This is a genomic window from Paraburkholderia phytofirmans, from assembly GCF_046028095.1.
Lineage (GTDB): Bacteria > Pseudomonadota > Gammaproteobacteria > Burkholderiales > Burkholderiaceae > Paraburkholderia > Paraburkholderia phytofirmans_A.
The window spans coordinates 1-114209 of record NZ_JAQQDJ010000008.1; the positions used below are offsets into that span (position 1 = coordinate 1).

The 114209-nt window shown below is 61.2% G+C and carries 108 protein-coding genes and 4 pseudogenes (1 of these 112 running past the window's edge); 58 read left to right on the top strand and 54 right to left on the bottom strand.

From position 1 onward, the window contains the following. Positions 1 to 289: 289 nt before the first annotated feature. A complete protein-coding gene (gene smpB, locus PQR54_RS21885; RefSeq protein WP_012433428.1) occupies positions 290 to 736 on the bottom strand; it encodes an SsrA-binding protein SmpB in 447 nt (148 codons plus the stop codon). Positions 737 to 836: 100 nt separating this feature from the next. Here smpB and PQR54_RS21890 point away from each other — a divergent pair, with 100 nt between their 5' ends. Together PQR54_RS21890 and PQR54_RS21895 are read left to right on the top strand one after the other, a co-directional pair. Further along, the gene (locus PQR54_RS21890; RefSeq protein WP_028199353.1) at positions 837 to 1274 is read left to right on the top strand and encodes a type II toxin-antitoxin system RatA family toxin; all 438 of its coding nucleotides are present in this window, start codon (positions 837 to 839) and stop codon (positions 1272 to 1274) included. Next, positions 1271 to 1603: an RnfH family protein gene (locus tag PQR54_RS21895; protein WP_408249271.1), complete on the top strand. Its 333-nt coding sequence runs from the start codon at positions 1271 to 1273 to the stop codon at positions 1601 to 1603. The genes PQR54_RS21890 and PQR54_RS21895 overlap by 4 nt, the downstream gene beginning before the upstream one ends. A gap of 88 nt (positions 1604 to 1691) precedes the next feature. Here PQR54_RS21895 and PQR54_RS21900 read toward each other — a convergent pair whose 3' ends face one another. Beyond that, positions 1692 to 2669, bottom strand: coding sequence for a DMT family transporter (locus tag PQR54_RS21900; RefSeq protein WP_408249273.1), 978 nt, complete (start codon positions 2667 to 2669; stop codon positions 1692 to 1694). Between the two features lie 272 nt (positions 2670 to 2941). Here PQR54_RS21900 and guaB point away from each other — a divergent pair, with 272 nt between their 5' ends. From guaB to PQR54_RS21920, 4 genes and pseudogenes are all read left to right on the top strand, one after another. After that, entirely contained in the window at positions 2942 to 4402 is a 1461-nt protein-coding gene (gene guaB / locus PQR54_RS21905) for an IMP dehydrogenase (protein ID WP_408249275.1), read from the top strand. 6 nt (positions 4403 to 4408) lie between these two features. Continuing rightward, the gene (locus PQR54_RS21910) at positions 4409 to 5146 is read left to right on the top strand and encodes a hypothetical protein (RefSeq protein ID WP_408249277.1); all 738 of its coding nucleotides are present in this window, start codon (positions 4409 to 4411) and stop codon (positions 5144 to 5146) included. A gap of 203 nt (positions 5147 to 5349) precedes the next feature. Then, on the top strand, positions 5350 to 6933 hold the full coding sequence (guaA, locus tag PQR54_RS21915) for a glutamine-hydrolyzing GMP synthase (protein ID WP_408249279.1): 1584 nt from the start codon (positions 5350 to 5352) through the stop codon (positions 6931 to 6933). A gap of 255 nt (positions 6934 to 7188) precedes the next feature. Further along, positions 7189 to 7575 (top strand): annotated as a pseudogene (locus tag PQR54_RS21920) (phage integrase central domain-containing protein); the annotation flags it as partial. A gap of 317 nt (positions 7576 to 7892) precedes the next feature. Here PQR54_RS21920 and PQR54_RS21925 read toward each other — a convergent pair. After that, on the bottom strand, positions 7893 to 8087 hold the full coding sequence (locus PQR54_RS21925) for a hypothetical protein (RefSeq protein WP_408249281.1): 195 nt from the start codon (positions 8085 to 8087) through the stop codon (positions 7893 to 7895). A 136-nt stretch (positions 8088 to 8223) separates the two neighbouring features. Between PQR54_RS21925 and PQR54_RS21930 the strand changes: the two genes are divergently transcribed. Next, positions 8224 to 8574, top strand: coding sequence for a VOC family protein (locus PQR54_RS21930; RefSeq protein WP_408249283.1), 351 nt, complete (start codon positions 8224 to 8226; stop codon positions 8572 to 8574). Positions 8575 to 8766: 192 nt separating this feature from the next. Here the strand turns inward: PQR54_RS21930 and PQR54_RS21935 are convergent, their stop codons facing one another. Next, positions 8767 to 9561, bottom strand: a complete 795-nt coding sequence (locus tag PQR54_RS21935) for an SDR family NAD(P)-dependent oxidoreductase (RefSeq protein ID WP_408249285.1) — start codon at positions 9559 to 9561, stop codon at positions 8767 to 8769. Positions 9562 to 10183: 622 nt separating this feature from the next. On the opposite strand from PQR54_RS21935, the gene PQR54_RS21940 reads away from it, so the two are divergent. Continuing rightward, a complete protein-coding gene (locus PQR54_RS21940) occupies positions 10184 to 10651 on the top strand; it encodes a CPBP family intramembrane glutamic endopeptidase (protein ID WP_408249287.1) in 468 nt (155 codons plus the stop codon). Between the two features lie 896 nt (positions 10652 to 11547). Here the strand turns inward: PQR54_RS21940 and oxlT are convergent. From oxlT to PQR54_RS21975, 7 genes are all read right to left on the bottom strand, one after another. After that, a complete protein-coding gene (gene oxlT, locus PQR54_RS21945) occupies positions 11548 to 12831 on the bottom strand; it encodes an oxalate/formate MFS antiporter (protein WP_408249289.1) in 1284 nt (427 codons plus the stop codon). Further along, the gene (locus PQR54_RS21950) at positions 12828 to 13583 is read right to left on the bottom strand and encodes a gamma-glutamyltransferase (RefSeq protein WP_408249291.1); all 756 of its coding nucleotides are present in this window, start codon (positions 13581 to 13583) and stop codon (positions 12828 to 12830) included. Before PQR54_RS21950 ends, oxlT begins: the two co-directional genes overlap by 4 nt. A 95-nt stretch (positions 13584 to 13678) precedes the next feature. After that, on the bottom strand, positions 13679 to 14890 hold the full coding sequence (locus PQR54_RS21955; RefSeq protein ID WP_408249293.1) for an amidase: 1212 nt from the start codon (positions 14888 to 14890) through the stop codon (positions 13679 to 13681). 119 nt (positions 14891 to 15009) lie between these two features. Continuing rightward, complete coding sequence (locus PQR54_RS21960) at positions 15010 to 15969, bottom strand: ABC transporter substrate-binding protein (RefSeq protein ID WP_408249295.1); 960 nt, start codon at positions 15967 to 15969, stop codon at positions 15010 to 15012. A gap of 89 nt (positions 15970 to 16058) precedes the next feature. Then, positions 16059 to 16913 carry an ABC transporter permease gene (locus PQR54_RS21965; RefSeq protein ID WP_408249297.1) on the bottom strand — a complete coding sequence of 285 codons (855 nt, stop codon included), beginning with the start codon at positions 16911 to 16913 and terminating at the stop codon, positions 16059 to 16061. Continuing rightward, positions 16910 to 17686, bottom strand: coding sequence for an ABC transporter ATP-binding protein (locus PQR54_RS21970; protein ID WP_408249908.1), 777 nt, complete (start codon positions 17684 to 17686; stop codon positions 16910 to 16912). The genes PQR54_RS21965 and PQR54_RS21970 overlap by 4 nt, the downstream gene beginning before the upstream one ends. Positions 17687 to 18324: 638 nt before the next feature. Continuing rightward, complete coding sequence (locus PQR54_RS21975; protein WP_408249910.1) at positions 18325 to 18459, bottom strand: hypothetical protein; 135 nt, start codon at positions 18457 to 18459, stop codon at positions 18325 to 18327. A gap of 210 nt (positions 18460 to 18669) precedes the next feature. Here PQR54_RS21975 and PQR54_RS21980 point away from each other — a divergent pair, with 210 nt between their 5' ends. Beyond that, positions 18670 to 19155: a MarR family winged helix-turn-helix transcriptional regulator gene (locus tag PQR54_RS21980; protein ID WP_408249299.1), complete on the top strand. Its 486-nt coding sequence runs from the start codon at positions 18670 to 18672 to the stop codon at positions 19153 to 19155. Positions 19156 to 19213: 58 nt separating this feature from the next. Here the strand turns inward: PQR54_RS21980 and PQR54_RS21985 are convergent, their stop codons facing one another. Next, the gene (locus PQR54_RS21985; protein ID WP_408249301.1) at positions 19214 to 19987 is read right to left on the bottom strand and encodes an MBL fold metallo-hydrolase; all 774 of its coding nucleotides are present in this window, start codon (positions 19985 to 19987) and stop codon (positions 19214 to 19216) included. 196 nt (positions 19988 to 20183) lie between these two features. Between PQR54_RS21985 and PQR54_RS21990 the strand changes: the two genes are divergently transcribed. Beyond that, entirely contained in the window at positions 20184 to 20591 is a 408-nt protein-coding gene (locus PQR54_RS21990) for a class II aldolase/adducin family protein (protein WP_408249303.1), read from the top strand. 25 nt (positions 20592 to 20616) lie between these two features. On the opposite strand, the gene PQR54_RS21995 is transcribed toward PQR54_RS21990, so the two are convergent. The 3 genes from PQR54_RS21995 to PQR54_RS22005 all read right to left on the bottom strand — a co-directional run bounded on the left by PQR54_RS21995 (position 20617) and on the right by PQR54_RS22005 (position 22790). Continuing rightward, positions 20617 to 20802 carry a type 2 periplasmic-binding domain-containing protein gene (locus tag PQR54_RS21995; RefSeq protein ID WP_408249305.1) on the bottom strand — a complete coding sequence of 62 codons (186 nt, stop codon included), beginning with the start codon at positions 20800 to 20802 and terminating at the stop codon, positions 20617 to 20619. Between the two features lie 201 nt (positions 20803 to 21003). Further along, positions 21004 to 21606 carry an ANTAR domain-containing response regulator gene (locus PQR54_RS22000; protein WP_110406064.1) on the bottom strand — a complete coding sequence of 201 codons (603 nt, stop codon included), beginning with the start codon at positions 21604 to 21606 and terminating at the stop codon, positions 21004 to 21006. Then, positions 21603 to 22790: a transporter substrate-binding domain-containing protein gene (locus PQR54_RS22005; protein WP_408249307.1), complete on the bottom strand. Its 1188-nt coding sequence runs from the start codon at positions 22788 to 22790 to the stop codon at positions 21603 to 21605. The genes PQR54_RS22000 and PQR54_RS22005 overlap by 4 nt, the downstream gene beginning before the upstream one ends. A 403-nt stretch (positions 22791 to 23193) precedes the next feature. Between PQR54_RS22005 and PQR54_RS22010 the strand changes: the two genes are divergently transcribed. From PQR54_RS22010 to PQR54_RS22045, 8 genes and pseudogenes are all read left to right on the top strand, one after another. Continuing rightward, positions 23194 to 24441 (top strand): urea ABC transporter substrate-binding protein, encoded by a 1248-nt coding sequence (locus PQR54_RS22010; RefSeq protein WP_408249309.1) that lies wholly within the window; start codon positions 23194 to 23196, stop codon positions 24439 to 24441. 85 nt (positions 24442 to 24526) lie between these two features. Next, complete coding sequence (urtB, locus tag PQR54_RS22015; RefSeq protein ID WP_408249311.1) at positions 24527 to 26137, top strand: urea ABC transporter permease subunit UrtB; 1611 nt, start codon at positions 24527 to 24529, stop codon at positions 26135 to 26137. Beyond that, a complete protein-coding gene (gene urtC, locus PQR54_RS22020; RefSeq protein WP_408249313.1) occupies positions 26134 to 27270 on the top strand; it encodes an urea ABC transporter permease subunit UrtC in 1137 nt (378 codons plus the stop codon). Before urtB ends, urtC begins: the two co-directional genes overlap by 4 nt. After that, on the top strand, positions 27267 to 28022 hold the full coding sequence (gene urtD / locus PQR54_RS22025) for an urea ABC transporter ATP-binding protein UrtD (protein WP_408249315.1): 756 nt from the start codon (positions 27267 to 27269) through the stop codon (positions 28020 to 28022). The genes urtC and urtD overlap by 4 nt, the downstream gene beginning before the upstream one ends. Before the next feature lie 2 nt (positions 28023 to 28024). Then, positions 28025 to 28729 carry an urea ABC transporter ATP-binding subunit UrtE gene (gene urtE / locus PQR54_RS22030; RefSeq protein ID WP_110406069.1) on the top strand — a complete coding sequence of 235 codons (705 nt, stop codon included), beginning with the start codon at positions 28025 to 28027 and terminating at the stop codon, positions 28727 to 28729. Between the two features lie 61 nt (positions 28730 to 28790). Then, positions 28791 to 29786 (top strand): acetamidase/formamidase family protein, encoded by a 996-nt coding sequence (locus tag PQR54_RS22035; RefSeq protein WP_110406097.1) that lies wholly within the window; start codon positions 28791 to 28793, stop codon positions 29784 to 29786. 12 nt (positions 29787 to 29798) lie between these two features. Beyond that, entirely contained in the window at positions 29799 to 30569 is a 771-nt protein-coding gene (locus PQR54_RS22040) for an SDR family NAD(P)-dependent oxidoreductase (RefSeq protein ID WP_408249317.1), read from the top strand. Between the two features lie 98 nt (positions 30570 to 30667). Next, positions 30668 to 30976, top strand: a pseudogene (locus tag PQR54_RS22045) (nitrilase-related carbon-nitrogen hydrolase); the annotation flags it as partial. Positions 30977 to 31046: 70 nt separating this feature from the next. Here the strand turns inward: PQR54_RS22045 and PQR54_RS22050 are convergent. Beyond that, positions 31047 to 31364, bottom strand: a complete 318-nt coding sequence (locus PQR54_RS22050; RefSeq protein ID WP_408249319.1) for a porin family protein — start codon at positions 31362 to 31364, stop codon at positions 31047 to 31049. Between the two features lie 225 nt (positions 31365 to 31589). Then, on the bottom strand, positions 31590 to 32234 hold the full coding sequence (locus PQR54_RS22055; RefSeq protein ID WP_408249321.1) for a TetR/AcrR family transcriptional regulator: 645 nt from the start codon (positions 32232 to 32234) through the stop codon (positions 31590 to 31592). 79 nt (positions 32235 to 32313) lie between these two features. Between PQR54_RS22055 and PQR54_RS22060 the strand changes: the two genes are divergently transcribed. The 3 genes and pseudogenes from PQR54_RS22060 to PQR54_RS22070 all read left to right on the top strand — a co-directional run bounded on the left by PQR54_RS22060 (position 32314) and on the right by PQR54_RS22070 (position 34579). After that, on the top strand, positions 32314 to 33198 hold the full coding sequence (locus PQR54_RS22060) for an SDR family oxidoreductase (RefSeq protein WP_408249323.1): 885 nt from the start codon (positions 32314 to 32316) through the stop codon (positions 33196 to 33198). 81 nt (positions 33199 to 33279) lie between these two features. Further along, positions 33280 to 33620: pseudogene (locus PQR54_RS22065) on the top strand (DUF4148 domain-containing protein). Between the two features lie 164 nt (positions 33621 to 33784). After that, on the top strand, positions 33785 to 34579 hold the full coding sequence (locus tag PQR54_RS22070) for an alpha/beta fold hydrolase (protein WP_408249325.1): 795 nt from the start codon (positions 33785 to 33787) through the stop codon (positions 34577 to 34579). 68 nt (positions 34580 to 34647) lie between these two features. On the opposite strand, the pseudogene PQR54_RS22075 reads toward PQR54_RS22070, so the two are convergent. The 7 genes and pseudogenes from PQR54_RS22075 to PQR54_RS22105 all read right to left on the bottom strand — a co-directional run. Next, a pseudogene (locus PQR54_RS22075) lies at positions 34648 to 34836 on the bottom strand (helix-turn-helix domain-containing protein); the annotation flags it as partial. Positions 34837 to 35422: 586 nt separating this feature from the next. Further along, positions 35423 to 36439, bottom strand: coding sequence for an alpha/beta fold hydrolase (locus PQR54_RS22080; protein ID WP_408249327.1), 1017 nt, complete (start codon positions 36437 to 36439; stop codon positions 35423 to 35425). A 13-nt stretch (positions 36440 to 36452) separates the two neighbouring features. Continuing rightward, complete coding sequence (locus tag PQR54_RS22085; RefSeq protein WP_408249329.1) at positions 36453 to 38156, bottom strand: amino acid ABC transporter permease/ATP-binding protein; 1704 nt, start codon at positions 38154 to 38156, stop codon at positions 36453 to 36455. A 59-nt stretch (positions 38157 to 38215) separates the two neighbouring features. Next, positions 38216 to 39073 carry an ABC transporter substrate-binding protein gene (locus PQR54_RS22090; RefSeq protein ID WP_110406082.1) on the bottom strand — a complete coding sequence of 286 codons (858 nt, stop codon included), beginning with the start codon at positions 39071 to 39073 and terminating at the stop codon, positions 38216 to 38218. Positions 39074 to 39144: 71 nt separating this feature from the next. Beyond that, positions 39145 to 40047 carry a polysaccharide deacetylase family protein gene (locus PQR54_RS22095; protein ID WP_408249331.1) on the bottom strand — a complete coding sequence of 301 codons (903 nt, stop codon included), beginning with the start codon at positions 40045 to 40047 and terminating at the stop codon, positions 39145 to 39147. 139 nt (positions 40048 to 40186) lie between these two features. Further along, positions 40187 to 42565, bottom strand: a complete 2379-nt coding sequence (locus PQR54_RS22100) for an acetamidase/formamidase family protein (protein WP_408249333.1) — start codon at positions 42563 to 42565, stop codon at positions 40187 to 40189. Between the two features lie 174 nt (positions 42566 to 42739). Continuing rightward, positions 42740 to 43771, bottom strand: coding sequence for an acetamidase/formamidase family protein (locus PQR54_RS22105; protein WP_408249335.1), 1032 nt, complete (start codon positions 43769 to 43771; stop codon positions 42740 to 42742). 1154 nt (positions 43772 to 44925) lie between these two features. On the opposite strand from PQR54_RS22105, the gene PQR54_RS22110 reads away from it, so the two are divergent. From PQR54_RS22110 to PQR54_RS22185, 16 genes are all read left to right on the top strand, one after another. Further along, positions 44926 to 45960 carry a porin gene (locus tag PQR54_RS22110; protein WP_408249337.1) on the top strand — a complete coding sequence of 345 codons (1035 nt, stop codon included), beginning with the start codon at positions 44926 to 44928 and terminating at the stop codon, positions 45958 to 45960. A gap of 193 nt (positions 45961 to 46153) precedes the next feature. After that, positions 46154 to 46897 carry a GntR family transcriptional regulator gene (locus PQR54_RS22115; RefSeq protein ID WP_106285138.1) on the top strand — a complete coding sequence of 248 codons (744 nt, stop codon included), beginning with the start codon at positions 46154 to 46156 and terminating at the stop codon, positions 46895 to 46897. Further along, on the top strand, positions 46894 to 47673 hold the full coding sequence (locus PQR54_RS22120; protein WP_408249339.1) for an ABC transporter ATP-binding protein: 780 nt from the start codon (positions 46894 to 46896) through the stop codon (positions 47671 to 47673). Before PQR54_RS22115 ends, PQR54_RS22120 begins: the two co-directional genes overlap by 4 nt. 10 nt (positions 47674 to 47683) lie before the next feature. Next, positions 47684 to 48493: an ABC transporter permease gene (locus PQR54_RS22125; protein WP_408249341.1), complete on the top strand. Its 810-nt coding sequence runs from the start codon at positions 47684 to 47686 to the stop codon at positions 48491 to 48493. 98 nt (positions 48494 to 48591) lie between these two features. Continuing rightward, positions 48592 to 49605 (top strand): zinc-binding dehydrogenase, encoded by a 1014-nt coding sequence (locus tag PQR54_RS22130; protein WP_408249342.1) that lies wholly within the window; start codon positions 48592 to 48594, stop codon positions 49603 to 49605. A 16-nt stretch (positions 49606 to 49621) separates the two neighbouring features. Then, positions 49622 to 50056, top strand: coding sequence for a PaaI family thioesterase (locus tag PQR54_RS22135; protein ID WP_408249344.1), 435 nt, complete (start codon positions 49622 to 49624; stop codon positions 50054 to 50056). Next, entirely contained in the window at positions 50053 to 50955 is a 903-nt protein-coding gene (locus PQR54_RS22140) for a VOC family protein (protein WP_408249346.1), read from the top strand. Before PQR54_RS22135 ends, PQR54_RS22140 begins: the two co-directional genes overlap by 4 nt. Further along, the gene (locus PQR54_RS22145) at positions 50942 to 52477 is read left to right on the top strand and encodes a class I adenylate-forming enzyme family protein (protein ID WP_408249348.1); all 1536 of its coding nucleotides are present in this window, start codon (positions 50942 to 50944) and stop codon (positions 52475 to 52477) included. The genes PQR54_RS22140 and PQR54_RS22145 overlap by 14 nt, the downstream gene beginning before the upstream one ends. Positions 52478 to 52515: 38 nt before the next feature. Continuing rightward, on the top strand, positions 52516 to 54111 hold the full coding sequence (locus PQR54_RS22150; RefSeq protein ID WP_408249350.1) for a UbiD family decarboxylase: 1596 nt from the start codon (positions 52516 to 52518) through the stop codon (positions 54109 to 54111). Positions 54112 to 54182: 71 nt separating this feature from the next. Beyond that, the gene (locus PQR54_RS22155; RefSeq protein ID WP_408249352.1) at positions 54183 to 55187 is read left to right on the top strand and encodes an ABC transporter substrate-binding protein; all 1005 of its coding nucleotides are present in this window, start codon (positions 54183 to 54185) and stop codon (positions 55185 to 55187) included. Between the two features lie 52 nt (positions 55188 to 55239). Then, the gene (locus PQR54_RS22160; protein WP_408249354.1) at positions 55240 to 55827 is read left to right on the top strand and encodes a UbiX family flavin prenyltransferase; all 588 of its coding nucleotides are present in this window, start codon (positions 55240 to 55242) and stop codon (positions 55825 to 55827) included. A gap of 145 nt (positions 55828 to 55972) precedes the next feature. Then, positions 55973 to 56701: a GntR family transcriptional regulator gene (locus PQR54_RS22165; RefSeq protein ID WP_408249356.1), complete on the top strand. Its 729-nt coding sequence runs from the start codon at positions 55973 to 55975 to the stop codon at positions 56699 to 56701. 139 nt (positions 56702 to 56840) lie between these two features. After that, on the top strand, positions 56841 to 57836 hold the full coding sequence (locus PQR54_RS22170) for an ABC transporter substrate-binding protein (RefSeq protein WP_408249358.1): 996 nt from the start codon (positions 56841 to 56843) through the stop codon (positions 57834 to 57836). Positions 57837 to 57909: 73 nt separating this feature from the next. Continuing rightward, on the top strand, positions 57910 to 59184 hold the full coding sequence (locus PQR54_RS22175) for an aromatic ring-hydroxylating dioxygenase subunit alpha (RefSeq protein WP_408249360.1): 1275 nt from the start codon (positions 57910 to 57912) through the stop codon (positions 59182 to 59184). After that, a complete protein-coding gene (locus PQR54_RS22180) occupies positions 59177 to 59680 on the top strand; it encodes an aromatic-ring-hydroxylating dioxygenase subunit beta (protein ID WP_408249362.1) in 504 nt (167 codons plus the stop codon). The genes PQR54_RS22175 and PQR54_RS22180 overlap by 8 nt, the downstream gene beginning before the upstream one ends. 13 nt (positions 59681 to 59693) lie before the next feature. After that, entirely contained in the window at positions 59694 to 60701 is a 1008-nt protein-coding gene (locus PQR54_RS22185) for a D-2-hydroxyacid dehydrogenase (protein ID WP_408249364.1), read from the top strand. Positions 60702 to 60846: 145 nt separating this feature from the next. Here the strand turns inward: PQR54_RS22185 and PQR54_RS22190 are convergent, their stop codons facing one another. The 15 genes from PQR54_RS22190 to PQR54_RS22260 all read right to left on the bottom strand — a co-directional run bounded on the left by PQR54_RS22190 (position 60847) and on the right by PQR54_RS22260 (position 76823). Beyond that, the gene (locus PQR54_RS22190) at positions 60847 to 61194 is read right to left on the bottom strand and encodes a hypothetical protein (protein ID WP_408249365.1); all 348 of its coding nucleotides are present in this window, start codon (positions 61192 to 61194) and stop codon (positions 60847 to 60849) included. Positions 61195 to 61325: 131 nt separating this feature from the next. Then, positions 61326 to 61499, bottom strand: coding sequence for a CcdB family protein (locus PQR54_RS22195; protein WP_408249367.1), 174 nt, complete (start codon positions 61497 to 61499; stop codon positions 61326 to 61328). A gap of 181 nt (positions 61500 to 61680) precedes the next feature. After that, entirely contained in the window at positions 61681 to 62718 is a 1038-nt protein-coding gene (locus PQR54_RS22200) for an XdhC family protein (protein ID WP_408249369.1), read from the bottom strand. A 51-nt stretch (positions 62719 to 62769) separates the two neighbouring features. Continuing rightward, entirely contained in the window at positions 62770 to 64128 is a 1359-nt protein-coding gene (locus PQR54_RS22205) for an MFS transporter (protein WP_408249371.1), read from the bottom strand. Between the two features lie 59 nt (positions 64129 to 64187). Next, entirely contained in the window at positions 64188 to 65849 is a 1662-nt protein-coding gene (locus tag PQR54_RS22210; protein ID WP_408249373.1) for a UbiD family decarboxylase, read from the bottom strand. A gap of 200 nt (positions 65850 to 66049) precedes the next feature. After that, the gene (locus tag PQR54_RS22215; RefSeq protein WP_408249375.1) at positions 66050 to 67522 is read right to left on the bottom strand and encodes an NAD-dependent succinate-semialdehyde dehydrogenase; all 1473 of its coding nucleotides are present in this window, start codon (positions 67520 to 67522) and stop codon (positions 66050 to 66052) included. 81 nt (positions 67523 to 67603) lie between these two features. Continuing rightward, the gene (locus PQR54_RS22220; protein ID WP_408249377.1) at positions 67604 to 68200 is read right to left on the bottom strand and encodes a UbiX family flavin prenyltransferase; all 597 of its coding nucleotides are present in this window, start codon (positions 68198 to 68200) and stop codon (positions 67604 to 67606) included. Further along, on the bottom strand, positions 68187 to 69854 hold the full coding sequence (locus tag PQR54_RS22225; RefSeq protein ID WP_408249379.1) for a UbiD family decarboxylase: 1668 nt from the start codon (positions 69852 to 69854) through the stop codon (positions 68187 to 68189). Before PQR54_RS22225 ends, PQR54_RS22220 begins: the two co-directional genes overlap by 14 nt. A gap of 147 nt (positions 69855 to 70001) precedes the next feature. Beyond that, entirely contained in the window at positions 70002 to 70730 is a 729-nt protein-coding gene (locus PQR54_RS22230; protein WP_408249381.1) for an enoyl-CoA hydratase/isomerase family protein, read from the bottom strand. A gap of 64 nt (positions 70731 to 70794) precedes the next feature. Beyond that, complete coding sequence (locus PQR54_RS22235) at positions 70795 to 73161, bottom strand: xanthine dehydrogenase family protein molybdopterin-binding subunit (protein ID WP_408249382.1); 2367 nt, start codon at positions 73159 to 73161, stop codon at positions 70795 to 70797. A gap of 4 nt (positions 73162 to 73165) precedes the next feature. Further along, positions 73166 to 73678 carry a (2Fe-2S)-binding protein gene (locus PQR54_RS22240; RefSeq protein ID WP_408249384.1) on the bottom strand — a complete coding sequence of 171 codons (513 nt, stop codon included), beginning with the start codon at positions 73676 to 73678 and terminating at the stop codon, positions 73166 to 73168. A gap of 19 nt (positions 73679 to 73697) precedes the next feature. Continuing rightward, positions 73698 to 74579 carry an FAD binding domain-containing protein gene (locus PQR54_RS22245; RefSeq protein WP_408249386.1) on the bottom strand — a complete coding sequence of 294 codons (882 nt, stop codon included), beginning with the start codon at positions 74577 to 74579 and terminating at the stop codon, positions 73698 to 73700. Positions 74580 to 74609: 30 nt separating this feature from the next. Then, on the bottom strand, positions 74610 to 75353 hold the full coding sequence (locus PQR54_RS22250; RefSeq protein WP_408249388.1) for an SRPBCC family protein: 744 nt from the start codon (positions 75351 to 75353) through the stop codon (positions 74610 to 74612). A gap of 113 nt (positions 75354 to 75466) precedes the next feature. After that, entirely contained in the window at positions 75467 to 76261 is a 795-nt protein-coding gene (locus PQR54_RS22255) for an alpha/beta fold hydrolase (RefSeq protein ID WP_408249390.1), read from the bottom strand. 157 nt (positions 76262 to 76418) lie between these two features. Continuing rightward, positions 76419 to 76823 carry a carboxymuconolactone decarboxylase family protein gene (locus PQR54_RS22260; RefSeq protein ID WP_408249392.1) on the bottom strand — a complete coding sequence of 135 codons (405 nt, stop codon included), beginning with the start codon at positions 76821 to 76823 and terminating at the stop codon, positions 76419 to 76421. A 133-nt stretch (positions 76824 to 76956) separates the two neighbouring features. Between PQR54_RS22260 and PQR54_RS22265 the strand changes: the two genes are divergently transcribed. The 5 genes from PQR54_RS22265 to PQR54_RS22285 all read left to right on the top strand — a co-directional run bounded on the left by PQR54_RS22265 (position 76957) and on the right by PQR54_RS22285 (position 83285). Further along, positions 76957 to 77643: a GntR family transcriptional regulator gene (locus tag PQR54_RS22265; RefSeq protein ID WP_408249394.1), complete on the top strand. Its 687-nt coding sequence runs from the start codon at positions 76957 to 76959 to the stop codon at positions 77641 to 77643. A gap of 294 nt (positions 77644 to 77937) precedes the next feature. Next, the gene (locus tag PQR54_RS22270) at positions 77938 to 79236 is read left to right on the top strand and encodes an MFS transporter (RefSeq protein WP_408249396.1); all 1299 of its coding nucleotides are present in this window, start codon (positions 77938 to 77940) and stop codon (positions 79234 to 79236) included. 162 nt (positions 79237 to 79398) lie between these two features. Next, a complete protein-coding gene (locus tag PQR54_RS22275) occupies positions 79399 to 80796 on the top strand; it encodes a uracil-xanthine permease family protein (RefSeq protein ID WP_408249398.1) in 1398 nt (465 codons plus the stop codon). 233 nt (positions 80797 to 81029) lie between these two features. Beyond that, positions 81030 to 82073, top strand: a complete 1044-nt coding sequence (locus PQR54_RS22280; protein ID WP_408249400.1) for a porin — start codon at positions 81030 to 81032, stop codon at positions 82071 to 82073. A 120-nt stretch (positions 82074 to 82193) separates the two neighbouring features. Next, positions 82194 to 83285 (top strand): porin, encoded by a 1092-nt coding sequence (locus PQR54_RS22285; protein ID WP_408249402.1) that lies wholly within the window; start codon positions 82194 to 82196, stop codon positions 83283 to 83285. Between the two features lie 478 nt (positions 83286 to 83763). On the opposite strand, the gene PQR54_RS22290 is transcribed toward PQR54_RS22285, so the two are convergent. Further along, positions 83764 to 84555: a phytanoyl-CoA dioxygenase family protein gene (locus PQR54_RS22290; protein WP_408249404.1), complete on the bottom strand. Its 792-nt coding sequence runs from the start codon at positions 84553 to 84555 to the stop codon at positions 83764 to 83766. Between the two features lie 190 nt (positions 84556 to 84745). On the opposite strand from PQR54_RS22290, the gene PQR54_RS22295 reads away from it, so the two are divergent. Further along, a complete protein-coding gene (locus PQR54_RS22295; protein WP_408249406.1) occupies positions 84746 to 84922 on the top strand; it encodes a hypothetical protein in 177 nt (58 codons plus the stop codon). 92 nt (positions 84923 to 85014) lie between these two features. Here the strand turns inward: PQR54_RS22295 and PQR54_RS22300 are convergent, their stop codons facing one another. After that, positions 85015 to 85221, bottom strand: coding sequence for a hypothetical protein (locus PQR54_RS22300; protein ID WP_408249407.1), 207 nt, complete (start codon positions 85219 to 85221; stop codon positions 85015 to 85017). Between PQR54_RS22300 and PQR54_RS22305 the strand changes: the two genes are divergently transcribed. From PQR54_RS22305 to PQR54_RS22325, 5 genes are all read left to right on the top strand, one after another. Further along, a complete protein-coding gene (locus PQR54_RS22305) occupies positions 85220 to 85711 on the top strand; it encodes a sodium:solute symporter family transporter (protein ID WP_408249409.1) in 492 nt (163 codons plus the stop codon). The two genes, PQR54_RS22300 and PQR54_RS22305, sit on opposite strands and share 2 nt — an antisense overlap. A gap of 64 nt (positions 85712 to 85775) precedes the next feature. Further along, entirely contained in the window at positions 85776 to 86039 is a 264-nt protein-coding gene (locus PQR54_RS22310; RefSeq protein ID WP_408249411.1) for a hypothetical protein, read from the top strand. Then, positions 86036 to 87241, top strand: coding sequence for an amidohydrolase family protein (locus PQR54_RS22315; protein WP_408249413.1), 1206 nt, complete (start codon positions 86036 to 86038; stop codon positions 87239 to 87241). Before PQR54_RS22310 ends, PQR54_RS22315 begins: the two co-directional genes overlap by 4 nt. A 45-nt stretch (positions 87242 to 87286) precedes the next feature. Further along, positions 87287 to 87631, top strand: coding sequence for an amidohydrolase family protein (locus tag PQR54_RS22320; RefSeq protein ID WP_408249414.1), 345 nt, complete (start codon positions 87287 to 87289; stop codon positions 87629 to 87631). Further along, positions 87625 to 87753: a hypothetical protein gene (locus PQR54_RS22325; RefSeq protein WP_408249416.1), complete on the top strand. Its 129-nt coding sequence runs from the start codon at positions 87625 to 87627 to the stop codon at positions 87751 to 87753. The genes PQR54_RS22320 and PQR54_RS22325 overlap by 7 nt, the downstream gene beginning before the upstream one ends. Positions 87754 to 88206: 453 nt before the next feature. Here the strand turns inward: PQR54_RS22325 and PQR54_RS22330 are convergent, their stop codons facing one another. Further along, the gene (locus PQR54_RS22330; RefSeq protein WP_408249418.1) at positions 88207 to 89241 is read right to left on the bottom strand and encodes an NADP-dependent oxidoreductase; all 1035 of its coding nucleotides are present in this window, start codon (positions 89239 to 89241) and stop codon (positions 88207 to 88209) included. A 136-nt stretch (positions 89242 to 89377) separates the two neighbouring features. Further along, on the bottom strand, positions 89378 to 90349 hold the full coding sequence (gcvA, locus tag PQR54_RS22335) for a transcriptional regulator GcvA (RefSeq protein WP_408249420.1): 972 nt from the start codon (positions 90347 to 90349) through the stop codon (positions 89378 to 89380). Between the two features lie 306 nt (positions 90350 to 90655). Here gcvA (PQR54_RS22335) and PQR54_RS22340 point away from each other — a divergent pair, with 306 nt between their 5' ends. Further along, positions 90656 to 91087: a hypothetical protein gene (locus PQR54_RS22340; protein WP_408249422.1), complete on the top strand. Its 432-nt coding sequence runs from the start codon at positions 90656 to 90658 to the stop codon at positions 91085 to 91087. A gap of 103 nt (positions 91088 to 91190) precedes the next feature. Here the strand turns inward: PQR54_RS22340 and PQR54_RS22345 are convergent, their stop codons facing one another. The 6 genes from PQR54_RS22345 to PQR54_RS22370 form a co-directional block, all read right to left on the bottom strand. Then, on the bottom strand, positions 91191 to 92003 hold the full coding sequence (locus tag PQR54_RS22345; RefSeq protein ID WP_408249424.1) for an ABC transporter permease: 813 nt from the start codon (positions 92001 to 92003) through the stop codon (positions 91191 to 91193). 26 nt (positions 92004 to 92029) lie between these two features. Further along, positions 92030 to 93283, bottom strand: a complete 1254-nt coding sequence (locus tag PQR54_RS22350; RefSeq protein WP_408249914.1) for an ABC transporter permease — start codon at positions 93281 to 93283, stop codon at positions 92030 to 92032. A 37-nt stretch (positions 93284 to 93320) separates the two neighbouring features. Then, a complete protein-coding gene (locus tag PQR54_RS22355) occupies positions 93321 to 94376 on the bottom strand; it encodes an ABC transporter substrate-binding protein (protein WP_408249426.1) in 1056 nt (351 codons plus the stop codon). Between the two features lies 1 nt (position 94377). Further along, positions 94378 to 95559 (bottom strand): ABC transporter ATP-binding protein, encoded by a 1182-nt coding sequence (locus tag PQR54_RS22360; RefSeq protein ID WP_408249428.1) that lies wholly within the window; start codon positions 95557 to 95559, stop codon positions 94378 to 94380. A 32-nt stretch (positions 95560 to 95591) separates the two neighbouring features. Next, positions 95592 to 96755: an SRPBCC family protein gene (locus PQR54_RS22365; protein ID WP_408249430.1), complete on the bottom strand. Its 1164-nt coding sequence runs from the start codon at positions 96753 to 96755 to the stop codon at positions 95592 to 95594. 182 nt (positions 96756 to 96937) lie between these two features. Continuing rightward, complete coding sequence (locus PQR54_RS22370) at positions 96938 to 97864, bottom strand: LysR family transcriptional regulator (protein ID WP_106313663.1); 927 nt, start codon at positions 97862 to 97864, stop codon at positions 96938 to 96940. 277 nt (positions 97865 to 98141) lie between these two features. Between PQR54_RS22370 and PQR54_RS22375 the strand changes: the two genes are divergently transcribed. The 7 genes from PQR54_RS22375 to PQR54_RS22405 all read left to right on the top strand — a co-directional run bounded on the left by PQR54_RS22375 (position 98142) and on the right by PQR54_RS22405 (position 106503). Further along, the gene (locus tag PQR54_RS22375) at positions 98142 to 99491 is read left to right on the top strand and encodes a flavin-containing monooxygenase (protein WP_408249432.1); all 1350 of its coding nucleotides are present in this window, start codon (positions 98142 to 98144) and stop codon (positions 99489 to 99491) included. A 54-nt stretch (positions 99492 to 99545) separates the two neighbouring features. After that, positions 99546 to 99983, top strand: coding sequence for a RidA family protein (locus tag PQR54_RS22380; RefSeq protein ID WP_106285539.1), 438 nt, complete (start codon positions 99546 to 99548; stop codon positions 99981 to 99983). Between the two features lie 10 nt (positions 99984 to 99993). Beyond that, positions 99994 to 100671 carry a DUF1028 domain-containing protein gene (locus tag PQR54_RS22385; protein WP_408249434.1) on the top strand — a complete coding sequence of 226 codons (678 nt, stop codon included), beginning with the start codon at positions 99994 to 99996 and terminating at the stop codon, positions 100669 to 100671. After that, positions 100664 to 101827: an acetylornithine deacetylase gene (argE, locus tag PQR54_RS22390; protein ID WP_408249436.1), complete on the top strand. Its 1164-nt coding sequence runs from the start codon at positions 100664 to 100666 to the stop codon at positions 101825 to 101827. Before PQR54_RS22385 ends, argE begins: the two co-directional genes overlap by 8 nt. A 70-nt stretch (positions 101828 to 101897) precedes the next feature. Continuing rightward, positions 101898 to 103352: a purine-cytosine permease family protein gene (locus PQR54_RS22395; protein WP_408249438.1), complete on the top strand. Its 1455-nt coding sequence runs from the start codon at positions 101898 to 101900 to the stop codon at positions 103350 to 103352. A 604-nt stretch (positions 103353 to 103956) separates the two neighbouring features. Next, positions 103957 to 105261: an MFS transporter gene (locus tag PQR54_RS22400; RefSeq protein ID WP_408249440.1), complete on the top strand. Its 1305-nt coding sequence runs from the start codon at positions 103957 to 103959 to the stop codon at positions 105259 to 105261. Positions 105262 to 105330: 69 nt separating this feature from the next. Further along, positions 105331 to 106503 carry a thiolase family protein gene (locus PQR54_RS22405; RefSeq protein WP_408249442.1) on the top strand — a complete coding sequence of 391 codons (1173 nt, stop codon included), beginning with the start codon at positions 105331 to 105333 and terminating at the stop codon, positions 106501 to 106503. Positions 106504 to 106575: 72 nt separating this feature from the next. On the opposite strand, the gene gcvA (PQR54_RS22410) is transcribed toward PQR54_RS22405, so the two are convergent. The 3 genes from gcvA (PQR54_RS22410) to PQR54_RS22420 form a co-directional block, all read right to left on the bottom strand. Then, on the bottom strand, positions 106576 to 107475 hold the full coding sequence (gene gcvA, locus PQR54_RS22410; RefSeq protein WP_408249444.1) for a transcriptional regulator GcvA: 900 nt from the start codon (positions 107473 to 107475) through the stop codon (positions 106576 to 106578). A 356-nt stretch (positions 107476 to 107831) separates the two neighbouring features. Then, positions 107832 to 108257, bottom strand: a complete 426-nt coding sequence (locus tag PQR54_RS22415; RefSeq protein WP_408249445.1) for an ester cyclase — start codon at positions 108255 to 108257, stop codon at positions 107832 to 107834. Positions 108258 to 108259: 2 nt separating this feature from the next. Then, positions 108260 to 110335, bottom strand: coding sequence for a CaiB/BaiF CoA-transferase family protein (locus PQR54_RS22420; protein ID WP_408249447.1), 2076 nt, complete (start codon positions 110333 to 110335; stop codon positions 108260 to 108262). A gap of 349 nt (positions 110336 to 110684) precedes the next feature. Here PQR54_RS22420 and PQR54_RS22425 point away from each other — a divergent pair, with 349 nt between their 5' ends. Continuing rightward, positions 110685 to 111452 (top strand): SDR family NAD(P)-dependent oxidoreductase, encoded by a 768-nt coding sequence (locus PQR54_RS22425; protein ID WP_408249916.1) that lies wholly within the window; start codon positions 110685 to 110687, stop codon positions 111450 to 111452. 10 nt (positions 111453 to 111462) lie between these two features. Further along, positions 111463 to 112266, top strand: a complete 804-nt coding sequence (locus PQR54_RS22430; protein WP_408249449.1) for an enoyl-CoA hydratase/isomerase family protein — start codon at positions 111463 to 111465, stop codon at positions 112264 to 112266. Positions 112267 to 112370: 104 nt separating this feature from the next. Here PQR54_RS22430 and PQR54_RS22435 read toward each other — a convergent pair whose 3' ends face one another. Next, positions 112371 to 112826: an MEKHLA domain-containing protein gene (locus tag PQR54_RS22435; RefSeq protein ID WP_408249451.1), complete on the bottom strand. Its 456-nt coding sequence runs from the start codon at positions 112824 to 112826 to the stop codon at positions 112371 to 112373. After that, a protein-coding gene (locus PQR54_RS22440) for an FUSC family protein (protein ID WP_408249453.1) crosses the window boundary here: on the bottom strand, positions 112817 to 114209 show its 3' portion. It continues 683 nt past the right edge of the window; only the last 1393 of its 2076 coding nucleotides appear in the window; the start codon falls outside the window, past its right edge; its stop codon occupies positions 112817 to 112819. Before PQR54_RS22440 ends, PQR54_RS22435 begins: the two co-directional genes overlap by 10 nt.

Here is a 114209-nt window from a genome sequence, read left to right on the forward strand (position 1 = left end):
AAAGCACCGAAAGCACCGAAAGCACCGAAAGCACCGAAAGCACCGAAAGCACCGAAAGCACCGAAAGCACCGAAAGCACCGAAAGCACCGAACGAAAGCGTTGCCCGCCGCTTTTGCCGGCTCGCAAAAAGAAAATGGCCCGCGAACTATGCGGGCCATTTGCCTTTCAGCGCTTGTGAGGCGCGCTTCCTTGCCACATGCGAGCCGATCGCAGCGAATGGTTGGCAGACCAAACGCGGCATAACGGCACACCGCCCGCCATCAACCGTCGATCAAACCAGGCGAGCCATCAAGTCGGCGAGCGCATCAAGCGCGCCTTTTCACGTTCCCAATCTCGTTTCTTTTCGGTCTCGCGCTTGTCGTGCTGCTTCTTACCCTTGGCGAGCCCAATCTCGCATTTGACGCGGCCGCCCTTGTAGTGAAAATTCAGCGGCACGAGCGTGTAGCCGCGCTGCTCGACCTTGCCGATCAGTTTGCTGATCTCTTCGCTGTGCAACAGCAGCTTGCGCGTGCGTACCGGATCGGGGTTGATATGGGTCGAGGCTTCGGGCAGCGGGCTGATGTGCGTGCCGATCAGGAACAGTTCGTTATTCTTGATAACGACGTAACCTTCCTTGATCTGGCCGCGCCCGGCGCGCAGCGCCTTGACCTCCCATCCTTCGAGCACGAGCCCTGCTTCATAGCGTTCTTCGACCGAGTAGTCGTAGAAGGCTTTTCTGTTGTCGATGATGCTCATGAATGGAAAGTGCCCAACTCGTTTAAAATCACGATTTTAGCAAAGCGGGGCAAGGAAAGCCCGCTGCGCTCGTCCACCCTTGCCACGCGCTGTTCAATTTATGGCAGATGTCCAGAAAACCGTGTTGATCCGCCATTCGGCGGAACAGATGTTCGACCTCGTCACCGACGTCGCCGATTACCCCAACTTCCTGCCGTGGTGCGGGGGAGTCGAAATCCGCCGCCAGGATGAAACCGGCATGGAGGCGAAGATCGATATCAACTTCAAGGGCATCAAACAGCACTTCGCCACGCGTAACAGCATGGAGCGGCCCACGCGCATCGATATGGAGTTCGCGGACGGCCCGTTTCGCAAGTTCACGGGCTTCTGGCGTTTTACGCCATTGCGCGCCGATGCCTGCAAGATCGAATTCGCGCTGCACTACGAATTCACCAATATCATTCTCGAGAAGATCATTGGCCCGGTGTTCAGCCACATTGCCAATACCTTCGTCGAATCGTTCGTGAAGCGCGCCGATCAGCGTTACGGTAAGGCATGAGCGCGCGCTTGTCGATTGAAGTCTGTTATGCGTCGGCCGGCGAGCAGGCACTGATCGCGCTGGAATTGCCCACAGGCGCCACGCTGCAGCAGGCGCTGGACGCAAGCGGCATCTTGCGGCGGTTCCCGCAGATCGATCTGGGCACGCAGAAAGTGGGCGTGTTCGGCAAGCTCAAGCCGCTCGACGCGGTGCTGGCCGACCATGACCGGGTCGAGATTTACCGGCCGTTGCTGGTCGATCCCAAGGTGTCGCGTCAGCGGCGCGTCGAGAAGACCCGCAAGGCGGGCTCGATCGAAGGGCGTCGCTGGCAGAATAAGGATTCGCGGTAACCGGACTTTGCGAGGGCGGGTGCAAGGCGGCGGCCATGTACTGCGTCCGCCAAGCCTCAACCAGCCGCGCCTCCGGTCACGCCCCGCTTCAAGGCGCCGACACCTGCGGCTTTTCCTTGATCCGTGCGGCCGCAGACGTATCGTCGTCCGCATGCTGGCGCACCGACCAGCACACGCCGGCCACCAGCAGCAGAATCGCGGCCAGCTCGAGCGGACGCGGCAGTCGCTGGTCATAAATGAACGCGTAAAGCAACGCGAAAAGCGTTTCGAACACGATCATCTGGCCGGAGAGCGTCAGCGGCAGCCGTTTCGATGCAGCATTCCACAGCCCGTTGCCAAGCCACGACGCACCGATCGCGAGCCCCAGATTGAGCATCCAGAAGGTGTGCCAGCGTCCGTCGGCCAGTTCGCCTTGCGGGCCGCCCGCCGGCAATACGGCGACCACGAGCCATAGCGCAGCACCGAGCGCACCCGTCACCACGCCCCACAAGACTGACCACTCGTTGCCGCTGAAATGTGTCTGACGCTGCAGATAACGGGCGTTTTCGACCGCGAACCACGTCCAGCACCCCAATGCGCCGACCGCGCAGGCGAGCCCGATCAGCTTGGTGACGACGCTCACCGGCGTGCTTTCCGCCACCGTAAACACGTCGATGTTGATGCAGGCGATGCCCGCCATCACCATCGCGAGCGGCCAGGCGAGGCGGGCGAGCGGCACCGCGCCGTGATCGCGCCGGCCCAGCAGCGTCACCGTGACGGGCAGCACGCCGACGATCAGCGACGCCGGCGCGATGCCGATCAGGTGCACGGCCGCCGTCAGCAGCAGGTAGTAGAGGAGGTTGCCGGCCAAAGCCAGCTTCACCAGCGCGCCGAGATCCTCGCGGGTCAGGCGTTTGACGAGCGAGCGCGCCATGGGCAGCGCGGCGGCCAGCGAGACGATGCCGTACATCGTGTAGCGGCCCGCGCTCAGAAGCAGCGGCGAAAAGTCCGGCAGCACGCGCGGCACCAGAAAAACCATGCCCCATAAGGCCCCGGCCATTACTCCATATGCCACACCGCGCTGCATCGACTGCCCCTGCAAAAAAACTGGAATGGTCGGCAGAATAGCCGGTTGGCGGCTCCGGCGTCTTGTTCGATTCTGCAATTCGAGCCCGCCGGCAACTCGCTGCGCCCGAACGCGCAAACGAAACCCGATCGAACCCGAGGCGAACAGCCAAGCGAAATCCAGGGGCCCGATGGCGCGAAAAAAACCGCCCGAAATTCGCTAAGCTGCTGTTCGTGCAGTGAAAACCAGGGAGGTATCGCGTATAATTCGCTTTTGCGCCTATAGGATTTGCCATGCGTCTGATCCAAACAGCACTCACGTTCGATGACGTGCTCCTCGTCCCGGCTTTCTCCGATGTTTTGCCGCGCGACACCAGCCTCAAGACCCGGCTGACCCGCAACATTTCCCTGAATATGCCGCTCGTGTCCGCCGCCATGGACACTGTCACCGAAGCACGCCTCGCCATTGCGATGGCGCAAATGGGTGGCGTGGGCATCATCCACAAGAACCTCACCGCAGCCGAACAGGCGCGTGAGGTTGCGAAGGTCAAGCGTTTCGAATCGGGCGTGGTGCGCGATCCGATCACGGTGCCGCCGCAAATGAAAGTGCGCGACGTGATCGCACTGTCGCAGCAGCATGGCATTTCGGGCTTCCCGGTCGTCGAAGGCGCGCAGCTCATTGGTATCGTCACGAATCGCGACCTGCGTTTCGAAGAGCGTCTGGACGAGCCGGTGCGTAACATCATGACGCCGCGCGAGCGTCTCGTCACCGTCAAGGAAGGCACGCCGCTCGCCGAAGCCAAGGCGCTGATGCACAGCCATCGCCTCGAGCGCGTGCTGGTCATCAACGACGCATTCGAACTGCGCGGCCTGATGACCGTCAAGGACATCACCAAACAAACCGAACACCCGGACGCCTGTAAAGACGAACACGGCAAGCTGCGCGCGGGCGCGGCGGTCGGTGTGGGCGCAGATAACGAAGAGCGCGTCGAACTGCTGGTGCAGGCGGGCGTCGACGTGATCGTCGTGGATACCGCGCACGGCCACAGCCAGGGCGTGCTCGAGCGCGTCAAGTGGGTCAAGCAGAACTTCCCGCACGTCGAGGTGATCGGCGGCAACATCGCCACCGCGGCGGCCGCCAAGGCGCTCGTCGAATACGGCGCGGACGGCGTGAAGGTCGGTATCGGCCCGGGCTCGATCTGCACGACGCGGATCGTCGCCGGCGTGGGCGTGCCGCAGGTCACCGCGATCTCCAACGTTTCCGAAGCGCTGAAGGGCACGGGCGTGCCGGTCATCGCCGACGGCGGCGTGCGCTTCTCGGGCGACGTCAGCAAGGCGCTGGCCGCCGGCGCGAATGCCGTGATGATGGGCAGCATGTTCGCCGGCACCGAAGAAGCGCCGGGCGACGTGTTCCTGTATCAGGGCCGCCAGTACAAGTCTTACCGTGGCATGGGCTCGGTCGGCGCGATGAAGGACGGCGCGGCGGACCGCTACTTCCAGGACAACTCCGCGAACATCGACAAGCTGGTGCCGGAAGGTATCGAAGGCCGCGTCGCCTACAAGGGCTCGGTCAACGCGATCCTGTTCCAGCTCATCGGCGGCGTGCGCGCCAGCATGGGTTATTGCGGCTGCCGCACCATCAGCGAGATGAACGACAAGGCCGAGTTCGTGCAGATCACGGGCGCGGGTTTGCGCGAGTCGCACGTGCACGACGTGCAAATCACCAAGGAAGCGCCCAACTACCACGTGGACTAAACGCCAATGAAGCCATTGCTGCGCGCTGTACTCATCCTCGACGCCTTGCTGTTGCTTGCGTTCGGCCTGCTGTTTCTGCTGACGCCGTGGACCTCGTTGTACAACGCGCTGCTTCTGGTGCAAACCCAGCCGGCTCTGGTTGGCCAGGGGTTTGGCGTGGCGCTGATCGGGCTGGCATGGCTGGCCTTCCACGCGTCGATCGACGGCGCGCTTACCACCACCGTCGCCAAGGTGATCGGCCACGTGAACTGGCTGACCGGCGTGCTGATGCTGATCTGGCTGCTCGGTCTGCATACGCCGGCGCTGACCGGTTTCGGGCAGATCGTCGCGGTGCTGACGGGCGTGGTGCTGCTGGTGATCGGTCTGGGCGGCGTGCGTTTGTCAGGCGCGGTGCGGCGGCGTGAAAGAGTGCGACTCGCTGAAGCCGCCGCTGCCGAGCGCGCCGAAAAGCAGGCTGCCAAAGACGCCGCGAAAGACGCGGCCAATCGGCGCGAGCCGGGCCGTGTCACAGCGGGTTTTCCGGTTTATCACGCTGAGCCGGTCGTCGAGCCCGTCGTGCCGGTTACGCATCCTGCCAGTTCCGTGAGTCCCGTTGCAGGGGCGCCGCTTCATCCGGTGGTCGACGAAGCCAGTCTGACGCCGGCCGAACGCGTAGCGCGGGCAGAAGCCGCCGCCGCGCGCGACGAAGCCCGCAACGGCGCGGCCGACGCGCCTGGCGCGCCCCGGCCGCCGTTTCATGGTTGATGCGCTGCGCGCCACACCGTCCGCTGAAGCACCCGGATTCCGTTTGCGTGCACCGTGGGCAAGCGCCTGCGGCGCCGCTCGCGCCAACCCGCTGCATCGTTACGTTTCATGCTCGATCGTCCCCACGTGGACCGCTTTGAATTCAACGCCGCGCATCGCGCGCGGCATTCCGTATCCGCTCACTTTTGACTCCGTCCGCTGCCATGCATGACAAGATCCTGATCCTCGACTTCGGTTCGCAAGTCACCCAACTGATTGCACGTCGCGTTCGCGAAGCCAACGTGTATTCGGAAATTCATCCGTACGACGTCGATGCGTCGTTCATTCGCGACTTCGCGCCGAAGGGCGTGATCCTCTCCGGCGGTCCGAGCTCGGTCACCGAAACGGATACGCCGCGCGTGCCGCAAGCCGTGTTCGAACTCGGCGTGCCGGTGCTCGGCATCTGCTACGGCATGCAGGCCATGGCCGAGCAGCTCGGCGGCAAGGTCGATATCGGCCATCTGCGTGAGTTCGGTTATGCCGAAGTGCGCGCGCGCAATCACACGAGCCTGCTCGAAGGCATCAGCGACTTCACTACGCCGGAAGGTCACGGCATGCTGAAGGTGTGGATGAGCCACGGCGACAAGGTGCTGGAAATGCCGCCGGGCTTCGCGCTGATGGCGTCGACGGAATCGTGTCCGATCGCGGCCATGGCCGACGAAAAGCGCCATTTCTACGGCCTGCAATGGCACCCGGAAGTCACGCACACCGTGCAGGGCCGCGCCATGCTCGAACGCTTCGTGCTGCAGATTTGCGGCGCGCGGGCCGACTGGGAAATGGGCAACTATATCGACGAAGCCGTCGCGAAGATTCGCGAGCAGGTCGGTAACGAGCATGTGATTCTGGGCCTGTCGGGCGGCGTGGATTCGTCGGTGGCCGCGGCGCTGTTGCATCGCGCGATCGGCGATCAACTGACCTGCGTGTTCGTCGATCATGGCCTGTTGCGTTTGAACGAAGCCGAACAGGTGATGGCGACCTTCGCCGATCACCTCGGCGTGAAGGTGATTCACGTCGACGCCAGCGAAGTGTTCCTGCGCAAGCTGGCCGGTGTGACCGATCCGGAAGCGAAGCGCAAGATCATCGGCGCGGAATTCGTCGAAGTGTTCCAGGCTGAAGCCGGACGGCTGACCGATGCGAAGTGGCTGGCGCAGGGCACGATCTATCCGGACGTGATCGAATCGGCCGGCAAGGGCAAGAAAGGCGCGCAGACTATCAAGAGCCACCACAACGTTGGCGGCCTGCCAGAGACGCTGAATCTGAAGTTGCTCGAACCGCTGCGCGAACTGTTCAAGGACGAAGTGCGCGAACTCGGTGTCAAGCTCGGTTTGCCGCCAGCCATGGTGTACCGCCACCCGTTCCCAGGCCCGGGTCTGGGCGTGCGGATTCTCGGCGAAGTGAAGCGCGATTTCGCGGACCTGCTGCGCCGCGCGGACGCGATTTTCATCGAGACGCTGCGTACCTTCATCGATAAGGAAACCGGCAAGTCCTGGTACGATCTGACGAGCCAGGCATTCGCGGTGTTTCTGCCGGTGAAGAGCGTCGGCGTGATGGGCGACGGGCGGACTTACGAGTACGTCGTTGCGCTGCGTGCCGTGCAGACGCTGGACTTCATGACCGCGCATTGGGCGCATCTGCCGCATGAACTGCTGGGGCATGTGTCGAACCGGATCATCAATGAAGTACGCGGGATTAACCGGGTGGTGTACGACATCTCGGGGAAGCCGCCGGCGACCATCGAGTGGGAGTGATTCAAGCTGCTCCCAGGTCGTTCCGCGAGCTCCGGTTTTCCATGTTTTTCTGCTAGAAAACATGAGGTCATTGTCCGGCGTGGTCTGCTGTGATCCGGGCAATGCCAGATGGAAATGTCGGTATCGGTGACGGTACCGACAATTCTTCCTCGGACGGCCTTGTCCGATACCGTCAAATCAGTCCGACGGTATCGGTTGACGGTATGCGTTCGAGGATCCATCACTTTCCGCACGGAAGCCACGCAAGCCAGACGAACCGACTCCACACGAGCGATACGCGAATCGGTATACGAACGGAATCCCGCGTCGGAATTTGGCCGGCTGAAGTTGGAAGAGATCACGCCCGCACGACTGATGGCGCGCTGCGAGAAGATCAAGGAGAGGGCGCTGCTGCCCCTGCCGTGCAGGCCCGCGACATCGTTCTGCACGTTTACCGTTTCGTGCAGGCGCGGGGACTAAAGGTGGACAATCCTGCGGAGGACATCCGCCCGTGTGCGATCGCCAGCTTCAAGCCGCGCGCTCGGACACTGTCGTCTGCCGAAATCCATGCGTTTTTTCTGTGCATTGGAGCAGACGCCGACGATGCCTACGCTGCGCCTTGCTATCAGATTCATGCTGCTCACGCTGGTGCGCAAGTCCGACCTCCGACGACCGCACACGACTTGTCGACAATCGCGACCGTACCTCTGATGCTGGTTCTCGCAATGAACAGCGACCGTGAGCAAAACCGTGGCGAGTCGGCCATCAGAAGAGTCGCACAGAACGGGGCGCAGAGAAGAGCCGTCGTAAAATCTTCGCCAAGGCTCGTATTTTTCGCTTAACTAGGCGCGGAATGTCTTCCCCAGCTCCTGCCCAGCGCAGCCTGAAATAGTGGCGGAAGTTGTAGATCAGCGGCGACCACTTTTCCGGATCGATATGTTTGCCTACCTTTATAAAGGCTTTGTCGGCATGCACCCGGACTATTTCCACTTACGCCGCGACGCCTCCCCAAGTTGCTCGAGCAGGTCGAGCATCATGGTCCATCCCAGCGCCCAAAAAGAAGAGATGGGCGCGATGTTGGTAGCCCCATCTTCGTTGCACGAACTGACAAGGGCTACGGGCGTTCCGAAATAAAGGATCTTGGGCTGGATGGTCTGGAACGAAGAGCCGGTCATGCTTTGCTCCGCGGTGGTTGGTCGCTTTTGCGGCGTTCGGCCCGCGTTTGATCGAGTATGCTCCAACGCTCGGCGCGAACGTTTCATAGGTGTATGAAGTGTCGAGGCATCGTCCCAAGTGCGAAGGAGCCAAAAGTTGCAAGTCAAACGGGTGGTTGCCAATTTCAAGGCGCATGATCTCAATCGGGGTCGGGCGTTCTATCAGGACGTCCTCGGCCTCGAGCTTTTGATGGACCACGGCTGGATCCAGACCTATGGCTCTCACACCGGGATGACCGTTCAGGTGAGCTTCGCCGCAGAAGGAGGCTCCGGTACGCCAGTGCCAGACCTATCGGTTGAAGTGGATGATGTGGACGCAGCACTTGACCGCGTGAAGGCTGCCGGCTTTGCCATCGAATACGGTCCTGTTGACGAATCTTGCGGCGTCCGTCGGTTCTTCGTTCGCGACCCGTTCGATAAGTTGGTCAACATCCTTGCGCATACCTGACCGTTGTCCGCGGGTTTTGGGGGAATCGAAGAGGAACTGAACGTCCCGCTTCGGAGCGCCCGCGAACTTCCGTTGCGGCTCGATCAGAGCCGGTCGTCGTCGGGCTCGATTCGGCCATCAGCGGGCCTTCGACGATCCAGGTGAAATCGCCGACAATCTTCGAAGCCTCGCTTGGTTGCGCGAGGGGCCTTATTACGACCAGCCACCCGTCACCATGACATCCTCTGACGTGATCATGCGGCTATCGTCGGCCGCGAGGAAGAGCGCCATGCGCGCGAGATCACCGGGCTCCAATTCCTCGTCGATGCATTGGCCGCGTCGTATCTCTTCGCGGCCTTCGTCGGTGAGCCAGAGGTTGCGCTGCTTCTCAGTCAACACCCAGCCCGGCACGAGCGTGTTCACGCGGATCCCATACACGCCAAGGTCCTTGGCGAACCCGCGCGTCAGGCCCTGTACTGCCGCCTTACTCATTGAGTAAACCGGGAACTGGCTGCTCTTGAGCATCCAGCAATGCGAGCCGAGATTAATGATCGAGCCCGCGCGTGCCGCCTTCATATCGTCGACCACGGCCTGCGCTGCGAACAACTGATGCCGCACGTTAACTGCAACGCCTGCATCGAACGACTCGGGCGTAACGTCGGCTAGCGCGTGGCGGCGATCGTTCGCCGCGTTGTTCACGAGCACCTCGATCGGTCCGAATGCTTCCCGCACTTCGGCGATGGCCGCGTGCAACGCGGGAATGTCGGTGACGTCGCAGGTGACGAAGAGCGGTTTATGGCGCGCGTTACCGAGCGATTTGGCAAGAGCTGTTCCCGCGTTCGTGTCGATGTCGAGAAAGCCCACACGTGCGCCTTGCGCAACGAAGTGCTCGACGAACGAAGCGCCAATACCACTCGCGCCGCCCGTAATGAGCACGATCCGGTCTACCAGACTGGGATAGCTCGCGTAACGTGCTTGTCTCGAAGATTTTTCGCTAGAAGTTGCCATTCACATCCCGTATTGATTAATCGCTGCGACGACGAAACCGACTGTGCGCCATGCAAGTTTTCTTGTGAGCTTAGCAGGTCCGGCTTCGTGGCGCCCTCCCGTCTGACGCCCAAATGACGCACTGTCTACGAGGAGGTTGCGATCCGCAAAGACGTGCTCGTCGTTGTGCGTTTCCAATACAACGCCGCCGAGCAAGCGACATGGGGGCCAGTAATCAAGCCGATGGACGACCCGCTGCGCCTCGGGGCCGGCCGGCAGCCCGCGAAGGATGGATTTTCAACTCGAAGCGGCCTTTGTAGGCTCTCCCGCAATACGAAAATGTCTAGCTATCCAAGAGACCGCGTCGCGTCTAGCGCACTTGCAAGGTGTCCAGTGAGTGCACCTCGGCGTTGTCATGAGGCCGTCCCTTGGCAAACAGTGGCGGCGTTTGAACGACCGCTTTGGAGAGATGTGGCCGTCCGCAGTGGGTCGGTTCATGCGTTTGGCATATCTGCTGCGATCAGCGATCTGCGAGGCTCGCGTTGGCCCGGGTCCGGCCAGGAAGGGACGTTCGACATTGGCTCCCAAATCGATGACAATAAAAGCGGAAAACAAACATCATTGAACAAGTACGCATTAGCTGATGCTGACAAAATTCCGCGTGTGCATGCAGGAGACCAAATGTTGGATCGTCAAGTTGTCAACTGCGAAGCTGATTGCGTTCGCTTTGATGAGTACGTATCTAGCTGTATTGCCATTGTTGCTTTACGCACCGTTTGCTCCGCCCGGACAAACGCTTGGTGGCCCCGACTTGGGAAAGCACGATTTTCTGAAAATGGTCCTGATGGGCTGTATCGCGGCTCCGCTCATCGAAACGGTGATCATTCAATGGGGATGCCTTAGGCTGCTGAAAAAGCTCCACTGCAAAACCGGGCTCGCGATCTGTATTTCAGCTCTGATTTTTGGCCTTGGCCATAGCTACAGCGTGCCGTACGTTTTTTTGGGAATATTGGTAGGTGCCATATTAGCCACGGTTTTTGTGATCGAAGATGCGCGCAAAGGCCACCCCTTTATCGCGACACTTGCTGTACACGTTCTGCGTACGGAATAACAGCTGTCCTTGCACTAGCCGTCCTTTAACCTTGCGCCATTGCTGCACCGTGAGAGCCATTATTGATCAAAATGATCAAACATGTTCCTTTGCTGCGGTTCAATGACCGGTTGTATATGCAAATTGCATAAGTCGCTCATCGGCGAGAAGCGGCGTTAGACCGGAGACGCAGATTGATTGACGACATATTTTCAATCGTTGCGGAGCTAAAGATGGGAAGCAAATATGCGTCACGGATAGTGTGGTATGTCGTATTGGGTTCGATAAGCATCACCGTGGTTTGGATTCGTGCTCCGATATTGACAGCCGCATTTTTCTCTGCTGTCGCTTCCTACGTCCCGGCGTCACTCCTTTGGATGCTACTAGGGCCATTTTTACAAAGGACTCTTCCGCGAAGCACCATGTTATTTGGAATGCAAGAACGGACTTTGTTGATTTCCGTTATTTTTGGCGGGGCCTGCCTCAGCGTGTTATTCCTATTCTTAGGGAAAGCGACGGCCGCAAGTTTTGGAATCGTAGCGATGTTGGGCGGAACAGACGGTGTGCTCCTCTCACGCGAAGCTCGCACCGCCGGGCCAATTTGAGCGGCCGCTTTGCAGAAAGTTAGGCGACCCTTATGGGTCGGGAGCACGCATTCACGGACAGTGAGACCCGACATTCGCAGCCGTCAGCATGCGAACGGCAGGAAAGCGACCTGCGGAGGACGTGGAGATCGGAGATATGAACAAGACTCGAGAATTCTTGCTACCGTTCGAAATCGACCTCAGGGTTGAAGACGGAATCGCAAGTATCGAATTGCCATTGACGTCATCACCAATCCCCTGACGCGCAGTCGTGCGGCTTAAGGTGTTGTGACAAGCCTTGCTTGCGGAAGGGATGTCGCCCGAATTGACGGGTTATCCTCGCCCTCTGACAAACCGCGCGCGCGTCGGCTTCAGCAGGAACATCGCAAGCGCGGCCGTACTCACATCGAGCACAATCGCACAGCCGAACACCGGCACCCAGCTACCGGTTTGTTGATGCAGCAGCGCGGCCAGCGGGCCTCCAAAGATCGAGCCAATTCCGAACGAGATATACAGCCAGCCGTAATTCGCCGTGGCAAAACGGGTGCCAAAGGTATCGGTCAGCGTCGAAGGGAACAGCGAAAAGATCTCACCCCAGCCGAAAAACACCACGCCGGACAGCAGCACGAACAGGACCGCGTTGTCGCGCGTCATCAGCCAGAGGGCCATCGCCACGCCTTCCAGCGCGAACGCGAAACACATCGTGTTTTCGCGCCCCAGACGATCCGATATCCAGCCGAACAGCGGACGGGTCAGCCCGTTCGTGAAGCGGTCGATCGTCAATGCCAGCGGTAACGCGGCGAGCCCGAAGACGAGTACCTTGCTGACGCCGAAGTCGGCGGCGAAGCTCGCCATCTGGGACGTGACCATGAGGCCGGAGGTAGACATCATCGTCATCATCAGGAACATCAGCCAGAACAGCGGCGTCCTGAGCATCTCGGACGGACGGTAGTCGCGCGTCGCGAGCGCTGTCGGGGATACGGCCGAACCGATATGGGCCGCAGCAGGCGGTACGCGCAGGCCCTGCGAGGCGAGCAGACCGACCGCCGCGAAGATGATGCCGTATAGCCACAGCGTGGATTCGACACCGTGCGCCGCCAGCGATGCGGAGATCGGAAAGGTGGTGACAATGGCGCCCATGCCGTAGCCGGCGGCCGCTACACCGGCGGCGAAGCCACGTCGATCGGGAAACCAGCGAACCACGAATCCGACAACGCCGACGTAGACGATGCCGGTACCAAGACCGCCAATGCCGCCATACGTGAGGTACAGCATCGACGTGGTGTGCGCATACGAAGCCAACACCCAGCTCACGCCTGCCAGCAACGTACCGATCGAGATCAGCATACGTGGCCCGAAACGGTCGATCAGGGCACCCTGGAATGGTGAAAAGAATGCCTGCAGCAGAACCAGCAGGGAGAATGTCACTTGCAGTTCCGGAAGCGCAATGCCGAGTTTAGCCATGAGCGGCTTCGTCATCAGAGTCCAGACATATTGCGGACTCGAAATCGTCATCATGCAAACCAGGCCGAGTCCTAGCTGGATCCAGCGGGTATGCGCGGCTGTTTGCGCTCCGGGCGAGGCGGTGTCGCTGAATGATTGCGTGCGGGTGTTCACTGTGATTCTCTCCGTTTTGGCTTGACGTATCGACAGATGGACGGACGTGCGCCGTTCTTGCCGTCGATCGCGAACGCTCGCGGGTCGTCGATTGAAAAAGGGTGCGGGCGCAACGGGCGCCCGCGGTTCATAGCCCGCCTCCAGCTTGAGCGTTTCACTGGTGCGCCCCCAGGGGCGACCCAGCAGCCAGCGTGTCGCATCGACAGCGGCTTACGATTCCAGCCGAAGTGCGCGATTCGCGAAAGCACGGCGCTTTGCGATTGCGGCTGACCGTCGCCACTCATCTTTGCGTACGCCATCGTTCGTCTATCAGCGAAGCGCGCGAGCGCCGGGTTCAGCGTGTGAAACGGGCGTCGTCCCGGCGTAAGTGGATTGCGTGCGGACGGATCGGGCGAGAGGCTACAACTGCGGTATTGCCAGGCAATGCCCGAATCCGCAAGCACGGGTCCGCCGCCGAACTCGTGATAAACGTTCTGGACAAAGCTGACGGCCACGCGATAAACGTCGATCGTCGCCGCCGATGCCGCCGCTCCCCACGCCTCGGCGCCGACTGGCTCTTCGCCCGGCAGCGAAATCAACCAGAAGCCGTCACCGCCGATGCTGTCCATATACGGATACACCGCTGCGATGCTGGCCGTGGCGGCAATCGTCGCTTCGACAGCATTGCCTCCATCGCGCAGGATCGCGAGCGCGTGGGGTGTGACCGCCATCCCGCGAACGCCCCGCGCAGGATTCAGGAATTCTGCTGACATGTTTCCTCAAAAAACAAAACGATCATTGCTAGCGGTTCAGCCGCAACGGGTTCGCATGACCACGTGATACTTGCCACATCACAACGATGCCGGCCTCAGCGAGAAGCCACTTCGGCCGCCCAGCCGGTTCTGCCTTCTACCCACTCCGCAAGCGACAACAACGCGGCGTCGCATCGACTCGCACCGACCAATTGCACGCCAAGCGGCAGCCCGGCCGGACCGAAGCCAACCGGTAACGTCACAGCCGGCACGCCGAGGAAGGTCCAGGGCGTGCAGAACGCCGCATCGCCCGTATAGTCGAGCCCGCGCGGTGCCTCGCCCGATGCGGGCGCTACCAGCAGCGCGTCCAGTCCCGCGGTTTCGGTGAGCCACCCGTCGAAGCGAAGCGCCATCTGTACCTGCAATGCCTTCGCATGCGCATACTCAGTTGCAGGCAAAGCGCGGCCTTGCTCGACAAGAGCAGTAATCGATGCGCTGACCAGAGCCGGCGAACGGTCTATCAGCTCGCCATGTGTCAGCGCGGCTTCAACTGCGAGCAGGACCGCAGCATGCCTTGCAGCGTCGGCCAGCTCGACGGGTAAGTCGGCATTGACGATTTCAGCGCCGTCCGCGCGCAAGCGCAGGGTCAGTTGGCTCAAAACGCGTTGCTGCGCCTCGTCGACCGGTCCACCGATCTGCTCGCGCAATACGCCGATGCGTAGCGGCCGCTTCGTCGCATCGTCCGGGTCTTTCCGCTGGCGGTTGCTATGCGAGACGTGTGGATCATCCGGATCGGTACCCGCCAGAATGGACAACGCATGAACGGCATCGGCGACATTGGTGGTGAATACGCCAAGGTGATCGAGCGAGCCTGACAACGGCAAGACGCCGGTCCGCGCGATCGTGCCGTAACTCGGCTTTACCCCGACCACACCGCAATACGCGGCGGGACGGATGACGGACCCGAACGTCTGCGTGCCGAGCGCGAGCGGCACGATGCCCGCCGCAACGGCGGCAGCCGAACCGCTCGATGAACCGCCAGGCGTGTGATCGCGATTCCAGGGGTTGGTCGTTGCGCCGGGCTGACGCCAGGCGAACTCGGTGGTGACCGTTTTGCCGAGTACGGTGGCGCCCGCTTCGCGCAAACGGGCGACTACCCATGCGTCCTTCTCCGGCCTGCGGCCCTCGTAGGCAGGCGATCCAAACGCGGTGGGCATATCGGCTGTATCGATCAGGTCCTTCACGCCGACAGCGACGCCCGCGAGCGGGGCGTCGGGATCGGCACGATTGACTAACGGCGAAGACGGCAGATGGATGAATGCTTGCAACCGAGGCTGCATTCGGTGCGCGGCGTCGAATGCCTGTTGGACAGTCTGTTCGACAGTGCGCGTTCCGCTGCGGATCGCGTCCCGGATTTCGCGGATAGTGGAGGAGGGGGAAGAAAGGCTCATTTCGCGGCCAGTGCCTGATGAATGTAGTTCTGCTCGATGAAGGTGGTGTATTTCGGCTGCTGCTTCAAGTTGCCGAGCGAGATCTGCGTATCCATGGCAACCGTCAGCGCTTTCGGGGTGATGTCGACGTTCTTCGGATACACGCCTTCGTTCAGCATGCGTTTTACCGCGGCGTTCACGACCTCCGGATCGAGGCCGGGAAACTCCCGGCGGGCGATTGCCAGGGTCTCCGTAGGATTGTTCTGCATGAAGACCAGGGCCTGTTCCATACCTTTCACGAACCGTGCCGCCACATCGGGGTCCACGCTCCTTTTCGCCGAGATCGCCGAGAATGCATATTCGCCGTACAACTTCGGGAAGCCGATCACCACTTTCATGCCCTTGGCAACGGCCTGATCAGCGCCGGGCTCGTACATCACCGCAATCCTGGACTGGCCCGCAACCAGTGGGCCGATTTCCGAGCCGAGCGGGACCTGGGAGAGTTTTACGTCGGCCGGCGACATGCCGTTCTCTTTCATCAACTTGAAGAATAGCGACGTGCTGGTGGTCGGCATCTGACCCGACACGACCGTCTGGCCTTTCACGTCCTTGATGCTGGAGAATTTGCTGTCCGGCGAGGCGACGATCCACACCGCAGCACCGTTCACGACGTTGGCAATCACATCGACATCGGCGCCTTTTTCCGCCGCGACGGCAGTCCATTCAGGACCATGCAGGGAGAAGTCCGCACTGCCCGACAGCACAGCCGATAACGCCGCGCTCGGGCTGCCCGCCGTCTGCTTGGTCACATCGAGCCCTTCCTTGGTGAAGAAACCGCCGTCGATAGCGACGTAAAGTGGCAGATACAGCATCGACTGAAAGGCCTGCGAAATAACCGCTTTTTTGTCGGCGGCCACGGCGGGCGTTGCGATGCTGACGGCAGACATGGCGACTGCTGTGGTCAGCGCTGCCAGCATTCTTCTTGCACGGATTGCCATTTTCAGGTCCAAAGAAAAGTTAGATTGACGGGCGAAAAGCAACTATTCGACGCTGTATGGCGATGCCGTCAAACCCGCAGCGTCGGTGCGTTCGATGCCTGTCGCCACGGCAGCAGCTTGCGTTCGATCAGGTCGATCAGGAAATACAGCACGAAGCCAATCGCCATCAGCACGAACAGGCCGGCCCACACGGTGTTCAGATCGTAAAGACTTGAAGCCGTAAAAATCATGTGGCCGAGCCCTTTCTCTGACGAAATGAATTCGCCCACTACCGCGCCCACCAGACCGAAACCGATATTGATGCGGAACGTCGAGATCACATAAGGCAGCGTGAACGGAATGACGACTTTCAGGAACACGTCGTTTTTGTTTGCGCCAAGCGTGACAAGAAGCGCCTGAAGATCAGGATCGGCCTCTTTCGCTGCCTCGTAGGCGGCTATTAGCGCGACAATTGCCGTTAGTGAAATTGCCAGCGCAACTTTCGAAACGAGGCCGGTACCGAACCAGAGAATCACGATCGGTGCGAAAGCAATCTTCGGCACGCTATTGATCGCGACGATAAACGGCTCGATCAGCCGCGCGACGAATGGCGAATACCACAGCGCGAGACCGCAGACCGAGCCGACGGCGGTACCGAACAGAAAGCCGAGCATGGCTTCGAACATGGTGTAGCCGATATCGACGAACAGATCGCCCGACCCGGCGGAGCGAGCTAACGCGTCGTAGATTTTTGTCGGCGAGCCGACCAGGAAGTTCGATACCCAGCCAAGCCGCGCAGCGCCTTCCCATATCGCAAAGAAGGCAATCACCGCGACGAGTTGCAGCGCCGTGCGTCCCCATCCGGTATTCAGTACTGGGCCTGAACGCGCCTGGCCGCTTGTCGCGGAGACTTTCGCGTTATTGATGGATGCGGGGCTGCTCATGCTGCTTTTACCTCGGTCTGGATATCGAGTTCCGCGCAAAGCGCATGAAAGTAGCCGGGAAAGTTCGGATCGCTGCGCGCGCCGATTGGCGAACGCGAGGCGATCTCGATGTCATAAACCTTTTTGACTTGCGAAGGGCGGCCGCCTAGCACCACAACACGCTTTGACAGCGCGACAGCTTCGTCAATGTCGTGTGTGACCAGCACAACCGTCTTGTGGAACGTCTCGACCGCTTCCATCAGGACGCCTTCCAGATACAGCCGGGTCTGATAGTCGAGGGCTGAGAACGGCTCATCCAGCAGGATGATGTCGGGATCGTTGATCAAGGTGCGGATCAGCGCGACGCGCTGACGCATGCCGCCCGACAGCATGCGGGGGTAGGCATTTTCAAAACCTGCGAGGCCGTAGGTATTGAGGTATTCCATTGCCGTTTCACGCGCCTGCGCAACCGGCATGCGGGACAATTCCGGGCCGATCAGAACGTTCTGCAATACGGTACGCCACGGCAACAGCAGATCCCGCTGCATCATGTAGCCAACTTTGCCGCGCAATCCGGTGACCGCCTGGCCTCGATAGACGATCTCGCCGCTGTCGGGTTCGAGAAGGCCGGCGATCACGTTGAACACGGTCGTCTTCCCGCAACCCGACGGACCAATGATGCTGACGAAATCCCGCTCATTGATGTCGAACGACAAGCCCCCCAGCACATCGACCGAACCCTGCTTGCCGGAAAAGGATTTTCGAATGTTTCGCAACGCTAGTTGAATTGCCATACTGGTCCTCGTGCTGAACTGGAACCATTGAGCGCGTCGCTCACGTCTCAGTGGCGCGCTGTGTCGGTACACGGTTGGTTGGCGAGTGTGATGCCTGAGTGGGGAACGCTACTGCGTACTTCGACGCCTGCCGGTGAAATAATGGTGCAAATTGCAACAATTGAAATTCTCACATTTGCATAAAGCGTGCCATCGTGAGGAAAGCCTATGTACAAGCGCAAATCGCTTACTTACGAGCGAACGTGGGCACATTGCCATGTTCGGGAAGCGTGCAGATGTGCGCGACGAAGGTGCATCAGGCACAACGATATCGGCGGCGCACCACGGCTGGTCGACACGCAATTGTCGGGTGGCGAAAGGCTGTCGCAAGACATTCAGGCTTGGCGGACAATGCGAGAGTCGCTTGCGGAACTGATGTGCCGTGCGATTGCGATCGCGTAAGCGCGTCCATTGGCGCTTGCAACTGAGGCCCCCGACAAGCCATGCGATATGCAGCTGTATCGATGCACCGCACTCAAAGAAACCGTGCGGCTTCCGACACATGTCATTGCTGCAAGGGGAGAGCGGGCTTAAATACAGAATCAGGCCGGTGGGTCACCTGCGATGCGCACTGCAACCCCTTACGCGTCAGTCGAGCTTCAGCGAAGGGCTGGGCAGTTGCAAAGCGTTTCGGCGTGAATTTGCGCGATCTCAGCCAGACCGGGGACCGCGGTTACCAATTGATGCGCGGAGAGACGTGGTAGCGCGCCGGCGTCGGCGCTGTCCGCGGTCATGCATATCGTGCCGCCTAATGCACCGGCGGCAATGCCTGGAGGGTTCAACTAAGCGTTCCTGTGGCCGGTTGTACCGATGTATCCGTCGGACTAAGCAGCACCAACAAGTTTCTGGCGGTCACGGCGCAACTGTTGCGTGGTGGAGGAATTGCGTAAAATTCAAATGTTGTAGTGTGCAACTGAATCAAAGTACGTGAATGGGAGAACAGCATGTCGAAGGCGCCGTATCCAAGACTGGAGCATTTGAATTTCCGCCTCGACGTACTCAGCGAGTTGGCCAAGGGCGTGGCGTCTGGCCTCTACGAAGCCGAATGCGATGTCACCCTGCGCGACCTGCGCGTGCTGCGTTTCGTCGACATGCAGCCGGGCATCTCCCTCGGTCCGCTGATCGAGCTGACATACCTTGAAAAGACGCTGGTTTCCAAGCTGGTCACCACGCTAGCCAATCGCGGCTTGCTGACGCGCTCTACCGGCACGACGGACGCGCGTGTCATCAACCTGCACTTGACCCGGAAGGGGAAAACCATTGTTCGCAAATGCGACCGGATCGGCAAGGATTTCGACGAGCAACTCATGTCCGTTCTGTCTGCGGAGGAGAAGCGAGTGCTGTTTCACTGCGTCGACAAACTGACGGAACATGTTGAGGAAGGCGGTGAATGGACCATCCCGCCGAAACGGCGAAAGCGCACAGCCTGAATCATTTCGTCACTATATGTGCGCTCGTCGCTGCAGTCGTTTCTCCTGCAGTCGAAGCTCATGCGCGTTTGGCTAGGTAGGCGTCAACCAACGCGACCAGCCGTTCTCGCCCGAAGCTTGCGTCGTGTCCGGCGTGCACCACCCGCACGGGCAGTTCGCGCAAGCGTTTCATTGTGCGCACATACGTTGGGATATCGGCGCCGCCAATTTCATCCAGGAGCGGGCCATCGTAGATTGCATCGCCGGAGAACAGGGTGCCCGATGCCGCCTCCCAGAGACCGATGCTGCCCGGCGAGTGGCCGGGCAGATGCAGTACCTCGAAGTGCCGGTTGCCCAAGTCGACAATGTTCCCCTCTTTGACGATTTCCGTGACCGATGCCGCGCGTATCTCGTAGTCGGACATCACATAGTCCGCGTTGGGCAGGGCGGTGATCAAATCGCCGTCGAACGGATAGCCCGCTTCACGGTACCGGCGTATCGCGTCCTCGCCCAGTACCGATGCGAGTAGTGTGCCGCGCTCGCGCGGCGAACGCAGGTTATCGGCCTCCAACTCGTGGACCAGCGTATGCGCGAACTCATGATGTCCGCCAATGTGGTCTGAATGCGTGTGCGTTGCAACGGCCGTCACGTTGTTTTGCAGAAGATGCTGGGCCGCCTCCCGCAGACTGGCGATGCCCATGCCCGTATCGATCATCAGGTCCCGGTCGCGACCGCGTATGTGCCAGATATTGCAGCGCATCAGCGGCACGACGTGAGGCTCCCACAGCAGCGTGATATCGTCGCTGATACGTTTCAACTCGAACCATCGGTCGGCAATCGGCAGCATAGTCATCCAGCGTCGGTAGCATACGAGATGCATACTCTGACACACTATGCCGCGCCGATCCAGAGCCGGCTGCAATCGAGCGCATTCACCCGGGAGTCGCGCGTTGTGAGCGCAAGACGCGATCTTGTGACAAATCGTCGACGGACTCGTGTCCTCAGCGCAAACGAAAATCACATCTCCGCCCAGCACGCAGGAGTATGTCATGGGTCACGCGGAAGTCCGCGAGTTGCAGATTCCCAAACCAATCGGCGGACGTTTGCTGGAGCGGTCGGTATTCGCCAGCCTCGACGAAGAACGGCAGCACCGCAAGCTCAAACTCGCTGCAGCATTTCGCATCTTTGCGCGATTCGGCTTGGCCGAAGGCATAGCCGCGCATATCACGGTCCGCGATCCGAAGCTTCACGAGCGGTTCTGGGTCAATCCGTACGCGCAGCATTTTTCGTCGATGCATCCCGACGATCTCGTTTGCATTGACGACGAAGCCAACGTTCATCATGGGACCGGGCTTGTCAATGCAGCGGTGGTGTCGATTCACTGCGGCATTCATGGCGCGAATCCCGATGTCGTTGAGGCCTCCCATACACACGCGCCTTCCGGTCGCGCGTTTTGAGCGCGCGCCCGGCTCCTGGCGCCGCTCAATCAGGAGGCTTGTCTCTTCCATGACGATCGGGAAACGAGTAATAGACGGTTTCCGGATTGGGAATCGAATGAGGATGTGCCTGCACGAGTGCGCCGCTGCGCAGTTCCCGGTCGATCAGGATGCGTGGAAGCAATGCCACGCCTAATCCGGAAAGTGCGGCGTTGATTGCCACGATGAACATGTCGTCGTGCCCGTTTCTACACTCACAATACCAGGTCACTGCGTCACGGTTGGCCGAGCCGGGGTACTGGATTAACGATCGAATGCAACTGGCGGCCTAGTTTTCTGAGGTCCACCCGACGGTGCTTCGCAGCGACAATCGATCCCAGAGGTCATGCAGCCGGTCCGCACGACAGATGAGATGATCCAGGCTCGACGAATGTCAGAAACTCAGGGTTTCGTATGCCTTCACGATGTCGCCAGCCACCGTCTCGATCTGTTCGCGTTTGAGCATGGCCTGTGAGCGCAGCAGCTGATACGCATCTTCCTCGGACATGCCGCGCGAGTCCATGACGATCCGCGTGGCCTGTCGGATCACCAGAACCTTCGCCTGCTTCTGCTCCAGCCGTTCGATGTATCGCTCACGTGCGCGGGATGCCTTGAATTGGGTAAGCGCAACGGCAATGGCGGTCAACAACCCAAACGAGCGGACCGGCGAAGGAATCGTTGCGAACGCATTCAACCGCAGCACCGCTTCGACGGTGATGGGATTCTCGTAGGTCACGACAGGAATCACCGGCGGAGACGTGCTGGTTCCGAGCCACGGATAATCGACCGAGAGTGCCTCAGGACGAATCGCCATGATGACGAGGCCGGTGTTGCACGGCAGGCTGTCGAGGCGCGGCCAGCATACCTCCACGTCGCAGCCGATGCGTTGAAGCTGCGCGAGCAATTCTTCGCAATCCTGATCCCGTGGATGAATCACCACGACTTTTAGCGAACGCAGGTCGCGCAGGATCGCCGGCGTCTGCGCGGTCCGCTTCATCGATCCGCTCCCGTGCGTGCGAGTTCAGGATGCGCGTGCCGGGTCCACGCCGGCGTGCTGTGAGAAACGACGTAAGGATCCGCCTTCACGCGTTCGGGCGCGCGCCCGATGATGTCAAAGCGGCCATGCGCATCGACCCGGCCGATCAGCGGATGCAGGTAGGTGTGGTTATTGTGCTCATCGATACGCACTCGGCCTTGCGGTGCGTCGAATTCGAGTCCGGGCAACACGCGCAGCAACAGCGTCGGGTCGTCGGAACCGACGCGGCGAATCGCATCCGCGAGAAGATGCATCTGGAAATAGGAGGCTTCCCAGCACATGTTGGTCGGCTGATCGTCGCCGAAGCGGGCCTGATAGCGGGCAACGGCGCCGAGGTTCGCGGCGGTATCCACACTCTGGAAGTACGCGGCGGAAGTGATGTGTCCTTGTGCGAGGTCGTGTCCCATTATCGCAATTTCGGCTTCACTGGTCATGTGGCTGGCGATAGGCGTGCGGTACGGATCGAGCCCGACCTGCGCAAACGCACGGTACAGATGCGGAATGCCTTCGCCTACGACCGTGGAGAAGATAAAGTCGGGTGCGAGTTGCTTGATCCGCCTGGCGGCATCGAGATAACTCTCCCACGGCGCGTCGAGCGACAGATAGGTTTCATCCACCTTCTCGCCGCCGCGTTCGAGGATCAGATCGCTCATCACGCGATTCGACTCGTAGGGGCACACGTAGTCTGAACCGATCATGCTCACGCGTGAGCCGAATTGCGTGAGCATGAAACCGGCGAGCGGCAGGGTGTTCTGATTGGGCGCCGCGCCCGTGTAGATCACATTGCGGCTGTATTCGAAACCTTCGTACGGTGTCGCATAGAAGAGCAGGGCATTGTGCCGCTCGACAATCGGAATGACCGCCTTGCGCGTGCTGGACATATAGCAGCCGACGATTACCCTGACCCGATGCTCGAGAATCAGTTGTTCGGCGAGGTCGGCATAACGGCGAGGCTGACATTGCGGATCCAGACAGACGAGTTCGATCTCGCGTCCCGACACGCCGCCCGCGCCATTGATCTCCTCCACCGCAAGCATGGTGGCTTGCAGTTGCGTGAGTTCCGCGGCTGAGGTTACACCTGAGCGTGAATACAGGACGCCAATTCTGATTGGCTCCGAGGCAGGGCCGGCATCAATACGGGTCATTCTTCAAAACCGATGGTTGCTACGTTTGGGAGGTACGCTATTTGTGCGCGTGGCACGCGGCTGGTGCGCACGAGCACTGTCGTAGTGCGGCGCCTGGCGAGTCAGCCGCGCAAACTGCCTTTTTTATGATGCCTTCCGCTTTGTCCGGAATGCAACTAATCAATTCGCATCCGCTGCACAAAAGGAATTTGCGGTAAACGTCCTCACCAGACAACAAATGCTGGCATAGCCATTGCTAATAGAATCACGCTGCCCGGTCGTGCACAACGGGAGTTACAGCATCCATTTCGCTGTTCGAGACAAAGGCGTCTTGAGCGGCACCGGCCAAAAAAGCCCGAAACCAGCTTGTCTGGTTTCGGGCTTTTTGCGTTTGCGATTTCTAATCCATGTCGGAGTGAAGCAAATGAAAAGACGTACTTTCCTGTCGGCAGTCGGCTCCGGATTGGTGAGCGCCGCGGGCACTACGCTACCCAACGCTGTGTTTGCCGCGGGCGCCAGCGATCCGATCAAGCTCGGCTTGCTGTTCTCGCAATCGGGCACGATGGCCAACGGCGAGTCGCTGTTAAAAGATACGGCACTGATGACGATCGATCAGATCAACGCAAAGGGCGGCGTGCTCGGGCGCAAGCTTCAGGGCGTCGTTGTCGATCCGGCGTCGGATTGGCCCATGTATGCGCAACTCTCCAAGCAGCTGATCCTGCGCGACCAATGCGCGGCACTATTCGGCTGCTGGACGTCGGTGTCGCGCAAGTCGGTATTGCCGGTGGTCGAGTCGCAGGACAGTCTGCTGTTTTATCCGCTTCACTTCGAAGGCGAAGAGCAGTCGAAGAACGTCGTCTATCTGAACTCGCCGCCGAGCAGCTCGGTGCTCCCGGCGGTCGATTACCTGATGAGCGAGCAGGGCGGCGGCGCGAGGCGCTTCTACATGATTGGCAGCGACTACGTCTGGCCGCGCACGATCAACAAAATGCTCAAGGGCTATCTGAAGACCAAGAACATTCCGGACTCGGCATGGCGCGAACATTACGTCCCATTCGGGCAGTCGAATTTCCAGACCATCGTGCGCGACATCAAGGACTTCGCCGCGCAACCCGGCGGCCAGGCCATCGTCGTGATGACCGTGGTGGGCGATTCGATTCCGGCGATGTTCAAGGAAGCGGTCAATCAGGGCGTGCGCGCAACCGATATTCCGATCCTTGGCCTGGACGTGGTTGACAGCGATCTCGAAGGTCTCGATACGACGCCGCTGGTTGGCCACCTCAGCTGCTGGTGCTACTTCCAGAACGTCGATACGCCGCAGAACCGCCAGTTCAGGAGCGACTGGAAGAACCATGTCGGCGCGCACAACCTGAAGCATCGGCCGGACATGGTGATCGACCCGATGGTGTCTACCTACCTCGGTATCAATCTATGGGCGCAGGCGGTCACGAAGGCGCACTCCACCGGCACGGATGCGGTGCGCAAAGCGCTCGCGGGTCAGTCGATGGTCGATCCTGCGGGTTACACCGTGAAGATGGATGCATCCACGCAGTACCTGTGGCGTGGAGACATGATCGGCTCGATCAATGCCAAACAGGGCTTCGACATTCTGTGGAAGTCGAAAGACATCGAGAAGCCGGTGCCGTTCAGCCCGTTCATCGGCAAGGCCTGACAGTCCCCGCCGCATAGTTTGGCCGCTGCGGGGCCGGCATACGCAGGCATGCCGGTCCTCCTGGCAGGATCGAATGGAAACACCCATGATCAATTTCAGGCAGCTCTTTTACGCGATCGCTTGTCTGGCGCTTGTTTGGGCCACTGCCGCGAGCGCCGCGCCGGGCCGCGCTGCGATGCTCACGTCGTTCTGCGCGACGAACGGCGATCAGGCCGCCGCACTGGGGCAACTTGTGGAAAACGGCGTGTCGGACGATGAGCATGAGCGTGCGTGGGCGCGTCGGATCGTCGATGCGATTCGTAACGGTGCGCTGGTGTGCGGCGCAGACGGTCAGGTGACGCTGCAGGGACACCCTGAGCTCGATGCCGCGACCCTCCAGCCGAGCGCCAACGCGTCAGCGGATTCGCCCTATGTGCCGAGCATCGTGATGATGCGCAAGCTCGCGGTGGCGTCGGCGGAAATGGATCTGTTCTCACCGCAGCAGGGCACCCGCGCGACGGCCGCGCGGCAAGTCGACAAGTTCTTTGCCTTGCTCGATCCCACTGTCGTCGCCCGCGCGGTCAAGGCGCAGCATGACCCGGATATCGCGACCACTCTTACTCTGGCGTTGGCTAAACGCGGTCTGAACAGCAAGGTGAAGGCCGACCGGCTTGCGGCGATCAAGGCTGTGGCGGAGGTGCCGAGCGAAACCGCGCGGACCGCGCTGGCGAACTTCGCAGCGGAGGATTCCGTGCGATCGGATCCGGACGTGCTTGCCGCGGTGCAGGGTGCGATTCGCGACATGGACACGTGGCTTTCGCTCGGCAAGGGTTTGTCGATCCTGTTTAGCGGCTTGAGCTATGCCGGCGTGTTGTTGCTGACGGCGCTCGGCCTGTCGATCGTGTTCGGCCTGATGGGCGTGATCAATCTCGCGCATGGCGAATTCATCATGATCGGCGCGTACTCGACGTATCTCGTCGAACGTTTCATGCAGGCGCATCTGCCGGGCTGGTTCGACGCCTACATTTTCGTTGCGATTCCCGTGGCATTCGTGATTTGCGCCGCGTGCGGCATGTTGCTCGAATTCTTCGTCATCCGGTTTCTGTATCGCCGGCCGCTCGAGACGCTGCTCGCTACCTGGGCGGTCAGTATCGCGTTGATCAAGCTGATTCAGGTGCTGTTCGGCTCGCAGAACGTCGAGTTCATCACACCCGGGTTTCTCAACGGCGGCATGCAGGTTGCGCCCGGCTTTTTCGTGACCTGCAACCGCGTGTTTGCCATCGTGCTCGCCGTGTTGATCTTCGGCGCGACCTTCGCGGTGGTGCGCTTCACTAAGCTGGGTTTGCTGATGCGCGCCACTACGCAACTGCGGGACATGGCGCGCTGCCTGGGCGTGCCCGCCGAGCGCGTCGATCGTATTGCGTTCGGGCTGGGCGCCGGCCTCGCGGGGCTGGCCGGCGTGGTGTTGACGCAGATTGCGAGCGTCAATCCGTCGATGGGCACGGGTTTCGTCGTCGACTCCTTCATGGTGGTGGTGCTCGGCGGCGCGGGGAGTCTTGCGGGGACAGTCGTATCGTCGCTCGCGCTCGGCGAAATCAACCAGTTCATCGAACCATTCTACGGAGCAGTTGCGGCCAAGGTGGCCGTGCTTCTGCTCATCGTGCTGATTATCCAGAAGCGCCCGCAAGGACTCTTCGCATTGAAGACCCGCGTATGAATACGTTTCCCGATCCGCGCACCAGCAGGAGATTGTCCTTGTCGGCGTACGCAACGAAATGGATGGGCCAGTCCGTGGAGGTCAGCATCGTGCCGGTGCTGGTCCTGCTGGCGCTCTATCTGCCCTTTGCCTATTTTGTGATTCCGGAGTCGAATGCGCTGCATCTGTCGCTGTTCGGCATCAACCTGATCGGACAGATCATGTGCTTCGCGCTGCTCGCGCTGGCGCTCGATCTGGTATGGGGCTATGCGGGCATCCTGAGCCTCGGGCACGGCGTCTTCTTCGGTATAGGCGGCTATATGATGGCCGTCTATCTGTTGAACAGCGCGTATGCCGACACGCACGTGTTGCCGGACTTCCTGCAATACATGGGAGCAAGCGACTTTCCGCCGGTATGGAAGATGCTCTCGCGGCTCGATGTGACGATCATCGTCACGATCGTCGTGACCGTACTGGTTGCGGGCGCGTTCGGCTTCGTCACGTTTCGCTCGCGCATCAACGGCGTGTATCTGTCCATCATCACTCAGGCGCTCACTTACGCGCTGATGCTGCTGCTGTTCATCAACGACGTGGGCCTCGGCGGCAACAACGGCATGACCGGATTCACGAGCCTCGCGGGCCATAAGCTTGCCGATACCACCACGCAGATCGGTCTCGCGGTGTGTTCGTGCCTGCTGCTGGTGGCGGCCTATGTCGGCGTGCGTTTTCTCGCGCGCTCCAGTTTCGGCCGGGCGCTAATCGCGGTGCGCGACGACGAAGCAAGGATGCGCTTTCTCGGCTACCGCACGCATACGCTGAAGCTCTTCGCGTGGTGTCTCTCGGCGGTCCTCGCGGCATTTGCCGGGATGCTGTACGTGCCGCAGGTCGGCATCGTCAACCCGACTATCGTGTCGCCGCAACTGTCCGTCGAGATCGCCGTGTGGGTGGCCATCGGTGGGCGCGGCACGCTGATCGGCGCAATCGTCGGCGCAATCGTGGTCAACGGACTCAAGTTCTGGCTGACCGCGCAACTGCCGGCGCTGTGGCCGTTCATTCTTGCGGGCGTGACGCTGGTGATTGTCGTGTACTTCAGCAATGGCCTGTGGGGTGCGCTCAAGGCTGCCGGCCCCGAAAGCAACGGGGGCAGCCAATGAACCAGCCACAACGCGCCACTGCCGTCTACATCAGCGGCCTGTCCGTTACGTTTTCCGGATTCGCGGCGATCACGAATCTGTCGATGGAGTTTCGATACGGCGAGATTCGCGCCATCATCGGTCCGAACGGTGCGGGCAAGACGACCTTGATGGACGTCATCACGGGCAAAACCCGGCCGGCATCCGGCGAAGTTTTTCTCAACAAGGTCACGAACCTTGCGACGCTCGACGAAGCGTCCATCGCGCGCCTGGGCATTGGCCGCAAGTTCCAGAAGCCGAGCGTGTTTGAAGCGCTGCGGGTTCGCGAAAACCTCGAACTGGCGATTCGCAACGGTCGCGGCTATGCGGAGATGGTTCGCTCGCGCCTTGGCGCCCAGCAAAACCGGCGCATCGACGAAGTGCTCGAGACGATCGGTCTCGAGCATGAAGGATCGCGCCTCGCCGGCACGCTCTCGCACGGGCAGAAGCAGTGGCTCGAAATCGGCATGCTGCTTGTCGCAGATCCCCACGTGATCCTGCTCGACGAACCGGTTGCCGGCATGACCGACCACGAAACCGCCCGCACCGCCGAACTGATCGCCCGTCTCAAGTCGCCCGACCGGGCGGTGGTGGTGATCGAACACGACATGGATTTTGTCGGCGAGATCGCGGACCTCGTCAGCGTGTTGCACGAAGGAAAGCTGCTGGGCGAGGGATCGATGGAAAGCGTGCGCAATGATCCACGCGTGATTCAGGTTTATCTGGGACGGTAGGCATGCTGAAGATTTCCGCACTCAACCAGTTTTACGGCAGCAGCCACACGTTGCGCGACGTGTCGCTGAACGTGGCCGACGGCGCCTGCACCGTCGTACTCGGCCGGAATGGCGTGGGCAAGACGACTCTGCTGAAGTGTCTCGTCGGGTTGCTGCCGGTCAAAGGCGGCGAAATCGAACTGGCGGGTCAGCCGCTCACACGCACGCCGTCGCACCGGCGCGCGCTGGCGGGTCTCGGCTACGTACCGCAAGGACGCGAGATATTTCCGCAGCTCAGCGTGGAGGAAAACCTGCGCATCGGCGCGTACGCGGGCGAACGGAATCAGACCGCCAGGGACAAGCAATTTTCTTTCGACGATGTCTTTCACACCTTTCCCGTGCTGAAGACGATGCGCCGTCGCATCGCAGGCAATCTCTCCGGCGGACAGCAGCAACAGCTTGCAATTGGCCGGGCACTTCTGACCAATCCAAAACTGCTGATTCTCGACGAGCCGACCGAGGGCATTCAACCGTCGATCGTGATGGAGATCGAAGCGGTGATCCGTTCGCTGAAAGGATCGCTGTCGATCCTGCTGGTAGAACAATTTTTCGATTTCGCGCAGGCGGTCGCTGACGACTATGTGGTGCTGGTGCGAGGCCAGGTTGTGTCGGCGGGTCCGGGCGACCAGATGGAAGCCAATAACGTCAGAGCGCTAATTTCAGTGTGATGCGGCGCCCCGCGAGGCGCCCAATCACGTCGACAACCCACATTTGAGCAGGAACCCCATGATGAAATGGCTAGAACAATCGATCATGCACACGCGCGGCGTCGCACGCGGCGAGGTTCGCGAAACGCATGAGCTCAGTGAGTCCCGTCAGGGCACGTTTCACTACACCATTGGACCGTACTCCGCGCCAGTGATGAACATTGCGCCGGGCGACCGGGTGGTGGTTCAGACGCGCGATGCCTTCGACGGCAAGATCCTCACGGAACAGGATCTGCCCAGCCAGAAGCTGCGGGTGCCGTTCCTGAATCCGCAGAGCGGCCCGATCATGATCGAAGGCGCGGAGAAGGGCGACGTGGTGGCGGTGTATATCGAATCGATGCTGCCGCGCGGCGACAACCCTCGCGGCACCTGCTGTCTGATTCCGCGCTTCGGCGCGCTGACGGGTACGGAATACACCGCGACGCTCAATGAGCCGCTGCCCGAGATCACCCGCAAGATCGATGTGGACGAAGAAGGCGTCTACTGGAGCAAGCGCGTTACGCTGCCGTACAAGCCGCATATCGGCACGCTGAGCCTGTCGCCGGAAATCGACTCGATCAATTCGCTCACGCCGGACAATCACGGCGGCAATATGGACGTGCCCGACATGGGCCCCGGCAGCATCACCTATCTGCCGGTGCGCTCCGCCGGTGCGCGGCTCTTTATCGGCGACGCGCACGCCTGTCAGGGCGACGGCGAAGTGTGCGGCACCGCCGTCGAATTCTCCAGCACGACTACGATTCACGTCGATCTGATCAAGGGCTGGCATATCGAGTGGCCGCGCCTCGAAACCGATGAATTGCTGATGGCGATCGGCAGCGCCCGCCCGCTTGAGGACGCAACGCGCATCGCGTACCACGAACTGGTGCTGTGGATGGAAAAGGAATACGGCTTCGACCGCTGGGATGCCTACATGATGCTCAGTCAGTGCGGCAAGGTGCGGCTGGGCAATTTCGTCGACCCCAAGTATTCGGTCGGCGCGGCGATCAGCAAGAAGTATCTCGCACCGGGTGCCTGAGGAGACGTCATCATGGATTTGCAACTCAAGGGTTTGAAGGCGCTCGTAACCGGCGGCACCAAGGGTATCGGTCGCGCCATTGCGCACACGCTGGCAGCCGAAGGCGTGGACGTCGCGCTGTGCGCGCGTGATCGTGCCGCCGTCGAGCAAACGGTGGCCGACATCGTGCAGACCACGGGTGGCGCGGTCAAGGTGTGGGGCGGCCCGGTCGACGTTTCGAATGGTCCGGCGTTGCAGGCCTGGACACGCGACGCCGCCGCGCAACTGGGCGGCATCGACATCGTGGTCGCCAATGTGAGCGCGCTGTCGATCGGGAACGATCCCGAGTCATGGCGCAAGGAGTTCGAAACCGACTTGATGGGTACGGTGAACCTGGTCGACGCCTCGCTGCCGTTTCTCGAAACCAGCAAGGGCGCGTCGATCATCGCGATTTCGAGCGTGTCCGGCCGTGAGATCGACTTTGCCGCCGGCCCTTACGGCACCTTCAAGGCGGCGCTGATTCACTACATGCAAGGCCTCGCTTACCAGCTCGCGCCCAAGGGCATCCGGGCGAACGCCGTGTCGCCCGGCAACGTCTATTTCGAAGGCGGCGTGTGGGATCACATCGAGCACAACGATCCGAAGCTGTTCGCGCAAGCTCTCGCCCTGAATCCCAGCGGACGCATGGCCCGCCCACAGGAAATCGCGAATGCGGTCGCGTTCGTCGCGAGTCCCGCGGCGAGCTTTGTGAGCGGGGCGAATCTCGTAGTGGATGGCGCGCTCACGCGCGGGGTGCAGCTCTAAGTGCCCAGACGCTGCATCACGTAAGTCAATTCGACAAAACACCCAGGAGCCTTGACGACAATGAAAAGAATTTCTTCCCTTCTGACTGCGGGTCGCTCACCAACTGGGTGCCGATGCCTGCGCAGCCGGCCGAACTTCCCGCGATGGCGAACCTGCTGGCGATGGGCGGCGCACATTCGAACGGACTGTTCGTGGCCGCGGCGGACCGGGTCGGCGTTGAACGCGACCAGCCGTTTCTTGGACGCAGCCTGATTGTCGACTCGCAAGGATGGCCGGTGGCCGGTCCGGCCAGTGCAACCGACGAAGAGATTCTGGTGGCGACGGTGAATCTGGCTGACGCGCGTCGGCATCGGCAATTGAACGCGTTCAATCACGTATTGCGGGACCGGCGTCCGGATATGTACTGACGTTTTTGTTCAACTACGATTTCACCCAGCGCGCCGGCACGGCTCGCCGGTCACCTTCCGTCACCGCCCATCAGAACTTGTGCCGAATCCCCAACTGGACGAAGGTCTGCCGATTCATCGATGACGCTGTCAGGGCGTTGAGCGTCGCGTGGCCGGTGGAGTCCGTGCCGCTCGCGAACTCCGTGCTGCCTGGGACGTAGATGTCGGTTCGCTTGGACAGGTAGTAGTCGAGCGACATCGAGAGGTTGTTGTACGCCGAGCTACCGATGGTGCCCACACCCGAGCCATGTGTGTAGCTATCGACGAACTCGCTGGCAAGGAACGGCGTCCAGAAGTACGTGAGGTTGAATTCACCGGTGTCGAACTTTGCAGTGCCCGTGAGCCGCAACGGATTCGAGCCGGACGAAGTCTCGACGAGCTTGCGCAGTCATGTCTCGACTGGATCATTCACGATTTGCGGCAGTCATAGTTTCGAACGTCAAGCCAGGCCAAAACTATGCGGCGGAGTTCAAGACGCCGGCCGCGCAGCGAGTCGAGGACGGGCAACGCATGAACGTGGTGGCCCGCCAGCGGGGCGCGTCGGAACACACACCGCGACCAGCTAAATGACGGGTTATCTCCGCACAGTCGACCTTCTCTTTATTCCCGCATCTCCGGGACTGCGCGAACCGGAGTTGCCCGCGGCAGGCCAGGCGGACATCGCAACGTCGATCATGCCGCCAAGCGCTTCACCTGTTGCGCCGCCTTGGGGAAGGTTTACAACGGCCTGCAAGACGCCGAGATAGTACCAGGCGAGCGCGTCCACATTGATCTCCGGCCCAAGTTCACCCTTCGCGACACCTTCGTGCAGCAGATCCGCGAAGATCTGGCGCTGCCGTGCAATGCCGGCAAGCGTTGTCGTTTTTCCCGCCGCTGCGAGGTCTATCATCTCGGCACTGCTTCGCGATAACAGGCAGCCGGCTGGCCGCTGCGGCGCTGTGGGCTTCGGCAAAAAATCACGGAGTATCGCTTCCACGCTCCCCCGCGCTGAATCCGCACGGGCTGAGTTCATCCGTTTGAGCACACGCTCCGTGTAGACCGCCAGCGCGTCGCGGAACAGGCCGTCCTTGTCGCCAAACCGTTGGTAGAGGCTGGAGCGGGATAAGCCGGTAGCGTCGGTGAGGTCATTGATGGACGCAGTCGCATAGCCGTGCCGCCAGAAAACTTCGATTGCAGCAGCGATAACGGCGGCCTCGTCATATTGAGGCTTTCCACTCATAAATTCTCCTGTTGACAATCCGGAACGATTGTTCCAACATTGTTGGACCGATCGTTCCATCATACATCAAGGAGTCTTCATGCTCAACCAAACCGTTCAGGGATCGCGCAATTTGCGCATCGCCGTCGCAGGCGCTACCGGCCGCGTCGGCGCTACATTAATCGATCGACTGGCCACCGATCCTGTCGATGTCATCGCGCTTACGCGTCAGAACGCAACGGCACAGTTTGCACCGAAGGTCGCTGTCACGACGGTGGACTTTGAGCAACCGGCTACGCTTGAGGAGGCGCTTCGCGGGGTCGAAAAGCTGTTTGTCGCGCACGGCACATCGGCTCGGCAGGTGGAAAACGAAATCGCGCTGATTGATGCTGCCGTCGCCGCGGGTGTTCGCCACATTGTCAAACTCTCGGTCATGGGACCGGCAACACGGCTGAATCCATTCGCCTGGCACATGCAGATTGAAGCACATCTGGCTCGCCAGCCGGTGGCGTCAACTGCACTTCGACCGACGACTTTCGCCGACGTGCTCAAGCGCGCCGGTGCCCAGGTCGCCGCGGGCAACTGGGCCGGCGCAGCAGGCGGAGGAAGCGTCAACTTTATCGATACCCGAGATGTCGCCGAAGCGGCGCGCGTCGCCTTGCTCGAAGACATGGCTGACCAATCCCAGCGGGCGTATCACCTGAGCGGACCGCGGAACTGGACGATGCCAGAGGTTGCACAGGAGTTGTCGCGCCTGCTCGGACGCCCGGTTGTCTATAACGATCGATCACCAACAGAACATCGCGCGGCCTTGCTCGCGGATGGCCTGCCGCCGTTGGTTGCCGACTTGCTTCTTGGTTTGGACAGGCTCTTTCGTGAATCTGCGCTCGCGGAGACCACGTCGACTTTCGAGAAATTGACCGGTAGGCCTCCGCGTTCATTGTCTGACTGGCTGCGTGAAAACATCGCGGTCTTCCAGCGGTAAGCGCCCGTGCCCACGCTGAAATGAGTTGCCGGCGTGCAAACGCCACACTTGGTCGACTGAAAGAATTTCTGGAATAAACAAATATTCTTGAGTCTCGCTCTCGCCGTTGCCATCCTCGGCGCGCCGGTTGTTAGCTTCGCGCAGTCGAGTATTCCGCTCACGCGAGCAGAAGTTCGTGCTGATCTCGTTCGTGCCGAACAGGCGGGCTACAACCCGGCCGGCGGTGACGACGTCAATTACCCGGCTGATGTTCAAGCGGCAGAGGCAAAGATCGCCGCGCAGACCGATCAGCAACTGAGCACACAGGCCGTCGGGGCGTCGCACAGAACGGCACCTCTGAATCGGGTGTTCCATTCCGTACGGCGATGCACTCGAGTTGCGTCGGCCCGGTCAGCTTCTGCAATCTCTACTCAGGCAGCTAAGCGGCGCAAGCCGGATCCTGTACCCCTTGCTGTCAAACACTGGGTCCCGGTCGGTTTTATTCCCAGATGCCAGGCGGCTTTCAACGAGTGCATCGCGCAACTATGTGCGGTAGCGGTTCAAGCCAATGCTTCTTCAAACCCATCCTTATCATTGGAGTCTCGTCGTGAAGATTATCCCTTTCGCTGCATCGGTTTTGACCCTGGCCGCCTCGGTTTTTGCATCCACCGGAGCCATGGCGCAAGTCACCCAATCGGGCACCGGCTCGATCAAGAACATCGTTCTGGTCCATGGTGCGTGGGTCGACGGATCAGGCTGGAAGCCGGTCTACGACATCCTCACTAAAGACGGCTATCGCGTCACGATAGTGCAGCAGCCGCTGACCTCGCTCGACGACGACGTCGCCGCCACGAAGCGCGTGATCGATTTGCAGGATGGTCCGGCCATCCTGGTGGCGCACAGCTATGGCGGGTCCGTGATCACGGAAGCAGGCGTCGATCCGAAGGTGGCGGGTCTGGTGTACGTCGCAGCCCATGCGCCGGCTGTCGGCGAGGACGAAAGCGATCTGGGCAAGAAGATGCCGAGCTACACCTCGAAGCAGGCGGGCGCCATCAAGAAGACCGACGACGGTTATACGTACCTGAATCCCGCGGATTTCCCGAAGGACTTCGCGGCTGATCTGCCGCTCAAGGAAGCCAGATTCGAATCGCACTCGCAGATCCTGACGGCGGCGAAAGTCTTCTCCGCGCCGATGACGGTCGCTGCCTGGACGACCAAACCGAGCTGGGGCATCGTGGCGGCGGACGACAAGATCATCAATCCGGATCTCGAACGCTTCTATTACCAGCGCGCGCATAGCCATACCACGGTGCTGGCAGGCGCGAGCCATTCGGTCTACGAATCGCGTCCGAAGGAAGTTGCCGCAGTGATCGAGGACGCAGCGAAGCATGCCCGGCAGTAACGCAATCGAGGGCGCTGCGGATGCGCTGTCGGGTCCGGGCGCGCGGCAATTGCGCGGCGCGTACCGCGCTAACGCAGGCGGGCAGTTTGCGACGGCGACTCGCCGAAGCGGTCCTTGTAGCTCTGCGCAAAGCGACCAAAGTGGGTGAAGCCGCAATTGAGCGCAATGCTCGCGATGCGTACGTCGGCGGGCGTCGCGAGAATGATTTTGCGAGCGCATTCCAGTCGAATTTGCCGCAGATAGTGCCCGGTTCCGCGCCGAGCGCGGCGTCTTCAGGCAGGGCGGCGGGATCGATACTTAACACGAGCTACTCGCAATCGGGTGAGAGCTTCGCACTGAACGACTCACCGGGTGCGCGAACCACGCCCTGCCGGTCGTTGGCTTCAATGGTGCGCAGAAGATACGCTGGAACTGTTGCTGGCAACGGAACAGGCATCTGGAAGCCGAGGATCGACGGACCTATCCTCGGCTAAGAGTCCGATAAGGTCAATTCTTCGGGACCCGGCGCGCGCGCCCGCTTCCGCTACGGCAAAGCCAATTCCCGACGTGCCGCCGGCCACGACGACCCGGTTGTGATTGAGCGAAATGCCGGTGGGGGTGCTGTTTTCCGTATCTGACATTGTGGTGAGCGAGTGGTCCGGGTAACGACGCGCAGCGCAACGCAGCACGTGCTGTCGAACGATCGATCGAAGCGCCATTGCGGTCGCGAATGAGTGTAGGCGATCTGCGGCAATCGCGTTGAGGGTGCCTTGGGCAGATTACGTCTGGAAAGATTACACTCGGCGCGCTGCGGCCGCAGCGCGACATCTGGCTGCAAGCATTGCGTAGGGCAAATGCCGGCAACTACATAGCGAGAATTTCCCTCACGGCGTTGTCGATGAACTTGACATCGACTGCATTGGCCGCAGGCCCACCCGCGAAATGTCCCCATACCGACTCGATGGGCCGCAACTGAGCGTTGGGCATCTTTGAAACTTCATACTCGCTATCTTCCGGCGGGAAGTACAGATCCGTGCGCCCGGGCATCACAATAGCCTTGGCAGTGATGCTGCCCAACGCGCGATCGAAGTCTCCCTCGTAAAGAGAATTGGCGGAAATATCGCCGTGTTGCCAACTCCACATCATCGAAAGAATATTGTTCGCGTCTTTCTTCAGGAAATCGCCCTCCCAGAACTGGGTGATGAAGTCCTCAAGCGAGCCATATCCCATTGCTTCCATGTCGAGCCGTTGCCGCAGAAACGCCTGCGAAAATCCCCACCCGGCAAACACGCGCGCCGCAGCGCGCATTCCGCGCGTGGGCGGTGCATCGTAGAAGCCGTCCTTGAATTCCGGGTCCAGCAGCAATGGCGCCTTGAGGCCTTCAATAAACACGAAATTGTGTCGCGAGCAGCGTGCGGCCCCGCAGAACGGCAGAATGCGCTCGACCATCCGCGGATACATCGCGGCCCAATGGAACGCCTGCATCGCGCCCATCGACCAGCCGGTGACGAGCTTGAGCGAATCGATGCCGAACTTCTCGGTCACAAGGCGGTGCTGCATCGCGACGTTGTCGTGGAGCGTGACATGCGGAAAGCGGCCGCGATCATAAGGCGGAGCGTTGTTGCTCGGCGAACTCGATACGCCGTTGCCGAACATGTTCGGCACAATGATGAAGTACTCCCGCGGGTCGAGGCCCATGTGCTCCCCGATCAGCCACTCGTTGTCGGCATGGCTGCCGCTATAAAACGTCGGATAGACAATCGCGTTGTCCCGCGCCGCATTCAGTTGGCCATATGTCTTGTAGCTGAGCCGCATGTCAGGCATCGTCGCGCCGGACTGCAGCGCGACGCGGCCAAGGCTGAAAGTTTCGAAGTCCGTCATGTGAGCCTCATATTTAACTGGCGAAGACGTTAAGGAATTTTCGGGTGCGCTCGTGAGTCGGGTTGTCGATCACCTCCTGCGGCGTCCCTTGCTCGATGACCTCGCCGCCATCCATGAAAACGACGCGATCGGCGACATCGCGGGCAAAGCGGATTTCGTGCGTGACCACGACCATCGTCATGCCGGCATCGGCGAGCCCGCGCATCACGCCAAGCACTTCTCCCACGAGTTCTGGATCCAGCGCCGAAGTCGGTTCGTCGAACAGCATCAGCTTGGGTTTGATCGCGAGCGCACGCGCAATCGCTACCCGCTGCTGCTGCCCGCCCGATAAGCGATGCGGCAGAAAATCCGCATGTGCGGCGAGGCCCACGCTCTTCAACAGCTCGCGGCCGAGCGCCTCTGCTTCGGCACGCGGCACGTCATAGACCTGCTGCTGTGCTTCGACGATATTCTCCAGCGCACTCAAATGACTGAACAGGTTGAAATGCTGGAACACCATGCCCACACGTGCTTCGGCGCGCGCCCGTGCGAGGTTGTGCAGGGGCCGCACGGTGCCGCCGCCACCCGGCACTTCGCGATAGCCCACATACTGCGAATCGACCTTGATCGTCCCCCAGTCAAGCGGTTCGAGATGGTTGATGAGCTTGAGCAGCGTGCTTTTACCGGAACCGCTCGGACCGAGGATCACCACGACTTCGCCATGGGAGATCGACAGGTCGACGCCGCGCAGAATCTCGCGCTTGCCATAGGATTTCCAGACGTTCAGGCATGCCACAAAAGGTTCATTGCGATGCCGCGGCGTGCGGCTTTCTGCGGGCAGCAACGTGCCGATCCATGCATGATCGTTCGCCTGCGGCTGCTGGGCGGCGACCGGCAAAACAATCGGTGCGTCGAGCGGTTTCACATCAGACGTCGAAGCGCGCAGTCCAAACCACGAGAACGTGAGTTTCCGATCGCGCTCGTGATCGAACATGCGTTCGAGCCATACCTGAAGCAATGAGATTCCGCTCGTCAGAAACAGATAGATCACCGCCGCCGCGCCGAACACGGTAAAGAACTTGAAGTTCTGGCCGACGACCTGTTGCGAGCGGAACGTGAGTTCGTTGACGAAGATCACCGACGCGATCGACGTTAGCTTCAACATGCCGATAGTGTCGTTGGCGAGACCCGGGATCACCGCGCGCATCGATTGCGGCAGGATAATGCGGCGTAACGTGAGCAACGGCCCCATGCCCAGTGCGGCGGCCGCTGTGGATTGCGAACGGTTCACGGAAAGAATTCCGGCACGAAACAGTTCAGCGCTGAACGCCGCCTCGTTCAGTGCAAAGCCGATCACTGCAGTCGTGACTTCATCGAAGCGCAACCCGATCAGCGGCAACGCGTCGAAGATGAACACGAGTTGCAGCAGTTGCGGTGTGCCGCGCACGAACCAGATATAACCCCACGCCGCCGAGTTCAAGGCCTTGAGTCGCGATAGCCGCATCAGCGCGAGGCCGAGCCCGAGCACAAGCCCGATTGACATCGCTATCAGCGTGATCTTCACCGCGATCCATGCGCCGCCGAGCAGGAACGGGGAGCCGACATAACCGACGAGTTCCTTGAAACCGTCGAGCACCTGAACGCCATCGAGACCGGCGGCCATTGCAGGCTGCAGGAGGAACATGGCGACCATACCGAGCGCGCCGACGACGTTGTGTTTGATACGTAATGCCTTCATTTCAGAACCTGATCCATGACGCTGCCGGCACGCGGGAAGGTGTGCCGTGCAGGCAGCCTTTATTGAGCAAGCAGAGTGGCGGGCATTTCCAGCGACGGATCTACACCGTACTGCTGAAAGGTCTTCTTCTGCGTCTGATTGGCCTGCATGATCTTGAGTCCATCGGATACGGCGGCGATCATGTCGGCGTTGCCTTTCTTCACGCCCACGCCAATCTTCATGCCGCTCGTCACCATGAAGCCGCGGGTGTAGAGCTGGGGGTTCTGTTTCGCGAGACCGTCTACGAGCGCCAGGTCGTACATCATGACGTCGGCGCGATGGCTGGCGACGAGGCGCGCGCCCGAGGCGATATCGGCAGACGTCATGATGGTCACATCGGATTTACCTTCGGCTCTGCATTTGGCGGCTTGCGCTTGCGCCATCGTCAGTTCGACGGTGCCGATGCCTGCCGTGACCGTGAGGCCGCAGAGCTTCGAGATGTCATCGACCTTTTTGGGGTTGCCGGCCGCCACCAGACCGCCGGTGCCGGCCTGCATGTACGTGACGAAAGTCGTTTCCTTCGCGCGTTCCGGCGTGTAGTACAGCAAGTCCCACATCACATCGATCTGTCCCGCGCGCAGCGCGGGCAGCAGCCCGGGCCAGCCGGCAGTGAAGAATTCCGTTTTCACGCCGGCGCAGTCGAACACGGCGCGAGCCATGTCGGCATCGGCGCCGATGATCCTGTTGAAATCCTTGCTGTCACGAAATGCATATGGCGGCGATTCGGGGTCCACGCCGATCTTGATGGTCTTGCCCGCCAGCGATGGATATTTCTGGGCGACCTTGGACGGTTCGCACGATTGCGCTGATGCACCTTGTGCGAGGAGCAGGCCGGTGAGGGCGCATAACAGCAGCTTGATGGCCTTTGACATGAACATGGCGAATCCTATTGAGGTTGAAAACGGAATACGAGCGATAGAGGCGATGTAACGAAGTCGGAACGAAGTGATTAATGGCCTAGAAAATCCATGTGGCTTGCAATAGAACCCGGCGTGGTGATGCAGATCCGGCCTTCGTCGCGCGCGCGGGCAATGTGTTCGAGTGCCCGGCGCATGTGACACAATCGATGCGGCTGTCCCATCAAGTACGCATGTAATGCAATGCCCATGACCAGCGGTTCTCGGGCAGACTGCCGCAGCATTTCCTCAAAGTGGTCAATCATCAGATCGGCGAACGACTTTGCGTCCATCTGGCGCGCAAGGATCATCGGGATATCGTTGACTTCCTCCTGGTACGGAATCGCCCACAGCGGCTGACCGTTGCGCGTAAGCAGACGCGTCGGCTGATCGTCGTGGCACCAGTTGAGCGTGTACTGGTAGCCCGCTTCGGCCACCAGATCGGTGGTGACATGACTCTCCGAGAGCCACGGCGATAACCAGCCCGTCGGCTGCTGCGCGCTTTCCACCGCGATCCGTTCGCGACATGCCACGATTAGCGCGCGTTCGTCGTCTTCAGTGAGCGTTCCTTGTCGCTCTGAATTCGTATGGCCGTGCGCGACGAGTTCATCGCCGCGCTGCGCGAACGCGGCGACCAGTTCAGGACAATGATCGTAGAGCGCCGTGTTGATGATTGCCGCGACCGGCAGCGCGAGGTCGTCGAAGAGATCGAGACAGCGCCATGCGCCTACCCGCAACGCGTACTCACGCCACGCGTAATTCAGCACATCGGGTTCGGGCATTACCGGTCCGATGGTCGGCCCCAGTCCTGCGCCGAACGCAAAGTGCTCGATGTTGAAGCCGATATAAACCGCTAGCCGGGATCCGTCAGGCCAACGATAAACAGGTCGGCCGTTGATCGGTGAAAAGTGAAAGCGCCCGTGGCCGGGCAGCGCGCGATGTGCGGGAGAATCCATGATCCAGTGAGTCCTGTCGAAACGGCGCGTACGCCTGTGTTCACGTCAGAACCATGGTAGGGAAGTCAAAATCACGGCATCGCGCTTGCTGCGAACAAACTCTTGTACGCACGCGTATTGGAGGTCGCCACTTGTTACTTCATGCGGTGAAGAGCGACTTCCGGATGATTGCGTGCACCCCCCAGTTGCCGTCCACCACCTGTGTGACGCCGAAGTCAACAGCGACCGAGATCAGCGAGATCGCTTCATCTTCGGAAAGGCCCTTGGTTGCCATCAGGAAGCGCCGCGTTTTGATGAACGCGTCGCGCATGGCGAGATCGAGAGTGGATTTTTCGTACACCGCGCTTTGTGCACTGGTGCCGAACTCGGCCAGATAGTTCGGATAGCTGAAGCCATGAAGAACCCATTCGTCAGCGGTTTCGACGAGCGGGTAGGTGAGGTCCGAGAATACTTGGCTGCCGAGCGTCTCTTTCTTGTGAAGCACCAGTTGGAAGTCGCCAGTGAGCGAACATTCGATAGCGGTGCCGCACAGTTCCGAGTCTCCTTGCGATGCATGCGGGTCGCCGACGGAGAGCAGCGCGCCAGGAACCCCGACTGGCAAGAATACGCTCGCTCCGCGCGTAACGCGCCAGTTGTCGAGATTTCCGCCGAAGGTGGACGGCGGAATCGAATCGATCAGACCATCCTGCTGCGGCGCGACGGTGATCACGCCGAAATGCGGACGGACCGGGATCTGGACATTCTTCAGAATGTCGTGATTCTCGACTACGGTCGAATGATCGACTGGCACGCCAGGATAGTCGATCGTCGGATGCATCACGCCAAAGGGATCGCGCTGAGGTGTCCAGCGGAAGTTATAGACTGCGCGCGCGCAGGCGGTTTCGCCAGCAGTGGGGGTGGCATCGAGCTCATAGATGGTGACGACCTCGCGCGGCTTCGGGTCGGTCAATAACTCGCGATAGTGGAACCCCCACCAGGCAGCGGCATTGCTGCCGAACGCACGCCCGGCGAATTTCGGATTGGCGCAGCGACGCGGGTGAATATCGAGGATCCGCACCTCCAGCACATCGCCCGGTTCCGCGCCGCGCACGGCAATCGGTCCGGTACAGATATGCACGCCGAAGCCTTCTCCCGCACCACGTCCGTAGATAGACGCGTCCATGGGACCCGCGCCGCGGCGGTTGACGTTCTTGCGCTCGGCAGTCCAGTGAAACACGCTTTCGGCGCCGGGATCGCCCTGCACCATGCGCTCCCAGTCATCCGCCGCGTGTTGCGTGAGCGTTTCGATCGTCACTGTGTCGCCGCTGTTCAGTTCCAGCGCGGGCTTGATATCGTGACTGAAGTAACCCCAGTGAACCGTGTTGGCCGTTGCTCGCAACAGGTGATGACGCGGCTTGCCCGACTCGCGGGGCGGCGGCGGTGCCGAAGGTGTTTCAGGCGGCTCTGTAAGGTCGGCCTCGTCCGCCGCTTGGTGAACAGCTCCCTGCCCGGCGAGTTCTGCATGCACGAGCAGACTCCCGGCATTGACGGGCAGACCGCGCGAGATGCGCCGCACGAGATGCCGTGCTAATTCGAGACTCGCTTCATGCCGGAAAGTGCGCGGCGAGGCGCCATATTGCTCGCGAAACGCACGGCTGAAATACGCGGGATCGTTGAAGCCCCACCGGAAGCAGACATCCGCGATCGACAGCTTTTCATACAGAGGATTGACCAGATCCGCGCGGCAGCGCTCCAGTCTGCGTGAGCGCAAATAGGTCGAGAAATTCTGTCCGACCGCTTCGAACAGCTTCTGCAGGTATCGCGGCGAGACGCGCTCTTCTCTGGCTATCGATGTCAGCCCGAGATCTGGGTCGGCGAGATTGCCTTCGATGGTTCGACATACGCGCGAAAAAAGCGCCGCCTGAGAGGGCGTGAGTCCGCTGAAGCTGCCTTCCTTGTCGTGACCGACGAGACTTGCAACCAGGAACTCCGCGAGTGCGAGTTCGAGCGGACGCAAATCGTCGAGCGACAACGTCTCCACGCTTTCGGCAATCGAGCGCAGAAAGCTGGAGAACACGTGTCCGATGCCGGCGTCTCCGGGCAAACGTCCGGCACGCAGGGAGAACGGCGTAAGAAGGCGTGCGTTGATGGCAGTGCGGGGCACGCGGATCACGAACGCGCGGAAATCGGAGTTGAACGACAGGAGCGCTTCCTCGCGTGACGACGCATAGACAATGTCGCCGGTAGCAACCCGTGTGCGCACACCGTCGGCGACGAGCATCACGCCGCCGTCGAGATGCAGCACGATCACGAGACTGTCGGCGCCGTCGACCTTGAGCTCGATGGTCTGCGCGAACGCGGCCAGCGCGATCAACTCGAAGCCGTTGCTCGACTTGCGCGACCTGATGGTTCCGTGCGAGTGGCGCGCGGCCGTTTGAGGCGCGCCGCAGCGCAGACCAAGCCGATCGAGCGCCTCATTCCATGCTCGCAGGCGATCTACTTCAGCGTACGACTCGGTAGTGAAACGCAGTAAGTCCAACCCTGGCTCCCGGACCCTGACGAACGTCAGTCGACTGATTGAAAGGCAATGTCCGTGCCATCGGTGACAACGCGGTTAGCTCTACCGCGCTGCGTCATCACGGTGCGTTTTCGCACACTTGTGGCGCAGCGCGCAGCGGTGCGACTACGCACCGTCGTAGCGCACACGCACAGCTTACGCGCGAGGCTTTTTCTTCGGAGGAAAGATGCTTCGGGGGATCTTGCAGTGAATTCCCTGGCGGCCGTCGACCACCTGCGTCACGGAGAAGTCCGCGGCAACGCTCATTAACGAATACGCGTCGTCGCGCGAGAGGCCCTGCTGTTCGGTAAGCAGCAGCAACATGTCACGTGAAGCGTTTTTGGTCGCGACGTCGAGGTCTTCGTCGAAGCCGTGGACGATCCAGTAGTCCGGCGTTTCCAGCAGTGGCGAGGGAAATCTGAAGTCGCGCCGCAGCACGATCTGGAACATCACGTTGAGGGACGCCTCGATCGCGGTGCCGCTGATTTCGCCGTCGCCTTGCGATACATGCGGGTCGCCGATCGAGAACAACCCGCCATCCACGGCGACCGGGTAGTACATGGTGGAGCCCGCGCCGATGCGCCAGTTATCGATATTGCCGCCATGCGCGCCCGGCGGCACGGTGCTCACGCGGCCTGCCACGTCAGGCGCGACGCCTGCCGTGCCCAGATGGGGGCGCACTGGCACGCGAATGCCTTCGAGTGCGAGTTCGCGGCAGCAGTCGCGGATCTCCGAGCGTTTGCCCGGTACGAGATATTTGCCGGGATAGTCATACGCATACAGCGCGTGAGCCGTATTCGATGCCTGATCGAGTTCGTAAATAGTGACGCGTTCCTTCTCGAAGTCAGTGAAGAGATGGCCCCAGTGTGCGGCGAGATTCGAGCCGTAGTTGAAGCGCGGAATCATTTGCAGATAGCGCACCTCGAGCAGATCGCCGGGTTTTGCGTCTTTCACGAAGATCGGCCCGGTCATCAAATGCACGCCGGGTTGGCGATCGGCTTCGGGAATCGTGTCGTAGAGCGTGCGCACCCTGTCATCCATCATGAGTTCGGGGGCGTCGCCTGCGTGATGCGTGACCGCTTCCGCGCGAACGAAGTCGCCACTCTCCACGATCAGTGCGGGCGCTAGCGCCGCGTCAAAATATCCCCAGTGAACATTTTTCTGGATGGCAGGCAGGTCGTGAAGCATGCTTTCCTAAGCTCCGTAAGAGTGTGCGATCGGTGCGACGTGACCGATGACAGATCGTACGAGCGACAGAATAGATAGACTTGGGCGACAGCGTACAAAAGCTTGTGCGTAGACGAATTAGCTAGCGGCGTCACCCGGCTGCCGCGGGTCTCAGGCCACAACTGGATTCGTTCGTGTCCCGATTCATCTCACTGACGGTCGGAAACGCGCAACCGGCATTGCGGACGTTCGCCTCGCGGCACCCCTTGCTGGCAAAGCGCTGCCTCACACCGCGGGAAGAGCTCAAGACGTTGCGAAACAGCAAGACGAGCGACGGAGCCGCCGCTACATTGATCCCCAACCCACATGCCGGCGCGCTCACCCGTTGCCGACGGGGGTATCCACCTTCAGCTGCTTCTTTGCGCGAATCAACACGCGTCAACCTATTTCAAGCGGTCGGTCGAAGTCCTCGACACCGGAAATCGAAGTGATCTACATGATCAGGAAAGGGCAGGTGAAGGACGACGGCGTCACACAAACCGCTGCCGCCAAGTGAAATTCGTTGGTGGCATAAGGACTCCTTCCCGCCGCGGAATTTTCTCGACTCGCCGGACCTTATCGCAACACAACCTCCAGCGCAGCCCGCGGCTTTCATCAGCGGATACGCGACGTACCAACGCACGTCAGAATCATCTCCAGCGGATACTGCGAGACGTTCTCTGCCTTGGACAGCGCGGGGTTCCGTGTCTTTGTCGATTCTTTCATCGGCGACCTTGTATCGCCGGAATTCTAGCGTCCATCTTTTACTGCGACACAAACCAAAGATTGCCCGGTACTAAGTCCACGAGGCGCTCTTCTCATGTTGCTCAACTTCCAGCAGCAACCTGCGCTCCCGGCGCCGCGCAAAAAAAGCGGACTCTGGATGGCAAATGTGAGACCCGCGCGTAAGCACCTCACGCTTGATATGTCCAGAAAATATCTGTTGTGCTTCTCTTTTTTGTCGTTCTAAAGTCAACTGTCGATCGCTTACCAATTATTTGTGAGCACCTCACGGATCTGCTCTTCTTGCTTGCTTGGTGCAGGACATAAATCGACAAAGCTGCTCACACTGAGATGATTAGTAATCCGACATTAACTATCTACCGAAACGGGAATATGAAATGCGCAAGATGGCCATGGCTTGTTCTGCAGCACTCGTTGCACTTGGCACCGTGACAGTGACGCCGGCCCGGGCCGAGGTCACGCTGTACGGCATTCTCGATACGTACCTGGGTTATACGAACGCAGGCGGAAAGGGCGCGCAGACGGCGATGCAGAGCGGCGGTCTGTCGGCAAGCCGCGTAGGGATCAGAGGGAGCGAAGATCTCGGCGGCGGCCTGCGTGCGACCTTCGATCTCGAGAACGGCATCCTCACGAACTCGGGCGCGGCGACGGATTCGACGCTCGCCTTCAGCCGCAATGCGTGGGTCGGTCTCGGCACGCCGTATGGCGAGTTCCGTTTCGGTCGTCAGAACTCGGTGCTGCTGCTGATGCACAGCAAGTTCGACGCGTTCTCCGGCGGCACCTACGGCTCGTTTCTTCACAACGCATCGACGTTCGTGTTCCGTTACGACAACATGATCACGTACTGGTCGCCGAACGTCGCCGGATTCACGTTCTCCGCGGGTGCGAGCCTGGGCGGTCAGACGTCGCCGCATGACGCGCTGAATGCCTACGTCGGCTCGATCGACTATCAGCGCGGCCCGCTGTACCTCGGCGTCAGCCACGCGGAACAGAACGGCGCGAACGGAAAAGTCAATACGAAGACGACATTTGCCGGCGGCAGTTATCAATTCGGCAGTTTGACGGGCTATTTCGGCTATTACCGCGGCAACAACCTCGGCTCGAATATCTCGACCAATGTCGAAGGCAAATACCACAGCGTCTATTCGCTATCGACGACCTTTAACGTCACACCGGCGCTACGGCTCGCGGCCGGCGTCGGCTACGCGCAGGATAGTTCAGGCAAGGATAACAATGCGGGAGAAGTGAGCGTCGGCGCGTTCTACAGCTTCAGCAAGCGGACGCTGGTCTACGGAACGCTTGAACGGCTCGTGAACCGTCACGGCGCGACCTATGCGCTGATCGCCAATGGACCCATTACACCGAACACGCCGACGCGCGGAGAAGGCGTGACCGGCGCGCAGCTCGGGATACTGCATTCGTTCTGACGGCTTGAGGGCGCAGTGAACTGCCATTTGGATATGTCATGCGAAAGAGGCCGCAAAGCGGCATCGTGTATCGCTGAACAGCTCAGAAGTCACGTTTTTTTTGCGTGCATTTTTTTAATGGCTGTTCTAAGTTAACTCATCACCTGCCCACACGGATCGTTGTGAGCAGCCTACGAGACGAAGGAGAGGTGTCGTGAAAGATCCTGCAGCTCCGACGGTGGAATTGATTGACTGTTCGAACGAAGCAAAACTTCTCAGTGAGCGTGCGTGTTCCGCGATCCGTCAGGACATCCTGTCCTGCGTGATCGAGCCGGCCGCCACGCTGACCGAAAGCGCGCTGACTGCACGCTACGGCATCGGCAAGGCAACCTGCAGGGTGGCGCTGCAGCGTCTCGCGCAGGAAGGCTTTGTACGCATCGTGCCGCGTCAGGGTTATGTGGTGACGCCGATTACGTTGAAGGATGTCGAAGAAGTGTTTGCGCTTCGCCTTGAGCTTGAACCGCTGTCTGCGCGGCTCGCTGCGGGCAAGGCGGATATCGACCTGTTGACGCGGCTGGAGCGCGCGTGCCGCAACGACGATACGTCGCTTGGCATCGGCAGCCGGATCGGCATATTCATGGACGCAAATGCCGCTTTCCACATGGCAATCGCCGAATGTTCGGGTAACGGCCGGCTGGTGCGCATGCTGGGCGGCCTGCTCAACGATATGGCGCGGCTCGTGTCGCTCGGCTTCGGCGTGCAGAACACGAAACCGGAGATCCGCCATGACCACACCGCGATGATCAGCGCCCTCGCGAGCGGCGACGGCAAACGCGCCGAGCAGATCGCGCACCGGCATGTGGCGACGTTCCGCGACATGACGATGGAAAAGGTAATGGCGAGCCTGCGCGACACGCATGCTGGCGCTCCGATCGTCCCGCTGCGAGGCGCACGATGAACGCGGTGACTACTCAGGCCATGTTTGAGAAGGCAGCCACGGCACGCAACGCGGTGGAAGTGGAGCACGTTTCGAAACATTACGGCAAGCTGGCGGTGCTTGAAGACATCAGTCTTACCGCGCCTTCGGGTTCTGTGTTGGCGATCGTTGGCGCGTCCGGATGCGGCAAGAGCACGTTGCTCAACATCATCGCAGGGTTGATGCAGGCTGATCATGGCGACGTGCGGATCGACGGAGTCGCCAGCGAGCCGACGCACGATACGCGCGTGGTCAGCTACATGTTTCAGGAAGACCGCCTGCTACCCTGGCGCACGATTGTAGCGAACACGGAGTTTGGTCTTGAAGCGGGTTCGCTCAATGCCGAACGGCGGCGCGAACGCGCGCTGGCCGCGTTGAAAATGACCGGCCTTGAAGGATTCGAGCACGCGTACCCGCACGAGCTCTCGGGTGGCATGCGCAGCAGGGTGGCGCTCGCGCGCAGCCTCGTCGTGAAGCCGTACATCCTGTTGATGGACGAGCCGTTTTCGAAGCTCGATCCGCAGATGCGTTCGCAGATGCACGCGGAACTGCTGCGAATCCGCGAACAGTTGAAGATGACTGTCGTATTCGTCACACATGACGTGGAAGAAGCCATCGTGCTCGCAGATAAGGTGGTTGTGCTGCGTCCGCGGCCGGGACGCGTGCGCGATGCGCTGACGATCGACTTGCCGCGGCCGCGCGATCCGCTTGCCGCCGAAGTCGCGGAAACGGTGCGCCGCGTGCGCGCTCTCATTTAAGGACGTTGCGATGTCTTCTGTTTCGACCGCTGGTTCTGTTTCTCCCGCACGGTTTGGCCAACTGACGCGTTTTGCGAAAGTCGCCGGTCAACGTCTTTCGCTGCTCGCCATCTTCCTGATCCTGTGGTGGCTTGCGGCGCAACGTGTGCCGGCATTCATCCTGCCTGGTCCGGGAAAGACGTGGAACGCGCTGCTTGACCTGATCGCCACCGGCACCTTTGCCGAGGACCTCGGCATTACGCTGTACCGCGTCGTCGCAGGCTTCCTGCTGGCCGCGCTGGTCGGCACGCCGATCGGCATCCTGCTCGGCGCGAACCGGCGGCTCGGCAGTTTTTGCGAGCCGGTACTGTCGGTGGTCAACACGGTATCCGCGGCGATCTGGGCCATCTTTGCGTTGATCTGGTTCGGCATCTCGAACGGCACGACCATCTTCGTCGTGTTCATGGAAGCGATGCCGCTGATTCTCACGAACGTGTGGCAGGGTGCGCAAAGCGTCAATGCCGAATACGTAGAGCTTGCCCGCAGCTTTCAGATGTCACGCAGCAAGGTGATGACCAAAATCTATCTGCCCACCGTGCTGCCGTATTTCTTCTCCGGTGCGCGCCTCGCTTTCGGATTCGGCTGGCGGGTGTCGCTGGTGGCGGAGACGATCGGTTCGTCGAACGGCGTCGGCTACCGGCTGCGTCAGGCGGCAGATCTTGTTCAGACCGATCAGGTGTTCGCATGGACGCTCACTATGGTCGTGCTGATGGTGGTACTCGAGTACGGCATTCTCAAGCCGCTTGAAAGCCACCTGTTCCGCTGGAAGAAGCGAGCATAGAAAACGGGCTCGCGGCGCGCTGCTACCGCGCCGCGAGCGGAAGTGGTCGAACATTTACGAAGAAGTAGCGCGTTTGCATTCTATAAATAGGAGTACATATGAGCAGCACGATGAAGGCTTTGATTCTCTCCGAACACGGTGACGTCGACAAACTCCATGTCGGTGAGATGCCAATGCCGAAGGCAGTGCCCGGTCACGTGGTCATCCGCGTGCGTGCGTCGTCTTTCAACTATCACGACGTCTTTACGGTGAAGGGTATGCCGGGCATCAAGGTGCCGCTGCCTGTGGTCATCGGTCTGGATATGGCGGGAGAGATCACTGAGGTTGGCGACAATGTCGAAAACTGGTCGGTCGGCGCACGCGTGCTCGTCAATCCGCTCAACAGGAAGAAAGGCCTGATGGGCGAAATGCTCGACGGCGGCATGGCGCAATACTGCCTCGTCAGCGCGGACCAGTTGATCGCAATGCCCGAAGGCGTGACGTTCGAAGAAGCGGCGTCGCTGCCGGTCGCCTACGGTACGGCACACCGGATGCTCGTCACGCACAACACCATCAAGCCGGGCGATCGTGTAGTCATTCTGGGTGCGAGCGGCGGCGTCGGAACAGGCTGCGTGACGCTTGCCAAAATGCTCGGCGCCGAAGTGATCGCGGCCGCCGGCAGCGCGGACAAGGCTGAACGGCTCAAAGCGATGGGCGCCGATCACGTGATCAACTATCGCGACACCGATTTCTCGAAGTGGGTCATCGAGAAATACGGCAAGCCGCAACGCCGCAGCTATGAAGGCGGCGCGGACGTCGTAATCAATTTCACCGGCGGCGATACATGGGTGCCGTCGCTCAAATGCATCAAACGCGGCGGCAGCCTGCTCGTCTGCGGTGCGACCGCGGGCCACGATCCGAAGGAAGACCTGCGCTACATCTGGAGCTTCGAGATTCGCGTGATCGGGTCGAACAGTTTCTATGACGACAACCTCTCCGCACTGATGGAATTGATCCGTACCAGGAAGATCGCGGTGCAGATCGACAAGGTGTTGCCGCTTGAGCAGGCCGCCGAAGGCCTGCGCATGATTCGCGATCGGGAAGTACTCGGCAAGATTGTCGTTACCCCATAAAAATACGGAGACTCGAATGGCTGATAACCAGCAACTTACCGCGGAGCAGGTTCAGGCAATGCTCACGCGCGGTCCTTATCATCAGTGGCTCGGTCTGCGTGTGCTCGAAGTCGGCGAGGGCTCGATCGAAATCGCCGCGACGTGGCGCGAAGAGTGGGTCGTGAACCCCGAACGCCGCTATACGCATGGCGGCATTCTTGCCGCGCTTGTGGACCTCACGGCCGATTGGGCGCTGGTGTCGAAAACAGGCCGCGGCGTACCGACGATCGATTTGCGCGTCGACTATCACCGCGCGGCTATGCCCGGCGACCTCATCGCTCGCGGCAACGTCGTGAAGTTCGGGAGCGCGATTTCTGTTGCAGAGGCACACATCTACGACCAGTCCGGCGCGCTGCTCGCGAGCGGCCGGGGCGTCTATTCCACCGCGCCCGCACCCGCGCCGAAGGCATGATGAATACGGCGACATCGACGCTCGACCATGTCGTCGTGAACGCGATGTTCGAAACCGACGCCGCGGCGTCGTGTTTCGAAGCGCTCGGCTTTGCACTGACCCCGCGCGGCTATCACTCGCTTGGCTCGGTCAATCACCTGATTATGTTCGACGGACATTATCTCGAACTGGTCGGCCTGCCGCCCGGCGCCACCACGTTGCGGCGGGAGATTCTCGAAAGCCGTCTGGGTATAGACGGCCTCGTGTTCAAGACCGACGACGCGCAGGAAACCTATGCGCGGTTGATCGACGCCGGCTTGCGTGCCAGTGAACCGCAGTCCTTCACGCGGCCGGTCGACATTGAAGGCGTCGAGCAGATCGCCCGTTTCCGGACAGCCCGGCTCGCAGCCCAGGAACTGTCCGCCGGGCGCGTCTATTTCTGCGAGCACCTCACGCCGCAATGGGTCTTCCGCACGGAATGGACGGAACATCCGAACGGCGCGCGACGCCTGAAGGAATGTGTGATCGTGAGCAGCGACCCGCAGCTCGAGGCGCGCCGCTATGCGCTGATCGCCGGCGAGTCGGATTTCACATCGCCGTCCGCCCGCTACTCGCGCATTGCGTTGCGTGATTTCGATCTGGACTTTATAGATGTCGCGGCGTACCGCGCACGCTATGGCGACCTCGTATGCAACGCAGCAGGGCGCGACAGCTATTTTGGAGCGGTCGTCGTCGAGGTGAGCGATCTTGCGGCGATGCGTGCACGTCTGGAGGCGCTTACGTCCCACGTCGACGAGCGCGTCGCGCGGCTAATGGCGCCGGTCCATGTGCACAGCGGCGCGTCGTCCGTTGTCGTGCTGTTAGGCGAACTCAATACTGTCATTGAATTTATCGGAGCAGTTGAACATGCCCACGCCTGAGAATCTCGGCGATTTGATCGACGCCGACGGCGATCCGTGCAAGCTTGCAGTGATCGCGCTTGGGGAGCCGGATGAAACAGGCTGCCCGTGGCACGACACGCGTATGACCTACGGGGAACTCGACGCGCTGACAGACGGCGTCGCACGTGCACTGGCGCGGCGCGGTCTGAAAATCGGCGAGCGCGTTGCCATTCTTGCAGCGAATCGCGCCGAATATGTCGCGGCGCTGCTTGGCATCATGCGTGCGGGAATGGTCGCCGTGCCCGTCAATTTCAGGTTTCCGCCCGCGCTTTCCACTTTTGTGATCCGCGATAGCGGTGCACGTCTCGTGTTTTGCGACGCCGCGCGAATTGCCGATTGCCCGCACGATCTGCCAACAGTCGTATTCGATTCGACCGGCGAGGCAAGTTTCGCTTCGTTCGTTGAACCTGGCCCGTTCGAGACTTTCGTGCCGCCCGCCGACATGCCGGCGATGTTTCTCTATACGTCCGGCTCGACCGGCAAGCCGAAGGGCGTGATGCTCTCGCACGGCAGCCATCTGTGGGTGGCGCGTACGCGAGCGCGCGCGCAGCCGCCTGCGGCGCATCGCTTTCTGGTGGCCGCGCCCATGTATCACATGAACGCGCTGACGCTCGTGCTGATGTCGTTGTATGGGCACGGTACCGTCGTACTGCTTCCGCAATTTACCGCGCGCATGTACATCACGGCAATCGAGCGATATCGGGTCACGTGGCTCACCTCTGTCCCGCCGATGATCGCGATGATGCTGCGCGAAAGGGAGTTGCTTGCGCGCACGGATCTTTCATCGGTGCGCTTCATCCGGATGGGCTCGGCGCCCGTCAGCGAGAGTCTGCTTGCGCAGATCGGCGAGGTGCTGCCGAACGCGAAGCTCACTAACGTCTATGGTACGACCGAGGGCGGGCCGATCGTGTTCGGGCCACATCCGCAAGGGATCGAGCCGCCGTTGCTGTCGGTCGGATATCCCCATCCTGAAGTCAGCGTCAAGTTGCTCGACGCACCGCCGACAGGTGTTGCGACCGGCGTGCTGACCGTAAAAAGCCCGGCCGTCATGCTCGGTTACCACAACCGGCCGGACCTGCCTTTGCCGATGACCGCAGACGGCTTCTATGTGACGGGCGACGTATTTCACCGCGACGAACAGGGCTTCTATGCGTTCGTCGGCCGTGCGGACGACATGTTCGTGTCGGGCGGCGAAAACATCTTTCCCGGTGAAGTCGAGCAAATGCTCGAGACGCACCCGGATATCGTCCAGGCTTGCGTGGTGCCGGTTGCCGACGACATCAAGGGAACCAAGCCGGTAGCGTTCGTGGTGCGGCGCACGGGAGCGTCGCTAACGGAAGAGGAAGCCAAACGGTATGCGCTGACGCATGCGCCCGCATATCAGCACCCGCGGCGCGTGTGGTTCGTCGATGCATTGCCGCTTGCGTCCACGAACAAGATCGATCGCGCCGCATTGAAAGCCATAGCGCTTGCGTCGCTGCAGGATAGCGAGACCACGTAAGTGAAACCGACACGACATTCAACATCATGGAGTTCAGTATGAACGAGAACTTTCGCGAGTTCCTGGAACGCCTGCGCGCGGCACAGCAACTGGTCGATATCCGGCAACCCGTCGATATCCGCCACGTGGGCACGCTCGTCGACCAGAGCGACAAGGCGCTCCTGTTTCATAACGTGATCGGCTACGAAATGCCGCTGCTCTCGGGCATTATCCGCACGCAGGAGCGCGCGATGATGGCAATGGGTTGCGACAGCTACTCCGAAATCGAAAAGATGCTGGCGCATGGCATTCAGAACCCGATTCCGCCCAAATACGTCGCCACGTCGGCCACGAAAGAAGTGATCTACAAAGGCGACGAGGTCGATCTGTTCCGCCTGCCCATTCCGATGTCTTCGATTTTCGACGGCGGCCCGATGATTACCGCGGGTATCGTGATTTCGCGCGATCCGGAGTACGGCCTGAACAGCGGCATTTACCGCTTCATGGTCAAGGAAAAGGCGCTGAGCGGTATCGACATCGTGACGCCGAACAACATGCGCATGTTCGCGCAGCGTGCCTACGAGCAGGGACGTCCGTGCCCGATCTCCATTTCGATCGGCAACCACCCGATGGAAATCATGGGCGCCGGCTATCGCGCACCCATCGGCGTGGATGAAATGGCAATCGCGGGCGGCATTCGCGGCGTGGCGGTCGAATTGGCGCCTTGCGAGACCGTCGATCTGCCTTATATCGCCGACTCGGAAATCGTGATCGAAGCCGAAATCCTGCCGACGGGCTGGACTCAGCCGGAAGGCCGTTTCGGCGAATTCACCGCATTGATGGGCGGGCTGCACTGGAACCCGGATGTGCGGATCAAGGCAATCATGCATCGGCGCGACGCGATGTATTACTCGCTGCACATGCCGTGGGAAAACACGTGGCTCGCGGCACCGACGCGCTATCAGGCGATCCGCAGCGCGCTGCGTACGGCCGGCGTGCAGGTGAAGGATATCAACGTGACGTTGGGCGGCCGCGCGTTCTGGCATGCGGTTATTTCGATCAGGAAGCAGGCGGGCGAAGGCAAGAACGCGCTGCTGGCGGCGCTGTCGGTGATGGATTTGAAGCACGTGGTGGTCGTCGATGACGACATCGACGTGTTCAACGGCGAACAGGTCGAATGGGCGATCGCGACGCGCGTGCAGGGCGACCGCGATCTGATCGTGATTCCCGGCGCACGCGCCAAGCCGCTCGACCCGAGTCTGCCGGTGATGCCGCCCGGTATGGTGCCGACGGGCGCCAAAGTCGGTGTGGACGCAACGATCTCCGAAGGCATTCCGCACGAGCGCTACGAGCGCATTTCCTATGCGTACGCAGATACGGCGAAGATCGCGGACTACGTAGGCGGGAAGGCGGATACGGTGCATGTGTCGGAGCCGGAGCAGGTGGAGCAAGCCGCAACCGAGGCGCTCGCGCTCATCGGCGACACGCCGCTTTACTACACCGAACTCGCCGAGCGGCTGTCGAAGTACGACTTCCGCACGCTGGCTCGCGCGCTCGGCGAACTGCATGAACGCAAGCAGTTGTGGAAAACCGCGGAGGGCAAGCTGTGCGTGCGCGGTTCGCGCTTCGACGCCTTGCCGCCGACACGGCGCTAAGTGGCGCGATGTCGTTGAGTGCGCTGCGCGGGCCGGCAGCGCTCCATCCACTCCATTAATGAGTTGACCTGATGCAACCTTACCTGCTTGCAAGGCGTGTGCTGTTTGCCGCCGTGATGTCCCTGCTCGCACTGTCCGCGCAGGCCGCGCCGCTGCGCATCGGCTACTGGACGAGCGGTGTGAGCCTCGGCCTCGGCGCGGTACTGGAAACCGGTGATTTCCTGAAGAAAGCCGGCATCGACGACGCGCGTTTCGTGCACTTCGCCGAGGTCAACGCACCGGCGAGCGGACTCGCCGCCAACGTGATCGACGTGAGCTTCAGCGTGGCGGGCGCGAGCGCGTTCAGCATCGCGGCGACCGGCGTGCCGATCAAGATCTTCGGAGCGACGGCGCCAGCCGATGTCACATTTGTCACGCCATCCGACTCGCAGATCCAGTCGATCGCGCAGCTGCGCGGCAAGAAGATCGGCATGTCGCCGTCGGGGAGTTCGGTCGCGTTGATGACGGCTGCGGTGCTCAAAGCGAATTACGGCTTCAACGCCGGCGATTATTCGCTGGTGCCGGGCAACGAGGCGCGCCTCGCGCAGTTTCTCGTGCAGCACCAGGTCGACGCCGCGGCGCTGCGTTCCGTCACGGTCGCGCAATTGACGGAAGTTAAGACGCGGCGTCTCGGCACGCTGGTGGAAGAATGGCACAAGCTGACGAAATCCGATGCGATGCCGTATCTGGGCGTGGCTGCGGCACGCACGGAATTGATTCAGCGAGACCCGCAATCCGTCGCGAAGCTGATCGTCGCGATTCACAATGCAATCGCCTGGGGCAACGCGCATCCGGATCAGGTCGCGGCGGTCCTGCAGAAAGTCGCGAATCTTCCCGCAAGCGACGCGCAGATCTACGCCGCGCATTGGGCCGAGCTGAACAGCATTTCTTTCGAACCAGTCGATATCGAGACGCTCAAGCGCGAGCAGCAGATCTTCACGGCGAGCGGTTCGATTAAAGGCACGCTTCCGCCCGATGTATTCGTCACCGGGCCGTATCAAACTGCGAAGAAGATCATAGCGGGTCAAAAGCCATGATGACCCGTTTGCGCGGGCAATGGCGGTATCCGGTGGATAAAGGAGATGTTGCATGAGATCTCAATGCGCAGCACGGCGACGCATCGTGGTCGGTATCAGCGGCGCTTCGGGCGCGATCTACGGTGTGCGTTTGCTTCGTCTGTTACGCGAGCTCGAGGTGGAGTCACACCTCGTGGTGAGCCGTTCGGCGCAGGTGACGCTTGCGCAGGAGTTGCAGATGCGGCTCGCCGATCTGCAGGCACTTGCGGATGTCAACTATCCGAACACCGATATTGGTGCGGCGATTTCGAGCGGCTCGTTTCGCGTCGACGGTATGATCGTTGCGCCGTGTTCGATCAAGACGCTGTCGGAAGTGGCCACCGGCTGTACCAGTTCGCTGCTGTCGCGAGCGGCGGACGTAATGCTGAAAGAACGTCGCCGTCTCGTGCTGATGGTGCGGGAGACGCCGTTGCATGCGGGTCATATCCGCAGTCTCGCAACTGTCACGGACGCCGGTGCGATCGTCTATCCGCCAGTGCCGGCGTTCTACGCGCTGCCGCAAACGCTCGAACAGATGGTCGATCATACGCTCGGGCGCGTGCTCGACCTGTTCGATATCGAATCACGAACCGTACGCCGATGGAGCGGGACTGCTGGCTGATAAACAGTGCGACACGGTGTGCTTATTTTGTGTTCAGTTTACTTCCCGATATGCATCTCCTAGAATGAACTGGGTTGGTGAGGTGCCTACAGAATGACGTAAGCATAATACACAGCCATTCCTGGATAGAGCGCACGGGGGCAACATGGTAGGGAAATCAGTTTCTGGGGGCAACGCCACGGCCGAGGGCAAGTTGCTGGGAGAGTCGACTTATCTGGCCATGCGGCAGGCGATACTGTCCTGCTCGCTGAAACCAGGCAGCATGCTGACCGAGGCTGCGCTGATGGAGCAATATGGCGTCGGCAAGTCGACGTGCCGGCTGGCGCTTGCGCGTCTCACGCACGAAGGGCTCGTGCGTTCGGTGCCGCGACACGGCTACGTCGTCGTGCCGGTCACGCTGAAGGATGTCGAGGAGGTGTTCGCGCTGCGGCTCATTCTCGAACCCGAGGCGGCGCGGCTCGCGGCCGGCAAGGTGGACGCAAAGGCGCTGATGCGGATCGATCGCGCCGCGCGCGGCAATACGGCGTCGAAGAATCACGGCAACCGGATCGGTTTTTTCCTCGATGCGAACCGGGAGTTTCATCTGGTGATCGCAATGGCATCGGGCAACGACCGTCTGGTGCGCAGCATCTCGGTGCTGTTCGACGAAATGGCGCGGCTGGTGGCGCTCGGTTTCAGCGACGAAGACGACAGCCCGGAAATCTCCGACGACCACCGGCAACTGGTCGAGGTGCTGTCGGCAGGCGACGGCAAGTCGGGCGCGCGCATTACGCGCCGGCATATCGAGAAGTTTCGGGACATGACGATGGAGCGCGTGCTGCGCAGCATGAAGCAGGACTTCGAGCATGCGCCGCTAGTAGCGATAGGCAGGTAATACGGAGATTCCGCCGTCGCTTCAGGCGGAATCTCTCGATGAATGGTTGCACTGTGCTTTATGTTTTGATAAGGACATTTAGTAATCCTTCAATGACGGCGCTGGGAGACCGGCTGCGTCGTACTTCAGGCAAAGCACCATGAAATCATTTCGTTGCGTTCTAAAGGCAGCATGCGCACTCGCAATAGCCGGTGCGTGCCTTACCAGTGCGTACGCGGCGCCACTGCGTGTCGGCTACTGGACCAGTGGCACCAGTCTCGGTTTCGGCGCTGTGCTCGAAGCGCAGAAGTTCTTTGAGAAGCAGGGCCTGCAGGTGCAGTTCCTCCACTTTCCGGACGTGAACGGACCGACTACTGCGCTGGCTTCGAACGCGATCGATCTGGCATTCGGCACCAGCCTCGCAGGAGCATTCAGCCTGAGCCAGCAGGGTGTGCCGGTCAGGATGGTGGCTGCTACGCAGATCGTCGATGCGGAAATCGTCGTGCTCGCGGATTCGCCCATTCATTCCGCGGGTGAACTGCGCGGCAAGAAAGTCGGCATGTCGCCAATCGGCAGTGCGACCACTGGCGTCGGCACAGCCGTGCTCGACGGCAATTACGGGCTCAAGCTTGCCGACTATCGCCTGGTTGCGGGCGACGAGCCGCGTCTTGCGCAGTTCCTCGTTCAGAAGAACGTCGACGCCGCCGTCATGCGTCCGACCTCGGTGGCGCAAGTGCCGGACAGTGCGCAGAAAGTCCGCGTCATCACGACTTTGTCCGACCAATGGAAACAGATGACCAAAGCGAGTACACCGCCCTATATCGGTGTCGCCGTGATGCGCAGCGAGTGGCTCAAGGACAACCCGGCGGATGCGGTGAAGGTGCTCGCGGCCATGCGTCAGGCGCTGGCCTTCGGCGCGGCCAATCCCGACGCGGTCGTGGCGATACTCAAGAAGGCCGGCAACATGAGCGACCAGGGCGCGCGTTTTTACGGCGACCACTGGACGGCCATGAATACGGTCTCGTTCAAATCGGGCGACATCGACACACTGAAACGCACATTCGAAGTTTTCAAGGCCGCCGGTACGCTGAAGGGCGAGCTTCCCGCGGATCTCTTCTATCAGGAGCCTTATCTCGACTCGGAAGCAGTCAAATGAGCGGATATCGGGAATGGGTTAGTGGCCGCAGCCGCCGCCTTGGAGTACGGGCTTTCATCGACGGAGCAGCAATATGACGGAAAAGTGCGAGGGTGCGGTCGCGGCCATTGGATTTCCCGCTAGCCGGATCCGCTGGCCGGAAGAGGGTATTACACGTGTGCCGCTACGTGTGTTCTCCGATGCGGCAACCTACGAGCGCGAACAGGATGCCGTATTTCGCGGGCCCACATGGAGTTTCCTCTGCCTCGACATCGAAATGCCGAACCCGGGTGACTACATCACGACCAAGGTCGGCCATACGTCGGTAATTGTCGTGCGCCAGCAGGACGGCACCATTGGTGCGCTCGTGAACAAGTGCGTGCACAAGGGCTCGGTGCTTTGCTACGAAGCGCAGGGGCACCGCAAGCGTCCGAATTTCGTTTGCCCTTACCACAACTGGGTATACAACTTCGACGGCGAACTGACGAGCGTCGCATTCGAGAAGGGCGTGCAGGGCAAAGGCGGCATGCCCGAGGATTTCGACAAATCGAAGTTCCGTCTGACGAAGCTGCGCGTGGAAACCATCCGCGGCCTCGTGTTCGGTTCGTTTTCCGAAGAAGCCCCTGCACTGAGGGACTATCTCGGACCGACGATGGTGCGGCACATGGAGCGCACGCTATATGGGCGCTTAAAGATACTCGGCCGTTATAGTCAGGTGATGCACAACAACTGGAAACTCTACGTCGAGAATAGCCGCGACAACTATCACCCGAGCCTTTTGCATGCGTTTTTCTCGACCTTCAAGATCAACCGGCTGTCGGCGGAAGGCGGTACTTTGCAGGATGAAGACAGCCGACATCACATCACCTTTACCAGGCGCTATACCGACGTTGGCGATCAGGCATACGACTCCGGCGTGATTCGCGCAATGCGCGACGATTTCGGCCTGAAGGATCCTTCGCTGATCGATCAGTGGATGGAGTATCCCGATCAGATCACCAATGCGATCCAGAGCATTTTTCCGGGTTTCGTGCTGCATCAGATCATGAACTCCATCGGCGTGCGGCAGGTGGTGCCGCTCGGTGTAGATCGATGCGAACTGATCTGGACCGTACTCGGCTTCGAGGAAGATACGCCGGAGCAAACGCTCATCCGGCGCAAGCAGAGCAATCTCGTCGGGCCTGCGGGTTTTGTGTCGATGGAAGACGGCACGATCGGCGCGTTCGTCGAAAAGGGTATTCGCGGCGATCTTGACGACGCCGCCGTGATCGAGATGGGCGGCAAAGGTATTGGCCCGATGACGACCCGCGCCACTGAAACCTCGGTGCGCGGTTTCTGGAAATTCTATAGAGAGCTGATGGATGTCTAGCACGACGCGCTACCCTGAGCTGGAGGTTGGCACCCAGACGGGCGCGTGCATTGCGCGCCTGATGGCCCACTATTGCAGTTCGATCGACAATGGCGATTTAGACCGCTGGCCGGAGTTCTTCACCGAAGATTGCACGTACCGCATACTCACGCGCGCCGATTTCGAAGCGGGTCGCGATTTCGGTATCTGGTTCTGCAACACACGTGGCATGCTGCTGGATCGCGTCAGTTCGATCCAGTCGGTTAATGTGTTCGAGCCGCATGTCTACCGTCACGTGCTTGGACCGACCGAAGTCGTCAGCAACGAAGACGGGCTGATCGGCTGCGAAACCAGCTACATGATCGTGCGAACCGGCTATGAAGGCGACATGGTTGTGTTCAGCGTTGGGCGTTATATCGATCAGATTGTCATCGAGGGTGGCCGCGCATTGCTGCGTGAGCGCACTGTCGTCACGGATTCGTGCCGCTACGACACGCTCGTTGCGCTGCCTCTATAAGGATGTCGCCCGCATGACCGGATCTGCCCGCCGTTACCGGCTGCACCTGGAAAGCCAGCGGCGTCAGGCACCGCCCTTTCACCTTCACGAAGCCGTGTGGCAGGTCGCCTGCGCGCGGTATCCCGATCTTGCGCAGCAAATCGACGTGACGTTCGGCTGGGACGGCGAGCGGTTCGCGCGTCCATTCGACGACGTCGACTTCCTGCTGGCGTCGAGATTTCCGCATGACGAGGTGAACGACGCACCACGTCTGCGCTGGATTCACACGACGGGCGCCGGCGTCGATCAGTTGATGCCGCTCGATCGTTTGCGCCGCGACCTGATCCTGACGAACAGTAGCGGCATTCATAGCGACAAGGCCGCCGAGTACACGCAGATGGCGTTGCTGATGCTGAATGCGCAACTGCCAGCCGTGTTGCAGGCGCAGCGGGAGCATCGCTGGGACGCGCGGCTTACCACGCCGATTCGCGGCAAGACGGCGCTGATCATCGGTTTCGGCGATCTGGGCATGGCAGCGAGCCGCGCGGCACGAGCGCTCGGCTTGCGAGTGATTGCACTGAACCGGAGTGGCACCGCATCGGCGCAGGCGGTGGAAACGGTCGATGTCCTCGCAACGATCTCCGCACTCGACAACTGGCTGCCACAGGCCGACTTCGTCGTTGTCACCGCGCCGCTTACGCCGGAGACACGCGACCTGCTTTCCGCCACGCGCCTCGCTCGCATGCGGCCGGGCGCGGGCGTCGTCAACCTCTCGCGTGCAGCGCTGCTCGACCATGTGGCGTTGTTCGAGCGACTGCATTCAGGCGCTTGCGGCGGCGCGCTGCTCGATGTATTTGATCCTGAACCGTTGCCGGCGGAACATGTGGCGTGGGACGTGCCGAAGCTCGTCGTCACGCCGCACATTTCCTGCGACGCGCCCGATTACAACCTGCGGGTGCTCGAACTCTGGTTTGGCAATTTCGCGCGATTCCTGCGCGGGGAACCGCTGGCAAATATTGTCGATCGTACCCGCGGTTATTGAGCCGGCAGACAACACCTGAGCGAAGGCGCGAATCAATGAACGAAGACAGCTCGTGGGGGTGATCGCAACTTCTGTATCGAATCTGCTTGCGGCAACCTCAAAACCGGTAGCGCGCGGCGGCGCATGCGTAGTCACGGAGCAGCGCTTATTTGTGTCGATTTTCGTCGTGGAACTCTACGTCCTCGATCGTGTCGCCGATATCCATGCGCTGGCCCGCGCGCTCGCGCACCTGCTGCTCGTGCGTCTGCTGTGCGCGTATTGCTTGCTCACGAATCTGCTTGCGCAGATCGCGTGTCTTCCACCAGACGAAACCACCGATCACAATTCCTGCTCCAAGAATCACGGCCAACATTACAAGGGAAACGGCAAATCCCACGACGAGCAGGGCAGCGCCTATCACCACGGCCAGTACCTTTGCCAGCAAGCTCGGCGGGCCAGGACGCATAGTTGCGCCACTTTGCCTGAGCCTCTTTTGTTGCTTGTCAAATTGCATCGCATCTCCAGTTGCGGTGTTCCCAAAGCCGTATAAGCGTGAAGCCCAACACCGAAATCAATATTTTGATGTTCGGGGTTGATTCGCGATACGACGATCGCCCTTCAGGAACAAAGTCGACTTATTGTCGCTCAGTATGCACCGAAGATCCGGTCGAGCGCCGCAAGAATGGCCTCGCGTCGATCTGAAAGGGAGCCAATGCAGTTGCCGAGAGCCTTCAACGGTACCGCGCTCATGGCAGGCGTATCAAGGAAACATTCTTCGCCGTGGACTGGAAAACGGGAAGCAGGAGCTTCGCAAAGCATAGTCGACAAAATGCTAGTTGTATCGCATTAGCGTAACGTTGTGGCACACGCTCAGTCATGAGAATGCGCCTGACCCTGACGCCTTCAACGAACCGATTGCCCATTTTGAATCCGCGATCCCGATGACGAGCGCTTCCTGAGCTCGCGGCTTGAACTGCGGAAGACGGGCTATCGGCACGAATCAGCGACACCCCGCCACGGCGTAGCTCGTCTGTTCATTCACTGCAACAGCCAGTGCAGTCTTTGCCTCAGCGATCCGTAATTCGCCCGGCAATGCCACACCGTTCTTGACCGCCGTCACCTCAGCGAGTATCGACACCGCGATTTCCGGCGGCGTGCGGCTGCCGATATAAATGCCCACAGGCCCGCGCAAGCGAGCAACTTCGTCTTTGCGAAGATCGAAGTGCGTTTCGAGCCGCTCGCGTCTGGCTGCATTGTTGCGGCGCGAACCCAGCGCGCCGACGTAGAACGCAGGCGTCCTGACCGCTTCCATCAGCGCGAGGTCGTCGAGCTTCGGATCGTGCGTGAGCGCAATCACGGCGCAGCGCTCGTCGAGTTTCATGTCCAGCACGGTGTCGTCCGGCATCGTGCGCACGAGCGTCGTGCCCGGCACGTGCCACACGTCGGTGTATTCCTCGCGCGGATCGCAGACCGTCACCTGATAGTCGAGCCCCAGCGCGATCTGGCAAAGATACTTCGAGAGCTGGCCGGCACCGATCACCAGCATGCGGTAACGCGGACCGTGAACGGTCAGGAGCCTGCGCCCGTCGAAATCGACGCCGTCCGTCGAGTGCGCCGGCGCGAGCCTCGCCGCGCCGCTCTTGATGTCGAGTGAGCGCGCGACCAGTCGCCCGGCAACCACCCGGCGGCACAGATCGTCGATGCCGCTCGCGCGCGTCAACGGTTCGAGCACCAGCTCGATCGTGCCGCCGCACGGCAAGCCGAAGCGGTGCGCCTCGTCGGCGGAGATGCCGTATTTGAGGACTTCCGGGCGAGTTTGTCGGATGCCGAGCCGGCGCACGCGGTCGATCAGGTCGTCCTCGATGCAGCCGCCGGATACCGAGCCGACCACCGAGCCGTCCTCGCAAATCGCCAGCATGGCTCCTTCGGGCCGCGGCGACGAACCCCATGTCCTGACCACGGTGACGAGCAGCACGCGATGGCCGGTTTCGATCCACCGAACGCTCGCCTTCAGCACTTCGAGATTGACGCTATCCATGAAAATATCGGGTGATCACCTGAGCATAGGTCGGGCTTCGGAAGACACCCGTTAGTGTCGAGACAGCGCCGAACGCAAGGACATTTCTCGTGCCGCTTCCGGTGTGATGGTTCTGTTAAGCATGAAGCAGGCGACACCTGCCGCCAGCAGCGGCAACGCACCGAGAAGGAAGATCGTCCCGATCGGCGTTCCCACGGCGATCAGGACACCGGCGAGCAGCGGGCCGACGATGGCGCCGATGCGCGCCACCGCAAAAGAAGCGCCGGTCGCGGTCGAGCGGATAAAGGTTGGATAGATCATGCTCGATATGGCGTTGAGGCCGATATTCCCACCCAGGACCAGCAGACCCGACGCCAGCGCCATCGCCATGGTGAGACCGGCGCCCGTACCGACGGCCAGCCCGAGGGCCGCCACCGGAATGGCGCCAAGGATCAGCGTCAGCGTCATCACCCGTACGCCCTTCCTGTCGATCAGCCAGCCGAAGAACCAGCTGAAGCCGGCACCGAGCTGGAACAGGGCCTGGCTGCGGGCGGCATTGGCGAAGCCGATTTCGTCGGTCAGCAGCGTCGTCATCCATTGCGACAGGAAGAAATGCGTGACGAACGAAAAGCCGAGCGCGAGCCACAGGAATGCGGTCATGGCCGAACGGCCCTCGGTGAACAGGTGCCTCACCGGCACACCCGTGCGCGCCTGCTCCTGGATGGTGAAGCGCGTGTCGTCCGCGAATTGCGCGCTGGGTTTCAGCTTGCGGGCATAGGCGAGGATGCGGTCGCTAGAGGGATTGCGCAGGCTCAGATAGCGGATCGATTCGGGCAACCCGATGAACAGGATGATGACCGCCACCACGGCGCCGAGGCCGCCGAGGTAGAAGACCGACCGCCAGCCATAGGCCGGGATGATCTCCGCCGCGAGCAGGCCGCCGCCGGACGAGCCGGCGGTGTAGCCGAGATAGAGGAGGGTAATGATCAGCCCGCGCTTGCCGGAGCGAGCGTAGTCCGTGATCAGCGAGACCGCCATCGGCATGCCGCCGCCGATGCCGAGCGCCGCGCAAAAGCGCAGGACTGACAGCTCGACCAGATTGTGGGCGAACGGCACGGCGAACGTGAAGCCGCCGAACAGCGCGGTAGCCAGCAGGATGGCGCGGCGCCGGCCGATGCGGTCGGCCAGCATGGCGAAGACCACCGAACCCGCCATCCAGCCGACGATGCTGATGTTGAACACGGGCGTCATCAGAGCCCGGTTGATGCCCCATTCCTTGATGATGCCCGGGGCGGCGTAATTCAAAGCCTGATTGTCGAAGCCGTCCGCCAGCATGACGAGGGCGCACAGAACGAAGAGGGTCACGGTGAACCAGCTGCGCTCCTGCGTCTCGACGACGTGGGCGATATCGACGGTATTCTTTTGAGTCATGACGGTCTCCGGATGCTTCTGCTCCTGGGTTTGTTCACAGTCGGGCGGCGCGTTGGCGCTCACTCGCTGTGGCCGCCCGACGCGTCGCGCACCGGTGTTTCCGGCTTCACGCCGCCGCGCCGGTTGGCCCAGGTGCGCTCGCCCGTCTCGCGCCAGCCGCCGGAGGTCGCCGCTTCCGCATACTCATCCCAGCGCTTGTCCCAGTCGCCCAGGTGGTAGCCATGCCATGGCGGCTGCGGCGTGAGGCGGGGCAGATCGAGCTCTTCCCAGATCTTGCGTGCCGCGGTCATGTATGGCTCCTTCGGCAGGGCCAGCGGCGGCATGGCGTGCTTCAGCGTCGCGTCGATCAGCAGCGTACTTTCGAGCGGCGCGCGACCGGACTTCGGGCCGTGGCCGCTGGCGCGATAGGGCGTCACGTGCAGGTCATGCGTGAAGTCGGCCCGATAGGCCAACGACCAGAAGATCGCATCGGCGTTTTCCGGGTTGATATCCTCGGAGACCGCGATGACCAGCTTGCCGCACTGCGCCTGGAGCGTCGCGGCCCCTTGCAGGCCGCGCCAGACTTCCGCCTGCTGCGTGCCGCGCGCGAACTGCAGGAAGATCACCTTGCGCAGGTTGGTCAGCGGCTCGTGCATCACGACCCGCTCGATGCCGCGCACGCCCATCACCTTGCGCAGATGTTCGAGGTACAAGGGCTCGTAGGCCACTTTCTTCAGCACGGAGCTTTCGCTCGGCGTGACCTGACTGATGATCGAGACGAAGACGGGCTTCTTCTTCATCGTGATCGCGGTGACGTGCATGGACATGTTGTAGTCTTCGAGCGCGATGTGGCCGTGGCTTTCGCCGAACGGGCCTTCGGGCTCGAGCGCATCGGTATCGATCAGGCCTTCGATCACGATTTCGGCATCGGCCGGAACGACGAGGTCGATAGTCTTGCAGCGGACCACCTCGACCGGCGCGCGCATCAGGCCGCCGGCAACGGCCATCTCGTCCTGATCGATCTGCAGCTTCTGCGGCCCGGTGAACAGCACCGCCGGCGCGCAGCCCAGCACGATGGCGCACGGCATCTGCTGGCCCTTGGCCCGATATTTCTCCCAATGCAGATAACCACCCGCTCCCGACAGGCGGCTCGCCATGCGCACACCCAGCCGATTCTCCGACTTCAGCGCGGCGCGGTAGGTGCCCATGTTCTGGACGCCGCTCTCCGGGTCTTTGGTCACGCACAGCGTGGCGGTCAGATAGGGCGCCGCGTCGAAGCCCGGCGTGGAAACCGGCACCGGCAGCCGAGACAAGCCTTTTTCCTTCAATGCATCGCCGCTGATCACGATTTCCTGGCAGGGCGCCTGCGCCACCATGACGGGCGCAACCGGCTCGGCGATCGCCTCCGTCCAGGCCTTGCCGATCTGTTCGACCGGCAGGCCCAGACCGGTGGCGTAGATCTCGGGCGAGGCGGCAAGGCCGCCGATCAGCACCGGGATGTCATAAGTGTGGCCGTCGCCGTCGACCACGTTGGTGAACAGAAAAGCGCGGCGCTGATCTTCGTGCAGGCCGCCCTGGAACTGCCAGCGCGCCAGCGGGTGCAGTTCCGTATCCTTGTTGATCGGCCGCTCGATGCGCGTCAGCAGCCCCCGGGCCTCGAGCCGGGCGATATGTTCCTGCAGGTCGCGCGGGGCGCCGTCGGCGGTTGCCGTTCGCGAAAGGTCCTGGGGTGATGATGACATTCTGTCTCCTTGATACGAGACCCAATAGTGGGTAAGTTCGTGTGATTGTATGATTGCATAACGGGATTGCCGGTGTCAACGCGGCTTTACCCATTCAGGCGTCACGCGCGTGGCTGCCGGTTCGCTGTCAAGCTACCGCTGGTAGTCGGGTTCGACGTGGCGAACCCGGCTGGCAGCCGACGGCTACAGGCGGCATCGGCTCAGAGACCGCCCATGCACAGATACTTGATCTCGAGATATTCCTCGATGCCGTATTTCGAGCCTTCGCGGCCCAGGCCCGACTGCTTGACGCCGCCGAACGGCGCGACTTCATTCGAGATCAGGCCGGTGTTGATGCCGACCATGCCGTATTCGAGCGCTTCCGAAACACGCCAGATCCGGCCGATGTCGCGGCTGTAGAAGTAGGCGGCGAGACCGAACTCGGTGGCGTTGGCGGCCGCGATCGCCTCCGCTTCGTCGCTGAAGCGGAATAGCGGGGCGACCGGGCCGAAAGTTTCCTCGGTCGCGAAGCGCATCGACGCGGTGACGCCATCCACGACGGTCGGCTCGAAGAAAAGCTTGCCTGCCCTATGACGCTTGCCGCCAGTGAGCACGCGCGCGCCGTGCGCCACGGCGTCGGCGATGTGCGCTTCGACCTTCTCGAGCGCCACCTCGTTGATGAGCGGGCCCTGCGTTACGCCGCCTTCGAAACCGTTGCCAACCTTGATGCGACCGACCGCCGCCGCGAATTTTTCGGCGAACGCGTCGTACACGCTGTCCTGCACGTAGAAGCGGTTCGTGCAGACGCAGGTCTGACCGGCATTGCGGTATTTCGAAGTGAGCGCGCCCTCGACGGCCGCATCGAGATCGGCGTCGTCGAACACGATGAACGGCGCGTTGCCGCCGAGTTCGAGCGAAAGTTTCTTCACTGTCGGCGCGCACTGACTCATCAACAGGCGGCCCACCGGCGTCGAGCCCGTGAACGAAAGCTTGCGCACGATGGGATTGCTGGTCATCTCCGCGCCGATCGAGCGCGGATCGCCGACGACCACGCTGAACACGCCGGCCGGCACGCCCGCGCGATGCGCAAGCTCGGCCAGCGCGAGCGCCGACAGCGGCGTGGCTTCGGCGGGCTTGACGATCATGGCGCAGCCGGCGGCAAGCGCCGGCGCGACCTTGCGCGTGATCATCGCGGCCGGGAAATTCCACGGCGTGATCGCGGCGCAGACGCCGATCGGCTCCTTCGTCACTAGCATCCGCTTGTCGGTGGCGGGCGAGGCGAGCACGTCGCCGTCGATCCGTTTGGCCTGCTCGGCGAACCATTCGATGAACGACGCAGCGTAGCCGATCTCGCCTCTGGCTTCGGCGAGCGGCTTGCCTTGCTCGGCCGACATGACGATCGCGAGGTCGTCCGTGTTCGCCACCATCAGCGCGTGCCAGCGCTTGAGGATCGCCGCGCGTTGCGCCGCGGTCAGCGCGCGCCAGCCGCGCTGCGCGCGTTCGCCGGCTTCGATTGCGCGGCGTGTCTCGACGCCCGTCATGAGCGGCACGTCGGCGAGCTTCTCGCCAGTGGCGGGATCGTCGACGGCGAACGTGCGGGCATCGTCGGCGCCGCACCATGCGCCGTCTACATAGGCGAGCGTGCGCAACAGGCTCGGATCGGCGAGCCGGGAAAGCGGATTGGATTCAGTCATGGTCATCGCGAGAGGCGGCTCGCCGGCAGCGCTGCGCGGCAAGCCTGTGAGGTGGATGGTGAAAGCGGGGCGACGCGTGGGTTACGACTCCTGCTGCGGCTGGTCCTTCCAGCGCTTGACCACACCGGTTTCGATGTCGAACAGATCGAGCATGCGGCCAACCGTGTGATCGACGATGTCGGCGATCGTTTGCGGCTTCGAATAGAACGCCGGGACGATCGGCGCAATGATCGCGCCCATGTCCGAGAGCTGCACGAGCGTGCGCAGATGTCCGCCGTGCAGCGGCGTTTCGCGCACGCCGAGCACGAGACGCCGGCGCTCCTTCAGCACCACGTCCGCTGCGCGGCTGATCAGCGAACTCGTAATGCCAGTGGCGATCTCGCTCATCGAGCGCACCGAGCACGGCACGATCAGCATGCCCTTCGTTCTGAACGAGCCCGACGAAATCGCCGCGCCGATGTCCGCGGGCGCATACCACTTCGAGGCCCGTTCGCGCAAATCGGCCGCGCGGAAGTCGGTTTCGTACGTCATCGTCAGCTCGGCCGCCTTGCTGATCACGAGATGCGTCTCGACGCCGGCCTCGGCGAGTAGTTCGAGCGCGCGAATTCCATAGATCACGCCCGACGCGCCGGTGATGCCGACGATGATCCGTTCCGGCGTGCCGTTATTCGTCGCCATGATGGCCCTCGATGCCGCGTACCGGCGAATTCGGTTCGACGCCGCTCTTGCGGCGCGCCTGGTAGGACGCGTCGCGCTGCATCCATTCGCCGCGCGTCGCCTGCTCGGCGTTGCGGTCCCATTCGTCGGTCCAGTCGCCGAGCGAGTAGCCGTACCACGGCGACTCGGGTTTCAGCTTCGGCAGGCCAAGGCGTTCCCACAGCAGCTTGGCGTTCTCCATGTATTCCTTTTTGGGCAGCGCGAGCGGCGGCATCGGCGCTTTCATGGTCGCGTCGACCAGCATGGCCGAGTCGAGCCCGGTGTCGTGGTCCGAGCGCGGGCCGTGGCCCGGTTCGCGAAACGGAATCAGCTTCACGTCTTCGACCGGATTGCAGCGATAGCCCATCGCCCAGAACACGGCGTCGGCGTTGTCCGGGTCGATGTCGTCGTCGACGGCGATCACGAATTTGCCGATCGCCGCCTGCAGCGACATCGTGCCGTACAGCGCGCGCCAGACTTCGGTGCGCTTCGCGCCGCGTTCGAACTGCAGGAATACGAAGCGCCGCAGATTGGTCAGCGGCTCGTGCAGCGAAACCTTCTTGATGCCGCGAATGCCGAGATGATCGCGCAGGTGGCGCAGGAACATCGGCTCGTAGGCGAGGCGCTTGATGACGCTCGATTCGGACGGCGTGACCTGAGAGATGATCGAGGTCAGCACCGCGTCCTTGCGGCGCGTGATCGCCGTGACTTCGATCGAGAGGTTGTAATCCTCCAGCGCCACGTAGCCATGGCTTTCGCCAAACGGACCTTCTGGTTCGAGATATTGCGGATCGACGTAACCTTCGACGACGACTTCCGCCTCGGCCGGCACCAGCAGATCGACGGTGCGGCCCTTGACGACGCGAATCGGCGCACCGGCCAGGCCGCCGGCGACGCTCAGTTCGTCGACGTTCGGGCGCAGCTTCTGCGGCCCCTGGAACGCGACGAGCGGCGGCGCGCCGAGCACGATGGCAACCGGCATCTTCTCGCCCTTCGCCGCGTACTTGCGCCAGTGATCGAGACCGCCCGCGCGCAGGTTCACAAGCATCATCATGCCCAGACGCGTCGCCGACTTCAGATGACCGCGGTACGTGCCCATGTTCTGCACGCCGGTGTCCGGATCGCGCGAGATCACACCTGTCATGGTCATGTACGGTGCGGCATCGAAGCCCGGCGTCGAGATCGGCAGCGGCAGCGATTCGAGTCCGTTGCCCGGGCCTTCGAGATCTTTGCCTTCGATCACGATGTCATGCACGGGGCCGCTTTCAACGAGTGTGGGCGGCACCGGATTGTCGATCGCGCGGTTCCAGGCGTCGCCAATATCGTCGATCGTCGGCACGTTCATGCCGATCCGATAAATTTCCGGATTTGCGGCGATGCCGCCGACGATGACCGGAATGTCGTACTTCCGGCCTTTGCCGTCGACGATATTCGTGAAGAGAAATGCTTTGCGATCCGCTTCAGGAATGCCGCCGCGAAACTGCCAGCGCACCAGCGGGTGCATTTCGGTGTCTTTGTTGACGGGCTCGTCGATCCGGTACAGCAAACCAGCTGCTTCGAGGCGCGCGATGTGTTCGTGCAGGTCCGCGTAACCCGGGTTCGCGGCAGACGTGGAAGTGGTGTCTTGTTCAGCCATGGCTAGAAGTCCCGTGTAGCACCGCGTTGCGCGGCGCCCGTAATGCTTGAAGTGTTGCCCGGCGCGGGCAGGGTATTGCGCGTTCGATGTGTTGCGTGGGTGCCGCGCGAAGGCGCGACGGCGCCTCGCTGACGATGCGCTCGCGTCTTAACGGCGCATCGACGTCATTGCGTTCGCGAGCGAAGCGCCCGCTACTTCGCTCGCCAGCGAGAAGTCGGGAATCGTGATCTCGCGGAAGTACGTCTTCAAGGCCGCGATGGCAATCCGGTCGCGTGTGCAGATCGAGGCGACCATTGCGTCGGCGCGTTCGCTCAGGCTCGCGGCCGGCACGACTTCGGCGACGATGCCCCACTCGCGCGCATTCGCGGCGTCGATGGCCTCGGTCAGGTAGACCATGTGCGCGGACGCTTTCGGCGGAACCTTGTAGCGCAGCACCGACAGCACGAGCGTGGGCGGCAGGTTCTTTTGCAACTCGGGAAGGCTGAAGCGCGCGCTGTCCGAGGCGACGGCCATGTCGCAGGCGGTGACGAGCGCACAGCCAAAACCTTCGGCATCGCCTTGGACTTCGGCGAGTAGCGGCACTTCGCTTTCGTGCATCGCGCGGTACACGTCGAGAATCGGATCGGCCACGTTGCGGCGGAACTGCGCGGAGGTCGGCGGTGTGGCGGGCGGTGCGCTGACTGCGCGGCCGCGGCAGAACGCCGGACCGGATGCGCGGATCCGGATGATTTTTGCGGAGCTGTCGCGGCCGGCCTTGCGAATTTCAGCGGCCAGTTCGCGCATCGCGTCGAGCGTCAGCGTGTTGCCGAGTTCCGGCTGGGCAAGGGTGATCCGGTATTCGGATTCGTGAAGCGCTGCGGTGAATTCGGTCGTCATGGAGAAGAGGTCCAAACAATGAAAGCAGGGAGTTGGCGCCGGCGACGAGCCGGCGCTGCGCAGGTCAGCGCGCGTAGGCGCCGGCCTCCTTGAGTTTCTGGAACACACGCTGCGGGACGAGCGGCGCTTCGGTGAATTCGACGCCGTATTCCGAGAGCGCGTCCTCGATGGCGGCGACGATCGCCGCCGCGGCCGGGATCGTGCCGCCTTCACCGGCGCCCTTGACGCCGAGCGGGTTCAGCGGTGACGGCGTTTCGAGGTGCACGATGTCGACGTTCGGCACGTCGGTCGCCATCGGCAGCAGGTATTCGCCGAAGTTCGTCGTGGTCGGCTGCGCGTTCTCGTCGTACTGCATCCATTCGAGCGTCGCGTTGCCGATGCCGTGCGCGACCGAGCCGATCACCTGGCCGTCGACGATCATCGGGTTGATGAGCTTGCCCGAGTCGTGCGCCATCACGTAGTTGAGGATGTTGATGTGGCCGGTCTCGCGATCCACTTCGAGTTCGACGACGGCGGTGCCGTTGCAATACGTCGACTGCGCGGGCGAGAAATATTTGGTTTCCTCGAGGCCGGCGGTAAGGCCCTTAGGCATCGTGAAACCCGGCATGCCCTGCGAGATTTTCGCGAGCTCGCCGTAGCTCATACGCTGTTCGATGCCCGAACGGCGCGCCACGTGACCCTCGACGAGCACGAGGTCGCTGGTTTCGCACTTCCACAGGTGGGCGGCGAGCGTGAGCATCTTTTCGCCGACAGCCTGCGCGGCGATGTAGACCGAGTTGCCGGCATTGACGGTTGCGCGGCTCGCGAACGTTCCGACCCCCATCGAGATGCCGCCTGTGTCGCCGGTAATGACGTCGATCGTTTCGAGGGGCACGTTCAGCTGCTCGGCACAGATCTGCGCGAAGGTCGTCTTGTGGCCTTGACCTTGCGGCGATGCGCCCGTGATCACCACGACGCGGCCGCTCGCCTGCACGCGCACAGTCGCGCCCTCGAACGGACCCATGCCGGTGCCTTCGACAAAGCTCGCCATGCCAATGCCGATGAAGCGGCCCTGGCGGCGCGCCTCGGCCTTGCGCACGGCGAAGCTCGCGTAGTTCGCACGCTCGAGCGCTGCTTTCTGACAGGCGGGATAGTCGCCGCTGTCGTAACGCAGTGGGCTGCCGTCGCGGTAGATGAAGCCCGCGTCGTACGGCATCTGTTCCGGCTGGATCAGATTGCGCCAGCGCAACTCCGCACGGTCCATGCCGAGCGCGTGCGCGGCCTTGTCGAGAATCCGCTCCATGGCGAATACGGCCTGCGGACGGCCCGCGCCGCGCACCGGCGAAGTCGCGCATTTGTTCGTGTAGACGACGTCGAGCCTGGCGTGCATCGCGGGGATCACGTACGGACCTGGCGTCGTTGTGATCGAGATGTAGGGGGTAATGATGCCCCACGGCAGGAAAGCGCCGTTGTCATGCACCATCTCGAGCTGCACCCCGCGGATCTTGCCGTCGTTTTCGAGCGCCATGCGCACGGTCCACCACTGGTCGCGTTCCTGAGTGACCGCGAGGAAGTGCTCGCGGCGGTCCTCGATCCATTTGACCGGACGCTTGAGCGCCACCGCCGCGATCGCAACGAGCGCTTCTTCCGGATAGAACGGCAGCTTCGGACCAAAGCCGCCACCCACGTCGTTCATTAGCACGCGCAGCTTCTCAGGGTCCCACTCGAGCAGTTCGACGAGGTTCTTTTTCTCGTGGTGCGGCGCCTGACCCGACGACCAGACAGTCAATTCGCCGTTGGTCGCGTGATATTCCGCGAGGTAACCGCGCGTTTCCATTGGATGCGCGGAACCGCGGTTCTGCCAATAGGTTGCCTCGACGACATGGGGCGCGTCTTTGAAGCTTGCGTCGATGTCGCCGAAACCCATTTCGATATGCGCGACGACGTTGTCTTTCGCATCGGTGTGGCACAGCGGCGACTCGGGCAGCAGACCGGCGCGGCATTCGGCGACGGCGGGCAGCGTGTCGTACTCGACCTCGATCAGACCGCACGCGTCTTCCGCGATGTAGCGGTTGTCCGCGACGACGAACGCCACCGCTTCGCCCGCGAACGTGACTTCCGTCGAGGCGAGCAGTTCCTGGGTGCGTTCGAAGCGGATCGCCGGGTTCGGCAGCATCGACGGTGCGCGGCCACGTGCCCGGCCGCTCAGATCCGCATGCGTGTAGACGGCGTGCACGCCCTTGAGTTCGCGGGCTGCGGTGCAGTCGATCGAGACGATCTTCGCATGCGCGTGCGGGCTGCGCAGCACGGCAGCCTGCAACATGTTCGGCAGATGCACGTCGTCTACGTAAGAGCCTTGGCCCTTGAGCAGCTTCTTGTCCTCGGTGCGCGCGACGCGCTTGCCGATGAAGCGCTGGTCGGTGGGCGCGCCTTTCAGGTCGGAAATTTCCATCGTGTTACTCCGTAGCGTGTGCCGTCGGTGCGGTGGCACGCTGGTCGCGGATGCGCTGCGCGGCGAGCAGAGCCGCGGCGACGATCGGCTGGTAGCCCGTGCAGCGGCACAGATTGCCCGTGATCGCTTCGCGGATCTCGGCTTCACTCGGCGCATCCGTTTCGTTCAGCAGTTCGGTCAGCGTCATCAGCATGCCGGGCGTGCAGAACCCGCACTGCAGCGCGTGCGTTTCGCTGAAGGCTTTTTGCAGCTCGTTGAGCGTGCCATCCGAGTGAGCGAGCCCTTCGACGGTGGTCAGCGAGCGGCCATTCACCTGAGCCGCGAGCGTCAGACAGGCGCGCGCGGTGCGGCCTTCGATCAGCACGGTGCAGGCGCCGCATACGCCGTGTTCGCAACCGTAGTGCGTGCCGGTGAGTTCGAGGTCGTGACGCAGGAAGTCACCGAGCATGCGGCGCGATTCGACTTCGCGCTCGTAAGCGGTGCCGTTGACGACGACTCTGACAGTACGAGTCTCCATGTCCATCTCCTTTGTCACTCTACGATTGTCTTGCGACGCGCGAGAACGCTGTCTTCAGCGCTCTTTCGGTCAGGACGCCGGCGAGATGCTGGCGGTAGTCGGTACTTACGTGCGCGTCGGTCATCACGTCGAGCGCGCGTGCGGCGTCGCTCGCGATGCGCAGCGCGCTGTCGTCCATCGGGCGGCCGAGCAGGGCGGTTTCGACCTCGTGCATCCGCACGGGGCCGGGCGCGACGCCGCAGATCGTCAGCGAAACGCGGTCGAGATGCCCTTGTGCATCGGCGGTGCAGAGCGCCGCGACGCCGACGATGGCGTAATCGCCATGACGCCGCGCAAACTCTTCGAATGCGTAGCCGTGGCCTTCTGGCCAGATGTCGAGCGAGATGCCGGCGAGCAGTTCGCCTTCTTCGAGTGCGGGCGTCATGTACATCAGCGCCCACTCGGACATGGGCAGCTCGCGGTGCGTCACTGTGCCGTCTTCATAGCGCGCGATCGTCAGCACGCCGTCGAGCGCGGCGGTAAAGCACGGCTGCTCGGACGACGGATCCAGCTGGCACAGGCTGCCGCCGAGCGTGCCGCGATTGCGGATCTGTTTGTGGCTCACGAGCTGGTACGCCTCGCGGATCAGCGGCGCGCGTTTCGTGACGAGCGGCGACAGTTCGATGTCGCGCTGCCGCGCCATCGCGCCGATGTGAAGGCGGCCGTCGCGCTCCTCGATACGGGTCAGCGCCTCGACGCCGTTCAGGTCGATCAGGTGACTCGTCATCAGATAGCGGAAGTTCATCATCGGCATCAGCGACTGGCCGCCGGCGAGCACTCGCGCATCCTCGAGCGTGCCGAGCAACTGCGCGGCTTCGTCGACGGTGGTCGGCGCGTGATACTGAAATTCACTGGGTTTCATGCGTGCTCCGATAGTGCAGCGGTGGCTTCTTCAATGATGCTGTTTGACGCCGAAGAGCCGCGCGAAGAAATTCCGGATCGACTGCCACATTGCCTTGCGCATCAGAGCACCTGCGTCGAGCGGCACGACCGGCGCAGGTGCGGGCGGCGGGCGGCGCGCTTCGGCGGCCGGGCGCGGCGCATCCGCCGTGGCAGCCGTGTTCGGCGCACCGGGCTCGCTAGCCGTGTCCGGCGCTGCGGTTTGAGTGGCTTGACCGATCTGAGCGGATTCGGCGGCTTGCGCAGGTGCGGCGGTCTCGGCGGCGTAGGCCGCATCCGACTCGATCAGCGCGGTCAGATTTTTCGCGAACTGGTTCAGCAGTTGCTGCGAGAGCGCCTCGATCATCCCGGCGCCGCGACCGTACTGCGCGACCGTGCCCGACAGGTTCACGTCCGAAACGACGTCGACCTTTGTCTTGCCGCCGTCCGCGTCGGTGACCGCGGCGTTGATCTGTGCATCGGCGCCGCCGCGGCCTTTCGTGTCGGTGCCGCTTGCGGACACCACGACCGTGCGCCCGGCATCGTTCTGTTCAGCGATCTTGAATTTGCCCGCGAACTTGAGCGTGAGCGGACCGAGCTTGACGGTGAAGCCACCCTTGTAGCTGCCGTCGGGCTGCTGTTCCTTGAGTTCCGCGCCCGGAAAACACGGCGCGGACCGTTCGATGTCGATCATGGTCTTCCAGACGTCCGACGGCGGTGCATCGACGGTGAAAGACGAACGGATTGTGATTGCCATACTGCCTCCTCGGAGCGATCGGCCCGGGCGGGCGCCGCTCCACTTATTCGGTCACTACCGAGCCGCACGGCGCGTGAGACGGTCCTCGCGCGCGGGCGGGCTAGCGTTTCATTTCATTGAGCAAGGCCCGACAGAAAATCGTCGAATACCGTTGCGAAGATTTCGCGCATGTCGAATGCGCCAAAATGCGCGGCGCCTGGAATGACGACGAAACGGCTGGCAGGCAACGCGTCGGCGATCTTCTGCGATAGCGCCGGCGGAATGCTCGCGTCGGCATCGCCCGCGACGACCAGCGCCGGCGCGCTCACTGCCGGCAGTTCAGCGAGATTGTCGAGCAGCGAGATCGCCTGCCAGTTCGCGCTCCAGCTATACCAGTCGTCGGCGGCCAGACGCGCGCGGCATTTCTGGACGAGGTCGGGGCGCGGCGTGTCGGCGGCGAACCAGCGCGAGATCGTGTCGTCGATCACTTCGGACATCGAGCCCTGGCGGCTCATGTCGCCGCGCGCGAGAATGCGCGGGCGCACTTCGTCGGGGAAGCTGCCGGCCGTCCCGCAAAGAATCAGCGCGCCGGCGAGTTCCGGAAACTGGATCGCGATACGTTGCGCAATCATGCCGCCCATCGAGACGCCGATCAGCGTGGCACCGCTTACGCGCTCCTTGCGCAGCACGGCGGCGACGTCGGCCGCGTGGTCGGCGAGCGTAACGGGAGAAGTGACGAAGCTGGACTCGCCGTGGCCGCGAATGTCGATCGCAATGACGTCATACGATGCGGCCCAATGGTCGACGTATTCGTCCCACCAGCTCCGCTCGACGCCGATCGGGTGAAGAAGAACCAGCGGCTGGCCCGTCCCGCGACGGGAGTAGGCAATGCGGCCGGCCTGAATTTCGCAGAAAGTTGAATGAGACATGGCTTATACAGGAAATGCGCGAGGGTGACAGGTGCTTCGCGCTCGGCTACCGGGCCGGCAACCCACAGCGCGTAACGCCTGCGCCCCCGGGACCACGAGGCATACAGCGTGGAATGAGGCGACGTATCGCGGAGGGCCTTGGCGAATCGCCCACCAATCAGGCAGTCGCCGCGGCTCTTGCTTTCAGGTCGAGCACGACGGCCTTCGCCCGGCGCAACCCTTCTGCCGCGACAGGAATGCCTGCATAGACGCCGGCTTGCAGCACGACCTCGGCAATTTCCTGTTCCGTCACACCGTTGTTCACTGCGCCGCGGGTATGGACTTCGAATTCGTGCCAGCGGCCGAGCGACGCCAGCATGGCCAGGTTCAGCATGCTGCGCGTGGCGCGCGTGAGGCCCTCGCGGTTCCACACGTTGCCCCAGCACACGTCTTCCGTGTATTCGAGGAACACATTGTCGAACAGATGGGGGGTCGCGTTGCTCTGAGTGTGGCTCGCGCCCAGCACTTCCTTGCGGATCTTGGCGCCGATGGCACGACGTTCGGATAGCGTGATGTCTTCCATGAGTATCCTTCGGGTTTATCCAGCGGTTGTAGGATTGTATAATGAGAGGCAGTATCGGAGCTTCGCTGTCGAATGTCAATATGATTGTATTACGAAGAACAGCGGCTGCTTATTTTTACGGCAAAGGGACGGAATGAATACCAACAGACTGGTAGTGCGGCCGGTGGCAACGCTGCGCCAGCAAGTGATCGACGGTTTGCGCGCCTGTATTAGTGATCTCACGTTCAAGCCGGGCGACCGGCTGATCGAGCGTGAACTCTGCGAAATGCTTGGCGTAAGCCGCACGCTCGTACGTGAAGCGTTGAGTCAACTAGTGGCCGAAGGGCTTGTGCAGATCATTCCGCACAAAGGTCCGATCGTCTCCGTCATGACAGCGGACGAGGCGCAGGGTCTCTATGAAGTGCGCGCGGTACTCGAGGCGCTGGCGGGCCGCCAGTTCACCGAACGGGCGACCGACGCCCAGCGCGCTGCGCTGAATGCGGCGCTGAAGGAACTCGAGTCGATGCGGGACATGCAGGGGCAGGAGGGCACCATGCGGTTCCTGAAGCAGAAGGCACAGTTCTATGACGTGATGCTCGAAGGCGCCGGCAATCCGGTGCTGACCGAGATGCTGCGTCTCGTCCATACGCGAGTCATGATGTTACGAGCGACGACGCTCTCACAGGAAGGGCGCCTTCAGCAGAGTTACGAGGAGATTGCGATGATCGTCGACGCCGTCATGCGCAACGACGCCGACGCGGCTGCGGCGGCTTGCAAGCACCATGTCGAACAGGCCGAACGGCTGGCGGTTGAGGTGCTGGCTGTAGCGGTCAATACCTGAATCGTTCAGGTCGACCGCACGCGCGTTTGCTCGAAGCTGCTTCGTGCCCATCCACTGGGCACGACCGGCGAAGTTCGGGTAGCGGCGGTGCGGCCTGCGCAAATTTCCTGCTCTTCCCGTCTTGCCACCCTGGTCGACGTACACGCGCTGTCGATTCTCAGACCGTAATACAATAATCTGTATTGCAATCTAATTGCATTACGCTATACTGCGCCCAGTGACATAAGCGGGCCATGAGACCCGTGTCAATCAAATCGCTCGCCCTTTGCGGCGGTAGATCAGGAGACGGGAACAATGGGCACATCGCAGAGCGCCAAGGCGGCGTCGGCAGCTTTGGCCGACGCGCAGGGTTTCAGGTTGTCGCGCTACCAGTGGCTGGCGCTGATTTCGGCGTTCCTCGGCTGGATGTTTGATTCGATGGACCTGAATCTCTTCACGCTCGTCCTCGTGCCGAGCGTCAGCCAGCTGCTGCACAGCACCGACGCAACGGAAATCAGCAAGATCGGCAGCTACATCATCGCGGGCAAGCTGCTCACGTGGGGTATCGGCGGCGTGCTTTTCGGCGTGGCCGCCGACCGGCTCGGCCGCTCGCGCATCATGGGCTGGACCATCCTGATCTATGCGGCCTTCACGCTGCTGAGCGCATTCGCGAAAACATGGCCGCAGCTTGCCGTCGCGCAGGCGATGGCCGGTTTCGGCATCGGCGGCGAATGGGCTGCGGGCGCTGCGCTCGTCGCCGAATCGTGGCCGGGCCGGCAACGCGCTCGCGCCATGCAGATCATGCAGATGGCGTTCGCGTTCGGCTTTCTCGCCGCAGCGCTCGACAATCTGCTGCTCGGCCGCTTCGGCTGGCGCGTCGTGCTCGGCGTGGGCGCCGCGCCCGCGCTCGTGACGATTCTCGTGCGCCGCTTCGTGCCCGAGCCGCAGCGCTGGGTGCAGGTGCGCGACAGCGTCATCGCCGAATCGGCGATGCAAACCTTCACCGCGATCTTTGCGCCCGGGCTGCGGCGCAAGACGATCATCGGCGTGGTCGTTTCGTCGGCGGCCATGCTCGGCTGCTGGGGCGGTCTCACGTTTCTGCCGAGCTGGATTCATCAACTGTCGGCTGCGGCCACCGATCATCGCGACGTCGGCAATACGGTCAGCTACGCATTCATTCTCATGATGATCGGCGCGACGCTCGGCTATCTGACGCTGATCTGGATGCTCGACGCATTCGGCCGGCGCATGTCGTACTTCATCTTTTCGTTAGGATCGCTCATCGTGTCGCTCGTGCTGTTTCTGACGGTGCACGATGTCAGCGGAGTGCTATGGCTGATGCCCGTGTACGGTTATTTCGTCATTGGCGCATTCGGCACGTTCGCCGCTTATCTGCCGGAACTGTTCCCGACCCGAGTCCGCGCGACAGGTCAGGGCTTCTGCTGGAACATGGCCCGTGCGCTGACGAGTATCGGCCCGATCGCCGGCAACGCGGTGGTCGCGAAGTTCGGGTCGTTTCCTGCGGCTTCTGCTGCGGTGTCGCTCCTCTTTGTGGTCGGCATGGTGTCGATCTGGTTCGGTCCCGAGACAAAGGGCGTTCCGCTCGACAACTGAGGATCCCTGAAGACATACGGCGAGCAATTCATCCGCCGTTGGGATGCAGCTGCTTCCTTCGGGCGATCGCATTCGAAGGACGAAAGCGGCGCGGCCGAGGCGGGCGTGCGTCGCCTGACAGGTTTTCGTTTTGGTCCAATGGAACACACCTTGAGTACACACATGCCGAAATCCGGCGTTTCAACGCGAACGAGCACCGCGGACAATCCGCCGGCACGCGTATTCGATATCGGAATCAACCAGCGTTTGCCGCTGCCGCAACTGGCTGTGCTCGCACTGCAGAACGTGTTCGGAATGACGGGAATGTTCGTTTTTCCGGGACTTCTGGGTCGTTCATTTCATCTATCCGATCCGCAGATCGCATACCTGTACGGGATGACCTTCATGACGTGCGGGATCATTACGATTCTGCAATCGGTGCTGCTGTTGCGCTTACCGATCGCGCAGGGTCCTTACGCAGGGAGCTTTGGCGCGCTTTTGACGGTCGGCCATTTGCAGGCGGGCGGCCTCGGTACCGCATTCGGGTCGTTCTTTGCCGCTTCGCTGATCTGGTGCCTGCTGACGGTGCCGATCCGCGGGCGCAGCGTGGCGGGCATGTTCGCGCGGCATTTGCGCCTGCCGATCATCTCCGGAATGATCGTGATGCTGATCGTGGTGCAGATTGCAAGTGTCGCGCTGCCGACCTGGATCGGCAACCCCAGAAGCCCGGGCTTTCCGGTCGTGAACCTCCTTTCGGGCGCCGTTGCGGTGGCCGGTATCGTATTCGCAATGCTGTGGGGCGGACTACGCCTGCGGCGCGTCGCGATCCTGCTCGGACTCGCGCTCGGCACGCTGGCCTATACGCTGTTCCAGCCAGTGTCGTTCGCGGCGGTGGCGGCTGCGCCGTTCCTTGTCGAGCCGCGCATCTTTCCGTTCGGCTTCGGCGTGCGCCCCGATCTCGTCGCGGTGTTCCTGCTCGTGCTGATTCCTGCCGGCATGGGGTCGATGGCGCTGTACCAGGCCGTCGCCGAATGGGGCGACGAGACCTTGAGTCCTGGCCGCATGTCCGAAGGGCTCTTTGGCGTCGCGCTCGGCTCGGTCGTCGCCGCGGTCTGCGGCGGCTTCAGCACGATTGCGTATCCGGACAACATCGGCATTCTGCGAGCGACGCGCGTCGGCTCGCGCTACGTGACACTCGCTGCCGGCATTCTCCTGATCGTGCTGGGCGGCTGTGTGAAGTTCGATATGTTGCTCGTCGTCGTGCCGATTCCCGTGATCTCGGCCGCCGCAACGCTGCTGTTCGGCATCGTCTTCATGCACGGCGTGCATATTCTCGCGCAGGTGGATTGGGACGATCGCCGGCTGATCGCGTCAGGGCTTGCGTTTCTCGTTGGGCTCGGCGGCCTCTTCATCTCGCCGGAAGTCATTCATGCAATGCCGCTGATGCTCCAGCTCGTGCTTCAGCAGCCGGTGATTTCCGGCGGTTTGACTCTCGTCGTATTGCACTCGCTTCTTTGTTCGAAGCAGAAGGCGTCGAACACGCCATCGGCCGCACCGTCGCGTACACCGAATCAGATATAGGCAAGGCGACGAATTGGTCCGGGCGGACTGTCCGTCTGGACCTATCTCCGCATAATCCGTTTCGCCGATTGTGCGAGAACGTCCGGGAAGCCGGTATTGCTGATCTGATATTTAGTAACACTTATCAATAAAAGAGAGCGAAACAGCAGGGCCTGCTTCGACGCATATCAACGTGTTCGAGCGCACACCGCTTCGCAGCCATGAATTCGGGTTTGGACAGGCAGGAGACAAAGATGAATTTGAAATTCGGGGCAACAGCGCTCGTGGTCGGCGCTGCGCTGTTTGCCGAGGCGGCGCATGCGCAATCGAGCGTGCAGCTCTATGGGCTTCTCGACGCGTTCGTCGGCTACAAGAAACCGATGAACGGTCAGTCGAGCGTGATTGCCGGCAACGGCGGCATGACGGCGCCTTACTTCGGCTTGCGGGGGACGGAGGACCTCGGCGGCGGCACGAAGGTCGTTTTCGACCTTGAAGGCTACTTCAATATCCAGACTGGTGCGATGGGCCGCACGGGATTCCCGCACGACGGTTTGTTCTCGCGTAACGCGTATGTGGGCGTGACCGGTCGTTATGGTACGGCGACCGCCGGTCTGATCCCGCCGTTGTTATGGTTTTCGACGATCACGTTCAATCCGTTTTTCAACTCGTTCGTGTTCTCGCCGATCGTGCTGCAAAGCTACGTCGGCGTGAACGGCCAGGGCGTGTTCGGCAACGCGGGCGAATGGTGGAACTCCGTGTACTACGCCTCGCCGTCGTACAACGGCCTCGTCGGGCGCGCAATGTACTCGTTCGGCAATGAGCCCGGCCATCTCGGCCAGAACAAGTGGAGCGGCCAGGTCTCGTACAACAACGGCGGGTTCGCGACGTCGGTCGTGTATCAGCAGATCAAGTACAGCCTGAACGCCGGCGACCTCGGCACGGTGTTGCCCGGACTGACGACGCAGTCGGTGGTGAATCTCGGCGTGTCGTACGACATGAATTTCCTGAAGCTTTACGGCCAGTACCAGCACATCCGGGATGCCATTTCGACCGGCGACGTCGACGTCGACACCGGCCAGATCGGCTTCGCGGTTCCAGTCGGCGTCGGCAGGATTCTTGGTTCGGATGCCTATTCGAAGAGTTCCGGCCATAGCTCGGTTTATCGCAATACGTGGGCGCTCTCGTACGACTATCCGTTGTCGAAACGGACTGACGTCTATGCGGCGGTTTTGTCCGATCGCGCGAGCAGGATGTCGACCGGCACCACGATCGGCGGCGGTCTTCGCACGCAATTCTGATCGGTTGCGTGTTGCGACGCGAGAGCGAATGCCTCGCGCATCCGCGAGTGACGGCACGGAGGAGTGCGGCGCACGGCACATCCTTCTGCCTCGCAAAGTAAAGATTTCAATGGAGGAGATATGTCTGAGTCTGGAGCAACAGGTAGCGGCGCACGCAGGATCGGCCTGCGGCGCTCGCTAGCCGCAATAACCTTGTTGGGACTGTCGGGCGGTGCCGCGCACGCGCAAAGCAGCGTGACGCTGTACGGCTCGCTGGATGGCGGTCTGCGCAATGTCGTGAACGGTACGAAAGCAGGCGGCGCGGCGCTGACAATGGCATCGAACGGCGTCTACAAGTCTAATCGCTGGGGTTTTCTCGGCGTCGAGGACCTGGGCGGCGGATACTACGTCCGCTTCAATCTCGAAGCGGGCTACATTCTTTCGACTGGTGCGAACAGCAGTACGACCAACCAGTTGTTCCAGCGTACGTCGACCGTCGGATTCGGCGGACCGTTTGGCCAGGTCAACATCGGCCACCAGTTCACGCTGCAGCATAGGCTGATCAAGGACTTCGAACCGTTCGACCTGCACTATCTGGGCATTACCGAAGCGGCGGCGATTTCGGGCGGCGCAAGCGGCCGGGACGACAACGCCATTCACTATCACGGTGACTTCGGCCCGTGGACGGCTCGCGCCGTCTATGCACCAGGGGGCGTGGCGGGCAGTTTGGCTAGCGGCACCATGGTTGCGGGCGGCGTGAACTATCACACGAAGCTATTCAAGTTCGGCGCAGGCTATACGCATCGCTCGAACCCGTTGTCGGCTACATCGAGCGCGTATTTTGCCAACAATCAGTACACTGCGGGCGGCGCCGTGACGCTCGGTCCAGTTGATCTGATGGGCGGCTATTCGCTCGCCACGCAAGCCGTTCCCGCAACCGTGCACGGCGAGACGCGCAACCAGTACCTGTGGGGCGGTTTCCGCTACAAGGCGTCGGCGGCCTTCAGCGTAACGGGTGCCTACTACGACGACGACAACACGACAGCCGGCGTGGACGGCAGGAAGGACGTGGCCATCCTGGGCGTCAGCTATTCGCTTTCGAAGAACACTGAGCTTTATGCCGATGTCGACTATACGCATTTCACGGGCGGCTACGTGACCAATGCAACGCTGAACCCGTCCTTGCATAGCAAGCAGACCGGCTTCTCGTTCGGTATGAACCACTTCTTCTAGAAGTGGGCAATACGAGCGGGAGATGAGGCTTGTGAGGTAGGGCGCCGTACGCGGCGCTTGCGTCTCGCGCCTTTCACCGGCGCCACTGCCGACGTCGGGTACAGTACTGTTTCTGTTACGCAAACACGGCTTTGGAACAGAAGGCGGTCTCCTTCAGTCACGACACGGTCGATATAACGCCCCGACATGACGATTTCCGTGATTGGGTCGAGTACGGTCTGGAGGTTCGAAAAATCGGCGCAACCAGCATCTGATCGGCTTCACGTTCGCGGACCTGAATCCGAGGGGCGACACTGGTACTCACAAGGTCGCCCGCAGAGCTGGAAGCCAGCCTACTCGAATAGTGGCCATGAATGTCTGGTCGCGAGGATTTCGGATTCCGTCACCGGCGGGTACACCACGTCCCATGCGTTGCCGCGCTTCGTGCAGTGCTCGGATTGCCCCCTCCACGCTCACGTACCAAGTCTCCGAGACTGCCTCAATAGGCGAACTTCTGATACGCCTCCGGCGCGCGGGGAGCGTCTAGTCGATCTACTCGCGGCATATAGCGTAGTAGCCGCTTTGCCCGGAGGCTCAGGTGCTCGTCCACGTCGGCCGGCACATCGATATGAACCTCGGGTCGAAAATACCAGCTCCTGCTGTAGCCGATCACCACCATAGGACGCGGCTGATCCGTCGTGTTCGGTGTACCTCGATGCAGCGCCCGAACGTCCCGCACCATGACGTCGCCGAGTTCCATGTGGACGGCCTGCAAGCCGACCCGGTTCTCGCGCCAGGCCTTCATGGCCTCGTCAGGACGCATGCGATGCGTGCCTAGGGTGGTCTCAAAAGGACCGTTCCCGGAGGAGACGTCGCACAAGGGAAAATTGACCGCCAACTGAAAGGAGGGCATTTCCGGCTGATTGTCGAACAGCGGAGGCGTGTCGCGATGGATGTCCTGATACGTCGAGCCGTTTAGCGGCGTATCGGTCGCTAGCTGGCACATCACCGGGTCGTCACCCACCACCCGCTCGACGATACCGAGGATGGCGGGGTCGCAAAAGATGCGTTCGTCGGCGAACACACCCGAGAACGGGAGGGTGATGTAGTGCCGGTTGTCTCCGCGCACCGCAGTTGTCTGCGAGGCGACGCGCTCGCGGAGCAACGGCTCGAATGCTTCGCGCCAGACTGTGAGTAACGCCGGAGGAAAATGGTGTTTCAGAACAACCATTCCATCGCGTTCGAATGTCGCAGCGTATTCGTCCAGTTTTTGTGAAGAGAGGTCGGGCACGGTCGTCTCCTTGTTGTCGGGCTTTCATCGAATGCAATCTGTCAGGGCATAGATCAGCGAGGCCATAGATAGCGCAAGCGGGGAGGCGCTAGCGCTCGGCCAGGTTCGCGGGTATGCGGCACGCCGCATGCTGCTACAGAAGAATCACGCACCTGACGGTCAACAGTCTACCTACCTGAATGGAGTTTATATGACTACCGAACCCTCCCGGCCAACGCCGCCACGCCAGACCGAGACGGATCCGACTGCCGGAGACCGACGGTTGAGCGACGAACAAAAAGATGCGCTGAAGAATGAGCCGGAGCCGCCGAAACCGAATAGCGGCGAAAAACTGCCCGATCCGAAAGAGGTGGGCGAAGCCGGCTGATAGAGAGGCGATGTGCGCCGCGGTGCCGCTCGTCCGCACAGATTGCGCGTTGAACAGCCTGCCCCCGAATTCGGTCCGACCGAACACGCTGCTCATAGCAGATTGATGATTTCGCTGACACGTTCGGTGAACACGTCACGGGTTGCATCGGGAGCACGCGCCACGCCGTCGACCAGCGCTGAAATTGGGCACCCTCTGCCAACGTTGGCCCGATGGCTTCCTGACACATAGGTGCTCAATGCGCGCTGGGGTACCGTCTTGAGCGTGTCCTGGATATGCTCGATGTCTTGCAACGCCATGACGAAAGCTTCCGTCACGAGCGCATCGCGTGACTCGAAATGCTTCAGTCTCAAGAACGCATGGTTCTGCGAGTCCATCGGTCTTGCCGCTCGCCCGGCCTTCACGGCCGTTTATGTGGCCCGCGACGCGAAGGCGCTGCGCCGCAACGTGGTGACGATGCCGATCTATCAGGTGCTGATCGCCTTCCTGTTCCTCGCCGGTTTTGCAGCCACGCTGACCGTTAACGGGCTCGCCGGCGCGCAGACCGATCTGGCGCTGCTTCGTCTCGTCAAGCAGACTTTCGCGCCGTGGTTCGTCGGCATTGTCGGCGGCGCGGGGCTCCTCACCGCGCTCGTGCCGGGTTCGCTGATCATGCTCAACGCGTCGACGACGATCGCGCGGAACATCTATCGCGAAGGCTTCGCGCCGCGCGCCACCGAGCAGCAGGTCGCTCGCGTGGCCCGCACGCGCTGCCGCTGTTCACACTGGTCGTGGGCTACTTCACGCTGATCGGCAGGGCAACTTCGTCACGCTGGCGATCTTTTCGTCGAGCCTGCTGACGCAGCTGCTTCCGATGCTCGCGTCGAGTTTCCTGAAACGCCCGTTCGGCACCCGCGAGGCCGCATTCGGCGGGATTGTCGCTGGCGCAATTGTGCTCGCGCTCGTAAGCTGGCGGGGCGTGACCCTTGCGTCCCTGTTCCCCGGCGCACCGGCCACGTTGACGTCCATTAATCCGGGGCTCGTCGCGCTATTTGCGAACGCAGTGGTTTTCATTGCGATCAGTGCCGTGCAGCGTGTAGTGCGGGCCCGTATGGCTACTTCCATCACATCGACATGACATCTTCTCTTTCTTCTCTCGTCATTTCCAACGTTCGGCTAAGCGACGGCCAGAAGGTGGCCGTGTCGATCGCCGACGGCCGCATCACCGCTTTCGGTCCGGACCTCGCGCCGCAACCGGGCGCCGCCGTGGAAGACGGCGGCGGCGCGTTGCTGCTGCCTGGTTTCGTCGAAGGGCACACGCATATCGACAAAACCAACTGGGGCCGGCCGTGGTATCGCAATGAGGTCGGCGCGACGCTGCTCGACCGGATCAACAATGAGCGGCGCTGGCGCAAGGAGTCGGGTCACGACGCGGGCGTGCAGTCGCTCGCGCTTGCGCGTGCCTTCGTGCAGGCGGGCACCACGCGCCTGCGTACGCATGTGGACGTCGATACCGACGCGGGTTTGCGTTACCTCGAAGGCGTGCTGCAAACCCGGCAGACGATGCGCGACATGCTCGACATACAGATCGTGGCGTTTCCGCAGTCGGGCGTATTGGGCCGTCCGGGAACGGATGAGCTGCTGGACCGCGCGCTCGCCGACGGCGCGGACGTGCTCGGCGCACTCGATCCGGCCTTGATCGACGGCGATCCGGTCGCGTCGCTGAACCTGACGTTCGCGCTCGCGGAGCGCTATCGCAAGCCGATCGATATCCATCTGCACGAGCCCGGCGAGGTCGGCGCGTTCAGCCTCAAACTGCTGCTCGATCGTGTCGAGGCGCTGGGTATGCAAGGGCAGGTCGTGGTCAGCCATGGGTTCTGTCTGGGCGCGTTGCCGGAGCGCGAACGCGATGTGCTGCTCGAACGGATTGCGCGTCTGAATGTGGCGCTCCTGACCTCGGCGCCGCCGTCGCGTCCGGTTCCGCCATTAAAGATCTGCCGGGAAAAAGGCATCACGATCTTTGGTGGCAACGACGGCATTCGCGATACGTGGACGCCATATGGCTCGCCCGACATGCTGGAACGCGCGATGTTGATCGGCCTGCGCTACGACATGCGCCGCGACGACGAACTGGCCATCGCATTCGATTGCGTCAGTGCAGCGGCGGCGCGCGGCTGCGGCTTCCGCGACTACGGGCTGCATGCCGGCGCGAGGGCCGACCTCGTGCTGGTCGACGCGGAAACCATCGCGCAAGCGGTGGTCGCCCGGCCCAGGCGCAAGCTGGTGGTGGCCAACGGGCGCATCGTCGCGCGCAACGGCGAACTGGTCGCGGCGGCTTAACGTAACGGCTTCAGAAAGACAACGCACAGGGAGGAGAATTCGCGTATGGACAATCGGGAACGGGTCGATGTACTGATCAAAAACGGCTGTGTGATCACTGTCGATTCGCAGCGCCGTGTGATCGAAGATGGCGCCGTCGCGGTGAAGGGCGAGCGCATCGTCGCCGTCGGCGATACGTCGGCGCTTGCGTCGCAATACTGCGCGGATCGGGTGATCGACGCGCGCCGCAAGGCCGTGCTGCCCGGGTTGATCGATGCGCACACGCACGCCGGACATGCGATGCTCAGAACCAACCCGAGCGCGATCATATCGATCATCGGACGCTGCCCGGTGCCGGAGTTGATCGACGCCGGCGTCAACGTGGCAATCGCCTCGGACGGCGCGTGTTGACGGTCGACGAAGGCGAGATACTGGAACGCGTTACCGCGGCCGCGGAACAGATACTCGAACGCAGCGGCTTGCGTCACCTGCTCGACGCGCCGTCGACGCTTTGGCGGCGTAGCCATTACTGACGTGCGCCGTTGTGCACCGCTCTGCGTGAAGCGCGATTCGGATCATCTCGCCTTCGACTTGGTCTGGCACGCCCCGCAATGCCTGAATTTTGGCTTGTCGACTCCGTTTTTTTGACCGCTTACGCTAGCCTCGGACTTTGCGAATAAGGGATTCGCAGGATACGGCAGTCAGAAGACGTCGGCACGTGACGGGGATCGCGATGAAAATGTCTCACAGATTAGCAAGCTCGGATACGGCGAAGCCAGTGTGGGGGTTCATCTTCGGCATTGTTATGACGCTAGTGGGCGCGGGCCTCTGGCTTTGTGCGGAGTTACCGGTGCCCTTGGGACGGCAAGATGAGTCATTGGCCGTAGCGGCCATGCTGATAGGTCTTTTTTTATCGGTTTACGCGGGGCGCGAACTTCGCCATCACCGCAGGTCTTGACCTTTTTACGGGCGCGAAACGAATTCTTTCAAACCCGCACAAGCAACTTGCCGATGTTGCCGCCTTCGAACAGGCTATTCAGCGCAGCAGGCAGTTGTTCGAATCCATCGACGAAAGTCTCCTTGAATACGATCTCCCCGCTCTTAACCCAAGGCGCCACCTGCGCCACCATTTCGTCCATACGATTGGTGTAGTCTCTTGCCAGCACGCCCTGGATAGTGGCGCGCTGAAAGAGCATGTGCTGTAGAAATCGTGGGCCCACGTCCGGCGTGTCCAAACCACCGTCGTATTGACTGATCGCTCCGCAAATCACGATGCGGGCCCGGCGCTTGATGAGCGGGATCACGGCGTCCGTGATCGGGCCGCCGACGTTGTCGAAATAAACGTCCACCCCTCCGGTAGCTTCGAGCAGCGTGCTCGTCAAGTCTTCGTGCGTCTTGTGTTCCCGATAATCGACCGCGCGGTCCAGTTTCAGTTCGTCGAGCAGGAATCGGCACTTGTCTGGACCACCGGCAATGCCCACGACCTTGCAGCCCGCCTTTTTTCCGAACTGTGCGACCAGCGAGCCCACGGCCCCGGCCGCGCCGGAAACAACCAGGGTATCGCCAGGGCGCGGCCGGCCCGCTTCCATGAGGCCAAACCACGCGATACGCCCCGGCATGCCGAGCACACCGAGTGCCGTAGAAACGGGCGCGCTTGCCGGGTCGAGTTTGGTCAGTTCGCTCTGATGGCACCGCGCATATAACTGCCAACCCGAATAAGCCGACACCCAGTCGCCTTTGGTGAACAGCGGGCTGGCCGACTCGACCACTTCGCCCACGACACCCGAGCGTTGCACAATGCCGAGGGGATGCGGCACGTCATACGTATTGCGCTCGTGCTGCTGGATGCGAATGTACGGGTCTACGCTGATATACCGCGCGCGGACGATGACTTCGTTTTCCGCCAACGGTCCCGAGATTTCGCTTTCACGAAGCTCGTAGTGTTCCGATCCAACGCGACTCGTGGGACGTTTTACATAGAACCATTGGCGATTCGAATAGGATGTGTTCATGGATTGCATTTCCGGTGCGAATTGCGATGCCGTGGGAGCGATTCACTTGAGTCGCGCGAAGCCGTTGCGATGGGGGTATGACGGATTCAACGAGGGAAGACACTCGTGCGCCGATATTCTAATTTTATGGACAGCCGCCGTCGAATCATAATTTGTCCGGTTTGGCAGTAGTTTTTCTACTGCCTCGTCGCGATCGCTTTGCTGTTGTCGCTGCTTTTAGTTCATATTGAGCCTGCGTGATCAGCCAGTCTCGCATTGCCCGAACAGTCTCCGAATCGCGCCGGTCCTCGGGATAGACGACGTAATAGCCGAGCGAGAGATGCAGCGCGAAATCGAAGAGGCGGCGCAGGCGGCCGGCGGCGAGATCCCGTTCCACGAGTTGTTCGCTGGTCAGAGCGACGCCTTGGCCAGATATCGCGGCATCGATTGCAAGGGCGGACTGGCTGAATCGAGGGCCCTTACTCGCATCGACATGTCCTCCCTCGTTCAGCGCTTCGAGAAATTCGGGCCACAGGTCATGTGAATCATGCAGCAAAACGTGACGTTTCAGATCCGACGGCTTCCGCAAAGGCCGTTTCGAGTCGGCCAGTGAAGGGCTGCAGACGGCATAGATGTCGACTGGAAAGAGTGGATCGGCAGCTAGCCCTTTACCGAAAGGCGGTTTGCCGTGGCGGATCGCGATATCGACGCCATCGCCTTTGAAAGTCGAGAGTTGTTGATCCGCGATCACGCGCACTTCAATGGATGGATAAGCGTCCGTAAACGTTGCCAGCCGTGGGATAAGCCATTTCGACGCAAATGAAGGCGTCGTGCTGACCGTCAAACTCGATGCCCGGTGCGCGAGCGCTTCAGTTGCGTTCGCGATGATCGTCAGCGCGCGCTGCACCGATGAGAAGTAAAGCGAACCATTGGTAGTTAGCGCGAGCCCGCGCGGCAGGCGTTCGAACAGCCGATGTCCAAGAACATCTTCGAGATTGCGCACCTGTTGAGCAACCGCACCTTGAGTGACGCCTATTTCTTCTGCAGCGACACGGAAGTTGAGATGACGCGCGGCGGCTTCGAATGCCCGCAGCGCGTTGAGAGGGGGAAGGCGTGACTTATTGGTTGGGGACGGCATACAGTGGAAAAACTACAGCCTTGGAGTAAGCAGTGGTTCGACGCGATTGGAGATTGGCGCCCGGCCGCGCTAAGTTAGCATATCGTGGCGCGCGCAGGGGAGCGTGTTTGCTTAGCGGGAAAGGGGCGGCGCGCCGTTACGCAATCGCATTGCATAGGTCCGCGCATAGTGCCGTGACGAGCGAGCGCCGATGGTCGTCCAGTTGCAGACCTTCAACGTGTCGGTCAGAATTGACGACATTGTTCCCAAGGTACGATTGCAGGTCGTACTCCGCCGTCGGAAATGCCACTGAATCCAAAAGAAAACATGAGACCACTATTCCTCGCTTCACTCGCAGCCATCTCTTTCGTGACCTCTGTCCATGCGCAGAGCAACGCGCCCGGCCCGCTCGCCACGCCTTCGGGCGCACTGGAATTCGTGCGCGCCGACCGCGATTTCGTGGGGATGCTCGATAAGGAAGTATTCGATCGCTTCGGCGCGAACGCGCTCACGCATTTCGATGAGGTCGGTAACGCAAGCGACAACGTCACGCGCATGCTCGTGCAGACTGATTCCGGTCCGGTGCTGTACGACTTTCGCCATCGTCCGCCACTCGTGCAGCGCTCGGGGAAGCGCATGACGGTCAAGCGCGTGTTCTGGCAAGGCGATGAAGTCGTGATGCAAAGCTCGCAAGGCTGGTTCAGATTCAAAGGCGGCGTGCTGACGAAGCTGCAGTCGTCTACGACGACCTACCATTGATTGCGCGGGTACGCTTTCGCGGTGCATCAAGAGGTAAGGAGGGCGAGCGGCTTGCGCCCACGCCGACGACAGATATCGCGAGGCACCAAGACCCGTTGTTTCGTTAGTGCCGTACCCGGCTCCCGTGCAACCAGTTAATGCTCGCGAAGAGCAGCACGGCGAACACGATCAGCATCGTCGCCACCGCGAGGATCGACGGATCGATCGAGTCGCGAATCCCGCTCCACATCTGCCGCGGCACGGTTCTTTGATCCGGGCCGCCAATGAACAGAATGACGATGACTTCGTCGAACGAGGTCGCGAAAGCGAAGACGCTGCCGGTCGCGACCGCCGGCGTGATGAGCGGTAAGGTCACGCGCCTGAATGTGATCCAGGGCGTCGCCCCGAGTCCGGAGGCGGCGCGCAGCAGACTCTGATCGAACGAAAGCAGCGATGCCGTCACCGTGATCACGACGAACGGCGTGCCGAGCGCCGCATGCGCCAGCACCACGCCGGGATACGAGTTCACGAGGCCGAGCGGCGCGAAGATCAGATAGAAGCCCGCGGCCACAACCACGATCGGCACGATCATCGGCGAGATCAGGATCGGCATGATCAGCGAGCGCAGCGGAAACTGCGTGCGCGAAATGCCCAGAGCGGCCAGCGTGCCGAGACATGTGGCGATCAGCGTCGATGCCGCGCCGATGCCGATGCTGTTCAGCAGCGATCGCTGCCAGTCCGCGCTCGTGAGCGCCTGCTCATACCAGCGCAGCGAAACACCCTGCAACGGGTACGAGAAGTACGAGCCTGAATTGAACGAGAGCGGGATGATCGCAAGAATTGGCGCGATCAGGAAGAACAGCACAAGCGCTGTATGCAGCCGTACCCAGCGCGCGGCGACGCGTTCCGTCAGCACCTTGTTGCGTTGTTCTTGCATGTCGTTCTCTGGTCGTGTCAGCGTGTTTAACCGAAGCGCAGGCGGTCGATGCCGACGATGCGGTTGAACAGGAAATAGAAAATCGCCGTGAAGATCACGAGATACGCCGAGAGCGCACCGGCGAGGCCCCAGTTGAGTTGCGTGTTGGTCTGTATCGCGATGAGCTGGCTGATCATCTCGTCGCCGGCGCCGCCGAGCAGCGCGGGTGTGATGTAGTAGCCGAGCGCGAGCACGAACACGAGGAAGCAGCCCGCTCCCACGCCGGGCAGCGTCTGCGGAATGTAGATCCGCACGAACGCGGTGAACGGGTGCGCGCCGAGCGATTGCGCGGCCCTAACGTACACGGGCGATACGCTCTTCATTACCGAATAGATTGCGAGAATCATGTACGGCAGGAGCACATGCGTCATGCCGATGAGCACGCCCGCGCGGTTGAAGACGAGCGGCAATGGATGGGTGGTGAGACCGAGACCCATCAGCAGGCTGTTGATGACGCCGCCCGGTTGCAGCAAAACGTACCACGCGGTCGTGCGCACGAGCAGCGAGGTCCAGAACGGTACGATCACGAAGAGCATCAGGTGGTTGCTGCTTTTCGCGGGCAGGTTCGCGAGCAGCCATGCGACAGGATAGCCGAGCAGGAGGCACAGCAGCGTGACCGTGGCGCTGATCGAGATCGTGCGCACGAATGCCTGCCGATACACCGATGCGTTGTCCGGCACGGACGCGACCGCTCCTTGCGGTGTCACATGCGCATCGACGGCCGCGAGCAGATAGTCGGGCGTCGGCGACGAGGCGGCGCGCTTCAGCAGGCGCCAGATTTCCGGCGAATCCCAGCGTGGGTCGAGTTCGATGAGCGCCGGTTTCCACGCAGGCGGTGCATCGGCGGGCAACTGACGCGCGGTGCGCATCAACAGGCTGCGGAACTCGGCCTGATCGAAGTTCAGCCGCCGCGCGACCGTGCCGAGCTGGCCGCTTTGCTGCGCTTCCCTGAGCCCCGCGGCGAGCAGGGCGAACATCTGCTCGTCCGGCACGCCGCGCCCGTCCCAGGCATCGAGCGCACGCGTGAGCGTGGGCATGCTGTCGGGCACTTCGTGGTTCTGTACGCTGCGCGCGAGCAGGAGCGCGATCGGCGCGATGAACGTCGACAGCAGAAACACGATCAGCGGCAGCGCGAGCAACAGCGCCTGCACCGATGCGCGGCGGCGCGCCTTTTCAAACGACGCGCGGCCGTCGGCTCTCGTCGGAGAGCCCGGGGCCGTGGCGCGGGCCGAAGCGGGCATGTGAGTAGTCAAGTCGGGCTCTCGTCGGACGGTTGTGTTACTGCGTCAGCCACACCTGGAAGCGCTTGTTGATCTGGTCCGCGTTGTCGGCCCAGAAGTTCGCGTTGATCTGCAAGGCGCGCTTGAAGTTGTCGGGCGCGGTCGGCAGATCGGCGAGGCGCTGCTTGTCGATCAGCGCGATCGCGTCCTTGCGCGGCGGCGCATAGGCGATGTACTTCGACAGATCCGCATACGCCTTCGGCTGTGAAGCGGAGGCGATGAACTTCGCGGCGGCGTCGGCGTGCTTCGCGCCGGTCGGAACGGCCCACCAGTCGAAGTCGTAGACCTGTGCGTCCCATACGGTCTTGAACGGCTTGTTGTCCTTCTTCGCGGCGTCGGAAATGCGGCCGTTGTAGGCCTGCGTCATCACGACCGCGCCGTCCGCGAGCAACTGCGGCGCCTGGGCGCCCGACTCCCACCACACGATGTTCGGCTTGATCGTGTCGAGCTTCTTGAACGCGCGATCCACGCCGGCGGGCGTGCCGAGCACTTTGTAGACATCCTTGGGATCGACGCCGTCCGCAATCAACGCCCATTCCATCGTGACCTTCGGCGATTTGCGCAGGCCGCGCTTGCCCGGGAATTTCTGCAGATCGAAGAAGTCGTTGACGGTGGTCGGGGCGGTCTTGAGCTTGCTCGCGTCGTACGCGTAGACCGTGGACCAGACCATGCTCGCCACCGCGCAATCGCTGATCGTGCCGGGGATGAAGTCGCTCGTCTTGCCGATCGTCTTCTTGTCGAACTTCTGCAGGAGGCCTTCGTCGCAGGCGGTGATCGCATCGTTCGTTTCGAGGTCGATCAGGTCCCACGTGGTGTTCTTCGCCTGCTCCATCGCGGAGAGCTTCGCGAGGCCGCCGTCGTACGATTCGGTCGAGAAGCCGATGCCGGTGGCCTGGGTGAACGGTTCGAAATAGGCCTTCTTGGCCGCCGCTTCGTATGCACCGCCGAAGGTCACGACGGAAAGCGTCTCCGCTGCCTGGGTGGTTACGGTGGTCAAAGCGGCTGCGGCGAGTACTGCGAGTGCGACGTTTTGTGTTTTGATGAGAGTGCGCATTTTAGTTGGCTCCTGCAGGTGCGGTCGTGATGATGGAGGGTGAGAGCGGGGTGGATGCGGGGATCACGGGCGCGCTACGCGGCACGCTCATCGCGAGAATCTTGCAGTCGTCGTGGCGCCATGCAACTTCGATTTCGCTGCCGGGCGATGGCAGCGCATGGCGCTGCGTATTGGGCACTTTCACGACGAAGGAATCGCGCGAACCGAGCGCGAGATGCACGCGGTGATGATCGCCGCAATACACCAGTTCCTGGACATGTGCGCGCACCACGTTGCTGTGTTCGTCGACTTGCGCGCCTTCGGCGCTCGGGATATGCGCGCGCTCGGGGCGCAGCGCAAGCATCGCTTCGTCGCCGGCGCGCAGGCCGGGTTCGCTGCGGCCGCGAATGACGCTGCCGTCCGACAGCGCGAGCGTCGCCCAGTCCTCGCCCACACTGACCACGCGCCCGGTCAAACCATTGTTCTCGCCGACGAAGTTCGCGACGAAGGCGTTCTGCGCGTTCTCGTACAGTTCGCTCGGCGTGGCGGCTTGCTGGATCCGGCCGTCGGAGAACACGGCGACGCGGTCCGACATGGTCAGCGCTTCGGCCTGATCGTGCGTCACGTAGACAATCGTCAGCGACAACTCGCGATGCAGGCGCATGATTTCGTATTGCATGGTTTCGCGCAGGCGCTTGTCGAGCGCGCCGAGCGGCTCGTCCATCAGCACGACGCTCGGCTCGAACACGAGCGCGCGCGCGAGCGCCACGCGCTGCTGCTGTCCGCCGGAGAGTTGCGCGGGACGCCGGTTCGCCAGATGCGGCAGCTCGATCATTTCGAGCGCGCGCTGCACGCGCTTTTTCTGCTCGGCACGGCTCACGCGCCGCACGGAGAGCGGAAACGCAACGTTCTCCGCAATCGTCAGATGGGGAAAGAGCGCGTAGTTCTGAAACACCATGCCGATATCACGCTGATGCGGCGGCTTGTCGTCGAGCCGACGGCCGTCGAGGCGAATCTCGCCGTGCGTGGGCGATTCAAATCCCGCGAGCATCATGAGCGTGGTCGTCTTGCCCGAGCCGGACGGGCCGAGCAGCGACAGGAATTCTCCCTTGCGCACGTCGAGGTTCAAGTCGTCGACGACGTATTGGGCGCCGTCGTACGATTTGCTCACGCCCGAGAACGAAATGAAGGAAGGGTTTGACATCGTGATCGCGTCCTGTCGATGGTGCGTCGTAATCAATGCGTGCCGGTCTGCGCCGTGCCGATCTTGCCGGCGATATAGCGCGCGAAATCATAGTTGGGACGTTCGAGATGGCTCAGGTGACCGGGCTTCGCGAGCGGCGCATGCACGCCGCGAAACACGGCTTCCACGCCGCGCTTGTCTTCCGCGTTCACTTCGTCGAGCAGCTTCTTCAGCGTCGTCATATGCGCGTTGGCCTCGGGATCGGCGATGAACTCAGGTGCGAGCCCGCCGCCGAAGCGGATATGTACGTGCTCCACACCTTGCGGCTGCAGCACGAGATACCAGAAGTAACCCGGCGTGAGCGTGACGAGATGCGTGGGGTAGATCGCGAGCAGCGCCGTGGTCTTGCGCCAGTGTCCCGTGAGGCGCGTGTTGTCCGGATGCGCGTTGCCGATCGGCAAGGACGCTTCCTTCGTAATCCAGTGATAGTTGAAGGCGGGATAGCCCGGCGGGCATTCCATTTCCTCGAGCCGCGAATGCGGTCCTACCGTCGCGCGATGCAGCATGGGCAGGTGATAGCTTTCCATGAAGTTTTCCGCGAGGATCTTCCAGTTCGTGTTCCACACGTGCTCTTCATGGAAGGTCTCGATGTAGTCCGACATGCCGTATGCGCCGATAAGCTCGTTCAATGAAGCAAGCTGCACATGAACGGGTGGCGCGTTTTCGTCGAGCGTCACGTAGATCCAGCCTTGCCATTCTTCGCAGCGCACGTTGGGCAGCCGATAGCTTTCCTTGCAGAAACTCTCTTGCCGATCCATGAGCGGTGCGCCTTGCAGCGCGCCGTCCAGCGAATAGTTCCAGGCGTGATACGGGCAGACGATGCGGCGCACGTTGCCGCGTCCTTCGAGCAGCACCGACATGCGATGCAGGCACACGTTCGACATCGCCTTGAGTTGCATCTGTTCGTCGCGCAATACGACGACAGGTTGCGCGCCGATCCGCGCCGTCATGTAATCGCCAGGCACCTTGAGCGCACTGGCGCGGCCGACGCATTGCCATTCACGTTCGAATATAGCGCGCTCTTCCAGTGTGAGGAATTCGGGCGACGTATAGACGCCGGGCGGCATTGCATGCGCATCGCCGAATGGCCGTTCGCAACCCGCTTGCAGCTCGTCGACAAGTGCTTGCACTGCGATCGTCCTTGCCGGGTTGGCCATGGTGTCCCCTTGATTCGTCACGGTGAGAGCGCGTCAACGCGAGACTTGTACGGCTTGGCGCTCAACATGGACACCAATCTATCAAGCCAAATTGCAAGCCAAAATATTGTTTTCAGATACAAAGCAAAGCTTTTGCCTATGCAGCGTGCGTGGGCTTGAAGCAGGCAATCGCTCTTTCCTCATCATGCGTCGAAATGCAGCCTCTGGATATAGGTCTCGCAGAACGACGCGAAGCGATGCACCACCTGGCGCGGCTTCATGGTGCGCGATTGCGCGATGCCGAGCATCGTTGCATTGACGTTGTCTTTGAAACGCTTAATGACGAACTCTTCGCCATCCACGGTGCGATTCGATTTGAGCGGAAAGTTCAGCAGGCTATAGCCGAGACCGTTGGCCACCATACCGCGCACGACCTCCGGTTGCGAGGAACGGAACGCGGGCACGGGACGGCTGCCCACCGCATCGAAGAGTGCGGCGAAGTACTCGCGGCTGTGCGGCAGGTCGAGCATCACATAAGGCTCGGGCAGGAGGTCGGCGAGCGATACCTTGCGAGCGCGTGCCAGACGGTGCGTCCTCGGCAGGATCGCATAAGGCGGCAGCGAGAGCAGCGGCGTGAAGGCGATGTCTTCAGTCAGGTCGAGGCTGTAGGTAAGGGCAATGTCGAGCGAGCCGTCGTGCAGGCCGCGCAGGAGGCCGTCCTGATGCGCCTCCACCGTGCGAAACGAGATGCCCGCGTGCTCGTCGATGAAGCGGCTAATGAGTCGCGGCATCAGCGGTGGCGCGAGCGAGACCATGCAGCCGAGCGTGATGGCGCCCGTCATGCCGCCGTCCATTTCCTTCGCGGTCGTCTGCAACTCCTCCGCAAACTTCAGAAGATTGCGCGCTTGCCCGAGCAGATCGCGTCCGGCTTGCGTGAGCGACAGACCGCTCGCGTGATGCCGGATAAAGAGTTGCACGCCGAACGACACTTCGAGATCCGCGAGCGCCGTCGAGATCGACGGCTGTGAGATGTGCAGGCGTTTCGCGGCGGCAGTGAAAGACAGTACTTCCGCAGTGACCACGAAATAGCGCAACTGGCGCAACGAGTAGCGCAACGGTTGACTCTCCATCTACGACGCTCCGTGTACAGGTCTCCAATGGGCCGCATTGTGAAGCGATCAAAAAGCCTTGCATAGGTAAATCCGATGCGATGCATTTTTTAAATATATTTTTCAAATTCTGAACGGGCGCGTAGATTTTCACGAGAGACAAACAGATGAGACAAACGGACCAGGGCGGCAACGCACTGTCGGAAAGCACTGCCGGGTCCGCAACGATCGCGAGCGCTCAAAAGCCGCGATGCCGCGATCGAATCGAAATATCAGCCTTTTCTAGAAGGACACAGCCATGACAGTGGAAACAACGTCAATCGACACGCTCGTAGTCGGCGCCGGTCAGGCCGGCGTCGCCATCAGCGAACATCTGAGCAAGCTTGGCGTGCCGCATCTCGTGCTGGAACGCGACCGTATCGCCGAGCGCTGGCGCACGGGACGCTGGGATTCGCTGGTTGCCAATGGCCCCGCGTGGCACGATCGTTTTCCCAATCTCGAGTTCGCGGACTTCGACCCGAACGCATTCGCTTCGAAGGACCAGGTCGCGGATTATTTCGTCGCCTATGCGAAGAAATTCGACGCGCCGATCCGCACCGGAGTGGAAGTGAAGAAGGTCGTGCGCAATGCGGGACGGCAGGGTTTTACCGTCGAAACCTCGGAAGGCACGATCGAGGCCGATCGTGTGGTGGTCGCAACCGGGCCTTTCCAGCGCGCGGTCATTCCACCCATCGCGCCGCAAGATCGGAGTCTTACGCAGATTCATTCCGCCGACTATCGCAATCCCGCTCAATTGCCCGAAGGCGGCGTGCTGGTGGTAGGCGCGGGATCGTCGGGCGTGCAGATCGCGGACGAGTTGCAACGCGCGGGCAAGCGCGTCTATCTGTCGGTCGGCGCGCACGATCGTCCGCCGCGCGCCTATCGCGGCCGCGACTTTTGCTGGTGGCTCGGCGTGCTCGGCGAATGGGATGCAGAAGTCATGAAGCCGGGCAGGGAGCACGTCACGATTGCGGTGAGCGGTGCGCGTGGCGGCCATACGGTGGACTTCCGGCGGCTCGCGAATCAGGGCATCACGCTCGTGGGTCTGACGAAATCATTCGATGACGGCGTGGTGAGCTTGGAAGCGGATCTCGCGGAGAACATCGCGCGCGGCGACGAAAACTATCTGTCGCTGCTCGACGCCGCCGACGCCTACGCCGAGCGCAACGGTCTCGATCTTCCCGAAGAACCCGAAGCGCGCGTCATTCCTGCGGATCCGGAATGCGTCACGCACCCGTTGCACGATCTCGATCTGGCGAAGGCCGGCGTGACGTCGATTGTCTGGGCGACCGGGTATGCCGTCGATTTCAGCTGGTTGAACGTCGACGCGTTCGATGAAAAGGGTAAGCCGAAACATCAGCGTGGCGTATCGAAAGAGCCTGGCATTTATTTCCTCGGTCTGCCCTGGCTGTCGCGCCGTGGCTCCGCCTTCATCTGGGGCGTGTGGCACGACGCGAAGCACATTGCCGATCACATCGTCACGCAGCGCAAATACGCCGCTTATTACGGCGACGCGCAACAGCAGGCACAGAGCCACGGCGAGGAAAGCGTTGAAAACACCTCCACCGGTTCACGCGTCCACAAAGTCAGCGAGATGGGCGTGAGTTGATGCGTACACCTCTCTAGTCCGCGATCCATTTCTTCCTAACATTCAGGTGCATTGATGAACCAGCCTACGCATACCCGTATCCGCATGTTCAACACGAAGGACACGTATCCGAACCAGACGCTCGACAACGATCTTTGCCAGGCCGTGCGCGCCGGCAACACGGTCTATGTGCGCGGTCAGGTGGGTACGGATTTCGACGGCCGCCTGGTCGGCATCGGCGATCCGCGCGCCCAGGCCGAGCAGGCGATGAAGAACGTCAAACAGTTGCTGGAAGAAGCGGGCAGCGACCTGTCTCACATCGTCAAGACGACGACGTTCCTGACTGACGTCCGCTATCGCGAGCCGGTCTATCAGGAAGTCGGCAAGTGGTTGAAGGGCGTGTTTCCTATTTCGACCGGCCTGGTGGTGGTCGCGTTGGGTCAGCCGCAGTGGTTGATGGAGATCGACGTTGTCGCGGTGATTCCGGACGGGTGGACGCCGCCGCAAGCCTAAGGAGCGGGACATGACATTCTCAATCGTCGGACGTTGCCCCGAAACCGGGCAGCTTGGAATCGCGATCAGTTCGTCCAGCATCGCGGTGGGCGCTCGGTGCCCATGGGTGCGCGCAGGCGTGGGGGCAGTGGCGACGCAAAACATCACGCTGCCCGCGCTAGGGCCGCAGATTCTCGACCTTCTGGAGCACGAGCAGATCGATCCCACCGCGGCATTGGAACGCGTGCGCGGCGCGAGCGAGTGGAGCGAGTACCGCCAGGTTACCGTGATCGATGCGCAGGGCCGCACGGCGTTCTATAGCGGCAAGCAAGCGCTGGGCACGTATCACGCCGTCGCCGGCAAGCAATGTGTGGCGGCGGGCAATATGCTCGCGGGCGTCGAAGTGATCGAAGCCATGCTTCCGGCATTTGAGCAGGCAACTGGCAGGCTTGCCGATCGACTGCTCGCGGGCATGCATGCCGCGATGGCCGCCGGCGGCGAAGCTGGACCCGTGCATTCGGCGGCGCTCAAGATCGTGGGCGACGTGAGCTGGCCGATCGTCGATTTGCGGGTCGATTGGGCGGATGACGATCCCATAGGCCAGCTCGACGGCCTGTGGCAAGTGTACCGGCCGCAGATGCAGGACTACCTGACCCGGGCGTTGAATCCGACCGCCGCGCCGAGCTACGGAGTGCCCGGCAATGAATGACCGCTCCAGCCGCGCGCTGCTCGAACGGCTGATCGGCTTCGCCACGGTCAGCCGCGACTCCAATCTCGACATGATCGAATTCATTCGACGTTACCTCGATGAACTCGGTGTCGAGAGCGAGCTGTTCTACAACGCCGAGCGCACCAAGGCGAATCTGTTCGCGACCATCGGTCCGCGCGAACGCGGCGGCATCGTGCTGTCCGGCCATACCGACGTGGTGCCCGTCGATGGCCAGGCATGGACCGTCGATCCGTTCCGTCTCACTGAGCGTGACGGGCGGTTATATGGCCGCGGCACGGCCGACATGAAGGGATATATCGCTTCGGTGCTGGCGGCGGTGCCCGGGTTGCGCGAGCGCGAATTGAAACTGCCGGTGCACCTCGCTTTTTCGTACGACGAAGAAGTCGGATGCCTCGGGGTGCGGCCGATGCTGGCGGAATTGGCGCAGCGTGCGCACAAGCCGGCGCTGTGCCTGATCGGCGAGCCGACTGAACTTAAGCCGGTGCTGGGGCATAAGGGCAAGCTGGCAATGCGCTGTCAGGTGAAAGGCGCGCCTTGCCATTCGGCTTATGCGCCCTATGGCGTCAACGCCATTCAATACGCGGCGCGGATGATCGGCCGTCTGGAAGAGATCGGCGAGCGGCTGGCGCAGCCCGAACATCACGACGAGCGCTTCGATCCGCCGTTCTCGACCGTGCAGACGGGTGTGATCAATGGCGGTCGTGCGCTCAACATCGTGCCGGCCGAATGTGAGTTCGACTTCGAAGTGCGCGCGCTGCCTGGCTTCGACGCAAACCGGGTAGCGGATGAATTGGAGACCTATGCCGCGGCTGAGTTGCTACCGAAGATGCGCGCGGTGAAGTCCGATACCGACATCCGCTTTCAATCGCTGTCCGCCTATCCGGGATTGGCCACCTCTCCCGACAGCGAAGCGGCGCGCCTTCTGGCGCTGATCAGCGGCTCTACTGAGTACGGCACGGTCGCATTCGGCACCGAGGGCGGCCTCTTCGATGAAGCGGGCATTCCAACCGTGGTCTGCGGACCCGGCAGCATGGACCAAGGGCATAAGCCGGACGAATTCGTCACCGTGGCGCAATTGCGCGACTGCGATGCGATGCTGGCTCGGCTGGCGGACTACGTTTCGGCCGCGTCCTGAGACGTGTACATCGAGGACACGTGGGACTGGAGTAAGGCGCTAAAGCGCCAACTCCGGTCGACCGCTGTGCATGGGACATAAACAGAAGGAGACGAACTTGAATACTTCGGAACACAATGCTCCGGCATTGATCGAAAAACACACCATTGGTTATGTGCCGCCCGAAGATCGCCATGGCAAGGTGCGCGATCTGTTCACGCTATGGTTCGGCGGCAACATCGCTCCGTTGCCCATTGTCACCGGCGCGCTCGGCGTGCAGATCTTCCACTTGAATTTGCTGTGGGGCATCGTGGCGATCGTCGTCGGTCAGGCCGTTGGCGGCGTGCTGATGGCGTTGCATTCGGCGCAGGGTCCGCAAATGGGCATCCCGCAGATGATCCAGAGCCGCGCGCAGTTCGGGTCATGGGGCGCGCTGCTGGTCACCGTGATCGCAGGCGTGATGTACGTGGGTTTTTTCGCGTCCAATATCGTGCTCGCCGGGAAGTCTCTTCATGGCATCGAAAAGGGTATTCCGGTTCCGGTCGGCATCGTGATCGGCGCGCTGGGCTCGGGGCTGATCGGGATCATCGGTTACCGGATCATCCATATCCTGAATCGCATCGGGACCTGGGTGCTTGGGATCGGCATCGTCATCGGATTCGGCTATATCCTCACGCATATCGCGACGGATGACTTTCTGACGCGCGGCGGATTCAACATCGCCGGCTGGCTCGCGACCGTTTCGCTGTCGGCGCTCTGGCAAATCGCTTTCGCGCCGTACGTGTCCGACTATTCGCGCTATCTGCCGGAGAACGTGCGTGTTGCGTCGACGTTCTGGGCGACCTACCTCGGCTGCACGATCGGCTCGACGCTCGCGTTCGTCTTCGGCGCGGTAGCCGTGCTCGCGGTGGCGCCCGGAGCCGATGCGATGGACGCCGTCAAGCAGGCCACCGGACCGCTCGGGCTGCCGATGCTCGTCCTCTTCCTGCTGAGCGTGATCAGCCATAACGCGCTGAACCTGTACGGCGCGGTACTCGCGGCCATCACGTCGCTGCAGACCTTCGCCTATCGCTGGATTCCCACGGCGAAAGCGCGGGCCGTGCTGTCGATCGCGATTCTGCTCGCGTGCTGCTATGGAGCGATCGGCGCGTCGACGAATTTCGTCGGCAATCTGGTCGATCTCGTGCTTGCGTTGCTGGTCGTGCTGGTGCCGTGGACTGCGATCAATCTGATCGACTTCTATGTGATCCACAAGGGCAAATACGACATCCAGTCGATCTTCCAGGTGGACGGCGGCATCTACGGCCGCTTCAACCCGCAGGCGCTGATCGCCTATGGGATCGGCATCGTCGTGCAGATTCCGTTTATGAACACGCCGATGTATGCGGGTCCGGTGCCGAAGTATCTCGACGGTGCGGACCTCTCGTGGGTTATCGGACTGCTTCTGACGTCGCCGCTGTATTACTGGCTCGCCTCGCGCGATACGGACTATCGGCGCAGACAAACGGCTGCCGGTGTCACGGGTTGTGCGGCGAGACAGTCGTGACTGTTGGTGTTCCTGCGCGTCGGAGAGGCGATACAGGTGAAAAAGGTCCTCTTCGACGCTTAGTTCATGCTTTTGAGTGCGCTGTTGATCGCGAGCGATCAGGATCCGCAACCCGCGCGGCGGGCAGCGGAGTTCATGGACGTGACTGACTTAAGCGAAAGAAGATCGCCTTATCTTTGATGAATGCGAGTCGCACTGTCTTGCTCCCAGCGACTACCAGCACATCCCCGGCGACCCTCGAAGTCTATCCATCGGAGCGTCGGCGCTCACATGCCGACGACGCATCGAATCGGCGCGATAGACCAGACTGCCCCCCAACCGAGCGCGTTGGCCGCCATGGCACCACCTGATTTCTGCTGCCCTCGCTGCACCAGAAAAAATCAATCCAACCAGCAAGAAAAGTAGTTTGCGTCGCAATCGCAGGCAAACCTACGATGCCTACGTGTGCCAGGTCGACAGGACGGCGTCGGCAGGAACTCCGGCAATGACGGCCTGAGCTGCTGAATACGCTCGCCACTAACCCAGGCGTGGCGAGTGGAGCAGCCACTTGCATGATCCGGCGACTAGCAACGCGCTTTGCCAATAAGGATTGATGGAGACAGATATGAATACCGCCTTGTCCGACGCTATCGTAGAAGCTTCGGTCCCGTTCACGCGCGAACAGAAGAAAGCGATTGCTGCCGCAACTCTGGGCACGATCGTCGAGTTTGCCGACTGGATCATCTATGCAACCTTCGCCTCGCTGTTTTCGCGGCATTTCTTTCCAGCCCACAACGAAAAGGTCTCGCTGCTCTCTGCCTTCGCGGTATTTGCAGTCGGATTTATCATGCGGCCAATCGGTGGCGCGGTTCTGGGCGCTTATGCTGATCGTCACGGAAGAAAGAATGGTCTTGCTCTCTCAGTTGCATTGATGGCCGCGAGTTCCCTCGTGATTGCAGTCTGTCCGGGATACGCGGCGATTGGAATGGTGGCGCCGATTATTCTTGTTGTCGCACGACTGGTGCAGGGATTCGCCGCCGGCGGGGAATTCGGTTCCGCGTCCACCTTTCTCATAGAGTCCTCCGCCCCCTCACGACGCGGATTTACCGGCTCCTGGCAACACTTTGCGGTGAACGCTGGCGTTCTTGTCGCGGCGATGATCGGCTACGTGCTTACATCGTCTATCAGCGAGCAAAGCATGGCAAGTTGGGGGTGGCGACTTGCGTTCGCGATCGCCGGTCTGATGGGATTCGTGGCGCTGTGGGTGCGTCTATCCGTTTCAGAAACCGAAGCGTTCAGGAAAACAGCTGTCGGCCATGGAAATCGGCGCAATCCGTTCATCGTGCTGGTGGGCGAACATCGTCGAGCCGCGTTGCGTGTGGTCGGTATCGCCATGGCAGGGAACCTGTCTGTTTATCTTTGGCTTGTCCTGTTTCCAACCTTCGTCCATATGCGGACCGGTCTGCCGCTGCGCGACGGCTTCAGCGCCAGTGTTATTTCAATCGTGATTTCGCTCTTTGCGATTCCGTTTCTTGGAAAGCTCTCTGACCGAATTGGCCGCAGGCCTGTTCTGATTGCGTTTGCCGGCGGTTCCGCCGTGTTCGCGTGGCCGAGTCTGCATTTTCTCGCGAATGATTTCTGGACCGACACGGTCATTGTGACGATCGGCATGTTGCTTTCATCAGGCTTTACCGCTACTTGCGCAGCGGTGATGGCCGAGCAGTTTCCGGCGGAGATCCGCGCGACTGGCGTCGCGTTGCCTTATGCGATCTCAGCGACTCTTTTTGGTGGAACGCTTCCGTACATCGTCACCGCCATGTCGAACGCGGGCTTTTCGGATTACATATGGGTCTACATCGCGCTCGTTTGTGCAGTCGGACTCTGCGTATACGCGGTAATGCCCGAGACGAAAGGAAAGGTGCTGGATTGATGCGTGAGTAATACGGGTGCCTCGGAGTGAGTGCTTCCCGGAACATTTCTGGAATTGATGGAGAGAGAGATGCGTAAGGTCGTTATTGGCGGTATCGGTATGACGCAGTTTGGTAAATTTATCGAGCGGAATCTGAAGTCACTATCGGAGGAAGCAGTCGGTCTCGCGCTCAAAGACGCGCGAGTGACGGCCGAAGACGTAGAGCGGATTTTTTTCGGCAACGCGGCGGCAGGCGTTATTACTGGTCAGGAGATGATTCGCGCGCAATCGTCGCTGCGCAATACGGGGCTCGACGGCAAGCCGATGTATAACGTCGAGAATGCCTGTGCATCCGGTAGCTCGGCCCTTAATCTGGCGTGGCTCTCAGTGGCCTCCGGACAATCCGAAACGGCGCTGGTGGTCGGTACGGAGAAACTCACTCATGAAGACAAGGCCGTCTCATTCGGCGCATTCGCGAAGGCCGTCGATCTCGAGGAACCGCTGCCCGAAGGTGTGACAGCCGGTACCGGCTCGCTCTTCATGGATCTTTATGCCGCCAAGGCTCGTAAATGGATGGAAAGGACCGGTGCGGAGGCGAGCGACTTCGCGCGGGTGGTGGTGAAAAGCCGTCGCGCCGGGTCCCATAACCCGCTCGCGCAATTCCGCAAGGAAACGACAATCGAGGAAGTCCTGCAGAGTCGCATGGTCAGCAATCCACTCACTCTGTTCATGTGCTCCTCGATTGGCGATGGAGCAGCCGCACTCTTCATTTGTTCGGAAGATTATGCGAAGAAGCACGACATTCGTCCTGTCTACATTCGCGCAAGTACGATCGTGTCCGCGAAAGCCGATGGGTCAGGTGAGCTCGTTGCAGTGCGAGCGGCGAGAGCGGCCTACGAAGAAGCGGGAATCGGGCCGTCCGATGTCCATGTGGTCGAACTTCACGACGCGTCGGCGCCGGCCGAATTGATCCATTACGAAAATCTCGGCCTCTGTCCCCCGGGCGATGCAGCCAAACTCATCCGTTCAGGTGACACCGATATTGGTGGCCGCATCTCAGTCAATCCGAGCGGCGGCCTTCTTTCCCGCGGTCATCCGCTCGGGGCGACAGGCGTTGCGCAGATCGTTGAATTAACCCAGCAGCTTCGAGGAACGGCGGGCGCCCGCCAGCGTCCGGGCGCCAAAGTGGCACTCGCCGAGAACAACGGCGGTCAACTGGCGGGTGATTCAGCCGTCGCTCTCGTAACGATCCTCTCGGCTTAATGGCGAGACGTGCTGTACCGTACGTCTCGACCCCGATGGTTGTCGGTGCGGGCAGTCAGAGTGGCGGGCAGATCAGGTCTGCCCGCCACCCACCGAGAGAAGCCACTCGCGGAACGCAGTAAATTCGGGTGACGAGATGCGGCTCTTGGGATAGACAAGATAGTAGGTGAACGCACCTTCATCGAGAACAAAAGAGAAGGGCATCACGAGCCGGCCGGAATCCAGATCTTCTGTGATCAGAACACGCTGTGCTATCGCGACGCCATGCCCTTGCGTTGCCGCGAAATACGCGAGGATCGAACTCTCATAACTCAGACCGCCGAGGGGATTGACGCCTTTTACGCCCGCGGCATCGAGCCACTTTGCCCAATCTTCCCGGCGAGCGAGCGAGTGAAGCAAAGGTACGGTGCGCAGAGCCTCCGGCGTCGCGTCCGTCAAGTCCGGATGAGCGTGCAAGAATTCCGGACTGCACACAGGGACCAGTTCGTTCGGCACGAGCCGATCAAAGCCAATGTCCGATGATGGCGCGTGGGACAAGCGTATCGCAGCGTCCACATCGTCGATGTTGAAATCGACCGCGTGAAGCGACGTTGTCAGAATCACTTCAATATCCGGGTGTTGAAGATGGAACGACGAAAGGCGAGGGATGAGCCAATTCCTCGAAAATGTGGTGTACGCGCGGATTTTGAGGTGCCGCCTGCGACGGCTCTCGGTCAGATTGACGGTCGCAGTGCGCATCGACTCGAAGGCGCGAGCGATGTCCACGAGATAGCGTTCGCCCATAGGCGTTAGCGTTATCGATCGATGTCCCCGGTCAAACAGCGTCACCTCGAGCTGATCTTCGAGCAACTTGATGTGGCGGCTCACGGCGGCGGGGGTGACATGCAATTCCTCCGCGGCCAGTTGCACGCTGAGGAGTCGACCCGCGGCTTCGAAAGCTCGCAGAGCATTGAGAGACGGAAGCGTTCGCATGACGAAATGTTACCACGTACCCACGGTGGTCGATTCGCCGAACTCTGCGTTGCGAGGTCCGCGCGACATCGATACGCTGGCTGCAGCCGCGGCGAAAAACGCTTACGCGACGCAGTAGGCGGAAGTATGCGAGGAGTTGTGGGTAGCGCGACAAATTTCGTTGCCAAAGGTCAGAAAGAGAGCCGTGAACGGCACCGCGAATTCCTGCGAAGTCGCGCGGATTTGCGAAGCGTTCACCCGTTGTTGACTTCATTCGATGGCGCGGCGCCAGGACAGGGCGAAGTGGCTGCTTCGCCTCGATCTGGTTGCTGAATCAGAGGACACTCGAACGTCGATAGTTCGACGCAGATCCGGCCTCAAGCAATGGACTTTTTTGCGGCGAGGCTCCGAAACACTTCCAACGCGCTTCGCTCTACCCAGTTGTGCCTCAGCAAGCCGTCCTCACCAACGTGCAGGACTGCAGTCCCCGTCATGTCAATCGGCGACCCGCAAGATTCAGAACCCATAAAACCTTTGTTCTTTCCCGAGACACGCCAGCGAGTCACCACTCGGTCGCCCGGCTCGTTCTGGAAGGTCTCGATGACATTGAATTCAAAGTCGTCAATGCTCGACAGGAAAGCTGCCACCCACTTTTTGAACGCTTCGCGCGATCTGATATCCACACCGCCAGACGTCACGTTGAAGTCTTCTGAGACCAGATGGTCGGCGGCGTTTGGATTACGCAACTGCCACACTTCACGCCAGAATTTCTCGGCGATTTGAATTGAATCTCGCTTTGCCACTTTCAACTCTCCTGCGTATTGGTGATAGAAATTTCGTTTGTCGATTCAGGCTTTTCAGTGGACTGCACCATCACGCGTTCGGGGCGTCCAGGAACGGTACGAACTTTTGCCGGCGTGCGGGACAGCCTATATGGCGTTTTGACGAGCGGCCAGAATGCCCCATCGTTGTCCCAGCCGACACTCAATACGTCCGCTAGAAAATCCGCGTCGTCCATTACCTCGTCCATACGAACCACCGGTACGGATGCGATACCCAGTGACTCAAGTTTTGCTATCAGAAGGTCGCGATTCATCGCTTCATATTGAGCGTCGGTTGCCTGGCTGCGAATCACTTCGATTTCCACGGAATTCTTTGCCTCCACTGATACATATCCGTCCGAACAGGCAATTGTCATGCCTTTCGAAACAGGATTGCCGGCAGCAAAGAGACAGCTCCATGCCGCCACGTCCTGCATGGATACTTCTACGAATCTCCCGCTTCCTTCGGCCGGTTCGACGAGTTCGGCGACGATCGCAAGGAGGGCCGCCTGGCCGCCGAGAATATCGGCTGACGATGCGCCTGCTTTTACCGGAGAGCCGTTACCATCGCGTGTGAGATCCATCAGGCCGCTCATTGCCTGGATGACCGTATCAAACGCAGGTCGCGTCGGATAGGCGGACTCGATTCCAAACCCCGAGATCGAGCAGTAGATCAAGGCAGGATTAATCTCTTTCAAAGCGGACCGATCCAGGCCAAGTCTGGCTAGCGCTCCCGGACGAAGGTTTTCGACGAGAACATCGCTGGTGGCGAGCAACGCCTCGAGATAGCGCAGGTGAGATGCCTGCTTCAGATCCAGCGAGATGCTTTTCTTGTCGGTGTTGTTGAGGGCAAAGAAATAGCTCAGCCCGTCTTGTCCGGGAGACCAGTTCCTCGCGACTTCCCCCTCTAGCGGCTCGACTTTGATCACCTCCGCACCGAGCGCCGCAAGATGTTTCCCGACGAGCGGCGCGGTGGTGTATTGGCCAATCTCGATCACGCGGACGCCCGCCAATGCGCCGGTTGGGCTCGGGCCTTGTCGCGCTTCGATTCCTGCGATGCAACCGAGAGATTTTGCGGTCAACCGTCGCGGAGTTCCGGTGCCATGAGCGTGAAGCTCGCCGTCGTGCAGCAGAGGGAATATCCGGAACGGCGTAATGGCCGCATACGTGTCCTTCCCGACTCCACCCGCCAGAATCTGTGCGGCGGCCACCTGATGCCGGAGCTTGAAATTCGGCTCTTCATGGAGCGACGATATAGGAACGATGGGCCCTGCTGCCACGCCGATTTCCTCGCACAGGGCGCAGCACTGATCGGTAGTCAATCCGGAAGACCAGGCTTCAATAAACGGATCGAGCGAATCTACGTTGCGGACCCTTTCATTCAAGGTCGCGAAGCGATTGTCGTCGAGCGCCGGTTGATTGATCGTGTCTTTCAGTTTTTGCCACTGGGCTTCGGTGCTGGTACAGATCAGAACCCAGCCGTCGAGTGTCCGATACGCGTTCCACGGGGCGCACGCAGGGTGCCGGTTTCCGACACGTTCAACGCTGCTGCGAGTGAACGCTTTCGGCAGAAAGGTGGTCAGTGCGCTGCACGCGCAAGCGAATAGGGAAACGTCGATGTTCTGTGCAAACCCTTGCATGCGAAGAACTCGCAATGCAGCCGCTATGGCCGCCGCAGCGTACAACGCTGCGGAGATTTCGGTGAACGGGATACCGATGCTCACCGGTTCCCGGCTATTGAAGCCCGTCGTGTCCATCAGACCCGTGATCGCCTGGATCTGCTCATCCGTCCAGCGGCGCCCAATTCGCGCACTCTGGGGACCCATAGCGGATATATCGCAGACGATCAGGTTGCCGGAAGCCTTTAGACTCGATATCTCCGCGCGCGCTGAAAAACTGGCCGTATCAGACGAGACGATTACCACGTCGTACCCTGAGAACGAAGGCGATGAGTCCGGGTCTGCAACATGCACTTGCGCGCGTGCATGTCCAAGCAGACTCGCACTCAATTCGACTGCGCTGCGTGAGCCCCACGCGAGAATTCTCATTCCGTCCAACATTCAAGTCTCCCAAACGTTCGGTGTCTATTCATTGACCGATGACAGGATTGATCGCGTGGCAGCTATACACGCCGCACCCTGATTCAACGATATGGCAACCAGTGGGGCGCTACAACCGACATTTCCTGCTGTCTGGATTGACTTTTGATGAACTGAATGACGAGTGATGGCAACGCGCGTGGACTAGCTAAGCGAAAGTCAATCGAACTCGACGAAAAAGTGATTTGCCCGCCAAACAACGGGGCAATAGCATCTATCGCAGTCGGTTATTCTTTAACCGGAGTGGCCCGAGCGCTCGCCAGCATTCATGGCGGCCGTGTTCATTCATTTCTTCGCGTGCGTAAACATCATGAACTTATCTGAAACGGGTCGCGACGCCGAAGTCGCAATCATCACCGGCGCTGCCAAGGGCATTGGCTTCGGTATTGCGTCGGCTTTGGCGCAGAAAGGTCGACGGATCGTCTTGTTCGACCTGGACCGCGACAGCCTCGAGGAGGCCACGACAACCCTGTCGCGCGCGGGGGCCGACGTCCTGGGCATGCCGGTGGACGTAACGAGCAGCGAATCCGTGAACCGGGCAGTGGATGCGGTCGCCGAACGACTGGGCCGGCTGGATGTTCTGGTGAACAACGCCGGCATCGTGAAAGACAAACGTATCACCAAGATGAGCGACGACGAGTGGGATTCCGTCATCAACGTCAATCTGAAATCGCAGTTTCTGTGTTGCCGGGCGGCTTTGAAACATATGGTTCCGGCCAACTATGGCCGTATCGTCAATATTTCATCGCGGGCATGGCTGGGTGGCGCGGGGCAATCGAACTACTCGGCGGCCAAGGGTGGCGTGGTAAGCCTCACGAGAAGTCTCGCGCTTGAATGGGCGAGTGCCGGCATTACGGTGAATGCCGTTGCTCCGGGAATCGTGAACACGCCACTGTTTCGCAAGTTCGACGTCGAACTGCAGGAACGGTTGAAGAAATCGGTTCCGGTCCAGCGCATTGGAACGCCCGACGATATCGCCCAGGCGGTTCTGTTTTTCGCGCAAAAGGAATCGTCGTATATCACGGGACAGACGCTCTATGTCTGCGGTGGGCGATCGCTGTCCTCGCCGAGCGTTTGAGGAGCCAGTCATGACCATCCATTACTCAGTTTCGGATCAGATTGCGACGGTTACCCTGGATCGTCCGGAGGCACTGAACGCACTCGATCTGGAGAGCCTGCAGGAACTCCGCGCCGTTCTGGCGGAGGCTCGAGATGACGAAGATGTGCGCGTCATTATCCTGACCGGCGCCGGGCGTAAATCGTTCTGCGTGGGCGCGGACTTGAAAAACACGCTGCCGCCTTCGACCAATTTCGGTTCGTCGTTCGTCAAATCCATCGATCGCGCCGCTGCTGAAGGCGTGTACGTCCGCCTGATCGAACTCGGTTCGCTGCGAATCTTCAAGCCAATGATTGCCGCCGTCAACGGCTATTGTCTGGGCGGAGGCCTTGAGCTGGCCCTTCAGTGCGACCTGCGCATTGCTGCCACCCATGCTGTGCTCGGCCTGCCTGAAGCCGTGGTGGGCAGCATTCCGGCCGTCTGCGGCATTCAGGCGCTTCAGAAAGCGGTTCCTTCCGCCGTCGCAATGAAAATGCTGCTGACCGGTGGCAAGGTCGACGCAGCATACGCCGAACGTGTTGGGCTGGTGTCGGACGTGGTTGAGCCTGAATTCCTGATGAATAAAGCTTTGGAACTGGCAAGGATCATCGCGGGTAACGGGCCGCTCGCCGTTCAGATGATCAAGAAGGTTGCCGAAACCAGCAGCAACGTGCCCCTGACTCAGGCTCTGGAATTCACCGAGTTGGCGTGGGGCGCAATGCGGGAATCGGAAGACCGTGTCGAAGGGCGCCGGGCTTTCGCGGAAAAGCGCAAGCCGCAGTTCAAGGGTCGCTGAACCAGTGCAGAGGGCGCAGTGCCGGAGGCCAGCGCAGACGCTTGGGCGTCACGACTGGCCTCTCCGCTCAAAAGTAACAAGCTGCGAAGAGTTTGAACGATGCGTCAGATATCGGTCGTCTCAGGGATCATCGCGGCCTGACCTCGATATGTCCCGTCTTCGTCGCAGAGTTGCCACACGGTGGCTCGTTCAATCCAGAAACGCCTGCCGGATTTTGCGATTCGAATGCCACGATATCCGGTAACGAATCCGTCGCGACTTACCTGATCGAGGAACGCCTGGCGTTCGCTGCGCTCCGGTGCTTCAGCCGACAGTCGCGAATGCAGCGAGGTGAGCTCATCCCAATCGTAGTCGAAGAGAAACTGCGCGCGCTTGTTGCCGTAGACGAACACGGGATCAGCGGCGGTGTTGTGCGCGAGAATGCCGAATGGCGCTTCGCCATAAAGCCATTCAACGCCTTGGGCGAGACTCAATCCGTTGGGAACAAGCGGTTTGCCAAGGAGCCGCTCATAAGACCCGGTGATAAGCTGGAAGAAGCGGATATCGGTATTCATTGCCATACAGCATTGCTCCTGGATTTCAGTTGATGCTCTGCGCCGTCAGCGCAACTTTCCGCCGTCGCAATGTGTTCGATAAGCGAGACAAGTTCAAGAACCACCGCGCGAGTCCCCAGTACGTGCTGATTGCCGGAAAGCTTATCTTCACGAAGTTCGGCATCGGCTACGAGCAGCCGCGTGTGCCACGATTGTAGTTCGAGACTCTGAAGGTCCGTCAGCAAGTCGTCGATCGTCTTTCGAGCATTCAATGGAAGCAGCCCGGCGCGCGAAGCTTCCTTCAGCTTGAGAACTTCACCTCCAATCTCTATCCACGCCATGCATTCTTTCACCTCCTTGACGGAGGCGGCGGGCAAAGCGAGTCGCACCAGCGTATCGATGCTGTGGCATTGCCACGCAAGGCGCATTTCGGCGGCTTGCCGCGGGATGGGCGAAGCGGTCAAGGCCCTGATCGCGCCGGCTATCCGTCTGAGGCGCTGTTTGCGCCACTGGTGTTCGAGTCTGCGCGACGGCACTAGATGGAATGCGAGCGCGGCCAGCGCGGAGCCGGCCAGCACGCCCAGCGCATGCGCGCTTATGGCGACCGTGGTCGTATGAGCGATCGTCTCCGGATCCGACACGACGAGGAATACCAGACAAAAACCCGACGCCCAGAACGTTTTCGAAAGCAGGGAGGCAATAACAATCCCAAGGAAAACAATGCCGCCCTCCGCGAGCGAAACGCCCATTGCGTGAGGGAGTAACGGCGAGGCCGTCGCGTAGAACAGGAACGCCGCGCCGGCCCCGGCCGCGCCCGATGCAAGAAAATGACGACCCGTATCTCGCGGGTCGGGCCGGATGGCGAAGAGAGCAATTGCGATTGCCGTAAACGCGACGAACAGCGGTCCACCTTGCCAACCGGTACCGATCCAGATCGCGCCGGCCAACAGTAACGCGAACCCGGCGCGCAACCCCGCAGCGATCGCATAGCTAACATCGAGTGCGTAGACCGGGGTTGGATAGCCATCGGTATCGACGCCTCCTCGTTCCCCTGTTAATGCGGCATAGCTTCTCAGTGCGGTTTCCGTTGCGCCGAGGAGTGCCGATACGAGATCGATGCGCCGGCGTTCAATTGCATTTTGTGCCTGAATGGATACGAGCATGCCGCGCAATGCCTGCGCCTGACGCCGAAAGCCTGGCAGCTTTTCGATGTCGCGTGCCGGATCGTCGTGCAGTGCGCCCGCGATGGACGTGAGCAATGCGGATGCTGTAGCGACGGCGGATTCGACCTCTTCGCTTATCGGGTTATTGCTGGCGGCAGCCTCATTGAAGTTCCGCTCGACGCTTCTCGACACGACGAGCAGATCGAGCAGTGCCGGCACGACCTTGTGCAAACGGCCGGCACGAGCC

Excerpts from the sequence above, each read along its gene's own strand:
- PQR54_RS22080 (WP_408249327.1), bottom strand. The coding sequence starts at position 36,439 with ATGACGGACTTCGAAACTTTCAGCCTTGGCCGCGTCGCGCTGCAGTCC.
- PQR54_RS22355 (WP_408249426.1), bottom strand. The coding sequence starts at position 94,376 with ATGCGCACTCTCATCAAAACACAAAACGTCGCACTCGCAGTACTCGCC.
- PQR54_RS22110 (WP_408249337.1), top strand. The coding sequence starts at position 44,926 with ATGGCTTGTTCTGCAGCACTCGTTGCACTTGGCACCGTGACAGTGACG.
- PQR54_RS21960 (WP_408249295.1), bottom strand. The coding sequence starts at position 15,969 with ATGCTGGCAGCGCTGACCACAGCAGTCGCCATGTCTGCCGTCAGCATC.
- PQR54_RS22220 (WP_408249377.1), bottom strand. The coding sequence starts at position 68,200 with ATGGCGACGAATAACGGCACGCCGGAACGGATCATCGTCGGCATCACC.
- PQR54_RS22175 (WP_408249360.1), top strand. The coding sequence starts at position 57,910 with ATGACGGAAAAGTGCGAGGGTGCGGTCGCGGCCATTGGATTTCCCGCT.
- PQR54_RS22060 (WP_408249323.1), top strand. The coding sequence starts at position 32,314 with ATGCTCAACCAAACCGTTCAGGGATCGCGCAATTTGCGCATCGCCGTC.
- PQR54_RS22235 (WP_408249382.1), bottom strand. The coding sequence starts at position 73,161 with ATGGAAATTTCCGACCTGAAAGGCGCGCCCACCGACCAGCGCTTCATC.
- urtE (WP_110406069.1), top strand. The coding sequence starts at position 28,025 with ATGCTGAAGATTTCCGCACTCAACCAGTTTTACGGCAGCAGCCACACG.
- PQR54_RS22185 (WP_408249364.1), top strand. The coding sequence starts at position 59,694 with ATGACCGGATCTGCCCGCCGTTACCGGCTGCACCTGGAAAGCCAGCGG.
- PQR54_RS22165 (WP_408249356.1), top strand. The coding sequence starts at position 55,973 with ATGGTAGGGAAATCAGTTTCTGGGGGCAACGCCACGGCCGAGGGCAAG.
- PQR54_RS22385 (WP_408249434.1), top strand. The coding sequence starts at position 99,994 with ATGACATTCTCAATCGTCGGACGTTGCCCCGAAACCGGGCAGCTTGGA.
- PQR54_RS22285 (WP_408249402.1), top strand. The coding sequence starts at position 82,194 with ATGTCTGAGTCTGGAGCAACAGGTAGCGGCGCACGCAGGATCGGCCTG.
- PQR54_RS22300 (WP_408249407.1), bottom strand. The coding sequence starts at position 85,221 with ATGGCGTTGCAAGACATCGAGCATATCCAGGACACGCTCAAGACGGTA.
- urtB (WP_408249311.1), top strand. The coding sequence starts at position 24,527 with ATGATCAATTTCAGGCAGCTCTTTTACGCGATCGCTTGTCTGGCGCTT.
- PQR54_RS21895 (WP_408249271.1), top strand. The coding sequence starts at position 1,271 with ATGAGCGCGCGCTTGTCGATTGAAGTCTGTTATGCGTCGGCCGGCGAG.
- PQR54_RS22145 (WP_408249348.1), top strand. The coding sequence starts at position 50,942 with ATGCCCACGCCTGAGAATCTCGGCGATTTGATCGACGCCGACGGCGAT.
- PQR54_RS22135 (WP_408249344.1), top strand. The coding sequence starts at position 49,622 with ATGGCTGATAACCAGCAACTTACCGCGGAGCAGGTTCAGGCAATGCTC.
- PQR54_RS21965 (WP_408249297.1), bottom strand. The coding sequence starts at position 16,913 with ATGAGCAGCCCCGCATCCATCAATAACGCGAAAGTCTCCGCGACAAGC.
- PQR54_RS21910 (WP_408249277.1), top strand. The coding sequence starts at position 4,409 with ATGAAGCCATTGCTGCGCGCTGTACTCATCCTCGACGCCTTGCTGTTG.
- PQR54_RS22090 (WP_110406082.1), bottom strand. The coding sequence starts at position 39,073 with ATGTTCATGTCAAAGGCCATCAAGCTGCTGTTATGCGCCCTCACCGGC.
- PQR54_RS22255 (WP_408249390.1), bottom strand. The coding sequence starts at position 76,261 with ATGTCTCATTCAACTTTCTGCGAAATTCAGGCCGGCCGCATTGCCTAC.
- PQR54_RS21950 (WP_408249291.1), bottom strand. The coding sequence starts at position 13,583 with ATGTCAGCAGAATTCCTGAATCCTGCGCGGGGCGTTCGCGGGATGGCG.
- PQR54_RS22035 (WP_110406097.1), top strand. The coding sequence starts at position 28,791 with ATGAAATGGCTAGAACAATCGATCATGCACACGCGCGGCGTCGCACGC.
- PQR54_RS22360 (WP_408249428.1), bottom strand. The coding sequence starts at position 95,559 with ATGTCAAACCCTTCCTTCATTTCGTTCTCGGGCGTGAGCAAATCGTAC.
- PQR54_RS22210 (WP_408249373.1), bottom strand. The coding sequence starts at position 65,849 with ATGTCATCATCACCCCAGGACCTTTCGCGAACGGCAACCGCCGACGGC.
- PQR54_RS21980 (WP_408249299.1), top strand. The coding sequence starts at position 18,670 with ATGTCGAAGGCGCCGTATCCAAGACTGGAGCATTTGAATTTCCGCCTC.
- PQR54_RS22170 (WP_408249358.1), top strand. The coding sequence starts at position 56,841 with ATGAAATCATTTCGTTGCGTTCTAAAGGCAGCATGCGCACTCGCAATA.
- PQR54_RS22370 (WP_106313663.1), bottom strand. The coding sequence starts at position 97,864 with ATGGAGAGTCAACCGTTGCGCTACTCGTTGCGCCAGTTGCGCTATTTC.
- PQR54_RS21940 (WP_408249287.1), top strand. The coding sequence starts at position 10,184 with ATGCTGACAAAATTCCGCGTGTGCATGCAGGAGACCAAATGTTGGATC.
- PQR54_RS22150 (WP_408249350.1), top strand. The coding sequence starts at position 52,516 with ATGAACGAGAACTTTCGCGAGTTCCTGGAACGCCTGCGCGCGGCACAG.
- PQR54_RS22320 (WP_408249414.1), top strand. The coding sequence starts at position 87,287 with ATGGACAATCGGGAACGGGTCGATGTACTGATCAAAAACGGCTGTGTG.
- PQR54_RS22395 (WP_408249438.1), top strand. The coding sequence starts at position 101,898 with ATGGGACATAAACAGAAGGAGACGAACTTGAATACTTCGGAACACAAT.
- PQR54_RS22095 (WP_408249331.1), bottom strand. The coding sequence starts at position 40,047 with ATGGATTCTCCCGCACATCGCGCGCTGCCCGGCCACGGGCGCTTTCAC.
- PQR54_RS22425 (WP_408249916.1), top strand. The coding sequence starts at position 110,685 with ATGAACTTATCTGAAACGGGTCGCGACGCCGAAGTCGCAATCATCACC.
- PQR54_RS22270 (WP_408249396.1), top strand. The coding sequence starts at position 77,938 with ATGGGCACATCGCAGAGCGCCAAGGCGGCGTCGGCAGCTTTGGCCGAC.
- PQR54_RS21995 (WP_408249305.1), bottom strand. The coding sequence starts at position 20,802 with ATGTTCATCGTGGCAATCAACGCCGCACTTTCCGGATTAGGCGTGGCA.
- urtC (WP_408249313.1), top strand. The coding sequence starts at position 26,134 with ATGAATACGTTTCCCGATCCGCGCACCAGCAGGAGATTGTCCTTGTCG.
- PQR54_RS22010 (WP_408249309.1), top strand. The coding sequence starts at position 23,194 with ATGAAAAGACGTACTTTCCTGTCGGCAGTCGGCTCCGGATTGGTGAGC.
- PQR54_RS22435 (WP_408249451.1), bottom strand. The coding sequence starts at position 112,826 with ATGGCAATGAATACCGATATCCGCTTCTTCCAGCTTATCACCGGGTCT.
- PQR54_RS22180 (WP_408249362.1), top strand. The coding sequence starts at position 59,177 with ATGTCTAGCACGACGCGCTACCCTGAGCTGGAGGTTGGCACCCAGACG.
- PQR54_RS21935 (WP_408249285.1), bottom strand. The coding sequence starts at position 9,561 with ATGGCAACTTCTAGCGAAAAATCTTCGAGACAAGCACGTTACGCGAGC.
- PQR54_RS22400 (WP_408249440.1), top strand. The coding sequence starts at position 103,957 with ATGAATACCGCCTTGTCCGACGCTATCGTAGAAGCTTCGGTCCCGTTC.
- PQR54_RS21925 (WP_408249281.1), bottom strand. The coding sequence starts at position 8,087 with ATGACCGGCTCTTCGTTCCAGACCATCCAGCCCAAGATCCTTTATTTC.
- gcvA (WP_408249444.1), bottom strand. The coding sequence starts at position 107,475 with ATGCGAACGCTTCCGTCTCTCAATGCTCTGCGAGCTTTCGAAGCCGCG.
- PQR54_RS22005 (WP_408249307.1), bottom strand. The coding sequence starts at position 22,790 with ATGACCCGTATTGATGCCGGCCCTGCCTCGGAGCCAATCAGAATTGGC.
- PQR54_RS22225 (WP_408249379.1), bottom strand. The coding sequence starts at position 69,854 with ATGGCTGAACAAGACACCACTTCCACGTCTGCCGCGAACCCGGGTTAC.
- PQR54_RS22055 (WP_408249321.1), bottom strand. The coding sequence starts at position 32,234 with ATGAGTGGAAAGCCTCAATATGACGAGGCCGCCGTTATCGCTGCTGCA.
- urtD (WP_408249315.1), top strand. The coding sequence starts at position 27,267 with ATGAACCAGCCACAACGCGCCACTGCCGTCTACATCAGCGGCCTGTCC.
- PQR54_RS22430 (WP_408249449.1), top strand. The coding sequence starts at position 111,463 with ATGACCATCCATTACTCAGTTTCGGATCAGATTGCGACGGTTACCCTG.
- PQR54_RS22000 (WP_110406064.1), bottom strand. The coding sequence starts at position 21,606 with ATGAAGCGGACCGCGCAGACGCCGGCGATCCTGCGCGACCTGCGTTCG.
- gcvA (WP_408249420.1), bottom strand. The coding sequence starts at position 90,349 with ATGCCGTCCCCAACCAATAAGTCACGCCTTCCCCCTCTCAACGCGCTG.
- PQR54_RS22375 (WP_408249432.1), top strand. The coding sequence starts at position 98,142 with ATGACAGTGGAAACAACGTCAATCGACACGCTCGTAGTCGGCGCCGGT.
- PQR54_RS22230 (WP_408249381.1), bottom strand. The coding sequence starts at position 70,730 with ATGACGACCGAATTCACCGCAGCGCTTCACGAATCCGAATACCGGATC.
- PQR54_RS22215 (WP_408249375.1), bottom strand. The coding sequence starts at position 67,522 with ATGACTGAATCCAATCCGCTTTCCCGGCTCGCCGATCCGAGCCTGTTG.
- smpB (WP_012433428.1), bottom strand. The coding sequence starts at position 736 with ATGAGCATCATCGACAACAGAAAAGCCTTCTACGACTACTCGGTCGAA.
- PQR54_RS22295 (WP_408249406.1), top strand. The coding sequence starts at position 84,746 with ATGACTACCGAACCCTCCCGGCCAACGCCGCCACGCCAGACCGAGACG.
- PQR54_RS22205 (WP_408249371.1), bottom strand. The coding sequence starts at position 64,128 with ATGACTCAAAAGAATACCGTCGATATCGCCCACGTCGTCGAGACGCAG.
- argE (WP_408249436.1), top strand. The coding sequence starts at position 100,664 with ATGAATGACCGCTCCAGCCGCGCGCTGCTCGAACGGCTGATCGGCTTC.
- PQR54_RS22245 (WP_408249386.1), bottom strand. The coding sequence starts at position 74,579 with ATGAAACCCAGTGAATTTCAGTATCACGCGCCGACCACCGTCGACGAA.
- PQR54_RS22140 (WP_408249346.1), top strand. The coding sequence starts at position 50,053 with ATGATGAATACGGCGACATCGACGCTCGACCATGTCGTCGTGAACGCG.
- PQR54_RS22340 (WP_408249422.1), top strand. The coding sequence starts at position 90,656 with ATGAGACCACTATTCCTCGCTTCACTCGCAGCCATCTCTTTCGTGACC.
- PQR54_RS22190 (WP_408249365.1), bottom strand. The coding sequence starts at position 61,194 with ATGCAATTTGACAAGCAACAAAAGAGGCTCAGGCAAAGTGGCGCAACT.
- PQR54_RS21985 (WP_408249301.1), bottom strand. The coding sequence starts at position 19,987 with ATGACTATGCTGCCGATTGCCGACCGATGGTTCGAGTTGAAACGTATC.
- PQR54_RS22350 (WP_408249914.1), bottom strand. The coding sequence starts at position 93,283 with ATGCCCGCTTCGGCCCGCGCCACGGCCCCGGGCTCTCCGACGAGAGCC.
- PQR54_RS22200 (WP_408249369.1), bottom strand. The coding sequence starts at position 62,718 with ATGGATAGCGTCAATCTCGAAGTGCTGAAGGCGAGCGTTCGGTGGATC.
- PQR54_RS22365 (WP_408249430.1), bottom strand. The coding sequence starts at position 96,755 with ATGGCCAACCCGGCAAGGACGATCGCAGTGCAAGCACTTGTCGACGAG.
- PQR54_RS22315 (WP_408249413.1), top strand. The coding sequence starts at position 86,036 with ATGACATCTTCTCTTTCTTCTCTCGTCATTTCCAACGTTCGGCTAAGC.
- PQR54_RS22160 (WP_408249354.1), top strand. The coding sequence starts at position 55,240 with ATGAGATCTCAATGCGCAGCACGGCGACGCATCGTGGTCGGTATCAGC.
- PQR54_RS22275 (WP_408249398.1), top strand. The coding sequence starts at position 79,399 with ATGCCGAAATCCGGCGTTTCAACGCGAACGAGCACCGCGGACAATCCG.
- PQR54_RS22125 (WP_408249341.1), top strand. The coding sequence starts at position 47,684 with ATGTCTTCTGTTTCGACCGCTGGTTCTGTTTCTCCCGCACGGTTTGGC.
- guaA (WP_408249279.1), top strand. The coding sequence starts at position 5,350 with ATGCATGACAAGATCCTGATCCTCGACTTCGGTTCGCAAGTCACCCAA.
- PQR54_RS22280 (WP_408249400.1), top strand. The coding sequence starts at position 81,030 with ATGAATTTGAAATTCGGGGCAACAGCGCTCGTGGTCGGCGCTGCGCTG.
- PQR54_RS21890 (WP_028199353.1), top strand. The coding sequence starts at position 837 with ATGGCAGATGTCCAGAAAACCGTGTTGATCCGCCATTCGGCGGAACAG.
- guaB (WP_408249275.1), top strand. The coding sequence starts at position 2,942 with ATGCGTCTGATCCAAACAGCACTCACGTTCGATGACGTGCTCCTCGTC.
- PQR54_RS22240 (WP_408249384.1), bottom strand. The coding sequence starts at position 73,678 with ATGGAGACTCGTACTGTCAGAGTCGTCGTCAACGGCACCGCTTACGAG.
- PQR54_RS21975 (WP_408249910.1), bottom strand. The coding sequence starts at position 18,459 with ATGACCGCGGACAGCGCCGACGCCGGCGCGCTACCACGTCTCTCCGCG.
- PQR54_RS21970 (WP_408249908.1), bottom strand. The coding sequence starts at position 17,686 with ATGGCAATTCAACTAGCGTTGCGAAACATTCGAAAATCCTTTTCCGGC.
- PQR54_RS22250 (WP_408249388.1), bottom strand. The coding sequence starts at position 75,353 with ATGGCAATCACAATCCGTTCGTCTTTCACCGTCGATGCACCGCCGTCG.
- PQR54_RS22305 (WP_408249409.1), top strand. The coding sequence starts at position 85,220 with ATGACGAAAGCTTCCGTCACGAGCGCATCGCGTGACTCGAAATGCTTC.
- PQR54_RS22105 (WP_408249335.1), bottom strand. The coding sequence starts at position 43,771 with ATGCTTCACGACCTGCCTGCCATCCAGAAAAATGTTCACTGGGGATAT.
- PQR54_RS22420 (WP_408249447.1), bottom strand. The coding sequence starts at position 110,335 with ATGTTGGACGGAATGAGAATTCTCGCGTGGGGCTCACGCAGCGCAGTC.
- PQR54_RS22310 (WP_408249411.1), top strand. The coding sequence starts at position 85,776 with ATGCTCGCGTCGAGTTTCCTGAAACGCCCGTTCGGCACCCGCGAGGCC.
- PQR54_RS22380 (WP_106285539.1), top strand. The coding sequence starts at position 99,546 with ATGAACCAGCCTACGCATACCCGTATCCGCATGTTCAACACGAAGGAC.
- PQR54_RS22405 (WP_408249442.1), top strand. The coding sequence starts at position 105,331 with ATGCGTAAGGTCGTTATTGGCGGTATCGGTATGACGCAGTTTGGTAAA.
- PQR54_RS22265 (WP_408249394.1), top strand. The coding sequence starts at position 76,957 with ATGAATACCAACAGACTGGTAGTGCGGCCGGTGGCAACGCTGCGCCAG.
- PQR54_RS22130 (WP_408249342.1), top strand. The coding sequence starts at position 48,592 with ATGAGCAGCACGATGAAGGCTTTGATTCTCTCCGAACACGGTGACGTC.
- PQR54_RS22345 (WP_408249424.1), bottom strand. The coding sequence starts at position 92,003 with ATGCAAGAACAACGCAACAAGGTGCTGACGGAACGCGTCGCCGCGCGC.
- PQR54_RS22040 (WP_408249317.1), top strand. The coding sequence starts at position 29,799 with ATGGATTTGCAACTCAAGGGTTTGAAGGCGCTCGTAACCGGCGGCACC.
- PQR54_RS21900 (WP_408249273.1), bottom strand. The coding sequence starts at position 2,669 with ATGCAGCGCGGTGTGGCATATGGAGTAATGGCCGGGGCCTTATGGGGC.
- PQR54_RS21990 (WP_408249303.1), top strand. The coding sequence starts at position 20,184 with ATGGGTCACGCGGAAGTCCGCGAGTTGCAGATTCCCAAACCAATCGGC.
- PQR54_RS22155 (WP_408249352.1), top strand. The coding sequence starts at position 54,183 with ATGCAACCTTACCTGCTTGCAAGGCGTGTGCTGTTTGCCGCCGTGATG.
- PQR54_RS22120 (WP_408249339.1), top strand. The coding sequence starts at position 46,894 with ATGAACGCGGTGACTACTCAGGCCATGTTTGAGAAGGCAGCCACGGCA.
- PQR54_RS22330 (WP_408249418.1), bottom strand. The coding sequence starts at position 89,241 with ATGCAATCCATGAACACATCCTATTCGAATCGCCAATGGTTCTATGTA.
- PQR54_RS22085 (WP_408249329.1), bottom strand. The coding sequence starts at position 38,156 with ATGAAGGCATTACGTATCAAACACAACGTCGTCGGCGCGCTCGGTATG.
- PQR54_RS22260 (WP_408249392.1), bottom strand. The coding sequence starts at position 76,823 with ATGGAAGACATCACGCTATCCGAACGTCGTGCCATCGGCGCCAAGATC.
- PQR54_RS22195 (WP_408249367.1), bottom strand. The coding sequence starts at position 61,499 with ATGCTTTGCGAAGCTCCTGCTTCCCGTTTTCCAGTCCACGGCGAAGAA.